The organism is Streptomyces sp. NPDC097107 (genome assembly GCF_044762405.1).
Classification (GTDB): domain Bacteria; phylum Actinomycetota; class Actinomycetes; order Streptomycetales; family Streptomycetaceae; genus Streptomyces; species Streptomyces thinghirensis.
Map to the genome: position 1 here is coordinate 449146 of NZ_JBIWEF010000003.1, position 108452 is coordinate 557597.

General features: G+C 72.5%; 109 protein-coding genes and 13 pseudogenes (2 of these 122 only partly in view). 57 read left to right on the forward strand and 65 right to left on the reverse strand.

Annotated features, from left to right (window positions below; translation table 11 throughout):
* Both ACIQ1J_RS09260 and ACIQ1J_RS09265 read left to right on the forward strand, forming a co-directional pair.
* Window positions 1–403, forward strand: a pseudogene (locus ACIQ1J_RS09260) (flavin-containing monooxygenase); it begins 1426 nt to the left of the window's first position.
* Complete coding sequence (locus ACIQ1J_RS09265; protein ID WP_403555504.1) at window positions 400–2046, forward strand: hypothetical protein; 1647 nt, start codon at window positions 400–402, stop codon at window positions 2044–2046. The pseudogene ACIQ1J_RS09260 and the gene ACIQ1J_RS09265 overlap by 4 nt, the downstream one beginning before the upstream one ends.
* Window positions 2047–2213: 167 nt before the next feature.
* Here the strand turns inward: ACIQ1J_RS09265 and ACIQ1J_RS09270 are convergent, their stop codons facing one another.
* Window positions 2214–2666 carry a flavodoxin family protein gene (locus tag ACIQ1J_RS09270; protein WP_121745389.1) on the reverse strand — a complete coding sequence of 151 codons (453 nt, stop codon included), beginning with the start codon at window positions 2664–2666 and terminating at the stop codon, window positions 2214–2216.
* 252 nt (window positions 2667–2918) lie between these two features.
* Between ACIQ1J_RS09270 and ACIQ1J_RS09275 the strand changes: the two genes are divergently transcribed.
* Window positions 2919–4154, forward strand: a complete 1236-nt coding sequence (locus ACIQ1J_RS09275) for a phosphatidylserine/phosphatidylglycerophosphate/cardiolipin synthase family protein (protein WP_403555506.1) — start codon at window positions 2919–2921, stop codon at window positions 4152–4154.
* 50 nt (window positions 4155–4204) lie between these two features.
* Here ACIQ1J_RS09275 and ACIQ1J_RS09280 read toward each other — a convergent pair.
* A pseudogene (locus ACIQ1J_RS09280) lies at window positions 4205–4691 on the reverse strand (GNAT family N-acetyltransferase); the annotation flags it as partial.
* Window positions 4692–4860: 169 nt separating this feature from the next.
* Here ACIQ1J_RS09280 and ACIQ1J_RS09285 point away from each other — a divergent pair.
* Entirely contained in the window at window positions 4861–5373 is a 513-nt protein-coding gene (locus ACIQ1J_RS09285) for a GNAT family N-acetyltransferase (protein WP_403555508.1), read from the forward strand.
* Between the two features lie 193 nt (window positions 5374–5566).
* On the opposite strand, the gene ACIQ1J_RS09290 is transcribed toward ACIQ1J_RS09285, so the two are convergent.
* The 3 genes and pseudogenes from ACIQ1J_RS09290 to ACIQ1J_RS09300 all read right to left on the reverse strand — a co-directional run.
* Window positions 5567–7141, reverse strand: a complete 1575-nt coding sequence (locus ACIQ1J_RS09290; RefSeq protein ID WP_403555819.1) for an MDR family MFS transporter — start codon at window positions 7139–7141, stop codon at window positions 5567–5569.
* A 93-nt stretch (window positions 7142–7234) separates the two neighbouring features.
* Window positions 7235–7912, reverse strand: coding sequence for a TetR family transcriptional regulator (locus ACIQ1J_RS09295; RefSeq protein ID WP_403555510.1), 678 nt, complete (start codon window positions 7910–7912; stop codon window positions 7235–7237).
* Between the two features lie 40 nt (window positions 7913–7952).
* Window positions 7953–8489: pseudogene (locus ACIQ1J_RS09300) on the reverse strand (rhodanese-like domain-containing protein); the annotation flags it as partial.
* A gap of 328 nt (window positions 8490–8817) precedes the next feature.
* Between ACIQ1J_RS09300 and ACIQ1J_RS09305 the strand changes: the two are divergent.
* Both ACIQ1J_RS09305 and ACIQ1J_RS09310 read left to right on the forward strand, forming a co-directional pair.
* Window positions 8818–11208: a phosphoketolase gene (locus ACIQ1J_RS09305; RefSeq protein WP_403555512.1), complete on the forward strand. Its 2391-nt coding sequence runs from the start codon at window positions 8818–8820 to the stop codon at window positions 11206–11208.
* Window positions 11205–13580 carry a glycoside hydrolase family 65 protein gene (locus ACIQ1J_RS09310; RefSeq protein ID WP_403555514.1) on the forward strand — a complete coding sequence of 792 codons (2376 nt, stop codon included), beginning with the start codon at window positions 11205–11207 and terminating at the stop codon, window positions 13578–13580. The genes ACIQ1J_RS09305 and ACIQ1J_RS09310 overlap by 4 nt, the downstream gene beginning before the upstream one ends.
* Window positions 13581–13593: 13 nt before the next feature.
* Here the strand turns inward: ACIQ1J_RS09310 and ACIQ1J_RS09315 are convergent, their stop codons facing one another.
* Complete coding sequence (locus ACIQ1J_RS09315; RefSeq protein ID WP_403555516.1) at window positions 13594–14052, reverse strand: hypothetical protein; 459 nt, start codon at window positions 14050–14052, stop codon at window positions 13594–13596.
* A 286-nt stretch (window positions 14053–14338) separates the two neighbouring features.
* Here ACIQ1J_RS09315 and ACIQ1J_RS09320 point away from each other — a divergent pair, with 286 nt between their 5' ends.
* A complete protein-coding gene (locus ACIQ1J_RS09320) occupies window positions 14339–14650 on the forward strand; it encodes a hypothetical protein (protein WP_403555518.1) in 312 nt (103 codons plus the stop codon).
* 69 nt (window positions 14651–14719) lie between these two features.
* On the opposite strand, the gene ACIQ1J_RS09325 is transcribed toward ACIQ1J_RS09320, so the two are convergent.
* From ACIQ1J_RS09325 to ACIQ1J_RS09375, 11 genes and pseudogenes are all read right to left on the reverse strand, one after another.
* On the reverse strand, window positions 14720–15982 hold the full coding sequence (locus ACIQ1J_RS09325) for an arginine deiminase (protein WP_403555520.1): 1263 nt from the start codon (window positions 15980–15982) through the stop codon (window positions 14720–14722).
* Between the two features lie 58 nt (window positions 15983–16040).
* The gene (locus tag ACIQ1J_RS09330; protein ID WP_403555829.1) at window positions 16041–16163 is read right to left on the reverse strand and encodes a hypothetical protein; all 123 of its coding nucleotides are present in this window, start codon (window positions 16161–16163) and stop codon (window positions 16041–16043) included.
* Between the two features lie 109 nt (window positions 16164–16272).
* Window positions 16273–16554 (reverse strand): annotated as a pseudogene (locus tag ACIQ1J_RS09335) (arginine-ornithine antiporter); the annotation flags it as partial.
* A 99-nt stretch (window positions 16555–16653) separates the two neighbouring features.
* Complete coding sequence (locus tag ACIQ1J_RS09340; protein ID WP_403555522.1) at window positions 16654–17517, reverse strand: DMT family transporter; 864 nt, start codon at window positions 17515–17517, stop codon at window positions 16654–16656.
* 93 nt (window positions 17518–17610) lie between these two features.
* Entirely contained in the window at window positions 17611–18384 is a 774-nt protein-coding gene (locus ACIQ1J_RS09345) for a hypothetical protein (protein WP_403555524.1), read from the reverse strand.
* A gap of 265 nt (window positions 18385–18649) precedes the next feature.
* The gene (locus tag ACIQ1J_RS09350) at window positions 18650–18988 is read right to left on the reverse strand and encodes an SCO0607 family lipoprotein (RefSeq protein ID WP_403555526.1); all 339 of its coding nucleotides are present in this window, start codon (window positions 18986–18988) and stop codon (window positions 18650–18652) included.
* Window positions 18989–19079: 91 nt separating this feature from the next.
* Window positions 19080–20024 (reverse strand): hypothetical protein, encoded by a 945-nt coding sequence (locus tag ACIQ1J_RS09355; protein WP_403555528.1) that lies wholly within the window; start codon window positions 20022–20024, stop codon window positions 19080–19082.
* A gap of 22 nt (window positions 20025–20046) precedes the next feature.
* The gene (locus ACIQ1J_RS09360; protein WP_403555530.1) at window positions 20047–20652 is read right to left on the reverse strand and encodes a DUF488 family protein; all 606 of its coding nucleotides are present in this window, start codon (window positions 20650–20652) and stop codon (window positions 20047–20049) included.
* 137 nt (window positions 20653–20789) lie between these two features.
* A complete protein-coding gene (locus tag ACIQ1J_RS09365) occupies window positions 20790–20996 on the reverse strand; it encodes a GNAT family N-acetyltransferase (RefSeq protein ID WP_403555532.1) in 207 nt (68 codons plus the stop codon).
* Window positions 20997–21085: 89 nt separating this feature from the next.
* Window positions 21086–21343, reverse strand: a pseudogene (locus tag ACIQ1J_RS09370) (GNAT family N-acetyltransferase); the annotation flags it as partial.
* A gap of 33 nt (window positions 21344–21376) precedes the next feature.
* A complete protein-coding gene (locus tag ACIQ1J_RS09375; RefSeq protein ID WP_403555533.1) occupies window positions 21377–21868 on the reverse strand; it encodes an FBP domain-containing protein in 492 nt (163 codons plus the stop codon).
* Window positions 21869–21939: 71 nt separating this feature from the next.
* Between ACIQ1J_RS09375 and ACIQ1J_RS09380 the strand changes: the two genes are divergently transcribed.
* Both ACIQ1J_RS09380 and ACIQ1J_RS09385 read left to right on the forward strand, forming a co-directional pair.
* Window positions 21940–22509 carry a TetR/AcrR family transcriptional regulator gene (locus ACIQ1J_RS09380; protein WP_210958329.1) on the forward strand — a complete coding sequence of 190 codons (570 nt, stop codon included), beginning with the start codon at window positions 21940–21942 and terminating at the stop codon, window positions 22507–22509.
* A 47-nt stretch (window positions 22510–22556) separates the two neighbouring features.
* Window positions 22557–23732: a GDSL-type esterase/lipase family protein gene (locus tag ACIQ1J_RS09385; protein WP_403555536.1), complete on the forward strand. Its 1176-nt coding sequence runs from the start codon at window positions 22557–22559 to the stop codon at window positions 23730–23732.
* Window positions 23733–23778: 46 nt separating this feature from the next.
* Here ACIQ1J_RS09385 and ACIQ1J_RS09390 read toward each other — a convergent pair whose 3' ends face one another.
* Complete coding sequence (locus tag ACIQ1J_RS09390) at window positions 23779–24477, reverse strand: type 1 glutamine amidotransferase (RefSeq protein WP_403555538.1); 699 nt, start codon at window positions 24475–24477, stop codon at window positions 23779–23781.
* A 282-nt stretch (window positions 24478–24759) separates the two neighbouring features.
* On the opposite strand from ACIQ1J_RS09390, the gene ACIQ1J_RS09395 reads away from it, so the two are divergent.
* Window positions 24760–25500 (forward strand): class I SAM-dependent DNA methyltransferase, encoded by a 741-nt coding sequence (locus tag ACIQ1J_RS09395; RefSeq protein WP_403555540.1) that lies wholly within the window; start codon window positions 24760–24762, stop codon window positions 25498–25500.
* Between the two features lie 46 nt (window positions 25501–25546).
* Here ACIQ1J_RS09395 and ACIQ1J_RS09400 read toward each other — a convergent pair whose 3' ends face one another.
* Entirely contained in the window at window positions 25547–26668 is a 1122-nt protein-coding gene (locus ACIQ1J_RS09400; protein ID WP_403555542.1) for a lipid II:glycine glycyltransferase FemX, read from the reverse strand.
* Window positions 26669–26900: 232 nt separating this feature from the next.
* On the opposite strand from ACIQ1J_RS09400, the gene ACIQ1J_RS09405 reads away from it, so the two are divergent.
* Window positions 26901–27977: a Ku protein gene (locus ACIQ1J_RS09405; RefSeq protein ID WP_403555544.1), complete on the forward strand. Its 1077-nt coding sequence runs from the start codon at window positions 26901–26903 to the stop codon at window positions 27975–27977.
* Window positions 27978–27985: 8 nt separating this feature from the next.
* Here the strand turns inward: ACIQ1J_RS09405 and ACIQ1J_RS09410 are convergent, their stop codons facing one another.
* The 3 genes from ACIQ1J_RS09410 to ACIQ1J_RS09420 all read right to left on the reverse strand — a co-directional run bounded on the left by ACIQ1J_RS09410 (window position 27986) and on the right by ACIQ1J_RS09420 (window position 30244).
* Complete coding sequence (locus ACIQ1J_RS09410; protein WP_210958335.1) at window positions 27986–28831, reverse strand: RNA polymerase sigma factor SigF; 846 nt, start codon at window positions 28829–28831, stop codon at window positions 27986–27988.
* 133 nt (window positions 28832–28964) lie between these two features.
* Window positions 28965–29894 (reverse strand): anti-sigma factor RsbA family regulatory protein, encoded by a 930-nt coding sequence (locus ACIQ1J_RS09415; protein WP_403555546.1) that lies wholly within the window; start codon window positions 29892–29894, stop codon window positions 28965–28967.
* Window positions 29891–30244: an STAS domain-containing protein gene (locus ACIQ1J_RS09420; RefSeq protein WP_307852006.1), complete on the reverse strand. Its 354-nt coding sequence runs from the start codon at window positions 30242–30244 to the stop codon at window positions 29891–29893. Before ACIQ1J_RS09420 ends, ACIQ1J_RS09415 begins: the two co-directional genes overlap by 4 nt.
* Before the next feature lie 168 nt (window positions 30245–30412).
* Here ACIQ1J_RS09420 and ACIQ1J_RS09425 point away from each other — a divergent pair, with 168 nt between their 5' ends.
* A complete protein-coding gene (locus ACIQ1J_RS09425) occupies window positions 30413–30769 on the forward strand; it encodes a PRC-barrel domain-containing protein (RefSeq protein WP_210958338.1) in 357 nt (118 codons plus the stop codon).
* Window positions 30770–30803: 34 nt separating this feature from the next.
* Entirely contained in the window at window positions 30804–30968 is a 165-nt protein-coding gene (locus tag ACIQ1J_RS09430; RefSeq protein WP_193776073.1) for a hypothetical protein, read from the forward strand.
* 84 nt (window positions 30969–31052) lie between these two features.
* Here the strand turns inward: ACIQ1J_RS09430 and ACIQ1J_RS09435 are convergent, their stop codons facing one another.
* On the reverse strand, window positions 31053–31616 hold the full coding sequence (locus ACIQ1J_RS09435; RefSeq protein WP_210958339.1) for a Dps family protein: 564 nt from the start codon (window positions 31614–31616) through the stop codon (window positions 31053–31055).
* A gap of 214 nt (window positions 31617–31830) precedes the next feature.
* Between ACIQ1J_RS09435 and ACIQ1J_RS09440 the strand changes: the two genes are divergently transcribed.
* Window positions 31831–32112 carry a hypothetical protein gene (locus ACIQ1J_RS09440; RefSeq protein ID WP_403555549.1) on the forward strand — a complete coding sequence of 94 codons (282 nt, stop codon included), beginning with the start codon at window positions 31831–31833 and terminating at the stop codon, window positions 32110–32112.
* Window positions 32113–32258: 146 nt separating this feature from the next.
* Here the strand turns inward: ACIQ1J_RS09440 and ACIQ1J_RS09445 are convergent, their stop codons facing one another.
* The gene (locus ACIQ1J_RS09445) at window positions 32259–32864 is read right to left on the reverse strand and encodes a flavodoxin family protein (protein ID WP_210958340.1); all 606 of its coding nucleotides are present in this window, start codon (window positions 32862–32864) and stop codon (window positions 32259–32261) included.
* Window positions 32865–32978: 114 nt separating this feature from the next.
* Window positions 32979–33194 (reverse strand): hypothetical protein, encoded by a 216-nt coding sequence (locus ACIQ1J_RS09450; RefSeq protein ID WP_210958341.1) that lies wholly within the window; start codon window positions 33192–33194, stop codon window positions 32979–32981.
* 335 nt (window positions 33195–33529) lie between these two features.
* Between ACIQ1J_RS09450 and ACIQ1J_RS09455 the strand changes: the two genes are divergently transcribed.
* The 7 genes from ACIQ1J_RS09455 (at window position 33530) to ACIQ1J_RS09485 (ending at window position 38659) form a co-directional block, all read left to right on the forward strand.
* The gene (locus tag ACIQ1J_RS09455) at window positions 33530–34252 is read left to right on the forward strand and encodes a hypothetical protein (protein WP_403555552.1); all 723 of its coding nucleotides are present in this window, start codon (window positions 33530–33532) and stop codon (window positions 34250–34252) included.
* 185 nt (window positions 34253–34437) lie between these two features.
* Window positions 34438–35055, forward strand: coding sequence for a sigma-70 family RNA polymerase sigma factor (locus tag ACIQ1J_RS09460; RefSeq protein ID WP_403555554.1), 618 nt, complete (start codon window positions 34438–34440; stop codon window positions 35053–35055).
* 128 nt (window positions 35056–35183) lie between these two features.
* Entirely contained in the window at window positions 35184–35957 is a 774-nt protein-coding gene (locus ACIQ1J_RS09465) for a class I SAM-dependent methyltransferase (protein WP_403555556.1), read from the forward strand.
* A 102-nt stretch (window positions 35958–36059) separates the two neighbouring features.
* A complete protein-coding gene (locus ACIQ1J_RS09470; RefSeq protein ID WP_403555557.1) occupies window positions 36060–36194 on the forward strand; it encodes a hypothetical protein in 135 nt (44 codons plus the stop codon).
* A 63-nt stretch (window positions 36195–36257) separates the two neighbouring features.
* On the forward strand, window positions 36258–36854 hold the full coding sequence (locus tag ACIQ1J_RS09475; protein ID WP_403555559.1) for a hypothetical protein: 597 nt from the start codon (window positions 36258–36260) through the stop codon (window positions 36852–36854).
* Between the two features lie 53 nt (window positions 36855–36907).
* Entirely contained in the window at window positions 36908–37711 is an 804-nt protein-coding gene (locus ACIQ1J_RS09480; protein ID WP_403555561.1) for an alpha/beta fold hydrolase, read from the forward strand.
* A gap of 225 nt (window positions 37712–37936) precedes the next feature.
* Window positions 37937–38659 carry an FAD binding domain-containing protein gene (locus ACIQ1J_RS09485; RefSeq protein ID WP_403555563.1) on the forward strand — a complete coding sequence of 241 codons (723 nt, stop codon included), beginning with the start codon at window positions 37937–37939 and terminating at the stop codon, window positions 38657–38659.
* 32 nt (window positions 38660–38691) lie between these two features.
* Here the strand turns inward: ACIQ1J_RS09485 and ACIQ1J_RS09490 are convergent, their stop codons facing one another.
* Window positions 38692–39528, reverse strand: coding sequence for a lysozyme (locus ACIQ1J_RS09490; protein ID WP_210958348.1), 837 nt, complete (start codon window positions 39526–39528; stop codon window positions 38692–38694).
* A 172-nt stretch (window positions 39529–39700) separates the two neighbouring features.
* Here ACIQ1J_RS09490 and ACIQ1J_RS09495 point away from each other — a divergent pair.
* Window positions 39701–40715 (forward strand): annotated as a pseudogene (locus tag ACIQ1J_RS09495) (DUF1731 domain-containing protein).
* 52 nt (window positions 40716–40767) lie between these two features.
* Here ACIQ1J_RS09495 and ACIQ1J_RS09500 read toward each other — a convergent pair.
* The 5 genes and pseudogenes from ACIQ1J_RS09500 to ACIQ1J_RS09520 all read right to left on the reverse strand — a co-directional run bounded on the left by ACIQ1J_RS09500 (window position 40768) and on the right by ACIQ1J_RS09520 (window position 44449).
* A complete protein-coding gene (locus ACIQ1J_RS09500; RefSeq protein ID WP_403555565.1) occupies window positions 40768–41613 on the reverse strand; it encodes a cytochrome c biogenesis CcdA family protein in 846 nt (281 codons plus the stop codon).
* The gene (locus ACIQ1J_RS09505) at window positions 41606–42409 is read right to left on the reverse strand and encodes a DsbA family protein (RefSeq protein WP_403555567.1); all 804 of its coding nucleotides are present in this window, start codon (window positions 42407–42409) and stop codon (window positions 41606–41608) included. Before ACIQ1J_RS09505 ends, ACIQ1J_RS09500 begins: the two co-directional genes overlap by 8 nt.
* A 69-nt stretch (window positions 42410–42478) precedes the next feature.
* A pseudogene (locus ACIQ1J_RS09510) lies at window positions 42479–42976 on the reverse strand (hypothetical protein).
* Window positions 42977–43028: 52 nt separating this feature from the next.
* Window positions 43029–43490: a hypothetical protein gene (locus tag ACIQ1J_RS09515; RefSeq protein ID WP_403555569.1), complete on the reverse strand. Its 462-nt coding sequence runs from the start codon at window positions 43488–43490 to the stop codon at window positions 43029–43031.
* 56 nt (window positions 43491–43546) lie between these two features.
* A complete protein-coding gene (locus tag ACIQ1J_RS09520; RefSeq protein ID WP_403555571.1) occupies window positions 43547–44449 on the reverse strand; it encodes a PhzF family phenazine biosynthesis isomerase in 903 nt (300 codons plus the stop codon).
* Window positions 44450–44534: 85 nt separating this feature from the next.
* Between ACIQ1J_RS09520 and ACIQ1J_RS09525 the strand changes: the two genes are divergently transcribed.
* The 6 genes from ACIQ1J_RS09525 to ACIQ1J_RS09550 all read left to right on the forward strand — a co-directional run bounded on the left by ACIQ1J_RS09525 (window position 44535) and on the right by ACIQ1J_RS09550 (window position 49614).
* Window positions 44535–45422: a LysR family transcriptional regulator gene (locus ACIQ1J_RS09525; RefSeq protein ID WP_403555573.1), complete on the forward strand. Its 888-nt coding sequence runs from the start codon at window positions 44535–44537 to the stop codon at window positions 45420–45422.
* A gap of 176 nt (window positions 45423–45598) precedes the next feature.
* Window positions 45599–46672 (forward strand): polyprenyl synthetase family protein, encoded by a 1074-nt coding sequence (locus ACIQ1J_RS09530; protein WP_403555575.1) that lies wholly within the window; start codon window positions 45599–45601, stop codon window positions 46670–46672.
* A gap of 63 nt (window positions 46673–46735) precedes the next feature.
* Complete coding sequence (locus ACIQ1J_RS09535; RefSeq protein ID WP_403555577.1) at window positions 46736–46930, forward strand: hypothetical protein; 195 nt, start codon at window positions 46736–46738, stop codon at window positions 46928–46930.
* Between the two features lie 139 nt (window positions 46931–47069).
* Entirely contained in the window at window positions 47070–47354 is a 285-nt protein-coding gene (locus ACIQ1J_RS09540) for a polyprenyl synthetase (RefSeq protein WP_210958357.1), read from the forward strand.
* Complete coding sequence (locus ACIQ1J_RS09545) at window positions 47347–48420, forward strand: polyprenyl synthetase family protein (RefSeq protein ID WP_403555579.1); 1074 nt, start codon at window positions 47347–47349, stop codon at window positions 48418–48420. Before ACIQ1J_RS09540 ends, ACIQ1J_RS09545 begins: the two co-directional genes overlap by 8 nt.
* 36 nt (window positions 48421–48456) lie before the next feature.
* Window positions 48457–49614 carry an oxygenase MpaB family protein gene (locus ACIQ1J_RS09550; RefSeq protein WP_403555581.1) on the forward strand — a complete coding sequence of 386 codons (1158 nt, stop codon included), beginning with the start codon at window positions 48457–48459 and terminating at the stop codon, window positions 49612–49614.
* A gap of 41 nt (window positions 49615–49655) precedes the next feature.
* On the opposite strand, the gene ACIQ1J_RS09555 is transcribed toward ACIQ1J_RS09550, so the two are convergent.
* Window positions 49656–50078, reverse strand: a complete 423-nt coding sequence (locus tag ACIQ1J_RS09555; protein WP_403555583.1) for a DUF350 domain-containing protein — start codon at window positions 50076–50078, stop codon at window positions 49656–49658.
* Window positions 50079–50195: 117 nt separating this feature from the next.
* Window positions 50196–51296: a DUF475 domain-containing protein gene (locus tag ACIQ1J_RS09560; protein ID WP_403555585.1), complete on the reverse strand. Its 1101-nt coding sequence runs from the start codon at window positions 51294–51296 to the stop codon at window positions 50196–50198.
* Between the two features lie 192 nt (window positions 51297–51488).
* Between ACIQ1J_RS09560 and ACIQ1J_RS09565 the strand changes: the two genes are divergently transcribed.
* Window positions 51489–51935, forward strand: a complete 447-nt coding sequence (locus ACIQ1J_RS09565; RefSeq protein ID WP_210958362.1) for a Fur family transcriptional regulator — start codon at window positions 51489–51491, stop codon at window positions 51933–51935.
* A gap of 24 nt (window positions 51936–51959) precedes the next feature.
* Complete coding sequence (gene katG / locus ACIQ1J_RS09570; RefSeq protein ID WP_403555588.1) at window positions 51960–54182, forward strand: catalase/peroxidase HPI; 2223 nt, start codon at window positions 51960–51962, stop codon at window positions 54180–54182.
* A 52-nt stretch (window positions 54183–54234) separates the two neighbouring features.
* Here the strand turns inward: katG and ACIQ1J_RS09575 are convergent.
* A pseudogene (locus ACIQ1J_RS09575) lies at window positions 54235–54775 on the reverse strand (GlxA family transcriptional regulator); the annotation flags it as partial.
* 359 nt (window positions 54776–55134) lie between these two features.
* Here ACIQ1J_RS09575 and ACIQ1J_RS09580 point away from each other — a divergent pair.
* From ACIQ1J_RS09580 to ACIQ1J_RS09600, 5 genes and pseudogenes are all read left to right on the forward strand, one after another.
* Window positions 55135–56142: a phosphotransferase gene (locus ACIQ1J_RS09580; protein WP_403555821.1), complete on the forward strand. Its 1008-nt coding sequence runs from the start codon at window positions 55135–55137 to the stop codon at window positions 56140–56142.
* A gap of 71 nt (window positions 56143–56213) precedes the next feature.
* Entirely contained in the window at window positions 56214–56480 is a 267-nt protein-coding gene (locus ACIQ1J_RS09585; RefSeq protein ID WP_403555590.1) for a hypothetical protein, read from the forward strand.
* Between the two features lie 81 nt (window positions 56481–56561).
* Window positions 56562–56711: a hypothetical protein gene (locus tag ACIQ1J_RS09590; RefSeq protein ID WP_403555831.1), complete on the forward strand. Its 150-nt coding sequence runs from the start codon at window positions 56562–56564 to the stop codon at window positions 56709–56711.
* Window positions 56705–56950 (forward strand): annotated as a pseudogene (locus ACIQ1J_RS09595) (RICIN domain-containing protein); the annotation flags it as partial. The gene ACIQ1J_RS09590 and the pseudogene ACIQ1J_RS09595, both read left to right, overlap by 7 nt.
* 200 nt (window positions 56951–57150) lie before the next feature.
* Window positions 57151–58821, forward strand: a complete 1671-nt coding sequence (locus tag ACIQ1J_RS09600; RefSeq protein WP_403555592.1) for a cellulase family glycosylhydrolase — start codon at window positions 57151–57153, stop codon at window positions 58819–58821.
* Between the two features lie 93 nt (window positions 58822–58914).
* Here ACIQ1J_RS09600 and ACIQ1J_RS09605 read toward each other — a convergent pair whose 3' ends face one another.
* The gene (locus ACIQ1J_RS09605; RefSeq protein WP_403555594.1) at window positions 58915–59136 is read right to left on the reverse strand and encodes a hypothetical protein; all 222 of its coding nucleotides are present in this window, start codon (window positions 59134–59136) and stop codon (window positions 58915–58917) included.
* Here ACIQ1J_RS09605 and ACIQ1J_RS09610 point away from each other — a divergent pair.
* Genes ACIQ1J_RS09610 through ACIQ1J_RS09620 form a run of 3 tightly spaced genes read left to right on the forward strand, consistent with a single transcriptional unit; the run spans window position 59129 to window position 61535 of the window.
* A complete protein-coding gene (locus ACIQ1J_RS09610; protein ID WP_403555596.1) occupies window positions 59129–59467 on the forward strand; it encodes a hypothetical protein in 339 nt (112 codons plus the stop codon). The genes ACIQ1J_RS09605 and ACIQ1J_RS09610 overlap by 8 nt on opposite strands.
* A 53-nt stretch (window positions 59468–59520) precedes the next feature.
* Window positions 59521–60210: a response regulator transcription factor gene (locus tag ACIQ1J_RS09615; RefSeq protein ID WP_403555598.1), complete on the forward strand. Its 690-nt coding sequence runs from the start codon at window positions 59521–59523 to the stop codon at window positions 60208–60210.
* Complete coding sequence (locus ACIQ1J_RS09620; RefSeq protein WP_403555600.1) at window positions 60207–61535, forward strand: ATP-binding protein; 1329 nt, start codon at window positions 60207–60209, stop codon at window positions 61533–61535. Before ACIQ1J_RS09615 ends, ACIQ1J_RS09620 begins: the two co-directional genes overlap by 4 nt.
* Window positions 61536–61541: 6 nt before the next feature.
* Here the strand turns inward: ACIQ1J_RS09620 and ACIQ1J_RS09625 are convergent, their stop codons facing one another.
* A complete protein-coding gene (locus tag ACIQ1J_RS09625) occupies window positions 61542–62408 on the reverse strand; it encodes a CAP domain-containing protein (RefSeq protein WP_403555602.1) in 867 nt (288 codons plus the stop codon).
* A gap of 471 nt (window positions 62409–62879) precedes the next feature.
* Here ACIQ1J_RS09625 and ACIQ1J_RS09630 point away from each other — a divergent pair, with 471 nt between their 5' ends.
* From ACIQ1J_RS09630 to ACIQ1J_RS09650, 5 genes are all read left to right on the forward strand, one after another.
* On the forward strand, window positions 62880–63158 hold the full coding sequence (locus ACIQ1J_RS09630; RefSeq protein ID WP_210958373.1) for an acyl carrier protein: 279 nt from the start codon (window positions 62880–62882) through the stop codon (window positions 63156–63158).
* A complete protein-coding gene (locus tag ACIQ1J_RS09635) occupies window positions 63155–64441 on the forward strand; it encodes a beta-ketoacyl-[acyl-carrier-protein] synthase family protein (protein ID WP_403555605.1) in 1287 nt (428 codons plus the stop codon). Before ACIQ1J_RS09630 ends, ACIQ1J_RS09635 begins: the two co-directional genes overlap by 4 nt.
* Window positions 64438–65439, forward strand: a complete 1002-nt coding sequence (locus ACIQ1J_RS09640) for an ACP S-malonyltransferase (RefSeq protein ID WP_403555607.1) — start codon at window positions 64438–64440, stop codon at window positions 65437–65439. Before ACIQ1J_RS09635 ends, ACIQ1J_RS09640 begins: the two co-directional genes overlap by 4 nt.
* Window positions 65440–65510: 71 nt before the next feature.
* Window positions 65511–65828, forward strand: coding sequence for a hypothetical protein (locus ACIQ1J_RS09645; protein WP_403555608.1), 318 nt, complete (start codon window positions 65511–65513; stop codon window positions 65826–65828).
* A gap of 117 nt (window positions 65829–65945) precedes the next feature.
* Window positions 65946–69320: a pyruvate carboxylase gene (locus ACIQ1J_RS09650; RefSeq protein WP_403555610.1), complete on the forward strand. Its 3375-nt coding sequence runs from the start codon at window positions 65946–65948 to the stop codon at window positions 69318–69320.
* A gap of 48 nt (window positions 69321–69368) precedes the next feature.
* Here the strand turns inward: ACIQ1J_RS09650 and ACIQ1J_RS09655 are convergent, their stop codons facing one another.
* The 11 genes from ACIQ1J_RS09655 to ACIQ1J_RS09705 all read right to left on the reverse strand — a co-directional run bounded on the left by ACIQ1J_RS09655 (window position 69369) and on the right by ACIQ1J_RS09705 (window position 80999).
* Window positions 69369–69701, reverse strand: coding sequence for an antibiotic biosynthesis monooxygenase (locus tag ACIQ1J_RS09655; RefSeq protein ID WP_121745334.1), 333 nt, complete (start codon window positions 69699–69701; stop codon window positions 69369–69371).
* 25 nt (window positions 69702–69726) lie between these two features.
* Window positions 69727–70536 carry an endo alpha-1,4 polygalactosaminidase gene (locus ACIQ1J_RS09660; protein ID WP_403555613.1) on the reverse strand — a complete coding sequence of 270 codons (810 nt, stop codon included), beginning with the start codon at window positions 70534–70536 and terminating at the stop codon, window positions 69727–69729.
* A complete protein-coding gene (locus ACIQ1J_RS09665; RefSeq protein ID WP_403555615.1) occupies window positions 70533–71195 on the reverse strand; it encodes a spherulation-specific family 4 protein in 663 nt (220 codons plus the stop codon). Before ACIQ1J_RS09665 ends, ACIQ1J_RS09660 begins: the two co-directional genes overlap by 4 nt.
* The gene (locus ACIQ1J_RS09670; RefSeq protein WP_403555617.1) at window positions 71192–72118 is read right to left on the reverse strand and encodes an NAD-dependent epimerase/dehydratase family protein; all 927 of its coding nucleotides are present in this window, start codon (window positions 72116–72118) and stop codon (window positions 71192–71194) included. Before ACIQ1J_RS09670 ends, ACIQ1J_RS09665 begins: the two co-directional genes overlap by 4 nt.
* Before the next feature lie 7 nt (window positions 72119–72125).
* Window positions 72126–72839 (reverse strand): NDP-sugar synthase, encoded by a 714-nt coding sequence (locus tag ACIQ1J_RS09675; RefSeq protein ID WP_403555619.1) that lies wholly within the window; start codon window positions 72837–72839, stop codon window positions 72126–72128.
* A gap of 33 nt (window positions 72840–72872) precedes the next feature.
* The gene (locus tag ACIQ1J_RS09680) at window positions 72873–73874 is read right to left on the reverse strand and encodes an SDR family NAD(P)-dependent oxidoreductase (RefSeq protein WP_403555621.1); all 1002 of its coding nucleotides are present in this window, start codon (window positions 73872–73874) and stop codon (window positions 72873–72875) included.
* A 146-nt stretch (window positions 73875–74020) separates the two neighbouring features.
* Window positions 74021–75430, reverse strand: a complete 1410-nt coding sequence (locus tag ACIQ1J_RS09685; protein WP_403555623.1) for a hypothetical protein — start codon at window positions 75428–75430, stop codon at window positions 74021–74023.
* Window positions 75427–76953, reverse strand: a complete 1527-nt coding sequence (gene pelF / locus ACIQ1J_RS09690; protein WP_403555625.1) for a GT4 family glycosyltransferase PelF — start codon at window positions 76951–76953, stop codon at window positions 75427–75429. Before pelF ends, ACIQ1J_RS09685 begins: the two co-directional genes overlap by 4 nt.
* 74 nt (window positions 76954–77027) lie before the next feature.
* Window positions 77028–79163 (reverse strand): hypothetical protein, encoded by a 2136-nt coding sequence (locus tag ACIQ1J_RS09695; protein ID WP_403555627.1) that lies wholly within the window; start codon window positions 79161–79163, stop codon window positions 77028–77030.
* Window positions 79164–79617: 454 nt separating this feature from the next.
* Window positions 79618–80145, reverse strand: coding sequence for a hypothetical protein (locus tag ACIQ1J_RS09700; RefSeq protein WP_210958386.1), 528 nt, complete (start codon window positions 80143–80145; stop codon window positions 79618–79620).
* A 239-nt stretch (window positions 80146–80384) separates the two neighbouring features.
* Window positions 80385–80999, reverse strand: a complete 615-nt coding sequence (locus tag ACIQ1J_RS09705) for a TetR/AcrR family transcriptional regulator (RefSeq protein WP_403555630.1) — start codon at window positions 80997–80999, stop codon at window positions 80385–80387.
* Between the two features lie 144 nt (window positions 81000–81143).
* Here ACIQ1J_RS09705 and ACIQ1J_RS09710 point away from each other — a divergent pair, with 144 nt between their 5' ends.
* The 3 genes from ACIQ1J_RS09710 (at window position 81144) to ppk2 (ending at window position 83722) form a co-directional block, all read left to right on the forward strand.
* The gene (locus ACIQ1J_RS09710; RefSeq protein ID WP_403555632.1) at window positions 81144–82202 is read left to right on the forward strand and encodes an aldo/keto reductase; all 1059 of its coding nucleotides are present in this window, start codon (window positions 81144–81146) and stop codon (window positions 82200–82202) included.
* A gap of 129 nt (window positions 82203–82331) precedes the next feature.
* Window positions 82332–82721 carry a hypothetical protein gene (locus ACIQ1J_RS09715; RefSeq protein WP_210958389.1) on the forward strand — a complete coding sequence of 130 codons (390 nt, stop codon included), beginning with the start codon at window positions 82332–82334 and terminating at the stop codon, window positions 82719–82721.
* Between the two features lie 20 nt (window positions 82722–82741).
* Complete coding sequence (ppk2, locus tag ACIQ1J_RS09720) at window positions 82742–83722, forward strand: polyphosphate kinase 2 (protein WP_403555634.1); 981 nt, start codon at window positions 82742–82744, stop codon at window positions 83720–83722.
* Between the two features lie 60 nt (window positions 83723–83782).
* On the opposite strand, the gene ACIQ1J_RS09725 is transcribed toward ppk2, so the two are convergent.
* Complete coding sequence (locus ACIQ1J_RS09725; RefSeq protein WP_403555636.1) at window positions 83783–85321, reverse strand: CHAD domain-containing protein; 1539 nt, start codon at window positions 85319–85321, stop codon at window positions 83783–83785.
* Window positions 85322–85464: 143 nt separating this feature from the next.
* Window positions 85465–86622, reverse strand: a complete 1158-nt coding sequence (locus ACIQ1J_RS09730) for a M23 family metallopeptidase (protein WP_403555638.1) — start codon at window positions 86620–86622, stop codon at window positions 85465–85467.
* A gap of 287 nt (window positions 86623–86909) precedes the next feature.
* On the opposite strand from ACIQ1J_RS09730, the gene ACIQ1J_RS09735 reads away from it, so the two are divergent.
* The 3 genes from ACIQ1J_RS09735 (at window position 86910) to ACIQ1J_RS09745 (ending at window position 87844) form a co-directional block, all read left to right on the forward strand.
* Window positions 86910–87047: a hypothetical protein gene (locus tag ACIQ1J_RS09735; protein WP_403555640.1), complete on the forward strand. Its 138-nt coding sequence runs from the start codon at window positions 86910–86912 to the stop codon at window positions 87045–87047.
* Window position 87048: 1 nt separating this feature from the next.
* Window positions 87049–87366: a hypothetical protein gene (locus ACIQ1J_RS09740; RefSeq protein ID WP_403555641.1), complete on the forward strand. Its 318-nt coding sequence runs from the start codon at window positions 87049–87051 to the stop codon at window positions 87364–87366.
* Window positions 87367–87622: 256 nt separating this feature from the next.
* The gene (locus tag ACIQ1J_RS09745; protein WP_403555643.1) at window positions 87623–87844 is read left to right on the forward strand and encodes a hypothetical protein; all 222 of its coding nucleotides are present in this window, start codon (window positions 87623–87625) and stop codon (window positions 87842–87844) included.
* A gap of 16 nt (window positions 87845–87860) precedes the next feature.
* Here the strand turns inward: ACIQ1J_RS09745 and ACIQ1J_RS09750 are convergent.
* Window positions 87861–88194 (reverse strand): annotated as a pseudogene (locus tag ACIQ1J_RS09750) (hydrolase); the annotation flags it as partial.
* Between ACIQ1J_RS09750 and ACIQ1J_RS09755 the strand changes: the two are divergent.
* A pseudogene (locus ACIQ1J_RS09755) lies at window positions 88193–88846 on the forward strand (GntR family transcriptional regulator); the annotation flags it as partial. The pseudogenes ACIQ1J_RS09750 and ACIQ1J_RS09755 overlap by 2 nt on opposite strands.
* Before the next feature lie 160 nt (window positions 88847–89006).
* Complete coding sequence (locus tag ACIQ1J_RS09760; RefSeq protein WP_403555645.1) at window positions 89007–90431, forward strand: Gfo/Idh/MocA family protein; 1425 nt, start codon at window positions 89007–89009, stop codon at window positions 90429–90431.
* A gap of 83 nt (window positions 90432–90514) precedes the next feature.
* On the opposite strand, the gene ACIQ1J_RS09765 is transcribed toward ACIQ1J_RS09760, so the two are convergent.
* From ACIQ1J_RS09765 to ACIQ1J_RS09780, 4 genes are all read right to left on the reverse strand, one after another.
* On the reverse strand, window positions 90515–91600 hold the full coding sequence (locus ACIQ1J_RS09765; protein ID WP_403555647.1) for a GNAT family N-acetyltransferase: 1086 nt from the start codon (window positions 91598–91600) through the stop codon (window positions 90515–90517).
* Window positions 91601–92325: 725 nt separating this feature from the next.
* Entirely contained in the window at window positions 92326–93090 is a 765-nt protein-coding gene (locus tag ACIQ1J_RS09770) for a L,D-transpeptidase family protein (RefSeq protein ID WP_403555649.1), read from the reverse strand.
* Between the two features lie 124 nt (window positions 93091–93214).
* Complete coding sequence (locus tag ACIQ1J_RS09775) at window positions 93215–93475, reverse strand: hypothetical protein (protein ID WP_403555651.1); 261 nt, start codon at window positions 93473–93475, stop codon at window positions 93215–93217.
* Between the two features lie 56 nt (window positions 93476–93531).
* Window positions 93532–93951: a hypothetical protein gene (locus tag ACIQ1J_RS09780; RefSeq protein ID WP_403555653.1), complete on the reverse strand. Its 420-nt coding sequence runs from the start codon at window positions 93949–93951 to the stop codon at window positions 93532–93534.
* 254 nt (window positions 93952–94205) lie between these two features.
* Here ACIQ1J_RS09780 and ACIQ1J_RS09785 point away from each other — a divergent pair, with 254 nt between their 5' ends.
* Window positions 94206–94409, forward strand: coding sequence for a cold-shock protein (locus tag ACIQ1J_RS09785; RefSeq protein ID WP_028964611.1), 204 nt, complete (start codon window positions 94206–94208; stop codon window positions 94407–94409).
* 93 nt (window positions 94410–94502) lie between these two features.
* Here ACIQ1J_RS09785 and ACIQ1J_RS09790 read toward each other — a convergent pair whose 3' ends face one another.
* Together ACIQ1J_RS09790 and ACIQ1J_RS09795 are read right to left on the reverse strand one after the other, a co-directional pair.
* Window positions 94503–95336: an alpha/beta fold hydrolase gene (locus ACIQ1J_RS09790; protein ID WP_403555655.1), complete on the reverse strand. Its 834-nt coding sequence runs from the start codon at window positions 95334–95336 to the stop codon at window positions 94503–94505.
* A gap of 91 nt (window positions 95337–95427) precedes the next feature.
* Window positions 95428–96243 carry an SAM-dependent methyltransferase gene (locus tag ACIQ1J_RS09795; protein WP_210958404.1) on the reverse strand — a complete coding sequence of 272 codons (816 nt, stop codon included), beginning with the start codon at window positions 96241–96243 and terminating at the stop codon, window positions 95428–95430.
* A 188-nt stretch (window positions 96244–96431) separates the two neighbouring features.
* On the opposite strand from ACIQ1J_RS09795, the gene ACIQ1J_RS09800 reads away from it, so the two are divergent.
* Window positions 96432–97067 carry a DinB family protein gene (locus ACIQ1J_RS09800; protein ID WP_403555657.1) on the forward strand — a complete coding sequence of 212 codons (636 nt, stop codon included), beginning with the start codon at window positions 96432–96434 and terminating at the stop codon, window positions 97065–97067.
* Window positions 97068–97163: 96 nt separating this feature from the next.
* Here the strand turns inward: ACIQ1J_RS09800 and ACIQ1J_RS09805 are convergent, their stop codons facing one another.
* Entirely contained in the window at window positions 97164–98072 is a 909-nt protein-coding gene (locus tag ACIQ1J_RS09805) for an SMP-30/gluconolactonase/LRE family protein (RefSeq protein ID WP_403555659.1), read from the reverse strand.
* A gap of 76 nt (window positions 98073–98148) precedes the next feature.
* Between ACIQ1J_RS09805 and ACIQ1J_RS09810 the strand changes: the two genes are divergently transcribed.
* Window positions 98149–98595: an Lrp/AsnC family transcriptional regulator gene (locus tag ACIQ1J_RS09810; protein WP_403555661.1), complete on the forward strand. Its 447-nt coding sequence runs from the start codon at window positions 98149–98151 to the stop codon at window positions 98593–98595.
* A gap of 18 nt (window positions 98596–98613) precedes the next feature.
* Here ACIQ1J_RS09810 and ACIQ1J_RS09815 read toward each other — a convergent pair whose 3' ends face one another.
* The gene (locus ACIQ1J_RS09815; RefSeq protein WP_403555663.1) at window positions 98614–98838 is read right to left on the reverse strand and encodes a hypothetical protein; all 225 of its coding nucleotides are present in this window, start codon (window positions 98836–98838) and stop codon (window positions 98614–98616) included.
* A 412-nt stretch (window positions 98839–99250) separates the two neighbouring features.
* On the reverse strand, window positions 99251–99682 hold the full coding sequence (locus ACIQ1J_RS09820) for a Rid family hydrolase (RefSeq protein WP_403555665.1): 432 nt from the start codon (window positions 99680–99682) through the stop codon (window positions 99251–99253).
* 136 nt (window positions 99683–99818) lie between these two features.
* On the opposite strand from ACIQ1J_RS09820, the gene ACIQ1J_RS09825 reads away from it, so the two are divergent.
* Window positions 99819–100877: a GlxA family transcriptional regulator gene (locus ACIQ1J_RS09825; RefSeq protein WP_403555667.1), complete on the forward strand. Its 1059-nt coding sequence runs from the start codon at window positions 99819–99821 to the stop codon at window positions 100875–100877.
* On the opposite strand, the gene ACIQ1J_RS09830 is transcribed toward ACIQ1J_RS09825, so the two are convergent.
* The 3 genes from ACIQ1J_RS09830 to ACIQ1J_RS09840 all read right to left on the reverse strand — a co-directional run bounded on the left by ACIQ1J_RS09830 (window position 100820) and on the right by ACIQ1J_RS09840 (window position 104395).
* Window positions 100820–101911: an AI-2E family transporter gene (locus tag ACIQ1J_RS09830; RefSeq protein ID WP_403555669.1), complete on the reverse strand. Its 1092-nt coding sequence runs from the start codon at window positions 101909–101911 to the stop codon at window positions 100820–100822. The two genes, ACIQ1J_RS09825 and ACIQ1J_RS09830, sit on opposite strands and share 58 nt — an antisense overlap.
* A gap of 96 nt (window positions 101912–102007) precedes the next feature.
* Entirely contained in the window at window positions 102008–103525 is a 1518-nt protein-coding gene (gene glpK, locus ACIQ1J_RS09835) for a glycerol kinase GlpK (protein ID WP_403555671.1), read from the reverse strand.
* 24 nt (window positions 103526–103549) lie between these two features.
* Window positions 103550–104395 (reverse strand): MIP/aquaporin family protein, encoded by an 846-nt coding sequence (locus ACIQ1J_RS09840; protein WP_210958412.1) that lies wholly within the window; start codon window positions 104393–104395, stop codon window positions 103550–103552.
* Between the two features lie 344 nt (window positions 104396–104739).
* Between ACIQ1J_RS09840 and ACIQ1J_RS09845 the strand changes: the two are divergent.
* Window positions 104740–105150, forward strand: a pseudogene (locus tag ACIQ1J_RS09845) (short-chain dehydrogenase); the annotation flags it as partial.
* Between the two features lie 44 nt (window positions 105151–105194).
* Here the strand turns inward: ACIQ1J_RS09845 and nadE are convergent.
* The 3 genes from nadE to ACIQ1J_RS09860 form a co-directional block, all read right to left on the reverse strand.
* Window positions 105195–106034 carry an ammonia-dependent NAD(+) synthetase gene (nadE, locus tag ACIQ1J_RS09850; RefSeq protein ID WP_403555674.1) on the reverse strand — a complete coding sequence of 280 codons (840 nt, stop codon included), beginning with the start codon at window positions 106032–106034 and terminating at the stop codon, window positions 105195–105197.
* A gap of 83 nt (window positions 106035–106117) precedes the next feature.
* Window positions 106118–107515: a DEAD/DEAH box helicase gene (locus ACIQ1J_RS09855; RefSeq protein ID WP_403555676.1), complete on the reverse strand. Its 1398-nt coding sequence runs from the start codon at window positions 107513–107515 to the stop codon at window positions 106118–106120.
* Window positions 107516–107680: 165 nt separating this feature from the next.
* A complete protein-coding gene (locus ACIQ1J_RS09860) occupies window positions 107681–108106 on the reverse strand; it encodes a PGPGW domain-containing protein (protein ID WP_403555678.1) in 426 nt (141 codons plus the stop codon).
* A gap of 163 nt (window positions 108107–108269) precedes the next feature.
* Between ACIQ1J_RS09860 and ACIQ1J_RS09865 the strand changes: the two are divergent.
* Window positions 108270–108452 (forward strand): annotated as a pseudogene (locus ACIQ1J_RS09865) (VOC family protein); its annotated part runs 123 nt beyond the window's last position; the annotation flags it as partial.

Genomic DNA, 108452 nt, shown 5'->3' on the forward strand with positions numbered 1-108452 from the left:
GAGCGGCCCGAAGACGCTCCACGGCTTCTACAGCCACGGCTTCCCCAACTTCTTCCAGCTCGGACCGCTGCAGAACGCCAGCGCGGTCAACTACGTCCACATCCTCGACGAACAGGCCACCCACGTCGCCGAGATCGTCGCGCGGGCCCGGGATCGGCGCGCCCGGTACGTCGAACCGACCGCCGAGGCCCAGGACGCCTGGGTCGCCACCATCCGCGAGAAAGCGGCCGACCTGTACGCCTTCCAGGCCGAGTGCACCCCCGGCTACTACAACAACGAGGGCAGGCCCCGGGAGCACAGCCAGGCGTACGGCGACGGCCCGGTCGCCTTCCACGAACTCCTCCGCCGCTGGCGCGCGGACGGCGGCATGGCCGAGGTCATCGTCGAGGGCGGGCAGCCGTGACGGCCGCGCCCAGCCGCTTCGACCCGACCGGCGACCACCGCGTCACCAGCCCGTGCCGACGGGTGAGCCGCCTCAACCGGCCCAACCGGCTCTGGGGTTCCAACGGTGTCGCGTTCGGCCCCGACGGCCGGCTGTACGTCGCCCAGTTCCTCGCCGGGCAGATCAGCGCCGTCGACCCCGAGACCGGCGACGTCGACGTGGTCGTACCGATGGACGGCCCGATCCAGTCGCCGGACGACCTCGCCTTCGGCGCGGACGGTTCGATGTACGTCGCCGACCTGGTGCCCGGCCGGGTGTGGCGCCGCGACCCCGCAGGTGAGTACAGCCTCGTCTCCGCGGCCGTGACCAACCCCAACGGCATCACCTGCGTCGGCGACCGTCTCTTCGTCAACGAGATGAAGCCCGACGGCCGCCTGCTGGAACTCTTCCCGGACGGCGGCGACCCGGTCGTGCTCACCGGCGGACTCGCCCTCGGCAACGCCATGCAGCTCGGCCCGGACGGCCACCTGTACTACCCGCACATGATCACGGGGCAGGTCTGGCGCATCCCGCCCGACGGCGGCGTGCCCGAGGTGGTCGCCGAGAACGTGCACGAACCGGTCGCCGTCCGTTTCGACCAGGGCGGCGTCCTCCACGTCCTCTCCCGGGGCGTGGAGGGCATCGTGACCCGCGTCGACCTGCACGGCACCGGCTCCCGCACCCTCGTCACCAGCGGACTGACCGGTCTGGACAACGCCGCGTTCGACGCGGACAACCGCATGTTCGTCTCCAGCTACGCCAGCGGCGGCGTCACCGAGCTGCACCCCGACGGCCGGACCCGCGACATCGTGCCGCGCGGCCTCGACGGACCGTACGGCGTCACGATCGACCTGGGCGGCACGGTGCACGCGGCCGACCACTACCGGGTGGCGAGCCCGGGACCGCCCGGCGAAGGCACCGGCGGTGACGTGACGACCCTCACCCTGCTCACCTTCGCTCACGGCATCGCCGCCGACGGCGACCTGCTGCACCTCACCTCGCAGTACGGCACGGTCGTCACGTACGATCCCGCGCGCCGCGGTTCCCGGACCCGGGCGACCGGGCTCGACCGGCCCCTCGGCATCGCGGTCGGACCGGACGGCTCCCTCGTCGTCGCGGAGGCGGGGGCAGGCCGGGTCGTGGCCATCGGCTCCGGGGACGCGGTCACCGTGCTGGCGGAAGGGCTCGGCCACCCGGTCGACGTGGCGTTCGACGACGCGGGCCGCTGTTACGTGAGCGACGAACGCGCCGGATCGGTGCTCCGCGTCCACCACGGCGACGGCGACGGTGGCGAAGGCCGGACGACGACCCTCGCGGACGGGCTGGGCGCACCACAGGGCCTGGCAGCCTTCGGCGACGACCTGTTCACGGTGGAGACCACTCGCCGCACGCTCCGGGCGATCTCGCTCACCACCGGAGAGACCCGGGTCGAGGCGGAGCACCTCCCCGTCGGGCCGCCCCCGGGCGTCGTCCCCCGCACCGAGCCCGCGCTGTTCGCGGGCGGCATGCCGGGCCTGGCGCCCCGCTTCGCCGGACTCGCCGCAGCCCCGGACGGCTCGCTCCTGCTGTCGGCCAACGGGGAGGGCACGGTCCTGCACCTGTCTCGGTCACCGGCCGACGCCTGACGTGCGGCGGGCGCGTCAGCGTCCCGTCAGCATCCCCGCGCAGGCCGTCGGCGTCCCGTCAGGGAGTGCCCGGACGAGGGAGCGGGCGGCATACCGTGCGGCGCGAGCGCCGGCCCGCCTCCTCGTGTCCGGGGCCTTCGGCCCGCTCCGGCCCCGCGCCGGGCCGGTCAGTCCATCAGCCCGGCGGCGAGCGTGGCCCCCAGTTCCCAGCAGGCCTCCAGATCGGCCTTGCCGGGCCCGCCGGCCACGCTCACCACCGGCGCCGCGCGCTGCCAGGCGAGGCCCGTCGTGACCGACTCGACGGCGCGCACCGCGCCGGTGGTGTCGCTGCCGCCGTGCACGTAGTAGCCGAAGGGCCGGCCCCGGGTCTGGTCCAGGCAGGGGTAGTAGACCTGGTCGAAGAAGTGCTTCAGCGCCCCGGACATGTAGCCGAGGTTCGCCGGGGTGCCCAGCAGGTATCCGTCGGCCTCCAGCACGTCGACGGCGGTGGCCGCCAGCGCCGCGCGCCGGACCACCCGCACCCCCTCGATCTCCGGCGCGGTCGCCCCGGACACGACGGCTTCCAGCATCGCCTGGCAGTTCGGCGACGGCGTGTGATGCACGATGAGCAAAGTGGCCACACCCCGAAGCCTGCCGTCCGGCACCCACCGGCCGCAAGAAACACCACCGGGCCGGCGTGGAGCGGCGGCCGGCGGCGTCCGACGGGTACCCGGCCGGACGGAATGCCGGCCGGCCCCTCCAGGCGGCCCGGGCGAGTGGGGAGGGTCCGCGAGGGCCCGGGGCCGGGGGTACAGTCGGCTCGCCGCTCAGCCCGTGCCGGACCGGGCGCCGCGGCCCGAGGTTTCCTCATCGTGATCCGGCCAGGGAATGGCATGACCAGTACGCAGGAATCGCCCGGACTGACCCCGCCGGCCCCGAAGGCGTCGGGGGCGGCCGCCGCCACTGCCTCGGCCGACGCCCGCGTCACGCGGATACGGCGGCGTCTGGAGCGGCTGATCGGGATCGCGGCGACCGAGGGCAACGCGCTCACCGTCCTGCGCAACGGGGACGAGATCTTCGCCGCGATGCTGGCCGGTATCCGCCGTGCCGAGCACACGGTGGACATGATGACGTTCGTGTACTGGAAGGGCGACATAGCCCGCCGCTTCGCCGAGGCCCTCGCGGAGCGGGCCCGTGCCGGGGTGCGGGTCCGGCTGCTGCTGGACGGGTTCGGCAGCAGGCTGATCGAGGCCGAGCAGCTGCGGACGATGGAGCGGGCCGGGGTGCAGGTGGCGTGGTTCCGCAAGCCGCTGTACCTGTCGCCGCTCAAGCAGAACCACCGCTGTCACCGCAAGGTCCTCGTCGTCGACGAGGAGACCGCCTTCACCGGCGGGGTGGGGATCGCCCAGGAGTGGTGCGGTGACGCGCGCAATCCGCACGAGTGGCGTGACACCCACGTCGAGGTCCGCGGCCCCGCGGTGGACGGCGTCGCCGCGGCCTTCGCGCAGAACTGGGCGGAGTGCCACGACGAACTCTTCGACGACCGGGACCGGTTCGTCACGCACCCGCGCCAGGGCGACGCGATCGTCCAGGTGGTGCGCGGTTCGGCGAGCTTCGGCTGGCAGGACATGCAGACCCTGATCCGCGTGATGCTGGAGTCGGCCGAGGAACGCTTCCGCCTGGCCACCGCCTACTTCTCACCGGACGAGTACTTCGTCGAGCTGCTGTGCGCCGCCGCTCGCCGCGGGGTCGAGGTGGAGATCGTGCTGCCCGGGCCGCACACCGACAAACGGGTCTGCCAGTTGGCCGGGCAGCACTACTACGAGGACCTCACCGCGTGCGGGGTGAAGATCTACCAGTACCAGCCGACGATGATGCACGCCAAAGTCATCACCGTCGACCGCGTCGCCGCCCTGATCGGCTCGACCAACTTCAACCGCCGCTCTCTCGACCACGACGAGGAGGTCATGCTGGCCGTGCTGAACCCGGAGTTCACCGCGACACTGGACGAGCACTTCGAGGCGGACATCGAGGCCAGCACCCTGATCAGGGCGGGCCGGTGGAAGAGACGCTCCGCCGTCCAGCGGGTGCGCGAGGTCGCCGTCCGGCCCGTCCGCCGGTTCCTGTGAGCCGGGCTACGGCCGCCCGATCGGCCGGTTCAGCTCGTGCCCGTGGAGCCCACGCCGAAGGAGATCCAGACGTCCGGGGGCAGGTCCGGGCGATGGGGTACCGGCCTGCGCTCCTCGGCCCAGGCCTCGCCCGCGATCTCGGCGGCGACGCGGCGCCAGAAGCGAACCGCGGCCTGGTTGGCGTCCTGGAAGGCGACTTCCCACTGCCCCGGGTGCCTGGCCACGATCTCCTGGACGGCCCGCAGGCCGATCCCTCTCCTGCGCCCCCCCGCGGACGACGAAGAAGCTGTTCAGCACACGGACCCGGCCGGTCAGGTTGCGCACGAACGCGAAACCGGCGGGGCGGTTCCCGCTCGTCAGCAGGTACGGCGCCCAGTCGGCGTCGGTGAAGGCCGTCCGGAGCCGGTCGGCGCGGAAGGTTCCGTCCGGGCCCGGCAGCTGGCCATCCGTCTCCGACATGTCATGGCGGAACATCAGCCACAACCGCTCCACTGTCGGACGGTCGGCAGCGGTCGCGGGGCGCACAACGACTGACATGGGACTCCTTCTCGGGGACTGATCGACCGGCCCTCCAGGGCATGAAGACAGCCTCCCCCGCGGATACGGGTCCGAGCCCGGGAAGGCGCCAGCGCCCGGGTCTCCCTCACGTCCCGGACCATGGCCTGACCCAGTCGAACGCAACCCGGAAACGGATCCTCATCCCGTCATGACCCACACCTGGAACACACGCGCCGAGACCGGCGCCGACGTCCCCGTCATCCGTGACATCGTCCGCACCGCCTTCCCCACGCCGGAAGAGGCCGTCCTCGTCGACGCCCTGCGCGCCGACCCCGAGGCCTGGATCGACGGACTGTCCCTCGTCGCGGTGGACGACGACGACCGCCCCGTGGGCCACGCCCTGCTGACCCGCTGCCACATCGGGGACAGCCCGGCGCTCTGCCTGGCACCCGTCGCCGTCCGGCCCGATCGGCAGAATGGCGGCGCCGGCGCTGCGGCCGTCCGGGCGGCGCTCGCCGCGGCCGGGCGTATGGGCGAGCGCCATGTCGTCGTCCTCGGACACCCCGAGTACTACCCGCGGTTCGGCTTCGGCCGGGCCTCCGCCCACGGCATCGGCCTGACCATCGACGTCCCGGACGAGGCCCTCATGGCCCTCACCCTGGACGCCGCCCACCCGCTGCCCGCCGGCACCGTCCGCTACGCGGCACCGTTCGGCATCTGACGGCAGCGGTCGCCACGCCGCAGGCAGCGGCCGCTACGCCGCCTTCGACCAGCAGCCGACCTACGAGGCGGGGAGCGCCTGGCCGCCTCGATCGCGGTGGCCCGCGGCCGAGGCGGGCCGCATACCTCGACGGGGCCGCCCACCGGGGTCGGTGAGCGGCCCCGTCGGGGGGTGCGGGTATGCCCGCCGGCGGTCAGCCGACCGGCGCCGCCGGGCCCTTGCCGGCCGGAACGGCGGCCGCTTCTCCGGACTCCTCGGCGAGGCGCTCCATGCCGCTGGTGGTCTTGAGCGGCTTCTCCTTCAGGAACACGACGGCGACCAGCGCCAGCAGCGCGAACGGCGTGGCGACGAGGAACAGGTCGGCCGTGGCGACACCGTAGGCGTGCTCGACGATGGACCGCATCGGTGCGGGCAGCGTGGACATGTCCGGGACGCTGCCCTCGCCCGAGCCCTCACCGCCGGGAACGGTGATGCCCGCGTTGCTGAGCCCCTTGGTCATCTCACTGGCGACCCGGTTGGCGAGGATCGCGCCGAGGACGCTGACGCCGATGGTGCCGCCCATGCTGCGGAAGAAGGACAGTACGGACGTCGCGGCGCCCAGGTCGGCGGCGGGCACGTCGTTCTGCGCGGCCAGCACCAGATTCTGCATCAGCATGCCGACGCCGACGCCGAGGATCGCCATGTACAGGCTGAGCAGACCGAAGTGCGTCTTCGCGTCGATCGTGGCGAGCAGCGCGAGGCCGACGGCCATCAGGGCCGCGCCCGCCACCAGGTACCGCTTCCACTTGCCGGTCCGGCTGATCACCTGCCCGGCGACGGTGGACGACACCAGCAGGCCGAGGATCATGGGCAGGCTCATCAGGCCCGCGACGGTCGGCGACTTGCCCAGGGAGACCTGGAAGTACTGCGAGAGGAAGACGGTCCCGCCGAACATGGCGACGCCGACCAGGAGGCTGGCGACGGTGGTCAGCGTGACCGTGCGATTGCGGAAGATGTCGAGCGGGATGACCGGCTCGGGGGTACGGCCTTCGACGAAGACCGCGGCGACCAGCAGCAGCACGCCACCGCCGGCGAGCGCACCGGTCTGCCAGGACGCCCAGTCGAACTCGTTGCCGGCCAGCGACACCCAGATGAGCAGCGCGCAGACGCCGGCGACGATCAGGAAGGCGCCGAGCCAGTCGATGCGCACCTTGCGAGACACGGTGGGCAGCCGCAGCGTGCGCTGCAGCAGCGCGATGGCGAGCAGCGCGAACGGCACGCCGATGAAGAAGCACCAGCGCCAGCCCAGCCACGAGGTGTCCACCAGGACACCGCCGATCAGCGGACCGGCCACGGTGCCCACGGCGAAGACGGCACCGAAGATGCCGGCGTACTTGCCCAGTTGGCGGGGCGGGATGACGGAGGCCATCACGACCTGCGCGAGGGCGGTCAGACCACCCGCGCCGATGCCCTGCACGACCCGGCTGAAGATCAGCAGTCCGACACCGTGGGAGAAGCCGGCCAGCAGCGAGCCGACCACGAACATGGCCAGTGAGAGCTGCAGCAGGAGCTTCTTGTTGAAGAGGTCGGACAGCTTGCCCCACAGGGGCACCGTCGCGGTCATCGCCAGCAGTTCGGAGGTGACGACCCAGGTGTAGGAGGACTGGCTGGCGCCCAGGTCGGCGATGATCGTGGGCAGCGCGTTGGAGACGACGGTGCCGGCCAGGATGGCGACGAACATACCGGCCATCAGGCCGGACATGGCCTGGAGTATCTGCCGTGGGGTCATGGAGGTGGGAGGCGCGTCGGCGGGCGCCTGGGATGCGGTCACAGCATCTCTTTCGGTGGTGGTCTGATGGGTCGCGCGAGCCCGGCGCGGAGGCTACGCGGGAGGTGCCGGGAGGCCGGCGGCGAGGAGGGCGAACACCTCGTGGAACACGTCGAGGAAGGCGGCGTCCTCCTGATGGGCGGACCAGTGGTCCATGCTGGTCCGCACCGCGGCGTTCGCCACCGAGGCCAGCAGCCGCGGGTAGAGGCCCGGCGCCGCGCGCCGTTCCTCGCCGCCTCCGGTCCCGGAACCGGGCCGATCGCCGCCCCCGGCGCCGCGGAGGCGTTCGGCGATGGCTTCCGCCAGGTCCGCCTCGGCCGCCACGTGCGCCCCGACGCCGCGTGCCAGGAGGTGCGGTGAGGCATGCAGCACCTCGGCGTGCAGCCGCCACAGCTCGTGGTGCTGCTCCGCCTCGGCCAGCTCGGCCGCCATGGCTTCGCGCAGGGCTTCCAGCGGGGAGAGACCGGCCGGTGCGTCGAGTACGGCGTGCCGCAGGCGTACCCCCGCGTCGACGTCGATGACGACGAAGGCGTCGTCGCGGGTGTCGAAGTAGTTGAAGAAGGTTCGCACCGACACACCGGCCGCGGAGCTGATCGCCTCGACGGTGACCTTCTCCGCTCCGTGTTCGGCGGCGAGGCGTACCGCGGCCTCGGTGAGGGCGGCGCGCGTGGCCCGCTTCTTCCGCTCCCGCAGCCCGCCTCCCGCGGCACTCTTCTCCGACATAAGTTGCATGGTATGCAAAGATGCACGGCATGCAAAATTCGGGTTCTCGGCCCTCCAGTCGCGCCGGCGTCTCCTCGAACGGGACGGCGTCCCCCGTGGGCCGGTTGGGCGGCAGCCTGGCCAGCACGGCGGCCATGCCGCAGGTGTTGGTCGCGCCCGAGAAGACCAGGCCCGCGCCGATGGCGCCGAGCCAGTGCCCGGGACGCCGGACGCGACCCGCCAGGAAGCCGGCGGCGACGAGCGACCCGGCGGCGAGGCGCACCTGCCGGTCCATGGGCCACGGCGTGCGGGCCCCGGCCGGACGCTCGGCCGGGTGGCCGGCCGCCGCCCACGCGCCGGTGCCGCCCTGGAGGGTGGCGGCCTCGACGCCACGCGCGGCCAGGCGCGCGCAGCCCTTGGCGGACCGGGCCCCGGAGGCGCACACGAGCAGCAGCGGCCCGCGCGCGGCGGCCGCCGTCAGGGCCCCGCGGCCTCGTCGAGCCGCTCCAGCGGAACGTTGTGCGCGCCTGGGAGGTGGCCGCCGGCGTACTCACCGGGGGAGCGGACGGTCGACGGCGGTGAACCCGCCGAGGCGGTCCACTGCCAGGCCGGTACTCCACCGTGACAAAGGTACTCGGGGGGTATTGGGGCGACGGAGGCATGGGCTCCGCACGCGTACACAACTTCTGCGTGCGTCAGGGAAGTTGGGGTAAACGACGCAGCAGTGCGGTCGGCACCGGGGTCGGCGCCGGTGCCGGCCGCACTGCTCGTGTCACACACCGCCTCCCGGTACGGAGGCCCGGCCCCCGTTCGGGAACCGACGTGATCCGAACGGCCCTGTCGGGTACCCGACCGGTCTGCGCAGGGTTGGGATGTGCACGGGACACCAGTGCCCACCCGGCCCGACCGCTGTCCCGACACGGAAAGGACCACCGATGTCCGCCGACACGCAGCAGGCGCCCTCCGGGCTCACGGACGAGGAGCTCGCCGGTCTGGACGCCCACTGGCGCGCCGCGAATTACCTCTCCGTCGGCCAGATCTATCTGATGGCCAATCCCCTGCTGACCGAGCCACTGCGCCCCGAGCACGTCAAGCCCCGGCTGCTCGGCCACTGGGGCACCTCACCCGGTCTCAACCTGGTCCACACCCACCTCAACCGGGTGATCAAGGCCCGGGACCTCGACGCCCTGTGCGTCTGGGGTCCCGGCCACGGCGGGCCCGCCGTCCTGGCCAACTCGTGGCTGGAGGGCTCGTACACCGAGACCTACCCGGACATCACCCGGGACGCGAGCGGAATGGGCCGGCTGTTCAAGCAGTTCTCGTTCCCCGGCGGCGTGCCGAGCCATGTCGCACCCGAGACGCCGGGCTCCATCCACGAGGGCGGCGAGCTCGGCTACTCGCTCTCGCACGCCTACGGCGCCGCTTTCGACCACCCCGGCCTGGTGGTCGCCTGCGTGATCGGCGACGGCGAGGCGGAGACCGGCCCGCTGGCGACGTCCTGGCACTCCGACAAGTTCCTCGACCCGGTCAACGACGGCGCCGTCCTGCCGATCCTGCACCTCAACGGCTACAAGATCGCCAACCCGACGGTGCTCGCCCGCCTCCCCGAGGCCGAACTCGACGAACTCCTGCGCGGCTACGGCCACGACCCGATCCACGTCACCGGCGACGAACCGGCCGCCGTCCACCGCACGATGGCCCACGCCATGGACACCGCCCTGGACCGCATCGCCGCCATCCAGCGCGCCGCCCGCCAGGACGGCGCCGGCGACCGCCCCCGCTGGCCGGTGATCGTACTGCGCACCCCCAAGGGCTGGACCGGCCCGGCCGAGGTCGACGGCCTGCCCGTGGAGAACACCTGGCGCGCCCACCAGGTGCCCCTGTCCGCCGTACGGACCAATCCGGAGCACCTCGCGCAGCTGGAGCAGTGGCTGCGCTCCTACCGGCCCGAGGAGCTGTTCGACGACGCCGGGGCACCGCGGCCCGCGGTCCTCGCCACCGTCCCGCAGGGGGCACGCCGACTGGGCGCCACCCCCTTCGCCAACGGCGGGCTCCTGCTGCGCGAGCTGCCCCTGCCGCCACTGGAGAAGTACGCCGTCCCCGTCGACGAACCCGGCGCGAGCACGCACGAACCCACCCGGGTCCTGGGCGACCTGCTGGCGGACGTCATGGCCGCCACCGCAGACCGGCGCGACTTCCGCCTCGTCGGCCCCGACGAGACCGCCTCCAACCGCCTCCAGGCCGTCTACACCGCCAGCGGCAAGACATGGCAGGAACGGACGCTGCCCGTCGACGAGGACCTCGACCGGCACGGCCGCGTGATGGAGATCCTCTCCGAACACACCTGCCAGGGCTGGCTGGAGGGCTACCTCCTCACCGGCCGGCACGGACTCTTCTCCTGCTACGAGGCGTTCGTCCACATCGTCGACTCGATGGTCAACCAGCACGTCAAGTGGCTGCGCGTGACCCGCCGCCTGCCCTGGCGCGCCCCCATCGCCTCCCTCAACTACCTGCTCACCTCCCATGTGTGGCGCCAGGACCACAACGGCTTCTCCCACCAGGACCCCGGCTTCGTCGACCACATCCTCAACAAGAGCCCCGAGGCCGTGCGGGTCTACCTGCCGCCGGACGCCAACACCCTGCTCTCCGTCGCCGACCACGCCCTGCGCAGCCGCGACTACGTCAACGTGATCGTCGCCGGCAAGCAGCCCTGCTTCGACTGGCTGTCCATGGAACAGGCGAAGGTGCACTGCGCCCGGGGCGCCGGCATCTGGGACTGGGCCGGTACCGAGGACGGCAGCCGTGACCCCGACGTGGTGCTCGCCTGCGCGGGCGACGTCCCGACCCAGGAGGTACTGGCCGCCGCCCAGCTGATCCGCCGCCACCTGCCCGACCTCGCCGTACGGGTGGTCAACGTCGTCGACATCGCCCGGCTGCTGCCCAGCGGGGAACACCCGCACGGCATGAGCGACTTCGAGTACGACGGCCTGTTCACCGCCGACAAGCCGGTCATCTTCGCCTACCACGGCTACCCCTGGCTGATCCACCGGCTCGCCTACCGGCGCACCGGCCACGCACATCTGCACGTGCGCGGCTACAAGGAGGTCGGGACCACGACCACGCCCTTCGACATGGTCGTCGGCAACGACATGGACCGCTACCGCCTGGTCATGGACGTCATCGACCGCGTACCCGGCCTCGCCGTGCGCGCGGCGGCCGTACGGCAGCGCATGGAGGACGCCAGGCTGCGCCACCACGACTGGATCCGCGAACACGGAGTGGACCTGCCCGAGGTCGCCGACTGGTCCTGGGCGGGCTCCCGGTGACGGCGACGCCCACGACCTGGGACTACGTCCACTACGACCCCGCCGAGGAGCGGCTGCGCGAGTCGCTGTGCACACTCGGCAACGGCTACTTCGCCACCCGGGGCGCGCTGCCCGAGTGCGTCGCGGACGACGTGCACTACCCGGGCACCTACGTGGCCGGCTGCTACAACCGGCTCACCTCCCACGTCGCCGGACGCGACGTGGAGAATGAGGACGTGGTCAACCTTCCGAACTGGCTGCCGCTGCGCTTCCGGGTCGCCGGAGGGGACTGGCTCACGCCGGACACCGCCGACGTACTCGACCACCGCCAGACCGTGCATCTGGACTCGGGCATGCTGGAGCGCCGCACCCGCTTCGCGCTCGGCGGGGGACGTGTGCTGTCCGTGCGCCAGCTGCGCCTGGTGCACATGGCGGATCCCCATCTCGCCGCGATGCGCACGGAGTTCACGGTCGACGCGGGCACGGCGGACCTCGAGGTGGAGGCGGCCCTCGACGGCGGCGTCACCAACTCCGGGGTTCCGCGCTACCGGGACCTGGAGGGCCGCCACCTGACCCACGTGCACACCGGCAGCGCCGATGACGGCACGGTCTGGCTGCGCTGCCGCACCCGCACCTCGGACATCCGGGTCGGCCTGGCGGCCCGCGCGACGGCCGACGCGCCGGTCACCCCGGCGCGGGAACACCTGCGGGTCACCCAGCGCACGACCCTGCGGGCGACACCGGGCCGCACCGTCACCGTCGACAAGGTCGTGGCCCTGCACACCTCACGCGACCCGGCGATCAGCGATCCGCTGCAGGCCGCCGTGGACCGGGTGGCCGACGCCCCCGGCTTCGACGAACTGCTGGTGTCGCACCGGACGGCCTGGGGCCAGTTGTGGCGCCGCGCCGAACTCGACGTACCCGGCGAGGCGGGCAGCATCCTGCGGCTGCACCTCTTCCACGTGCTGCAGACCCTCTCCCCGCACACCGCCGACCTCGACGTGGGTGTACCGGCCCGCGGACTGCACGGGGAGGCGTACCGGGGACATGTCTTCTGGGACGAGCTGTTCGTCCTGCCCTACCTCAACCTGCACTTCCCCGAGGTGTCACGGGCCCTGCTCCACTACCGGCACCGCCGCCTGGAACGGGCCCGTGCCGCGGCCCGCGCGATCGGCAGGCGCGGCGCGCTGTACCCGTGGCAGAGCGGCAGCGACGGACGCGAGGAGACCCAGCAGCTCCACCTCAACCCGCACTCGGGCCGCTGGCTGCCGGACCACTCGCACCTCCAGCACCATGTGGGGTCGGCGATCGCCTACAACGTGTGGCAATACTGCGAGGCGAGCGGCGACGAGGAGTTCCTGCACACCAAGGGTGCCGAGATGCTGCTGCAGATCGCGCGCTTCTGGGCGGACTCCGCCACCTGGGACGAGCACCTGGGGAGGCACCGCATCAGGGGCGTCGTCGGCCCCGACGAGTACCACGAGGCCTACCCCGGCGCCGTACGACCGGGCCTCGACGACAACGCGTACACCAACGTCACCGCCGCCTGGGTCCTGTCCCGCACCCTGGAGGTCCTGGCGGACCTGCCCGAACCCCGCCGCCGGGAACTCGTCGAGCGCACCGCCCTGCACGACGGCGAACTGGAACAGTGGGAGGACGTCTCCCGCACCCTGCACGTGCCCTTCCACGAGGGCGTCGTCAGCCAGTTCGACGGGTACGGCGACCTCGCCGAACTCGACTGGGAGGGCCTGCGCCGGCGCCACGGCGACATCCGGCGCCTCGACCGCGTCCTGGAGGCCGAGGACGACAGCGTCAACAACTACCAGGCGTCCAAGCAGGCCGACGTACTGATGCTGGGCTACCTCTTCTCACCGGCCGAACTCCGCTCGCTCTTCGAGCGGCTGGGGTACCGCCTGGGCGAGTCGGCCTGGCAGCGCACCGTCGACTACTACCTGGCCCGCACCAGCCACGGCTCCACCCTCAGCGGGCTCGTCCACGGATGGCTTCTGGCCCGGGCCCGCCGCGCCGAGGCCTGGACGTTCTGCCAGGAGGCCCTCAAGGGCGACGTCGCCGACCTCCAGGGCGGCACCACCGGCGAGGGCATTCACCTCGGCGCCATGGCCGGCACCCTCGACCTGGTCCAGCGCGGTCTGACCGGACTGGAGACCCGTGCGGGCGCCCTGTGGCTGGACCCGGTGCCGCTGCCGGAGCTGTCGTCGTACGGGTTCTCCATCCGCTACCAGGGCCACTGGGGCGTACGGCTCCGGCTGGAGCACGGCAGCCTGGAGATCGCCGTGCCGGCGTCCGGCAGCCTGCCGTTCGACGTCCGGCTGCCGGACCGCGCGGTGCGCCTCCAGCCGGGCGACACCTGCCGCCTCGCGCTCCCGGACTGACCGCTCCGTCCCGTCAGGCCCACAGGGAGTAGGTCACGACGCGGGGGGCTCCGTCCGGCCTGCCGTCGGTGTAGGTCAGCGTCATCCGCGTGTAGTGCCGCTCGCCCGGGTCCTTCTCCCAGGCCCGCGGCTGGTCGAGCCGGACGGTCACGGGATACGAGTGGAACGTGCCCGCGGCGCAGTACGGGTCGCAGTCGTTGATGGCGTTGCTGCCCCGGCCGACCGCGGCGTTCGCGTCCCACCGGGACCAGTGCAGCGACACCAGGCGGCTGTTGCCGTCACCGCAGGCCAGCAGGAACGCCTCGGGCCGTACCTCCGGTTGCCGTGAGCAGTCGACGAGCACGGGGTCCCGCGTCGGCTGTGTCGATGTCGCCCGCTCCGCCGTCGGTGCGGCGGAGGCCGTGCCCAGGGGTGCTGCGAGCGCGGCGGCGGCACAGAGCGTGACCGCTGCCCTCATCGGGTTCCTGCCCATGTCTGCTCCCGGCCGTCTCGGGGTCGCTTGTCTCCGCTCTCCGTCTCCCCGTACCGACCGTACGGCCGTGCCCGGAAACCCACCACTCGTACGGAGCAACGCGGGCCGTGCCGTGGGTTACGGGGACGTGGGACGCCTGTCGGCCGGCGCCCGTGCCGGGCCGGTTGGTGCGATAAGGCGCCGACTGCATCCACCGTGTGGTCCTCGGGGCGGTCCGCAACCACCGTCGCCGCCCAGGTGTCTCATGCCGTCAAGAACGGCGACCCGTCAAGTGGAGGACCGCGGTATGCACACGATGACTGCCCCGACTGCCCCGACTGCCCCGACTGCCCCGACCGCCGCCGACCCGGCGCGCTCGCGCTCCCGTGACGCCCAGGGCGACTTCCTGCTCCAGCAGCCCGACCCGGCCGAACGCGTCCCCAGTCGCATCGACCCCGTCGACCTGCGCCGCCTGGACCTGCTCGCCCTGCTGACCGCGGCGGGCATCGCGCCCTCCGTCGGGGACCGTGCCGCCATCGCCCAGCTCAGCGAGCTGCCGGGCAGCGTGCACACGGCACTGCACCGGTGGCTGGAGCAGGCGTACGGGTTCTGCCGGTGAGGGGCGGTGAGGGGCGGTGAGGGGCGGTGAGGGGCGGTGACGGGCGGGGCGTGCCCGCGGGACACGCGCTCAGAAGTCGACGGGGTCCCGTACCAACGGGCACGTCATGCGGTGCCCTCCGCCGCGCCCCCGGCCCAGTTCCGCGCCCACGATGGTGACGACCTCGATGCGGGCCTCGCGCAGCAGGGCGTTGGTGAGGGTGTTGCGGTCATAGGTGAACACCACGCCGGGTTCCACGGCGACGGCGTTGTTGCCGCTGTCCCACTGCTGGCGTTCGGAGGCGTAGGCGTCGCCGCCCGTCTCCACCACCCGCAGCGAGGACAGCCCGAGCGCCTTGGCGACTACGTCCACGAAGGGGGTGGTGCCCTCGTCGACGACGTCGAAGCCGGGCGCGCGGTCTCCGGGACGCAGGGAGAAGGTGTGCACCCCGTCCATGATGCGGGGGTAGAGGGTGACCACGTCCCGGTCGGCGAAGGTGAACACCGTGTCCAGGTGCATGGCGGACCGCAGCTTCGGCATCCCGGCGACCACGACGTGCCGCGCGGCGCCGTTGCGGAACAGCGCGGCGGCCACCTGGGTGATGGCCTGCCGTGAGGTCCGCTCGCTCATGCCCATCAGCACGACGCCGTTGCCCACCGGCATGATGTCGCCACCCTCGAAGGTGGCCTCGCCCCAGTCGAGCTCGGGATCGCCCCACCACACTGCCGAGCCCCTGAAGTCGGGATGGAAGGTGTAGATCGCCTTCATCAGCAGCGTCTCGTCGTGCCGCGCGGGCCAGTACAGCGGGTTGAGGGTGAGCCCGCCGTACAGCCAGCAGGTCGTGTCGCGGGTGTACAGCGTGTTGGGCAGGGGCGGCATCAGGTACTCGCGCGCGCCGGTGGATTCGCGGGCCAGCGTGAGGTGGGAGGAGCGGAAGTCCTCGGGCAGGTCGCCGGTGGCCAGCCCGCCGACGAGGTACTCGGCCAGTTCCCTGGGCGACAGGGTCTCCAGGTAGGCGCGGGTCGCGTCGATGAGGCCGATGCCGACCTGGTTGGCGGTGATCTTCCGGTCCAGGAGCCATGCCTTCGCCGCCGGGATCGCCATGATCTGCGCCAGCAGGTCGTGCAGCTCCACCACCTCCACCCCGCGCCGGCGCAGCTCGCCGACGAACGCGGCATGGTCGCGCTGGGCGTTCTCCACCCACATCACGTCGTCGAAGAGCAGGTCGTCGGAGTTGGCCGGGGTGAGCCGCCGGTGCGCCAGGCCGGGGGAGCACACCAGGACCTTGCGCAGCCTGCCGACCTCGGAGTGGACGCCGAGCGCGGGCGTCGCGGCGCTCTCATTGCTGTTCACACGGCCTCCTTGAAGGATGCGGGACGAGCCGGGGGAGGGGAAGCGACGGGGACGCGGCTCACAGGTTGATCCATCCGGCGGCCAGGGCCACGATGCCGAGCACCGCGCCGACCACGGAGACGGCCAGCACGACGAGTTCCCCGGGCGAGGAGAGCCGTCGGCCCTGTTCGCGGCGGGCCATCACGAACAGGGCGGTCGCCGGGGCGTAGAGGATGAAGGAGGCCAGCAGGAGTTACAGTCCGGCCGCGTACAGCAGGAACGCGGTGTACAGGGTGGCGACGACACCGACGACCGGAGCCGGCCTCGGCGTACGCGTACACACCGGCGTCCAGGCCGGGTCTGCGTACGGCGAGCGACTGGAAGACCAAGGCCGGCATCGGCATGCCCGTGCCGGCGACGGCCCAGGCGATCAGCGCCCCCGCGACGCCGGTCTCCTCGGCGAACCGTCCCGGCGGCGAGAACACCCCGGCGCCCACCATCGAGCCGACGACCATGGCGGTCAGGGTGAACAGCGGCAGCTTGGCGGCCGGCGGGGAATCCCCGTCGGTGTCGGAAGCAGCGGCCTGTGACATGCCGTCCCTCTGGGTCGCCGAGCGATTGCGACCACTGTGCATCACATGGTGGGTGCGGGCATCTCGTTCACTTCCGCCGCCCGGCTCCGCACGGCGCGCTCATTGCCCGGTGCGCAGGTCGATGCCGCGCCGGGCGAGGGTGAGTACACCCATGACGATCAGGGCGACGCCGAGCAACTGCGGCACGATCCACCAGCCGGCGCGCACGTCCTCCTGGTAGAGGACGACACCGAGCAGGAGGCTCACCGCGGCGTCCCCCAGGGTGAGGGCGGGCTGGGAGGCGACGAGGGGGCCGCCCTGCATGGCGTGCTCCAGCAGGAGCACGGCACCCACACCGGCCGCGGCGAAGCCGTAGGTCTGCCACGTGGTCAGGAGGCCGACCAGGCCGTCGGTGTCCAGGACGCGCATGGAGTCCTTCATCAGAGCGGCCGTCAGGGCATAGCACACCGCGGTGGCCGCACCGAGGCAACCGGCGCGGGCCTTGCCGACGGGGCGCTTCAGACCGGCCGCGGTCAGCAGTACGGCCGCCACGGCACAGGCCACCAGCGCGGGCACCCACCGATCCAGGGGCACGTCGGCCTCGCCGCCGCCCGGCGCGGCCGACGCCAGCGCGACACCGAGCCCGACGACGACAGCGCCGACGGCGAGCCACATGACGTGACCCATGTGGCGGCCGGTCATCAGCGAGGCCAGCAGCAGGGCCAGGGGTAGCTCCAGCACGAACAACGGCTGGACGAGTGACAGCGGCCCCGTCGCCAGAGCCACCGCCTGCGCCACACCGGCGACGACGACGGCCAGCATGCCGCCGATCCAGACCGGCCGCCGCAACAGGTCGAGCACCAGCCCCGGGCGGAAGCCCTGGGTCTGCGGCACACTCAGCGCGGCACGCCGCTGGAGCACGGTGGCCAGCGCGTTGCTGAACGCGGCGAGGAGTGCGAAGAGCACCGGCAGTACAACACCCATCCACCGATCCTCACCCCGTATCCCCCCGACCGCGCGCCGCGCTACGGCGGGGGAGGACGGTGCGACCGTGGGCGGTGCCGGGCGCGGGCGCCGTCAGTTGTCGCTCTGCGCGGACGGCTTCTCCGTTCCGGCGTCCTGCTTCTCCTGCTTCTGCTTCGCCTCCGGCGTCTCGGTGGCGGTGTAGTAGACCGAGGTGCCCTGCTTGGAGCGCTGGGCCTGGTTCTTGGCGACGAGCCCCTCGAGGGTGGTACGGACGACCGTGGTCTTGATGGTGCGTCCGGAGTTGGCCTGACCGAGCGCCGTGGTGACCTCGGCGGCGGAGCGCGGCTCACTCTGTTCCACGAGGTGGTTGCGCACCAGCTCGACCAGCGTGGGCCGGTCGGCGACCGGCGCTGACGTCTTCTTCGCCGCCGGCTTCCGGGCGGCCTTGGCGGACGGCTTGGCGGTCGGCTTGGTCGCCGGCTTGGTGGCAGGCGCGGCGTCGGTCTTCGGGGCCGGCTTGGCACCCGGCTTCGGGGCGGCGGCGCGCTTGGGAGTGGCGGCGGCCTTCCCGCTCCGCGTCCGCCTTCCGGCGGCCGACTCCGTGGCGGCACTGCCCCGGGGAGCGGGGACGGCGGCCGTGTCGGTCGCGGCGGCGGACTCCGTGGCGGTCGCGGGCTGGGCCGAAGGGGAGGTGATGCCGAGCGCCTGCTGCATGTTCACCAGCAGGGCGTGGTCGTGCTGCAGTGCGGCCAGCTGCTGCTGCAGAGCGGTGATCTCCGCGCTGATGCGCTCCTGCTCCTTGGTGTTGCGCTCCAGGTCGTCGGTCACCTGGACGCTGTACTGCGACGCCAGTTGGGTGGCGGCCTGCATCGTGCTCTCGGACATGGTGTTGACTCTCCTCGATTCGCGGCCGTGAAGGCTCGTGAGGAACGGCGGGACATCAGGCGCGGGACATGCGGACCATGTCCGAACGGCGCCCGGCAGCGGAGAACTGGAGTCTGCCACCGGCTGTGCTGACACACAGATAGTACGGACGGACGGCGCCTGTCGTTCCCCTGTTTGCTGCCGGGCCGGTATACCACGTATGGCCGCCAACGTGGTATGTGCCGCGGGTTCCTCGCCTACATGTTCGGAGCGTCGGCACCGGCACTCACTCGCCGTCGGGCACCTCGACGATGTTTCCGTCCTTGTCGACGGTGCGAGTCTGCCAGTAGGTGTCCCACTCGTCGCCGACGTGCTCGGGGACCTTGCCCTCGGGGTAACGGGTGTAACCTGCGGGCGGCTCCTCGTCGTCGGGAACGCAGGCACTGCCGGTGCCGCCGATGGTCATGACCGGGTACTCGCCGCCGCCACAGGTCGCCTCCCGCATCGAGCAGCCGGTCAGGATCGCGGCGACGGTCACGCAGACCAGGGCGAACCCCGGGGCGGACCGCGTCGCGCGGTCGACGCGGGAGAGCGACGGGCGGTGAACTCGGCCGGTGGTACGCACGGTTGGCTCCCCCTGGGTGGCTGGTACGGTCAGCCTCCCCCGGCGGGGGGAGACACCTCATGAGTACGAGTACTCAACCGGGAGGGCCGTACTACCTGACACGGCCGGCCAAACGGTCAACCTCGCGCGCGGCCTCATGTGCCTCCCGCTCGGCCCGGGACAGCGCGTCGGCGGCCGTACGCCTCCGCTCCGCGGCATCGCGCCGCTCCCGCTCGGCCCGGTCGAGCTCCTCGTGCGCCTGCCTCAGTCGTTGCTCCGCGGCGGACACCTCCTCGCACGCCCGCTCGTGTTCCTCGTCGGTCCGCCGCAGGGACGCCTCGGCGCCGGCCTTTTCCTCGCGTCTGCCACTCAGCTGCCGCGCGGCGTCCTCCGCGGCCTGTTCGGCCCGGGCGAGTTCCTCCTGCCGTTCGTGGCGCCGCTCGGCGAGTTCGTCCCGCGCCAGGCCCGCGGGCGCGCGCCGACGGGTGTCCGGCCGGGGCCGCTCGCGCGGTGCGGGTTCGGCCGGCGCGGTGTCCGAGGGGAACTCCGACGGCGGGGTGAGGGAGACCTCCAGGCGTCCGCCTGCCCACTCGTCGGCCGCGTCCGGGTCCGCGAGGACCGCGCGCAGGGTCGACTCGACCTCGCGCTGCGCCGCTTGAGACAGTTGGTGCCCGGCCTCGCGGGAGAGCTGGGCGGCCTGCCGGGACAGGGCGGAGACGATGTGCCGACGCTGCGCGGAGAGCTCCTTGAGGCCGGTCGCGTCCAGGGTGCGATGTGCCTCGCGCAGCGCCTGCCCCAGCTCCATGAACCGCCGGCTCTCCTCCGGTCGGGAGCGCCTCAGCAGGTTCGCCGCCCAGGCCGCGAGCGTGGGCCGACGGGCTGCGTGGATGCGGCGGGCGTCCTCCTTGCGGCCGGCCGTTCTGGCGGCCGCGGCGTGTTCCTCACGACGGGCGACGAATTCGGACGGCGGCGTCGCGTAGAGCTCGTCGAGGACCGCATCGACCGGCTCGACGTCGTGATCGCCGCTCTCGCGCCGACGCCCGCCCTTGCGCTGCATGTCCGCTGCCTCCGCCTCGCCGCTACGACCGTCCTGACCTCGACGCGGCCGACTTCGCCGCCTCCTCCTCGTCGTCGTAGACGAGGAGGCCGTCCGTCCGCAGTCGAGCACCAGGGGTGGGGGAGTGGGCCGTCAGGCGGCCGTCGTGCATGAGGTGGTCCACGGGCGTGCCGCGGGCCAGGACGGCGAAGTCGGCGATGATGCGACGGTGGCACCGCCACCACACCGCTTCGCCGCACATGACCGCGGTGCGTTCCCGCGCCGCCTGCTCCAGTAGCTCGTCCATGGCGGTGACGAACTCCGGCGTGCGGGTGTGGCCGGCGTACCCGCGGAACGAGGTGTTGCGCCAGATGACGTCGGGCGAGTCCGGCACCGGCTTGCGGAAGCCGCCCAGGCGCTGCTCCCACCGGTAGGCGAGGCCCTCCTCGGGCATCCACCCGGCGAGCCGGTCCCGCAGCAGGTCGGGGTCCCGGCGGCTGCCGGGCGCCGTCCTGACGTCGACCACGGCGGCGATGTCCGCACCACGCAGCAGTTCGGCCAGCGCGGCGCGGCCCGCGGTGCCGTGCCCGAACGTGACCAGGTGAGGCTGGGACATGTCGTCGGGGGTCCCCTCGCTGCCTGCGGTCATGCCTCCTGTGTACGGTCACGCGGACCGCCCCGCGACCCGGGGAGGGGCTTCATGCGGGCGACCGGTCGATTCGGCGGTCACCGAATTCGGACGGCCCCAGCTTCGGCCGTGCTCCCTGCGCCGATGTAACCCGGTCGTCACCGATCCCCGGCCCGCGACCACTCCTCGCGCAAAATGCCGAACAGCACCCGGTCGTAGCGCCGCCGGTCCATCAGCACGGCGGAGCGCAGCCGGCCCTCCTCCTGGAAGCCCAGCTTCGTGAAGGAACGCACGGCACGCTCGTTGCCGCTCCAGGTGTCCAGCTCCAGCCGGTTGAGACCGTACGCGCCGAACAGGTGGTCCACGAGCAGCCGCAGCGCCTCCGACCCGTGGCCGCGCCCCCAGACTCCTTCTCGCCGATGGTGACGCCCAGGGTGGCCACGCCGGTGTACGGGTCCAGGCCGCGGTAGTCGGCCATCCCTTTCACCCCGCCGCCGGCCGTGTCCTCGACCGTGAACACGGCCGACTCCCTCGGGCTGAGCCGCAGCATGGTGTCGAAGGCGAGCGTGATCGCCTCCGCCGTCACGGGACCGAAACACGGGTCACCGGCAGCCGCCCAGCGCACCACCTGGGGATCGTTGCGCCACCGGAGATGATGCGCCGCGTCCTCTGCACGCAGCGCGCGCAACCTCGTCGACCTGCCTTTGATCATCGCCGGATCACAGGGGGCGTCGCGGAACGCCCGTCATGCGATCACCTTGTCGACGAATGCCGCGAGGTTCGCGACGGTCCGCCGGATCTTCTCCTCCTGCGTGATCGTTTCGTGCAGTCGCGCGCCGGCACCCGCCTCCCGCTTGCCCCGCACATACAGCGAACAGGCCAGGTCGCTGCATATGTAGGCGCCCACCGAGTTGCCCTGTTGCCCGGCCTTGCCCGCCTTCGGCGCGACCATCAGGGAGACGCCGCCGGAGTGTGTGGTCAGGCACATCGAGCACATGCTGCGGCGAGCCTGCCCGGAGGCGGCGCCGGAGGAGCGCAGCACGAGTGCCGTCGGACGGCCGCCCAGTTCGGTCACCAGGTAGGCGCGGTCCGGCGCCTGGGGATCCCGCCAGCCGAAGTAGTCCAGGTCGGCCCACGGGCGGTCGGCCAGGTCGTGGGGTATGGACAGGCGCTTGGCCGCGCCCTTGGTGCAGTTCACGAAGGCGGCACGGATCTCTTTGTCGGTCAACGGTTTCATACACGTGAGGCTAAGTTGCCTAAAAACTTTAGGCAACTGCATAATGTGTTCAGGGCAACGGAAGGACGACTATGGTGCGGGTGGGGCTGACCACCGAACGCCTGGTCCGGGCGGGCGCGGAACTGGCCGACGAGGTCGGCTTCGACCAGGTGACGGTCTCCGCGCTGGCCAGACACTTCGACGTCAAGGTCGCGAGTCTGTACTCGCACGTGAGGAACTCCCAGGACCTCAGGACCCGGATCGCCCTGCTGGCCCTCGCCGAACTCGCCGACCGGGGCGCCACGGCGCTGGCCGGGCGGGCCGGCAAGGACGCCCTCGCCGCCTTCGCGAACGTCTACCGCGACTACGCCCGGGAACACCCCGGCCGGTACACCGCGGCCCAGCTGCGGCTCGATCCGGAGACGGCGGCGGCCGGCGCGGGCGTCCGGCACGCCCAGATGACCCGGGCCATCCTGCGCGGCTACGACCTGGCGGAACCCGACCAGACCCACGCCGTCCGCCTCCTGGGCAGCGTCTTCCACGGCTACGTCAGTCTGGAGATGGGCGGCGGCTTCAGCCACAGCGCCCCCGACACCCAGGAGACGTGGACGCGGGTCGTGGACGCCCTCGACGCCCTGCTGCGCAACTGGCCCGCGGCGTGAACCACCCCGCCCCCGAGGCCGGCCACACCCCCACAGCCGGAGACGACATGCACACCACGGACGACTGGATCACCACGCCGATCACCATGGACCTCCTGCGCGGTGCCCTCGACCTCGAGCGCACCGAGCAGGGCCTGCTGCCGCACCGGCTGCCCGCCCGGGCCCGGGCCCGGAACACCGACGGACAGCTGGCCATGGCCGAGTCCCAGCCCTCCGGCGTACGCCTGGCCCTGCGCACCCGGGCCACCGCCCTCGAACTGGACACCCTGCCCACCAAGCGGGTCTACGCCGGCGTCCCACCGCGCCCGGACGGCGTGTACGACCTGCTCGTTGACGGCCGTCCGGCGGGCCGGGGCAGTGTCGCGGGCGGCAACACCCTGACCATCGACATGACCACCGGCACGACGGGCGTCGAACCCGGCCCCGTCGGCACCCTCCGCTTCGCGGGCCTGCCCGAAGGCGGCAAGGACATCGAGATCTGGCTGCCGCACAACGAGACCACCGAACTCGTCGCCCTGCGCACGAACGCCCCCGTCGAGCCCGCCCCGGACCCGGGCCGCAGGGTCTGGCTGCACCACGGCAGCTCGATCAGCCACGGCTCCGACGCCGCGAGCCCCACCACCACCTGGCCCGCGCTCGCGGCCTCCCTCGGCGGCGTCGAACTCGTCAACCTGGGCCTGGCAGGCAGCGCCCTGCTCGACCCCTTCACCGCGCAGGCCCTGCGCGACACCCCCGCCGACCTGATCAGCCTCAAGATCGGCATCAACATCGTCAACGCGGACGTCATGCGCCTGCGCGCCTTCGGCCCCGCCGTCCACGGCTTCATCGACACCGTCCGCGACGGTCACCCCACCACCCCGCTGCTGATCGTCTCGCCCATCCTCTGCCCCATCCACGAGGACACCCCAGGCCCCAGCGCGCCCGACTTCTCCCATCTCCCCGAGGGGCGACTGCGCTTCACGGCCATGGGCGACCCCGCGGAACGCGCGAGCGGCAAACTGACCCTGAACACCGTCCGGGAGGAGCTGGCCCGGATCGTCGGGCAGCGGGCGGCCGACGACCCGAACCTGTACTACCTCGACGGCCGCGACCTCTACGGCGAGGCCGACTCCGCCGAACTGCCCCTGCCCGACGACCTCCACCCGGACGCGGCCACCCACCGCCGCATCGGCGAACGCTTCGCCGAGCTGGTCTTCACCGGCCACGGCGCCTTCACGGGCTGACGCACAACCCTGCTGTGCCTCCCGGCCCTCCGACGCTCCCGACCGCTCATGTCCCGACGACCGCGGCGAAGCGCCGGGCGACCTCGCGCCAGACCACTTCGGCCGCGGTCTCGTCGCGTTCCGCCCGGCGGGAGAGCTCCACCGGGTCCAGGCCCTTGGCCCGCATCCGTTCCGGGGCCCACGACCGGACCCGGTCCGCGCCGGCCTCGGGGTGGAACTGCACCCCCCACGCCCGGTCGCCGACCCGGAACGCCTGGTACGGGCACCGTTCGCTCTCCATCAGCCAGGCGGCACCGGGCGGCAGGGCGGTGACGGCGTCCACATGGTGCTCGACCGCCGTCACCCGCTCCGGCAGACCCCGGAAGAGCGGATCACTGCCGGTCTCCGCCCGCAGGGTGAGCGGCGTGCTGCCGAACTCCGGTTCGCCGTGGCCGGCCCGGACCGTTCCGCCCGCGACATGGGCGAGGAGCTGCCCGCCGAGGCAGATCCCGAACACGGGGGCGCCTCGCTCCACCGCCTCGGCGACCAGTGCCCGGGTGGGCGCGAGCCAGGGCGCGCGGCCGTCGTCGTCGGGCAGATAGCCGCCGCCGAGCACCATGACGCCCTCGTGCGCCAGGCGCCGGGGGAGCGGCGCACCGGCGTACGCGTGGACCACGTCCAGTGCCGGCCCGTCCGAGGCCAGCCAGTCACCGAACCGGCCCGGCCCGCCGTCCGGACCGTTCTGCACCACCAGCAGCCGCGACATCGCCCACTCCTCGCTTCACACCCCTCGGACACCGTCCCACTGCCCAGGACGGGGAGGGCCGCAACCCTCCGGCCGGATCCCGGACTCGCGGCGCGGTGCGCCGGGTCGCCGTCGAGGACGGTCAACAGCACCGGCGGCCCGCGCGGCGGGCGGGGAGGGCGAGGCCGGCCCGGGCCTCGCCCGGCCGGCGGGCATCGTCGTCGCCTCGCTGCTGTACGCGGTCCCGGCGCGCGGCGGAAAATCACGGGCGCCGGCGGCCTGACGAGCGGTACGGTCCCTCGCATGTCTGATGAGGACGGCTACTTCGGGGAAAGCGTCGCCGCGCACTACGACGAGTCGGCGGCGGACCGGTTCGCACCCGAGGCGGTGGATCCCGCCGTCGGCCTGCTGACCGAACTGGCGGGCACCGGCCGGGCGCTCGAGTTCGGCGTCGGCACCGGCCGGATCGCACTGCCCCTGGCGGGGCGCGGGGTCCCGGTCCACGGCATCGACATGTCCCGGGCCATGACCTCCCGGCTGCGAGCCAAGCCGGGCGGCGATGCCGTAGGGGTGACCATCGGCGACTTCGCGACGACCCGGGTACCGGGCACCTTCACGGTCGCCTACCTCGTCTTCAACACCATCAACAACCTGACCACGCAGGACGCCCAGGTCGACTGCTTCCGCAACGCCGCCGACCATCTGGAGCCCGGCGGCTGCTTCGTCATCGAGGTGGGCGTGCCGGAGCTGCGCCGGCTGCCCCCGGGACAGACCGCCGTGCCGTTCCGTATCGGCCCGAGCGGGTGGGCGTTCGACACCTACGACACCGCCACCCAGGCGATGAGTTCGAACTACGTCACCCTCGTGGACGGGCGCCCCGAGTACGAGTACTACCCCTTCCGGTACGTGTGGCCCTGCGAACTCGACCTGATGGCCCGGCTCGCCGGACTGCGGCTGCGCGACCGGTGGGAGGGGTGGACCCAAAAGCCGTTCACCCACGAGAGCGGCGGCCACGTGTCGGTCTGGGAGAAGCCCGCCGACTGACCGGCCGGGGGTCGGACCGGTCTCGTCCCGGCCGGTCCGGGACGGCTCAGCGCCGCGCCAGGTACACGCCCAGGGCCTTGTGCAGCAGCTTGTTGAGCGGGTAGTCCCACTCGCCGAGGTACTCCACGGCCTCACCGCCCGCCCCGACCTTGAACCGCAGCAGTCCCAGCAGGTGGTCGTCCTCGTCCAGGGTGTCGGTGATGCCGCGGAAGTCGTAGACGGCCGCGCCGAGTTCATGGGCGTCGCACATCATCCGCCACTGGAGCGCGTTGCTGGGCTGCACCTCGCGCCGACGGCTCGTGGAAGCGCCGTAGGAGTACCAGACGTGCTCGCCGACGGTCAGCATCGTGGCACCGGCGAGCACTTCCCCGTCGTGATGGGCGAGGTAGAGGCGCATGCGGTCCGGGTCCTCGGCCGTCAGCGCGGTCCACATCCGCTGGAAGTAGGCGAGGGGGCGCGGGACGAACCGGTCCCGTTCGGCGGTCTCGACGTAGAGCTCGTAGAAGGCGGGGAGGTCCTCCTGGCCGCCCCGGACGACCTTGACGCCGGCTTTCTCGGACTTCTTGATGTTGCGGCGCCACTGCTGGTTGAAGCCGCTCTGGATCTGCTCCAGTGACCGCCCGGCGAGCGGTACCTGGCACACGTAGCGCGGCTGGCCGGCGGCGAAGCCGTCCTCGCCGCCCGGCGCGGTCTGTCGCCAGCCCGTCCGGCGCAGCCGCTCGGCGACATCCTCGGCCCCGGGCTCGCGCACGGTGGCCTCCACGTCGCCCAGCCGCCGGGCCCCCGGGTCGGCGATCGCGGCCTTGACCGCCTCGGCACTCCAGCGCCGGGCCACCACGGGCGGGCCCATCCGCACCGAGAAGACGCCCCGCTTCTTCAGGTACGCGAGCATCGGCTCCAGCCACCGCTCCAGACCCGCCGCGCCCCAGTCGATGACCGGGCCCTCGGGCAGATAGGCCAGATACCGCTTCAGCCTCGGCAACGGCCGCAGCAGCACCAGCCCCGCGCCCACGAGGTCGCCGCCCTCGTCGAACCAGCCCAGGCTCTCCGCCCGCCAGTCCGGCTTCACGTCGCCCCACGAGGGCGTCTGCAGATGACTCACGGAAGACCGGGACGTGACGAAGCGCAGATGCTCCGCGCGGGTGATCGCCTTCAGGTGACAGCTCATGGGTCGGGGTCCCTTTGCTCGACGTTGTCCGTCCTCGTTCGACGGGGGGAGCGGCGAGGGCGCGGAGTGCGTTCGCCGTCCCGCACCTCACAGGGAATACCGGCTGAGGCCGATGCGCGCGCTGTCGCCCGGCTGTTGACCCGTGTGCGCCGTCCGGCGCGCACGGTCGCGCACATGGTGTGAGCGTGGTGGGGTTGGGCGGTGCGGACAGGACGGACGGGAGCGGACGGCCATGGCGCGGGCGATCTGGACAGGTGTGATCACGTTCGGGCTGGTCTCGGTGCCCGTCGGTCTGTTCACGGCGACCCAGGACCACACGGTCCACTTCCACCAGTTGCAGCGCGGTACCTCGGACCGGATCCGCAACCGCCGGGTCAACGAGCGCACCGGCAAGGAGGTCGACCCCGGTGACATCGTCAAGGGCTACGAGGTCGGCGATGGCGAGTACGTCGTCGTCGAGCCGGAGGAACTGGACGAGATCGCGCCGGGCCGCTCCCAGACCCTGGAGATCACCGACTTCGTCGACCTCGACCGCATCGCACCGGTGTACTTCGGCCGCACCTACTACGTCGCCCCGCGCGGCAAGGAGTACCTCAAGGTGTACGAGCTGCTCCGCACCGCCCTCGCCGAGGCCGGCAAGGTCGGCGTCGCCACCTTCGTGATGCGCAACCGGCAGTACCTGACCGCGCTCCGTGCCGAGGACAAGGTCCTGGTGCTCCAGACGCTGCACTGGGCCGACGAGGTCCGCGACCCGGTCGAGGAGTTGCCCGAGCTGCCGGAGGGCAGGGCGGGCCGGGGCAAGGAACTGGACATGGCGATGCGTCTCGTCGACGCCCTCAGCGGCCCCTGGGACCCGGCCCGCTACCACGACTCCTACCAGGAGAAGGTCCGCGAGCTGGTCCGGGCCAAGGCCGAGGGCCAGGAGGTCGCCGTCGCCGAGGAAGCGCCGCGGGCCACCAACGTCGTCGACCTGATGGAGGTCCTGCAGGGCAGCCTGGAGCAGGCGAAGGCCACCGGAGGCGAACAGGCACCCGCGAAGGCGAAGGGCACCGGAGGCAAGCAGCCCTCGGCACCGCGGAAGAAGGGCACCGAGGGGCGCAAGGGCACCGAGGGGCGGAAGAAGGCCACGGCACCCTCCCGCAAAGCGTCGCCCAAGCGGGGCGAGCTGCGGGAACTGAGCAAGGCGGAGCTCTATCAGCGGGCCACCGGCCAGGACATCGCCGGACGGTCGAAGATGAGCCGCGAACAGCTCGTCGACGCCCTCGTCGGTGCCGGCGGCGGCCGGAAGAAGAAGACGGCCGCCGCCTGAGACGCCACTCAGCTATTGCTGAGCATGCCTTCCCGCAGACGGGCCAGCAGGCGCGAGATCAGGCGGGAGACGTGCATCTGCGAGACCCCGAGGCGTTCACCGATGTCCTTCTGGGTGAGCTCCTCGACGAACCGCCAGTGGATGATCTGCCGGTCGCGCTCGTTCAGCTCGGCGATCATCGGGGCCAGGGCGTGGAAGTCGTCCACGAGCGCCAGCGCCGCGTCGTCCGCGCCGATGAAGTCGGCCAGCGCCGATTCGCCGTCCTCGCTGCCGTTGATGGCCGCGTCCAGGGAGGCGGAGTTGTAGCCGTTGGCCGCCAGGCGGGCCTCGACGACCTCGTCCTCCGGGAGGCTCATCAGCTCGGAGAGTTCCTTGGTGGTGGGGGTGCGGCCCAGACGGCTGCGCAGTTCCTCGGTGGCGCGGGCCAGCTGGACACGGGCCTCCTGGAGCCGCCGGGGCACGTGCACGGCCCACGAGGTGTCACGGAAGAACCGCTTGATCTCGCCGACGATGTACGGCACGGCGAAGGAGGTGAACTCGACCTCACGGGTCAGCTCGAACCGGTCGATGGCCTTGATCAGGCCGATCATGCCGACCTGGACGATGTCCTCCATCTCCTCCGGACCACGGCTGCGGAACCGGCCGGCCGCGAAGCGGACCAGGGACATGTTCATCTCGATGAGCGTGTTGCGCGCGTACTGGTATTCGGGCGTGCCCTCTTCGAGCAACGTCAGCTGCTTGAAGAACAGCTTCGACAACTCCCGCGCGTCCTTGGGCGCCACCTTGGACGGGTCCGACACCTCCGGCATGCCCGTGGTGGTGTGCTCGGTGATCCGTGCGGTCGTCGTCGCCATGATGTGCCCTCCCAGTCGATCGGCCCCCGTCGCTGTCAGCTTGTCGGCCGACGAGACAGCGCCTACCCCGGGTCAAGGCGCCCACACATGTTTCCTCGATCGGCGTGGCGGGCGAGCGGTTTCCCGCACCGTTTCAGAGGCCGAGGTAGAACCGGACGGTGGTGCCGTCGTCCGACGTGTGCATCCGGACCAGATCGGCGACGTAGTGGACGAGCAGCAGGCCACGGCCGCCGATCTGCCCGCGCTCCGGGGGACGGCGGCCGGCCAGCGGATCCGTGAGGCGCCCCGTGTCGCGGACCTCGCACACCACTTGCCCGGCATCGGACCAGATCGCCAGTGACCCTCGACCGCCGCCGTGGACCACGCTGTTGGTGGTGAGCTCCGCCACAGCCAGCTCCGTGTCCTGAAGGCGTCGCCCGGCCAGCCCGAGCGACGCGGCCCGGCCGACGGCGAAGCGCCGCGCCTCGGGCAGCTCCCCAGCACCGAAGGCGAGGACGTCGGCGTCCGGCGCGGGCTCCAGCGGCTCGTTGTAGCGGGCGACGACCGCGGGCCAGTCGTAGGACCCGCTGGCCCGCTCGCGGCCTCCGGCGATGACCGTCGGATGGGTCACGAGGGCGTCGGCCAGGGCGTCCGCGTCCAGCCGGGCCTCGTCGTACGGGCACAGGATCGTCGCTGAACGGCCCGCGAAGGCCGCGTTGATCAGTGCCTCGTGCTGGGCGCACGCCGGGTACTCCGCCGCGCTGCGTCCGGCCCAGACGGGCTCGCCGATGATGCGCACCCGTTCGTGGGCGTGCGCGTCGGCGAACGCCCTGAGCACCCCGGGGATGATCCGTCCCGGATTGCGTCCGGCCTCCGTCATGTCCAGGAGGGAGACGTCCCGCGCGTCCGCTCCCAGCCCGTCCCTGATCAGCTCCAGGTTGGGGGCGGGCACGGCCACCGCCACGGGTTCGCCCGCGGCCAGTCCCTCCCGTACGAACGTCACCGTCCGGTCGGCGTACTCGCGCTCCGAGCGGTAGAACAGCGCCGGATGCGCGAACGCCTCCTCGTGGGTCATCGTGCTCATCGCGGCGCCACCTCGATACGACGCAGGGACGGCCAGAACAGCTCCAGCACCCGGGGCAGCTGCGGCGGGGGCTGTTCCACCACGACCCGCCCGCCGGGCAGGTTCATGGCAGTGACGGCGAGTGCCGCGACGCCGGCCACATCGACGAACCGCACACCGGACAGTTCCAGGTAGGACACGTCAGTGTGCTGCCTGGACAGTTCCGTGAGGGCCTGCTCCCAGGACGGGCGGGTGGTCACGCTGATCTCTCCGCTGGCGCGGAGTCCGGGACGGCCGGGCAGCGGGCGTACCTCCAGCACGGCCCCGCTTCGTACCCGGGGCGGTCCGCCCGTGGGGCCTGTGGCATCCACACTCGATCTCCTTCGGAAATCCGCCGGGTGTCCGTCCGCACCCCGGGCGCCTCGTCCGGCCATGCAGCCTATCGCGATGAGCCGCCGTACGCCGGTGTGGGGACAGAACGTGCGAGGGGAACACGAAGCGGGGAACAAGACAGTGAGCGTCCTTGGAAGGGAAGACCGATGTTTGAAGCGGACAACATTCGTGAATGGCGTGGACATGATGTCATTGACGGCGACGGCCGGAAGATCGGGGCTCTCGAGTCCATCTACTTCGACACCGCCACCGACCGGCCCGCGTTCGCCGCGGTCATGATCGGCCTGCCGACCCGCCGGCGGCTGGTGTTCGTCCCGGTGGACAAGGCCACCGTCGGGCCGGGCTACCTGAAGGTGGGCTACGACAAGAGCCTGGTCAAGGACGCGCCGGGGATCGACCCGGACGGTGAACTCGCGGCCGAGGACGAGGGCGCCGTCTTCGCCCACTACCAGCTGCCCTACGAGCAGGGCAGCCGCGGCGAGCGCCGGCTCGGCCGACGCTGAACCGTCCGACGAGCCTCTTCGAGGGGAGACGACCTTGAGCCTGTTCCTCCTGCTGTTGCTGGTGGCGCTCGTCCTCGGCGTGATCGGGCTGGCCGCGGAGGGGCTGTTCTACCTCTTCGTCATCGGCGCCGTGGTCCTGGTCGCCGACCTGGTCCTCGTCGGGGTACTCATCGGACGCCGAGGACGCCCCGCACGCTGAGCGGCACGCCGGGCGAGCACACACCGGGGGCCGACCGCGCCGTCGCCGGCGCGATCGGCCACCTCGCGCGACCAGGGACAGGACCTAGGCCAGTTCGGCGCCGCGGTCCGCGGCCTCTGTCTCGGACGTCGCGCCGCCCGTCGCCAGGGTGCCTCCGGAGCTCTCCAGATGGGCCCGCACGAACCACTGGAACTGCTCCAGGTCCCGGAGCTGGCCGATGAGGAGATCCTCCGTGGCGGGATCGATGTCGCCCGCCTCCTTCACCGCCTCGCGCACACCCTCGATCACGCCGGTGTACACGACATCGAGCGCGCCGAGATGGGCGATGGCGTCGGCCCGGCCGATGGAGTAGTCGTCCCAGGGCCGCTCGGCCACCAGGGCCCCGGGCGTGCCCTGCGCCACCCCGCCGAGTGCGGCGATGCGCTCCGCGACGTCGTCGGCCATCTCGCGCACCTGATCGACCTGCGGGTCGATCATCTCGTGCACGGCGATGAAGTGCGGTCCCACGACGTTCCAGTGCACGTGCTTCAGGGTCAGATGCAGGTCGTTGAGGGCGTGCAGGCGCATTCGCAGCGCGCCGATCAGTCGGCCGGCGGCCTCGCGCTCGATGCCGGGGACCGTGTACTTCGGGGTCAGGTCGTGCGTCATGGCGGACACCAGCTCCTCATGCGTTTCGTACGTCGTTGCACGTGCACGACTGCCCCGCATCGGCGACGGCAGACATGCACGTGCGCTGTGTCTCGAGGAGGACGGGTCTCCCCCGAGCGGGGGAGTCAACCCTCGGATCGTCCTTCCGGCGCCGCGTCGCGGACCGTACCCGGGAGCGACGCCGGGGCGGCGGCCCGCCGACAGGATGATGTGCATGACCACGACACCACAGCATCCCGCCCCCGCCCGCTGGGCGGTCCTCGCCGCCCACGCCGTCGCGCTCCTCACCCTGCCGACCGGCCTGTGGCGCCTCCTGCTGGCGGCCGGGCAGCCCGCCGGGTACACCGAGGCGGGCTACGAGGCGATGGGCGTCGACGGATGGGGCGTGGTGTACGTCACCGTCTCCTACTACCGCCGACGCCGTCCCGCGGTGGCCGGTTCCGGCGGGCGCCGATCACGGAGCTCCAGGGTGCCCGCCCGCGACGGATGCCCCTGATCTCCCGGACAGCTCGGCCTCCTCGTCGCCGGCCCCGTGGCGGCCGTGGGCCCCGCCCGCGCGCTGGCCGGCTGCGCGGCCCTGGTCGTCCTGGCCACCGCGGCGGCCCTGCTTCCCCCGCAGGTACGCGGGCTGCGCCGACGACGTCAGGACGGCGGAGCTGGCAGGGGCATCGCGCTGAGCGCACGCGCCGCGTGGACGAGATTGGAGGCCATGGCCCGGCCGGTCGAGGTCGACCAGTCGTGGCCGCGGTCGTCGTCGAGGTAGTCGGGCCCGGGGCCGGGCCCCAGATGCCAGTAGGTCCAGGCCTGACCCGGGATGGTGTAGCCGATGTCCGAGAGCCCGCCGCTGATCTCGCTGATGACGTGGTGTGCGCCGTCCTCGTTCCCGGTGACCAGGACCCCGGCGACGCGGTTGTAGGCGACGGGGCGCTCCTCGTCGTCGGTCTCGGCCAGCATGGCGTCCATGCGTTCGAGGACCCGCTGGGCCACCGAGGACGGGCGGCCGAGCCAGGTCGGCGAGGCGATGATCAGGATCTGCGACGCCAGCAGCTTCTCGTGCACGCCCGGCCAGTCGTCGCCGTCGCCCATGTCGGTCTCGACCCCAGGTTTCAGGTTCAGGTCGACGGCCCGTACGACATCCACCTCCGCCCCGTGGCCTTTGAGGGCCGCGATGACCGTGGCGGCGAGGGCCTCGGTGTTCGACGGCTGAGGGGAGGGCTTGAGAGTGCAGTTGATGACGAGTGCGCGCATGCCTACCCCCCTTCCCCGGGCGGCGGCTCTCGCTCGTCCGTAAGCGGGACCGTTCACCCGCCCGGACGCGCGGTGGCCGGGTGAGCGAGCGGGCGGGGGACCGGCGGCGTCCGCTCAGGGCAGGGCGATGCCGTCCAGTTTGCCCTGCTTGGCGTCGTCGACCAGTGACGAGAACTGGTCGGCGCTCATCTGTACGCGCTGGCCGAAGTCGTCGGTCAGGACGATCCGTCGCTCGGCCGTGGCGTCGGGGTCGACGAACAGCTGGGGGCAGCCGCAGTCGCAGTTTCCGCAGAACGTCGCTACGGGCTCCAGGCCATGAGGGTCGGTCATACCGGTGCACCTTCCGTGGGAGACGGGTGTCCGCGCCGGTGTCCGCACCGGCGGTCGTGGGGGAACTGACTGGGGGATACCCGGCGCGGCGGCCGCGGACGCGTGCCTCCGCCGGGCGCGGAGGCACGGTGGACGGTCCCCGTGCGCCGGCACTCCCGCCTCCGCTACCGGTGCTCCGGTTCGGTGGGGACGGCCGGGAACCGGAGGTGCCTTCGGTCCGACCGTATGTGGGTGAAGTGTGGTGTGGATCACGCGCGTCGTGTTGAGTGGGGGGCCGGACCGGAATCCGTACCCACCGGTGATCACGGGAGCCCGGATGCAAGGATGAGGCCGCCATGACTGCAGGGTGGTGTTCTCGCACGGTACGGGCCGCGGTGTTCGCGGCCGTCTGCGTGCTGCTCGCCGCCCTGGGCCACATCCTGATGTCCGGGACCGCGGTGCCCTGGTGGGCCATGGCGGCGGGCGCGTCGGCCACGGGCGGCGCCGCCTGGTGGCTCGCCGGCCGGGAACGCGGGCCGCTCGCCGTCGTCTGTGTCGCCGTAGCCGCCCAGACCGTACTGCACACGTCCTTCTCGCTCGCCCAGGCGACGGAGCGGCCGCCGTCCTCGGACGACGAGTCCCTAGCGCGCCGCTGGCTGGACATCCTGCTGTGCCGGATGCCGTCCGGCCCGGGCGGGGAGCACGGCGCCATGCCGGCGTCGCTGAACACCGGCCACGGCCCCCATGCAGGGCACTCCATGCCCGGCATGCCCGCCATGGACGCCATGGAGCCCGCCATGGGCGGCATGTCGTCGACCGGCATGCTCACCGCCCACCTGGTGGCCGCCCTGCTGTGCGGCCTCTGGCTCGCCCACGGCGAACGCGCCGTCTTCCGCGTCCTGCGGTGCCTCGCCACCCGGCTCGTCGCGCCCCTGCGCCTGCTGTTCCGGCTGCCCGCGCCGCCGCACCGCCCACGCGTCCGGGCCCGCCGAGCGGCCTCGGACCGGGCACCGCGCCGTCTTCTCCTCGCCCATGCGATCACTTCTCGGGGTCCGCCCGCCGGGGGCGCTGCCGTCTGACAGCAGCAGGTTCCCCGAGGCCGCCGGCGAATCGTCGAGCCGCCGGCCTCGCCTCGGGCACCGGCCGTGCGCTCCCGCGCGCGGTCGCCCACCCCTCGACCGGTCCCGCCGTGCCCCCGGCCCGTTCCGCACGGGCCGGTCTCACCCGGAGACCGGATCCCTGATCCCGAGAAGGACAGACACAGGTGATCACTCCTGCCCTGCCCCCACCACGCCGGCAGCCGGGTACGTCCGCGAAAGAGGCGTCCATCACGGCCTGGGCACTCGCCGCGCGCACCGGCGACCCCGCCGCCGTCGACCATTTCGTACGCGCCCTGCACCGGGACGTCCGCCACTACGTGACCTTCCTCGGTGCCGATCCGCAGAGCGCCGAGGACCTGACCCAGGACACCTTCCTGCGGGCCCTCGGCAGCCTCCACCGCTTCGAAGGGCGCTCCTCGGCCCGCACCTGGCTGCTCGCCATCGCCCGCCGCGCGGTGGTCGACAGCATCCGTTACGACTCCTCCCGTCCCCGCCTGGCGGCCACGGACGACTGGGAGTCGGCCGTGGAGCGCGCCCAGCCGCGCGATCTGCCCGGCTTCGACGACGGCGTCGCCCTCGCCGAACTGCTGGCCGCGCTGCCCGACGACCGCCGCGAGGCGTTCGTCCTCACGCAGCTGCTGGGGCTGCCCTACGCGGAGGCGGCCGACGTCAGCGCGTGCCCGATAGGGACGGTGCGGTCACGGGTCGCCCGCGCCCGTACCTCCCTGATCGAGTGGCTGAACGAAGCCGAGCGCCCCGTGCCGGTGGCCGCCGCCGCTTGACGGCCGGTCCGGACGGCGGCGGGCCCGGATCACCTGGTGACCCGGGCCCGCCGCTGACGCCGCCCGCGTGTCTTCGGCCCGGTCCCGGGCCGAGGACTTCGTGGAGGGCTTCGGCTACCGTCGGCAGCATGGCTGACGAGTGCTTCCGGCATCCACGGCTGGCCGCGGTGTACGACGCCCTCGACCCCGATCGCGGCGACCTCGACGCGTACGTACGCATGGCCGAGGAGTTCGGTGCGCGGCGGGTGCTGGACATCGGCTGTGGAACAGGCGTGTTCGCTCTGATGCTGGCCGGCCGCGGAGTGGAGGCCGTCGGCGTCGATCCCGCCCGGGCCTCCATCGAGGTGGCCCGGCGCAAGGCGGGCGGCGACCGGGTGCGCTGGATCGAGGGCGACGCCACCTCACTGCCCGCGATGCGGGTGGACCTGGCGACCATGACGGCGAACGCCGCCCAGGAGATCACCGGCACGCGGAAGTGGCACAGGACGCTGAAGGGCGCCTACGAAGCCCTGCGCCCCGGCGGACGCCTCGTGTTCGAGACGCGGGACCCGGACCGGCGTGCCTGGGAGGAGTGGAACCGGCAGCGGACCCACCGGGTCACGCAGATCCCCGGTGTGGGCGCGGTCGAGAGCTGGTGCCGGTTGGTGGAGGTGAGGTGGCCGCTGGTCTCCTTCCGCTGGACCTACGTCTTCGGCTCGGACGGCGAAGTGCTGACCTCCGACTCGACGTTGCGCTTCCGCGCGCGACAGGAGGTCGAGGCGGATCTGGACGCACAGGGCTACGTGGTGGAGGAGGTGCGCGACGCACCCGACCGTGAGGGCAAGGAGTTCGTCTTCGTCGCACGACGCCCAGCGGACGACCGGCCGTTCACCGGTCGCCCGACCCCACGGCAGGGCGGGTGAACCGAGAGCGAGAGGCCGGCCAGAAACCGGCAACGGGATTCGTCCCCCCACTGCCGGGCCACACCCGTGACCCGGCGCCCCCGGACGCCCATCCTTGACCCCATGGCCCGCTTTGAGCACACCGTGACGCTCGCCCCCGTGTCCCGCCGCTGGTTCGAGTCGTGCGTCACCACACTCCACGACCTCGCGGAAGGCCTCGACGCCGAGGGAGCGTGCCTGCGCCTGCCCGACGGGTGACCGCTGTCCGGGCTGGTCCTGTCCGAGGGGCGTCACCTGCGGCCGGGCGCCCGCTACCGGCCGGTGAACGAGGAGGACGGGCGACCGGACGCCGGCCAGGCGGTCGCCGTCCTCGCCTGGGACCGCCACCGCGAGACGGCGCTGGAGGCCGTCACCCTCGACGAAGACCCGGCACACGGAGCCCAGTCGACCTGCGTACTCCGGCTGGTGAGCGCCGCACGGCCGCGAGAGGCGTGGCTCTCGGCGACGCTGCGGACCAGCGGGGACAAACGGGCGCGGTACCTCGGCGGCACCGTACGACTGCACCTCGATCTCGGCGGATGGTGGCCGGCGGCGGCCGGCACAGGCCGCCGCCCCCTGGCCGCGCCCCTGGGCGGCACCCTCACGCACGTACTCGCCCGCGCCACCGTGACGGTCGTACCGCGCCCGGCCCCCGACGGGCACTGGCGGGTGACGGTGAAGGCGCGGGTCAAGGGCCGCTCCTTCGCCCGGCCCCTGCTCCCCGTCGCGATGGCCGTCATGGGGCGGCGCGTACGCAGGGTCTTCGCCGAGGCGCTGGACGACGCGGCGCGGGAGTGGAACGGGCGGCTGCCCGTGCTGGTCCGCAAGGAAGGAGAGGCACTGCGTGCGGAGTTGGCCGAAGCGCTGCTGGCCCCGTGAGGCATCCTCCCGCCTCACGCTCCCGCCGGATGACACTCCGTTAGGGTCCCGGAATGGACTCCACAACCGTGCGCGGCGCCACGATCGACTACGACGACCTCGGTCCCTCGACAGGGCTCCCGATCCTCCTGATCCACGGGCACCCCTTCAACCGCACCCTGTGGGCGCCCCAGGTGACGGCACTGACGGCAGCCGGTTACCGGGTCGTCGCCCCCGACCTGCGCGGCTACGGCCGCAGCAGTGTGAGCACCGGCAAGGTCCTGCTCGCCGACTTCGCCGACGACCTCGCCGCGCTCCTGGACCACTTGGACATCGAGGACGCGGTGGTAGGCGGCGTCTCCATGGGCGGTCAGATCGCCATGGAGTTGCAGCTGCGTCACCCGGGCCGGGTGCGGGCCCTCGTCCTGTCCGACACCTCCGCGCCCGCCGAGACCGCCGAGGGCAGGCGGTTCCGCAACCGGCTGGCCGACAGGCTCCTCGCGGAGGGCATGGAGGGCTATGCGCACGAGGTCATCGGCAAGATGCTCGCCGCCTACAACGTCACCGCCATGCCGGACGTGGCCGCCCGCGTCCTGGAGATGATGTGCGCCACCGACCCGCGGGGCGCCGCGGCGGCACTGCGCGGACGGGCCGAACGCCCCGACTACCGGGATGTCCTGGCCGCCGTCGGGGTGCCGGTCCTGATCGTCGTGGGCGCGGACGACGTCTACACCCCCGTGGCGGAGGCCCAGTCCATCCGGCGCCTCGTGCCGCACTCAACCCTCGCCGTCATCGACAAGGCCGGTCACCTGCCGGGTGCCGAGCAACCCGAGCGCTTCAACGCCGTGCTGCTGGAATTCCTGGCCGCGCGGACGTGATCGTATGCGGGCCCTCGACGGCCTGGTGCCGCACAGGCCGGCTCCGGGGCGTTCCCGTGGTGCTGCTCCAAGCGCCCGGTCCGGTGCGCGAAGGGCGCAGATGGTGAGTGAGTGAGCCCTGTACGCGCCCCCGCGGCGGTGCGGACAATGCGCAGTGGCCGTGATCACGCGGCGGGAGGCGCGGGTCGTCCACCGCCGCCTTCCCGGGAAAGCAGGTCGATCGCCATGCTGTTGCGTCTGCCCACGTCCGTGTCCGAAGCGCAGGAGTGCATGGCCGAGGGGGCGGTGCCCATCGGCGGTGCCACCCTGGTGTGGGCGACCTGGCAGCGGGACGGCTTCCCGGAACTGGCCATGTCGCTGCGGAATCTGCCCGAGGCGACCGCGGTCGCACCCGAGACGCTGGGGGCGGCCGTGGTGCTGCACCGCATCGGCGAGCGTGTCCCCGAGGTGCTGCGAAGGGCGGCCGGCACGGTGGGCACCGGAGCGGTACGCCGGACGGCCACGGTCGGCGGCAACCTCGTCGGCAGCAGCCTGCGCTGCCTGCTGCCCGCGGCCCTCGTCCTGGACGCCCGCGCCACGGTACTGGGGCCGGACCGGGCCTACGAGACCGACCTCGCCGAGGTCATGGCGAAGCGTCACCTGCTGCTGGGTCTCGGGTGGCGCACCCCGATAGCCAGCGGTTACCGCAAGCAGCCCGCCGCAGCCGGCGGGCCGCCGCCCCTGGTCGTCGCCACCGCCGTGCACGCCGACGGCGAGGGGCGGCACCGCCTTCGGATCGCCGTCCGCGACGGCTACGAGGTCGTGAGCGAGAGCGCACCGTGCGACGCGGGTGCCGACGAGGTACTCGGCGCTCTGGAACGTACGGACGTCGGCGCCCTGCCTCCCGGGGCCCGGGACGTGGTGCGTGAGCAGGTCGCCGACATCGTGGGGTCTCTCACCGATCGCTGAGCCACGGACGGCCGGAGGCCCGGCGGTCCGCGTCAGCCGTTGGCCAGCGCCTTGACGCGATCGAGCGCCCCGTTGAACTTGTCGTGGTCCCCGACGGTCGGCCCGGAGGAGGTGTACTGCCACATCGTGTGGACGCCCCAGCCGGCCGGGAGGGGGCCCACGGTCGAGGCGTACCGGGCGATCCACAGCGGGTTGGCGGAGCCGAAGCCGCTGTAGTCCCCGGTGCACTGCTTCCACCAGTTGGTGGAGGTGTAGATCACGGCCTGCCGGCCGGTGCGCTCCTCGTACCGGTCGAGGAAGGCCCGGATCCAGCCGACCATCTGACTCGTCGTCCTGCCGTAGCAGGTGTCCCCGTACGGGTTGTACTCGATGTCGAGCACGCCCGGCAGCGTCCTGCCGTCCTTCGACCAGCCGCCTCCGTGGTCGACGAAGTAGTCGGCCTGGGCCGCGCCACCGGCGCCGTCGGGGATGGCGAAGTGGTAGGCGCCGCGGATCATGCCGACGTCGTACGAACCGTCGTACTGCTGGGAGTAGTAGGGATTGCGGTACGACGTTCCCTCGGTGGCCTTCGTGTAGGCCCACTTCACCCCGCTGTTCCAGAGGGTCGACCAGGCGACGTTGCCCTGATGGCTGGAGACGTCCACGCCCTCCGTCTGGGTGGTGCGGGTGTCGGCGGGCCGCCCCTGGACTCCCTCGTGGGCGAGAACCCCACTGCCCATGTAGGCGGTACCGCGGACGGGCGTCCGCGTGTCGTCGGCCGACGCGGGGGCCGCGGACAGGGTGAGGAGGAGTGACTGGGAGGCGAGGAGGACGCCCGGCGTGAGCAGGCGGCGTGAGTGGCTGGACGCCACGGCTATGGGTCTGCGCATGGCACCCATCCGAACCGCTGCCACGCCCGACCGCATCCCACGGGCGCCCAGACGGTGTTGGGCGGTCGGCTCCCGAGGGCCGGAGCCCTCCCGCCCCTTCAGGTTTGAACGTGTTCAAATACGGGGTGGAGTCGATCGCGGGAAGACAACGAGGTGGGGGAGGGGGCGTCCGATGAAGATCGTGATCCCCGGGGGAACCGGGCAGGTCGGTTCGGTGCTGAAGCGGGCGTGGACGGCCGCCGGCCATGAGGTCGTGGTGCTCACCCGGCGGCCGCAGCGGCCGGGCGAGGTCGGGTGGGACGGCCGGACGCCGGGGGAGTGGGTCAGGGAGATCGACGGCAGCGACGTGGTCGTCAACCTGGCCGGCCGCAGCGTGAGCTGCCGCTACACCTCCGGGAACCTGAAGGCGATGATGGACTCACGCGTGGAGTCCGCGCGTGACGTCGGCGAGGCGATCTCGGCGGCCGCCGTGCCGCCCCGCGTCCGGCTGCGGATGAGCACCGCCACCGCCTACGCCCACCGCTTCGACGCGCCCAACGACGAGGTCACCGGCCTGATCGGCGGAGCCGAACCCGGAGTCCCGGACTACTGGTCCTGCAGCGTCGACATCGCCAAGGCCTGGGAGCGCGAACAGGAGCGGGCCGACACCCCGCACACCCGCAAGGTGGCCCTGCGCTCCGCCATGGTGATGAGCCCGGACCGGGGCGGTGTCCTGGACGTCCTGCTGTGGCTGGCGCGACTCGGTCTCGGCGGCTCCGTCGCGGGCGGTGCGCAGTACGTGTCCTGGATCCACGACCAGGACTTCGTCCGCGCGGTCGACTTACTCGTCGGCCGCGACGACCTCACCGGCCCCGTGAACCCCGCCGCGCCGGCTCCGCTGCCCCAGCGCGCGTTCATGCGCGCACTGCGCAAGGCGTGGGGCATGCCACTGGGTCTGCCGGCGACACGATGGATGGCCGAACTGGGCGCCCTCGTCCTGCGCTCGGACACCGAGCTGCTCCTCAAAGAGCCGGCGCGTCGTCCCCGGCCGGCTGCCCGCAGCGGGGTTCGCCTTCGACCGCCCCGAGTGACCCGAAGCCGCCGGCGACCTCGTACGGCGGGTGCGCGGGGGCAGACAAGGAGGGCGGCGTCCGGGACGACAGGAACGGCGCGCACCGCTGCCGGAAACCGGCGGACCGAGGCGCTGAGAAGAGGGGCGCCCCGGGAGGCACCCCTCTGTGCCGAGCCGAGCCGAGGCCGTCAGCCTCCCCGTTCACCGCGGCGTGCCTCCCGGGCCCCGCGCACCAGGACGGCGAGGGCCCCCGCGGCCACCACGAGGGCGAGCACGCCCAGCAGTGCACGGTCTGGGACGGCGTCCCCGAGGCGGGACAGGCGCTGCTCCCAGGTGAACTCCGTGTCCACGCCCATCAGCGACGGCAGCGCCGACGTCCCGTCGAAGAGCAGGAACACCGTACCCAGGGTGATGAACATCGCCCCGCCGAGCAGTGACGTGGAGTGCAGCCGCAACGGGCCCAGTCGTACCGGCCGGCCGCGCAGCCGGCGTCGCCCGCCCAGGTCGAACCGGTCCCACAACGCCGCCAACACGAACATCGGCACGGCCATGCCCAGGGCGTACACCGCGAGCAGCGACCCACCGCGCCAGGGGTCACCGCCGATCGCCGCCACCGTGAGGACGCTGCCGAGGATCGGGCCGGCGCAGAAGCCGGCCAGCCCGTACACCGCGCCCAGTGCCGTCACGGACAGCGCCGAACCGGACCGACGTGCCCCGGCGGACTGCTGAAGACGGCGCGAACCGAACCCCAGGCCCAGCAGTTGCGCCACCCCGAGGGCGATGACGAGCCAGCCGCCCGCCGTGACCAGCAGGTCGCGATGCCCGTAGAAGAGGCGCCCGGCCAGCGAGCCCGCCACACCCAGCGGCACCATGGTCAGGCACAACCCGGCGTAGAAGAGCGCGGTGCGTCCGAGCAGCCGGGCGCGGCTGGTGAACGAGTAGGCGAAGAACGCGGGCAGCAGAAGCGCCGAGCAGGGGCTCAGCAGCGCCAGCAGTCCACCGAGGAAGGCGACCACGAAGCCCGGGTCACTCATCGCTGCCGCCCCGTGCGCGCGCCCCCGCGGCGGCCTCGGCCGCCTCGACCGCCTCGGCGAACACGTCCGTGGGCTGGGCGCCCAGGATCGGCCGGTCGTTGACGAGGAAGGCGGGTGTGCTGCTGACGCCGAGTGCGTAGCCCTCCTCGATGTCCCGGTTCACGGCCGCGTCGGCCGCCGGGGAGGTCATGTCCGCGCGGAAGCGGTCGAGGTCCTCGATCCCCGCCTCCCCGGCCATCTCGAGCAGCGCCTCATCGGCGAAGTCTCCCTTGTTGCGCTCGCGCGGCTGTGCGTAGGCGGTGTCGTGGAACTGCCAGAACCGGCCCTGTCGTCCCGCCGCCCAGGAGGCCCGGGCCGCCTGCTCCGACTCCGCGCCGAAGACCGGGAAGTGACGCCACTCGATCCGGAGTACGCCCTTCTCGACGTACTCACGCAGCAGTTCCGGCTTGGTCTCGCGGGCGAACCGGCCGCAGAAGGGGCATTGGAAGTCCGAGTACTCGATCAGTACGACGGGCGCGTCCGGCTTCCCCACGGCGTACGGGTCACCGGACTCCCGTCGGGCGAGTGCGAGCAGCGCGGGGTCGGCGGGAGTGGCCGCGGACGGCGCGCCGGAGACGGACGCGCCGGCGGGACGGTCGGACTCTCCGCCTCCGCCCAGGGCGACGACGGCGACGACGACGGAGGCCACGAGGACGAGGGCGGCGAGGGCCGGTCGCAGCCGGCGACGCGGTAGCGGGCTCCTGCCGAGGGCGGACTTCGAGCCGGGCTTCTCGGGCAGGCGTGAATCAGCGTTCATGGGTCGACTCCACAGAGGGGGAGAAGTGAGGGAGGAAGAGCGGGACGCGGGGATGCGCGGCGCGCGGACTCAGGCGCGGGCCGGCAGCGGGCAGGCCTCGGCCGTCGACAGCCTGCGCAGCGCCGCCTCGGCCAGCAGCACCAGGGAGGCGACGGCGACGACCGGCTAGAGCGGAGCCCAGTAGGTCAGCGCGCCGGAGCTGCCGAGCAGCAGCAGGACGACCTTGTTGCAGACGGGGCAGCCCACGGCGAGGAAGGACAGCAGGCCGCCGAGCGGGCCGAGCCTGCTGCCGGGGCCGTCGGTCCGCGGCGCGTCCGCGGACCCGGGGAGGCGGACGAAGGTGGCCAGGACCACGCCCGCGAGCGCGGCGGTGGCGGCGAGCACCGGATAGTTCCACCACTGGACGGGGACGGTCCGGCCGAAGAGGGGGGAGGGCACGACCGCGGTGGGAACACCCACGACGACGGCGGTCAGGACGGCGCCGGCTCCGGCGGCGGACCACTGGGCGGGCCGCCAGGACGCGAGCGCCGCTCCCGCCCGGCGCGGTGACCGGGAGGAGGAAGGCATGGGAAAGGCTCCGTTCGAGGAGGATGAGACGGACGCGGCACGAAGGGCCGGTCTAGATCCTCAGAACGGTGGTCGAGACACCACTGGGACAACGCGGTGGCGGGGCGGGTCCGGTGGACGCGTGGGCGGGCGTCGACGACGGCGGCGTTCCGCGCTGCGCGGTCGTGTCCGCCGACCCCGCGGCCGGCGGTTCGCCGGTGCGGAGATCCCCGCGCGTCGAAGTCGGCTCGGACTGCCCCTTCTTCTCGCACGGGCGAGGCGCGGTGGCTCCCGGTTCGTCCCCGGCGACCAGGTCGACGGAGAGCACGGCGACCGGAGAGGAGGAGGCCGCCACGGCGCTCTCCTCACCGGCACCCGCGGCCGTCGAGCGGCCCGCTCCCGTCACACACAGCACGGCGACGGTCACGGTGACCATGGCCAGCACACAACGCAGCAGCGACACCGCTCGGGTGTGCCTGCCGCGCTGGGACATGGGGAACGGCTCCTGCCGCTGGGGCTGCTCGGGGACGCGCACGAAGCGTCGTGTACGGAAGCCACCCTACATACCCGCCCCCGAGCCGGCCGAGACGGCTAAGGGATGGGCACCGCCTGTCCCGTGACCCGGGTGCGCGGGTCCCGCGGGCTCACGCCGATGAGCAGGTCGCTGGGGCGGCCCATGTCCTCTCCCTGGCGGATCGCGATCGTGCCGGGCCGGGTCACCAGACCCAGTTCGCGGAGGTACCCGCCGAACGCGGCGGCGGCCGCTCCCGTCGCCGGGTCCTCCACGACACCGCCGACGGGGAACGGGTTGCGGGCGTGGAAGCGCTGCGGCGACTCGCGCCACACCAGGTCCACCGTCGTCCAGTCGTGCCGCCGCATGACCTCGGCGAGCCCGTCGAAGTCGTAGTCGAGCTCGGCCAGTCGGGCCCGGGACGCCGCGGCGAGCACCAGGTGGTCGTTGCCGCCGGACGCCACGTGCGGGGGCAGGGCGGGGTCCAGGTCCTCCGGAGCCCAGCCGAGCGCCCGGAGCGTCGCGTCCAGCTCCGTGGCGAGAGCCGGGCGGGAACGCGTCGGCACACTGGTGAGGGTGGCCCGCACCGCGCCGGCGTCGTCGGCCGTGGTGGACACGGGAATCTCTCCGGCGGGCGTGTCGAGGACGATCTCGCCGGGCCCCATCCGCTCGGCGAGGGCTACCGCCAGCGCGACGGTCGCGTGCCCGCAGAACGCCACCTCGGCGAGCGGACTGAAGTAGCGGACCCGGAAGCGCCGCGCCGCCGCGTCGCCGCCGGTGACGAAGGCGGTCTCGGAGTAGCCCACCTCGGCGGCGATCGCCCGCATCGCGGTGCCGTCGAGCTCGGAGGCGTCGAGGACCACCCCCGCCGGGTTCCCGCCCACGGGGTCGTGGGTGAAGGCGGAGTAGCGCAGGATCTCGGTCTCGTACGGCGGCTCGGAACGGTCTGTCACGTCGCTCTTTCCCCTCACGTCGGTGCTCATGACCCCCACGCTCCCACCCGGCCCCCATCGTGTCCAACGATCGATCTCTATACTCTCCATCGGAAATACACATAGGCTGGCTCGCGTGGACACCCGCCTGCTGACGACCTTCACCACGCTCGCCCGCACGGGCAGCTTCACCGCCGCCGCCGCCGAACTGCACCTGGCCCAGTCCACCGTCACGGTGCACATCCGCGCCCTGGAACGGGACCTCGGCGTCCGGCTCTTCGACCGCCTGCCCACCGGCGCGCTGCTCACCGACACCGGCCGCCGGCTGCTGGAGCGGGCCGAGGAGGTACTCGACACCGTGGCGCGGTTGCGGGCCGCGTGCGACGACACCGGTGTCGTGTCGGGGCGGGTGGTCGTCGGCAGCCCGGAGTCCCTGTGCGCGAGCCGCCTGCCCGGCGTCGTCGCCGCCCTGCGGACGAGCCACCCCGAGGTGGACGTCCACCTGTACGCGGCCGGGACCGCGGAATGCCTCGAAGGACTGAGGTCCGGACGGCTCGACCTGGCGCTGCTGCTGGAGGAGGAGACCGAGTTCCCCGACGTGACGGGCGAACCCGTCGCCCGCGAGCCGCTCGCCCTCGTATCCGCTCCCGGGCACCCCCTCGCCGCCCGGGCGCACGCGGCGGGCTGGCCGGAACTGGCGGCGGAGAGCTTCTTCCTCCTGGAGGAGGGCTGCTCCTACAGCGACGCGCTGGCACGGCGGTTGCTCGACGTGCCGGGCGGGCGGCCGAGGCTCACCCGGTTCGGCAGCGTGGACGCGGCGCGCAACTGCGTGGCGGCGGGGCTGGGGCTGTCACTGCTGCCACTGACCACCGTGGCGGAGGAACTGCGACGGGGCCGGCTGGTACGGGTCGCCGGGCCCCGCTTCCCCGACGTACCGGTGCGGCTGGCCCGGCACCGCCGGCGGTGGGCGGCACCGGCCGCACAGGAGGTCGCGCAGGCACTCGCGCGGCACCTGGGCGACTGACCGGTCCCCGCGCCGGAACAGCCGGACCGGGACACCCGTGGGGACGCCTCCCCCAGCGACAGGTGACGCCGGAGGCCGGTTCGAGGACGGGCGCACCGGACCGTGCCGCTCCGCGGCCCGACGCCCCCTGACACACTCCCATGTGTCACCCGCCCGGCCCCCAGGAGGACCTCGCCATGACCGAGCAACCGCTGGACCGTGCCGCCCGGTACGAGCGACGGTTCAACGCGCTCTTCGCGGCGTACTTCGACGCACTGGGCGCGACGCTGGACGCGCCGTCCTTCAGCCGCTTCACCCCGGACTGCCTGGACCTGCTGCGGGACCTGTCCCTGCGCGGCGGCAAGCGGATGCGGGTGGTACTGCTCCACGAGGCCGCGCGGCTGGTGACCGACGAGCCGGTCGAAGGGCTGGACGCCGCCGCGCTGAGCGTCGAACTGCTCCAGACCCACGGTTTGGTGCACGACGACCTCATCGACGACAGCGCCACCCGCCGGGGCGGGGCCACGACCTACTACGCGTACCGGGAGCGGTTCCCCGGGCACCCGCGGGCGGCGCTGGGGCTCACCGTACTCGCGGGCGACCTCGCGCTCGCCCTCTCGCTGCGCGTGCTCCTGGACGCGAGGGTCCCGGTCGAGGTGCGTCAGGCCATGGTCGAGGTGCAGACCCGGGCCGCGGCGGACACGTTCGTGGGCCAGATCGCCGACCTGGAGCGCGACTTCGCCTCCGCGGTCCCGGACGACGAGGTCCTGCACGAGGTGGCCGACCGCAAGTCGGCCCGCTACTCGGTCCTCGCTCCCCTGCAGCTCGGACTCCTGGCCGCGGGCGAACAACCGGCCGCCCACGAGAAGGAGCTGCGTCGCTACGCGCGACTGGTCGGCATCTGCGGGCAGCTGCGCGACGACTACCTGGACCTGTTCGGCGACGCGGCCGCCATGGGCAAGCCGACCGGCACCGACATCCGTGAGGGCAGGCGCAGTTACACCGTCGCCCGTCTGCTGTCCGCCGTGAGCGGCGCCGAGCGCGCCGTCGTCGAGGAGGCGCTGGGCAACCCCGCCTGCGCGCCGGAGACCGTCGCCGCGGTCCGCGAGATCGGCGAGCGCCGCGGTGTCGCCGACCGGATGCGGGCGGACATGCGGGAGTACGCCGAGCAGGCCCGCCTGGTGGCCGAGGGCTGGCGTCCGCGGTGGCGCGAGGAGGCGGTCGCCTTCTTCGAGACTCTGCCGCGGTGGAGCGTCGAACGGGCCGGGTGAACCCGCGAACGCGGGCCTCGCCGCGGATCGCGGGAAGAACCGGAGGAAAGGAAGAGGAGGTCAATGGCCGAGTTGGTCCTGTCCGTTGTCGTGGTGCTCGTCCTCGGAGGGCTCGTCTGCGTGGTGCGGGCGGAGGCGCGGGGCGGTCCGCGCTGGGTGCGCGCGGTGTCCGCCGTGACCCTGGCGGCGGGCGAACTGGTGCGCAGTTCGAAGGGTGCCGGCCGAGGCGGGGGCGGTCGGAACGACTCGGGCGACTGAACCGGCCCGTCTGACACCTGTTCCCCATGTCCCTCAAAGGGGGATTCGGGATCTTCCGCCCCGTGCGTGCGGTCATGCTCTGACCGGATGCGCCGTTGACCAGGCGCAACCGTGACGACGCGACCCCTGGAGGAGAAGCATGACGCACACGGCACAACGGGGCTCCGGCCCGGACGACCAGGCGGTGCTGCTGGTCGCCGGACTCGCCCACCTCGCGGTGAGCACGATCGGCTCGGCGGTGGGCGGGCTGCGCGGGCTCCTCGGCCGCTCGGACACCGCCGACCTGGTACGGGAGGCGGAACGGGATCTCCAGGCCCGGGGCAGGCTCGCGCTGGACCGGTGCACGAACGTGCCCCCCGCCCACCTGGAGGTACTCGCCCAGCACGCACGCGCACGGCGGGCGGCCGACGGCGGCGATGTCTGACCCCTGGGACCCGGCCGCCTTCAAGAGCCGCGTCGACGGCGTTCTGCGCAGCTTCCTCGACGAGGAGGCCGGCCACCTCGTGGCCCTCGACGACGCTCTCGCACCGGTGGCCGGGCAGTTGCGGAGCGCGGCAGGGCACGGCAAACGGCTGCGGGCGGCCTTCTGCTACTGGGGCTGGCGGGCGGCCGGACAACCGGACAGCGACGCCCTGGTACGGGCGGCGGCCGCCATGGAACTGGTGCACGCCGCGGCGATCGTGCACGACGACCTCATCGACGACAGCGGCCTGCGGCACGGCCTGCCCACCGCGCACGTCGCCCTGGAAACCGTACTGACGGCGGCCCCGGGCCCGGCCCGGGACGGCCGCCGGGCCCGCTCGGCCGCCCGGTCCCTGGCCATGCTGGTGGGCGATCACCTGATGGCCCTCGCCGCGCAGCTCTTCACCAGCAGCGGCCTCCCCGCCGCCTACCTCGCCCGCGCCCGGGGCCTGTGGGCCGCGCTCGCCCGCGAGCTCATCGCCGGCGAGTGCCTGGAGATCCTGCACACCGGCGGACCACCGGACACCGCGACCTCCCTGAAGGTGGTCCGGTACAAGACCGCCAAGTACACCGTCGAGCACCCCCTGCTCATCGGCGGCCTGCTGGCCGGCGCCCCCGCCGCGCTGCGGGAGACCTACTCCGCCTACGGCATGCCGCTCGGCGAGGCCTTCCAGCTCCGTGACGACCTGCTCGGCCTGTTCGGCGACCCGGAGCGCACCGGCAAGGCCGGCCTGGACGACCTGCGCGCCCACCGGCCCACCGCACTGCTGGCCGAGACCTGGCAGGCCGCCGACACCTCCCAGCGGGAGCGGTTGCGGCACGTGCTGGGCCGGAGCGACCTGAACGAGAACCACCTGCGCGAGGTGCGCGACCTCATGGTGGAGCTGGAGGCACCGCAGCGGGTCGAGCGGATGATCCTCGCCCGCGTGGAGCGGGCCACCCGTGCCCTGGACACCGCCGGGACGTCACCGCAGGCGCGCCGGGCGCTGCGCGAGCTCGCACAGCGGGCCACCGACCGCTCCCACTGAACGCAACCGACCGCATCCACTGACGAGGAGACCGCGATGACCTACACCGAAACGTCGATGGACGCCCTGCGCCGCGGCGGCGACGAACTGGCCGACGCCGTCGTCGCCACCCTTTTCGAGCGCGGCGAGGTCGGCAAGTTCAACTCCCTGATGCGTTACGTCTCCACCAGCGGCCAGGAACTGCCGGACGGCCTTCCCGGGGTGGCCCGGGAGTACCTGCGGGCGACCGCCGCCCCGCCGGACTGGGTGGACTGGGCCGAGATGGAGAAGGCCCGCCTGTTCTTCATCGACAACAACGTGCACATCTCCACCGCCCTGTCCTTCGCGTCGATGCCCGCGTGCTACGTCGTCCCGCACGTCGCCAGGCTGCTGTCGGCCGCCCACGGGCTGAGCTATCCCTCCAAGCGGATGGCGGAGACCGGCCAGTTCACCGTCTACCTCATGCAGCCGGACGCGTTCGAGGCCGGCGGACGCTTCGTCCCGGCCGCCCAGAAGGTACGCCTGCTGCACGCCGCGATCCGCCACCACCTGAGGCGGGAGAACCGCTGGGACACCGACACCCTCGGCGTACCGATCTGCCAGGAGGACATGATCGGCGGGCAGATGTTCTTCTCCCTGCTCGTCCTGGACAGCCTGCACCGTCTCGGCATCCACATGTCCGCCGAAGGCGCGGACGCCTACTTCTACGCCTGGCGGGTGGTCGGCGCCATGCTCGGCGTCGACCAGTCGGCCGTGCCCACCACGCTCGACGAAGGGCGGCAGTTCCTCGACCTGTACATGCTGCGCCACATGGGCCCCTCCGATGAGGGCGCCCATCTGACGAGGCAGCTGATCGACCTGTACGAGGAAGTGGTGCCCGGTACCCTCTTCGACCCGGTCGTCTCGGCCCTGATCCGCTACCTCGTCGGGGACACGTGCGCCGACTGGCTGGACGTGCCCCGCACCCACTGGGACACCTTGGTCAAGGCCGCCCCGCGCCTCCTCGGCGTCCTGGAGACGATCGAGGACCGCTCACCCATGGGCGCGTGGGCGCTGGACCGGCTGGGCCACCTCACCACGGTCCTCGAACTGTCCTCCCTCACCCGCGGACGCGTCATGCACTACGCCATCCCCGAACAACTGAAGAAGGACTACGGCGTCTCCGGTGCCGCCCGCACCCGCCGCTGGACCCCGCCGCCCGCGACCGTCTCCTGAGTCACGGTGTGTCCGGGATGGGCGGCCCCGAGGTGACGGCGTCAAGCGATGGAGGCCGAAACGACCGCGGACACGGCCAGGTTGCAGGAGGCCGTCACCCACACCGCGGGGTGGGGCTCGGACTCGACCAGCGTCTCGCCCAGTCGGCCCGGGGTGATCAGGTCGACGACCAGGAAGGCCACGGCCATCATGACGAGGCCCAGCAGCCCGAACACCGCGGTGGACACCAGGCCCTTGCCGAAGTCCTCGTACGTCGTCCAGATGGAGGTGAACACGATGCCGCCGATACCGAGCAGCGCGGAGCTGAGCACCATGGCCGCGTTGCGGTTGCGCTGCTCCCAGATCTGCCGGCCGAGCTTTCCGGGCGTCAGCACGTCGACCAGGACGATGCCGAGGACCAGAAGGACGAGGCCGAGGCCGCCGTAGGCGGTGGCACGGCCGAGTCCGTTGACGATGTCGCTCATGGGGGTGCCGGCTCCGTAGCGTGAGAGATCGTGGTCAAGGCGCTGCAAAATGTAGCGCACCCGTTCGGCCTCTTGACTCCTCGGTCCGGCAATCCGGGAGTTCGGCCGGACGTGGAGTCAGGAGGACGCCGCGAGTGCGCGGTTGCGGCGCACGGAGGACCAGAAGGAGGCGCCGATCAGGACCACGCCGATGAGGCCGGTGATGATCTCGTTGATCTCGTACTGGATGGTCACCAGGAGGACGGTGGCGAGGGCGCCGATGGCGTAGTGGGCGCCGTGCTCCAGGTAGACGTAGTCGTCGAGGGTGCCCTGGCGGACCAGGTAGACGGTCAGCGACCGGACGTACATGGCGCCGATGCCCAGGCCGATCGCCATCAGCACGATGTCGTTGGTGATGGCGAAGGCACCGATGACGCCGTCGAAGGAGAAGGACGCGTCCAGGACCTCCAGGTACAGGAACATGAAGAACGCGGCCTTGCCGGTGAGGGCGACGGCCGAGCGGGGCCTGCCGGTGCGTTCGGCCTCTTCCTCGGCCGCGTGCTCGCGCTCCTCCTCCCGTTCGAGCTTCCCCTCGAAGTAGCCGGAGAGACCGCCGACGACCATGTAGGTGATCAGACCGGCGACACCGGCGAGGAGGACCGTCTCCGTCTTGTCGACGTGCGTGCCGCCGTGCTGGTGGGCGTGGGCACCCACGGTGACCGCCGCCGCGAGCAACGCGATCAGGGCGATGCAGACCGACAGCATGTCCACCCTGCCGAGCTTGGCCAGCGGGCGCTCCAGCGGGCCGAGCCACTTGATCTCCCGGTCCGTGAAGACGAAATCGAGGAAGATCATCAGGAGGAACATGCCGCCGAAGGCGGCGATCGACGGATGGGCGTCCGTCACCAGCTCCTGGTAGCGCTGCTTGTCGGTGAGCGCCAGATGCACCGCGGACCAGGGGCTCAGCCGGGCGCTGATCGCCACGATCACCACCGGGAAGACCAGGCGCATGCCGAAGACGGCGATCAGGATGCCGACGGTGAGGAAGATCTTCTGCCAGAAGGCGCTCATCTTCTTCAGGATTCCGGCGTTGATCACCGCGTTGTCGAAGGACAGGGAGATCTCCAGCACGGCGAGGATGGCCACGAGGCCGAAGGCGGTCCACCCCTCGTACAGCACACCCGCGGCCAGGCCCAGGGCGGTGACGGCGAAGGCCCAACGGAACGTCTTCAATAGCACGGGCTGCTCACTCACTCCTGTTGTCGCGCGGTGCCGGGATGTGGCGTTTCGTTGCCAGTGCCCCTCACCGACGTTGTCTACCACGATCGTTCGCCGCCACCGGGGCAGGCCGGGTACGGCACCTGGCAGTCACTGAAATGGATCGCTTCGTTTCCTTGAGGGGTTCGTGTTTACGGGAGTAGGTTCGCCGCCATGACCGCATCCCGGGATCCGGCCGTCGCCGCGGAACTGCGCGGGGCCGGCCTACGCGTGACCGCCGCCCGTCTCGCGCTGCTCGAGACCGTCCGACGAGGCGATCACCTCGTCGTCGAGGCGATCGCGTCCGGGGTGCGCCTGCGCGTGGGCCACGTCTCCCTCCAGGCCGTGTACGAGGGCCTGCACGCGCTCACCGCGGCGGGACTCGTGCGCCGCATCCAGCCGCCCGGCGGCCCGGCGCGGTTCGAGGGACGGGTGGGGGACAACCACCACCATGTCCTGTGCCGGTCCTGCGGTGCGCTCGCCGACGTCGACTGCGCCGTCGGCGAGGCGCCCTGCCTGACCGCCTCCGACGACCACGGCTTCTCGATAGACGAGGCCGAGGTCATCTACCGGGGCCTGTGCCCCGACTGCTCCACCACCGGCAGTTCCCCAGCACCTTGATCCGCCCCGCTTGGAAGGATTCCCATGTCCGAGAACCACGACGCCATCGTGACCGACGCGAAAACCGAGGAGGCGGGTGGCTGCCCGGTCGCCCACGGACGCGCCCCGCACCCCACGCAGGGAGGCGGAAACCGTCAGTGGTGGCCGGAGCGGCTCAACCTGAAGATCCTCGCCAGGAACCCGGTCGTCGCCAACCCGCTCGGTGAGGAGTTCGACTACGCCGCGGCGTTCAACGCCCTCGACCTGCCGGCCGTGAAGCGGGACATCGCCGGGGTGCTGACCACCTCGCAGGACTGGTGGCCCGCCGACTTCGGGCACTACGGCCCGCTGATGATCCGGATGGCCTGGCACAGCGCGGGCACCTACCGCATCAGCGACGGCCGCGGCGGCGCCGGCGCCGGCCAGCAGCGTTTCGCGCCGCTCAACAGCTGGCCGGACAACGGCAACCTCGACAAGGCCCGCCGCCTGCTGTGGCCCGTCAAGAAGAAGTACGGCCAGAACATCTCCTGGGCCGACCTGCTGGTCCTCACCGGCAACGTCGCCCTGGAGCAGATGGGCTTCGAGACCTTCGGCTTCGCCGGTGGCCGCGCCGACGTCTGGGAGGCCGAGGAGGACGTCTACTGGGGTCCCGAGACGACCTGGCTCGACGACGGGCGCCACACCGGCGACCGCGAGCTGGAGAACCCGCTCGGCGCGGTCCAGATGGGCCTGATCTACGTCAACCCGGAGGGCCCGAACGGCAACCCGGACCCGATCGCCGCCGCCCGCGACATCCGTGAGACGTTCCGCCGCATGGCGATGAACGACGAGGAGACCGTCGCGCTGATCGCCGGCGGACACACCTTCGGCAAGACCCACGGCGCCGGCCCCGCCGACGCCGTCGGCGACGACCCCGAGGCCGCCGCCATGGAGGAGATGGGCCTGGGCTGGAAGAGCACCCACGGCACGGGCAGGGGCCCGGACGCCATCACCTCCGGCCTGGAGGTCACCTGGACCACGACCCCGACCCGGTGGAGCAACGGGTTCTTCAAGAACCTCTTCGAGTACGAGTACGAGCTGGAGCAGAGCCCGGCCGGCGCCAACCAGTGGGTGGCCAAGGACGCCCCGGAGATCGTCCCCGACGCGCACGACCCGTCGAAGAAGCACCGCCCGAGGATGCTCACCACCGACCTGTCGCTGCGCTACGACCCGGTCTACGAGCCGATCTCCCGCCGGTTCCACGAGAACCCGGAGGAGTTCGCGGACGCCTTCGCCCGCGCCTGGTACAAGCTGACCCACCGTGACATGGGCCCGAAGTCCCTGTACCTCGGCCCGGAGGTCCCCGAGGAGACCCTGCTCTGGCAGGACCCGCTGCCCGAGACCGAGGGCGAGGGCATCGACGCCGAGGACGTCGCGACCCTCAAGACCAAGCTCCTCGAGTCCGGTCTGTCCGTCGCACAGCTGGTGTCCACCGCGTGGGCCTCGGCGTCCACCTTCCGCGGCAGCGACAAGCGCGGCGGTGCCAACGGCGCCCGTATCCGCCTCGAGCCGCAGCGCGGCTGGGACGTCAACGAGCCCGACGAGCTGGCGCAGGTTCTGCGGGTCCTGGAGGGCGTCCAGCGGGAGTTCAACTCCGGCGCCGGCGCCAAGCGGGTGTCGCTGGCCGACCTGATCGTCCTCGGCGGTACCGCCGCCGTCGAGAAGGCCGCCAAGGAAGCCGGCTTCCAGGTGGAGGTTCCCTTCGCCGCGGGCCGCGTGGACGCGACGGAGGAGCACACCGACGCCGAGTCGTTCGAGGCACTCGAGCCGACCGCCGACGGCTTCCGCAACTACCACGGCAAGGGCAACCGCCTGCAGGCCGAGTTCCTGCTGCTCGACCGGGCGAACCTGCTCACCCTGAGCGCGCCCGAGATGACCGTCCTGGTCGGTGGCCTGCGCGTCCTGGGCGCCAACCACCAGCAGTCCCAGCTCGGCGCCTTCACCAGGACGCCCGGCTCGCTCACCAACGACTTCTTCGTCAACCTGCTCGACCTGGGCACCACGTGGAAGTCGACGTCCGAGGACCAGACCACGTTCGAGGGCCGCGACGCCGCCACCGGTGAGATCAAGTGGGCCGGCAGCCGCGCCGACCTGGTCTTCGGCTCGAACTCCGAGCTGCGGGCACTGGCCGAGGTCTACGCGAGCGACGACGCGAAGGAGAAGTTCGTGCACGACTTCGTCGCCGCCTGGGTCAAGGTCATGAACCTCGACCGCTTCGACCTGGTCTGACCCCCCGCGTCCGGGCCGGGCCGGCCACCCGCCCGGCCCGGACGCCCCGGTACTACGCCGTCCCGCGGAAGGTGTCGCGATACGCGCGCGGTGACACACCGAGGACCTCGCGGAAGTGCTGGCGCATCGCGGTCCCGGTACCGGAACCGGAACGGGCGGCGACGCGGTCGACCGGCTCGTCGCTGCGCTCCAGCAGCCGCCGGGCGTAGTCGAGGCGCTGCCGGCCGAGCCACTGCATGGGCGCCCCCCCCGGTCTCCTGCCGGAACCTCCGGTTGAGGGTCCGCACGCTCATCGCCGCCTGCCGGGCGAGTTCTTCGAGGTCGAGGGGCTCGCCCAGCCGCTGGAGCGCGTACGTACGGGCGGCGGCCGTCGAGCAGTCGTCCACCTGCTGGATCGGACGGTCGATGTACTGCGCCTGACCGCCCTCGCAATGGGGCGGCACCACGGTGCCGCGTGCCACCGTGTTCGCCACCTCCGCGCCCTGGTCGTCACGGATCATGTGCAGGCACAGATCGATCCCGGCGGCCACCCCGGCCGAGGTGAGGACGAACCGGTCGTCGGTGCAGAGCACGTCCGGATCGACGTCGACCTCCGAGCGCGACCGTCACGCCGCCGATGATGGCCTTCGTCGTCCTCGCCGCCCTCCTCGACCTCGCCACGGTGCCGCCCGTCATCGCACTGTGCCGTCGGTTCCACGGCGACGACAGCGCCATCGTCTTCGGCTGGACCAACGCTGTCCACCAGGTCGGCGCGGCACTGGCCGCCTTCCTCGGCGGCGCCCGGGACACCTGCGCCGGCTACGACCCCGGCTGGGTCGTCCTCGGCGCGGTGTGCGCCGTCGCGGCCCTCCCCGCCCTCACCGTCCGCCGTGCCGGGCCGCACCCGGCAGTGGCGCCGCCGCCGGGACGAAAAGCCCTGGCAACCCGTGGGACGCGATGCTGGGATGGCGTGATGCGGAGCGAGACGAAGACGCCAGTGGTCGTGGACCGGGGGCGGTACCAGGACGCGGTGACCCCCTGGGAGGACGAGGCCTGGCGGACCGCGGCCCTCGGCTGGGTGGCGGGCGAGCTGGCCGCCCGCGGCCTGCGGGCGACGGGGGAGCGGCGGGTACGGCTGCGGCCCTGGTCGGTCCTGGTGCGGCTGTCCGTCGAGGGGCGCGGCGCGGTCTGGTTCAAGGCGAATCCGCCGGCCAGCGCCTTCGAGGGGCCGTTGACCGAGGCGCTGGCCCGCTGGGTGCCGGAGCACGTACTGGAGCCGCTGGCGGTGGACACCGACCGCGGCTGGTCGCTGCTGCCCGACGGGGGACCACTCCTCCGGGACGTACTCGACCGGGAGCCGGCCGGCCCCGGCACCTGGGAGGAGCTGCTGCGCCGGTACGCCGCCATGCAGTACGCCCTGGTTCCGCGCGTCCGGGAGATCGAGCGGCTGGGTGTCCCCGGCGCGCCGGTCACCGCCCTGGCCGACGTCTTCGACCGGCTCGACCACACCTCGCTGCGGCCGGAGGAACGGGCAGGACTCCGGGAACTCCGCCCCCGCCTCGCGGAATGGTGCGCGGAACTCGCGGCCCTGGGCCTCCCGGACTCCCTCGACCACGCGGATCTGCACGACGGCCAGCTGTTCCACCCCGGACCGGGCAGGTTCACGTTCTTCGACTGGGGAGACGCCGTCGTCTCACACCCCTTCTGCAGCCTGCCGGTCCCCGCCCGCCGGGCCCGCGAGCGATACGGGCCGCACGTACTGCCGCGGCTGCGTGACGCCTACCTGGAGCCGTGGACGGGCGCGGGCCGGAGCACGGCGGAACTACGGCGTGCGGTGAGCCTCGCGTGGCGGCTGAGTGCCCTGAGCCGGGCCGGCGCCTACGGCAGGCTGTTCCCCGCCGCGAGCGGCGCCGCCGGTGCCGCGGTGGCCCGGGAGGGCGCCCGCTGCCTGCTGGAACTGCTCGACGAGCCGCCGGTCTAGGTGTTCTGTCCCGGGAGGTTGTGGACGGGCCCCGCGCGCCGTTGTCAGTGGCGGATGCGAGGCTGCGAGGCATGGATGAGGTGGAGTTCATGCGGGGCAGGGTCTACGGCGCCGACCACGACGATCCCGGGCCGCGGGCCGGACGCGTCTACGCCCAACTGGTGGGCGGCCCCCTGGACGGTCTGCTCCTGGACGTCACCGACCTCACCGAGCGGGAGCGCGGCCGGGGAGTGCCACTGGCGACGGAGATAGGCCGCTACGGCCCCGGCGGCCGCTCCGCGTACGGCCCGAGGACGGGCGACCCCCACCGCTTCGACTGGTGGGGCGACGTGCCCTGACGGCACGTCGGCCACCGTTCCTTGCCTCCTTCGATTGGCTTCCGGACGAATCCGCCGACCGGGCGGGGCCGGATTACCGACGTGAGAGACGAAGAGGAGAAACCGCGGAATCCGGGGACAGGCACACGGCTCGGGCTGGGTGCGCTGAGCGGTCTCCTCGCGGGCTGCGCCGCGCTCGCCGTCGCCGAACTGCTGGCGGCGGCGGTACGTCCACAGGCCGGCCGACGCTGAAGGCGCTGGGCAAGTGCCTGGACGTGTCCGGTGGCGGCAGCGCGGACGGTACGCGGATCCAGCTCTGGACGTGCAACGGCACGGCCGCGCATAAGTGGGCGGCCCAGCCGGACGGGACCGTGCGCAATCCGCAGTCGGGCAAGTGTCTGGACGCGTCGGGCGGCACCTGGAACGACGGGACGCCCGTCCACCTGTGGACCTGCCACACCGGCTCCAACCAGAAGTGGACCCTGCCCTGACGAGTGCCGCGAGGCGAGTGACACCGGCCGACCGGCCGCCCGGGAAACGGGCGGCCGGTCGGTGAGTCATGGCAGGGGCAAGTGTGTGGCAAGCGTTTTCCGTCCGATGACTTGACGTGTACGCGGCGTAATGAGTTCATGGGAGCGCTCCCACACCCTCGTTGTCCATCGTGTCCGCACTACTCAGCCATGGAGTCGCCGTGCGCACAGCAAGACGCGATACGCCGAAGAGCCTTCTGACCCGCCTGCTGACCGGACTGGCCGCCCTCATCGGCCTGGTCGTCGTCGGAGCCCTCTGCCCGGCCGTCGCACTGGCCCAGTCGCCCGGTGCCCAGGCCACCGGCCTGCACATCAGTGACGGCCGGCTGGTGGAAGGCAACGGCAACGACTTCGTCATGCGCGGGGTCAACCACGCCCACACCTGGTATCCCGGCGAGACCCAGTCACTGGCGGACGTCAAGGCGCTGGGCGCCAACACCGTCCGGGTCGTCCTCTCCGACGGCCACCGCTGGAGCGAGAACAGCCCCGAGGACGTGGCCGCCGTCGTCGACCAGTGCAAGGCGAACCGGCTGATCTGCGTGCTGGAGGTGCACGACACCACCGGCTACGGCGAGGACGCCGCCGCCGGCACGCTCGACCACGCCGCCGACTACTGGATCGGCCTGAAGGACGTGCTGGCCGGCGAAGAGGACTACGTCGTCGTCAACATCGGCAACGAGCCCTGGGGCAACACCGACCCCGCCGGCTGGACCGAGCCGACCATCGCGGCGATCGAGAAGCTGCGCGCCGCCGGCTTCCAGCACACGATCATGATCGACGCGCCCAACTGGGGCCAGGACTGGCAGGGGGTCATGCGGGCCAACGCCCAGTCCGTCCACGACGCCGACCCCAAGGGCAATCTGATCTTCTCGATCCACATGTACAGCGTCTACGACACCGCCCAGGAGATCACCGGCTACCTGCAGGCCTTCGTCGACGCCGGACTGCCCATCCTCATCGGCGAGTTCGGCGGCCCCGCCGACCAGTGGGGCGACCCGGACGAGGACACCATGATGGCCACCGCCGAACGACTCCGCCTGGGCTACCTGGCCTGGTCCTGGAGCGGCAACACCGACCCGGTCCTCGACCTCGCCCTCGACTTCGACCCCAGCCGGCTCAGCTCCTGGGGCGAGCGCATCTTCCACGGCGCCGACGGGATCGCCCGGACCTCGAAGGAGGCCACGGTCTTCGGCGGCGGCGCCCCGGACGACACCCAGGCCCCGACGGTGCCGGGCACCCCGGCGGCGTCCGCCGTCACCGACGACTCCGTCACCCTCGGCTGGACCGCCGCCACCGACAACGTGGGCGTCACCGGGTACGACGTCGTCCGGGTCGGCGGCGGCGCCGAGAGTGAGGTCGCGGCCTCCACCACCAACACCGCCACCGTGACGGGCCTCACCGCCGACACCACGTACACCTTCGCCGTCTACGCCCGCGACGCGGCGGGCAACCGCTCGGCCCGTTCCGCCACCGTGGACGTCACCACCGGCGAAGGCGGCAGCACCCCCGGCGCCGCGTGCTCCGTCGGATACCGCGTCGTGGGCGAGTGGCCGGGCGGCTTCCAGGGCGAGATCGCCGTCCGCAACACCGGCACCGCCCCCATCGGCCCGTGGACGCTCACCTTCGCCTTCGCCGACGGCCAGACGATCGCGAACATGTGGGGAGGCACCCCGGCCCAGAACGCCGGCGCGGTCAGCGTCGCCCCCGCCTCCTACACCACCACGATCCCCGCCGGCGGCACGGTCACCCTCGGGTTCACCGGCGAGAAGGGCAGCACCAACACCGCCCCGACCGGGTTCAGCCTGAACGGGACCGCCTGCGCCACGACGTGACCGCACGGCCCACCGCCCGGTGACCGCAGTCCGCCGACGGGCGGCACCGGGCGGCGGGCGCCGGGCGGACCCGGGGTGTGTGCGCCGGGGGCGTCACCACGACACCTCGCGGACGTTGGCCTGGCTCCGCGGCTGCGTCGTCGCGGTGATCTCCGACCGGTGACGGCTCGCCGAGAAGGTCACCGTCAGCGTCTGCGGCCCGCTCTGCTCCGTACTCACCGTGAAGCCCCGGTTCGGCACCGCCGAGACCAGGCACACCCCGCTGCCGCCGGACCGCACGGTCGCCTTGCCGCCCTCGGACGGCACCGTGTACACACCGGCCCCGCCCTCCTCGCAGCCCGGGTCGCCCCCGCCCGTCGGAGAGGGCGGGGGCGTGGTGCGGGCGGTGGGCGTCGGTGTCGGCCTCGGTTCGGGCGGCTTCTCGCTCGTACGGGACGGTGTCGGGCTGGGCTTCCGGCTGGTCGGCGACGGGCTGGGGGAGGGCTTCGCGGTCGTGGACGGTGCGGGCCGGGGGGACGCCGGGAGCTCCTTCGGCGCCGACTGCGCGACCGGCGCTGTCGGCCGGGTCGAACCCACCACGAAGTGGATCGTGATGATGACAGCCGTGACACTGGCTGCCGTGCAGGACAGCCAGATGATCAGATAGCGCAGGAGGCGGGACACGACACCATAGTGACGGACCGGCTAACGTGCCTGCCCATGGCCTCCGTACTTGTCGTCGAGGACGACCCCGTGATCCGGGCCGCGCTGATCGAGGTCCTGACCGGACACGGCTACGCGGTGAAGACCGCACACCAGGGTTTCGAGGCGTTGCGCGACATCACGCAGAGCCCGCCGGACATCGTGGTGCTCGACCTCGGGCTGCCCGACCTCGACGGGCTGGACGTGCTGCGGATGATCCGTGGCATCTCCCGCGTCCCGGTGCTGGTCGCCACCGCCCGCGACGACGACACGGAGATCATCCGGCTGCTCAACGCCGGGGCCGACGACTACATGGTCAAGCCCTTCTCCGGCGGGCAGCTCGCCGCCCGGCTCGCCGCCGTGCTGCGCCGCACCGTCCCCGCCGACGTCCGCGCCGCGCGGCGGCCCGTCGTCCAGGTCGCCGACCTGCGCATCGACCTCACCGGGCGCACCGCACACCTCGCCGGCACAGAACTGCCCCTCACCCGCCGCGAGTTCGACCTGCTCGCCTACCTGGCCGCCAACGCCGACCAGGTCATATCCAGGCAGCGGATACTCGCCGAGGTGTGGCAGCAGCCGTACGTGGAGGACCAGACGGTGGACGTCCACCTCTCCGCCCTCCGCCGCAAAATGGGGGAGAAGGCGCGAAAGCCCCGCTACCTCCACACCGTGCGCGGCATCGGCATCAAATTGGTCAGCTCGCCATGAGACGTGCCCTCGCCGGGATCGCCCTGGCCGTCACCTCCATGGTGGCGCTGTCGTTCCTCATCCCGCTCGCCCTCCTCGTCCGCGAACAGGCCCGGGACCGGGTCACCACCGCCGCCGAGCAGCGCGCCTCGGCCCTCTCCCCGGTGCTCGCCCTCACCACCCGGCGCGCCGACGTGCAGCAGGCCGTCGCCGAGCTGGGCTCCTCCGACCAGCTCGTCGTACGGCTGCCCGACGGCGGTTTCGTCGGCACTCCGCACGCACCCGAGGACGCGCTCGACCGGGCCGTGCGGGGGCGCGAGACGCTCGCCGTCGACACCGCTGACGGCTGGGTCTACCTCCAGCCCGTCGTCCTGCGGGGCGACCGGGTCGCGGTCGTGGAGGCCTACGTGCCCGCCGCGGACCTCACCAGGGGCGTGGCCGCGTCGTGGGGCGTGATGGCGCTGCTCGCGCTGGGCCTGGTCGGCGGCTCGGTGCTCGTCGCCGACCGGCTCGGCGCCCGCGTCGTCCGCTCCTCCCGCGGCCTCAAGCGGGCCTCGCTCGCCCTCGGCTCCGGCAACCTGGACGTACGGGTCGCACCGGACGGTCCGCCCGAGCTCCAGGAAGCCGGTGTGGCGTTCAACACCATGGCCGGCCGGGTCGTCGACCTGCTGGCCGTCGAACGCGAACTGGTCGCCGACCTCTCGCACCGGCTGCGCACCCCGCTGACCGCCCTCTACCTGGAGGCCGACCGGATGGGCGCGACACCGAGCGCCCGGCGGGTCACGGAAGCGGCCGGCCGGCTGGAGAGCGAGCTCGACTCGGTCATCGCGGCCGCGCGCACGCCCCTGGCCGCGGTGCGGCACGGCGGTGCGGGGGCGGGCCCGGCCAGACCGTGCGACGTCGCCGAGGTGGTCGCCATGCGCCTGGACTTCTGGTCGGTCCTCGCCACCCAGCAGGGCCGGCCGTACGAGCGCTCCCTGACCCCGCGCCCGGCGCCGGTCGCCTTCCCCGAGGACGACCTCGCGGCCGTCGTCGACGCCCTGATCGGAAACGTCTTCCGGCACACCCCGCAGGGCACCGCCTTCGCCGTCCGTGTGGAGCGGGCGGAGCGGCACGTGTTCCTCACGGTCGACGACGCGGGACCGGGCGTGGCCGACCCCGAGGCGGCGCTCACCCGGGGCGTCAGCGTCGGCGGCTCCACCGGCCTCGGCCTGGACATCGTGGCCCGGGCGGCCCGCGCGGCGGACGGCGAACTGACGATCACCCGCGCGCCACTGGGCGGCGCGCGGGTGCGGGTGTCGTTCGTGCTCGCCGGCGCGAGCGGCGCCGGCGGTGGGGTGCGGTGACGGGCGTCAGCGACTGGCGCCGAAGTTCTGGGTCCACCAGGGGCCGCCGTCGCCGAAGTGGACGCCGACGCCCAGCTCCTTGAAGGAGCAGTTGAGTATGTTCGCGCGGTGGCCGGGGCTGTTCATCCAGGAGTCCATCACCGAGGCGGCGTCCGCCTGGCCCCGGGCTATGTTCTCGCCCAGCGTGGACCACCGGTAACCGGCGGCCTCGACCCGGGTCGTCATCGTGGAGCCGTCGGGGCCCGTGTGGGACATCACACCGCTGTCCGCCATGACGTCGCTGTAGTCGTCGGCGGCCCGGGTCAGCCGGTCGTTCGCCGTGACCGGCGAGCAGCCCGCCGACGCCCGCTCCTCGTTCACGAGCGCGAGCACCTGCGCCTCGGGCCCGCCGCCCCCGCCGGATCCGGAGTCCGGCCCCGAGTCCGAACCCGCCCCGGTGCTGCCCGACCCCGTGTCGCCACCGCCCGCCGGCCGGTCGCCGCCGCTCTTCGCCGTCGTCCTGACGGGCGCCTTTGACGCGGGCTCGGCCGCCTTCGACGGGCTGCCGGCCGGGCTCGCCGTCTTCTTCGGCTTCTCCTTGGGCTTGGCGCTCCCGCTCGGCGAGCTGCTCGCCGTGGCGCTCGGGCTCGCCGACGCGGACGCCAGTGGTGCCGCGCCGCCCGCCGCGTCCTCGGCGCCCGGTGCCTCGCCGGCGGCGCTCGTGGCGACCCGGTCCGCGGCCGAGCCGTCCTCGCCCCCGGCGACGGCCAGCGTGATCCCGACACCCGCCGTCACGGTGACCGCGCCGAGCACCAGCGCGGTACCGCGGGTCCTGAGCCCGCCGCGCGGGCGGGCGTGGTTACGGGACGGGCGAGCGGCTCGGCGGGAACCCATACGCAGGACACCTCGGCTTGTCTGTCGGCTGACGGAGCCCCGTACCCGGTGGACGCGACCGCGCCCACCGGGACTGTGGGGGGTGTTCGAGAGCCTAGGGCGCGTCCGCGTGGAAACGGCCGTTCGAAGGTCTTCTTCAGAAAGCCCTAAAAGAGCCGCCAAAGTCCGCTGAGGAAGTGCGACCGTGCCGCCTCGACGTGCCCGGCCCCGTTACGCGCTCGCCCTCCGCCACCCTCAGCCCACCGCGGGGGCGCTTCAGCGTGAAGAGAGGACGTGGGTGTCCACAGGAGCCCCTCGAGTGCCCCCGATGCCCCGCCGTCCCCCCGTGCGGGGCGCTTGCCGCGCCGGGCGGCCGGACAGTCTGTCGGCGTGTGTCCGGCAGATCGCCGGTACACCGTCGGCGCACCTCCCGGAGGCCGGGTCCTCCCGTCCACCGCGGGCGCGCCGCGCACGGACAAGGAGGAACCGGACATGCCGTCCATCGCTGACGAACGACAGCTGCTCGACGAACTGCGGGAACTGCTGGCCGCGACGGTCGAGGACCTGGCCGTGGAGGAGATCGGACCGGACTCCTCCCTGAAGGACGACCTGGGCGTCGACTCGCTGGCCATGCTGGAACTTGTCGCCGCGATCGAGGACCGCTGGCAGATCGAGGTGCCGCAGGAGCAGGCGGACCGGCTCACGACCGTACGGCAGATCGCCGCCCACCTCGCCGAAGCCGTCGCCGCCCCCGCGGGCGGCAGCGCGTGAGCCCACGACGCGCGGCCGACCCGGCCCGCGAGGAGCGCGCCGCCGTCATCACCGGGCTCGGGCTGACGACCGCGCTGGGCGGCGACGTCCCCTCCACCTGGCGGGCCCTGCTGGACGGCGGGTGCGGCGTCGAACGCGTCGACTTCGGGACGCCGGAAGGCCCGGAGCAGACCTATCTCGCGGCCCGGGCGGCGGTCGATCCCGGGACGGTCCTGTCCTCCGCCAAGGCGGCGCACTGCGACCGCTCGGCGCAGTTCGCCCTCGTCGCCGCGAGGGAGGCCGTCCGCGACGCCGGTTTCCCGGAGGCGTCGTCACCCGCCGCGGGCGGCTCACGGGTGGCCGTGGTCGTCGGGGTGGGGCTGGGCAGCCTGACCAGCGTCCTGGAGCAGAACCGCCGCCTGGAGACCCGGGGCGCCAGACGGGTGAGCCCGCGCACCATCCCGGTCATGCTGCCCAACCACCCGGCCGCCGAAGTGGGGCTGATGGTGGGCGCCAAGGCCGGAGTCCACGCCCCGGTCAGTGCCTGCGCCTCCGGCGCCGAGGCTTTGGCCCAGGCCCTCGGCCTGATCCGGGAGGGCCGCGCCGACATCGTGGTCGCGGGCGGCACCGAGGCGGCGCTGCACCCGCTCGCCCTGGCCGGGTTCGCGCGGTTGCAGGCTCTCTCCCGGCGCCTGGACGACCCCAAGGGGGCGTCCAGGCCCTTCGACGCCGACCGGGACGGTTTCGTGATGGGCGAGGGCGCCGGCATGCTCGTCGTCGAGAGCGCCGAGCACGCCGCCGCCCGCGGGGCCCGCGTCCACGGCCGGCTGACCGGCGCGGGCATCACCAACGACAGCCACCACGTGGCCCAGCCCGCGCCCGGCGGAACGGGCTGCGCGGCCGCCGTGGACGCCGCGCTGCGCGATGCCGGGCTCCTCCCGGAGCAGGTCCAGCACATCAATGCCCACGCCACCTCGACGCCGCTCGGCGACCTCGGTGAGGCACAGGCGCTGCACAAGGTCTTCGCCGGGGTGCTGGGCGACGTGGCGGTCAGCGCGACCAAGGCCGCGTTCGGGCACACGCTGGGGGCCGCCGGTGCCATCGAGGCCGTCCTCACCGTGCTCGCCCTGCGGGACAGAACCGCACCGCCCGCGTGCAGCCTCGAACGTGTGGACCCCGAGATCGACCTGAACGTCGTGGGCCGCAGCCCGGCGGCACTGCCCTCCGGGCCCCTGGCGGCGGTCACTACGAGCATGGGTTTCGGCGGGCACAACGTCGCGCTCGCCTTCGCCGGCGCCTCATGAGACGCGCGGCCCCGGCCCCCGCCGGCGGCACACCGCGCACCGTGCTGATGTGCCCCGGCCAGGGGGCCTACCTCCCGGGCGCGCTGCGCCACCTGCGCGACGTCCCGTCCGTCTCAGGGGCGCTGCGGAGGGTGGATGCCCACAGCACCGCACTCGGCGGCACCGGGACGCCCGTCGTCCGCCTCCTCACGGATGTCGGGGCGCCCGACCCCGACCAGCTCCTGCTCGCCGACCCGCTCGCCTTCGACCTGGCCACCTACGCGGCGGTGGTCGCCTCCGCGACCGTCCTGCTCGACCTCGCGACACCGCCCGTCCACGCGGTCCTCGGCCACAGCGTGGGAGACCTCGCGGCGCTCACCGTGGCCGGAGCCATCACCCTGGAACAGGGCGTCCGACTGCTGCACGTCCGCGACCGGCTGCTGCGGGACGCCGCGCTGCCGGCGGCCGGCCTGCTGGCCACCGACATGAACGCCGGCCAGGCTGCGGACCTGCTGCGCACCGCCGGCCTGCCGCAGGTACGGATCGCTGCCCACAACGCCCCCGCCCAGACCGTCCTCGCCGGCCCCGAGGACCAGTTGGCCGCCGCTCGGCGAACCGCCCGGGAACTCGGCCATCGCACCACCGGGCTGACCAGCCGCACCGCCTACCACCACCCACTGCTCGCCGACGTCCACCGGGCCTTCCGCCGCCTCCTGCGGGCACAGCCCGTCGCGCCGCCCACGCTCGCCGTGTACACCGCCACCGACGCCCGCCCCGCACGCACCCCGGCCCAGCTGCGCACCGCCGCGGCCGCCCACCTCACCGAGCCCGTGGCCTTCCACCACACCCTGCGCGCGATGCGCCTCGCAGGCTTCACCACCTACCTCGACAGCGGCCCCCGGGCCCTGCTGAGCACCCTGGCCAAGGCCGGCCTGCCGGGCTGCACCACAGCCGCCCCCGCCCGTACACCGGCCGACGCCGAGCGCATCCGCCACCGCCTCACCGCGGCCCTGCGGTGACGAGGAGCCGTTCCGTCCGGGTCCCGCGGCCGTATCGGGGTAGGCGGAGGGGATCCGAAGGAGGAGTGCACATGACGACGTATGTCATCTCGGTGCCGGGGACGTTCACCGGCGCGGTCCAGGACGCCACGAAGGACGAGCTCGCCCGGGCGCTGCGTCCCGCGGATCCGCACCGCACCCACCTGGGAGACGAGGAGGACCTCGACGCCCTCTCGGTCAACGAGGACGGCACCTTCACCATCCGCCTCACCGTCGAGGCGGACACCGCCGCCCACGCGGAGGGCCGTGCCCGGGAGGTCGCGGACTCCGCCCTGCGCGCGGCCGGCCTGGACGGCGGCAGCGCGCCGCTCGGACCCACCGTGGTCACCGGAATCGACTCCGACATCTGACCCGACCGCGACCTCACACGGCGGGGTACGGGCCGGTGAGTGGCCCGGCTCACATGGCGTACCGGAGGCGGCGCCGACACCATGGTCTCGTCACCCGGCAGGCTGAAGGGATCAACAATGTTCCGCAAGGTGCTGGTCGCCAACCGCGGTGAGATCGCGATCCGGGCGTTCCGCGCGGGCTACGAGCTCGGCGCGCGCACCGTCGCCGTCTTCCCGCACGAGGACCGCAACTCGCTGCACCGACTGAAGGCCGACGAGGCCTACGAGATCGGGGAGCCGGGACATCCGGTGCGCGCGTATCTCTCCGTGGAGGAGATCGTCCGCGCGGCACGCCGGGCGGGAGCCGACGCCGTCTATCCGGGCTACGGATTCCTGTCCGAGAACCCCGAACTGGCCCGCGCGTGCGAAGAGGCCGGCATCACGTTCGTCGGACCGAGCGCCCGGATCCTCGAACTGACCGGCAACAAGGCCCGGGCCGTCGCCGCCGCCCGCGAGGCGGGCGTGCCCGTCCTCGGCTCCTCCGCGCCCTCCGACGACGTGGACGAACTCGTCCGCGCCGCCGACGACGTCGGCTTCCCCGTGTTCGTCAAGGCGGTCGCGGGCGGCGGCGGTCGCGGCATGCGCCGCGTCGAGGAACCCGCCCAGCTGCGCGAGGCCATCGAGGCCGCGTCCCGGGAGGCGGCCTCCGCCTTCGGCGACTCCACGGTGTTCCTGGAGAAGGCCGTCGTCGAACCCCGCCACATCGAGGTCCAGATCCTCGCCGACGGCCAGGGCGACGTCATCCACCTCTTCGAGCGGGACTGCTCGGTGCAGCGCCGCCACCAGAAGGTCATCGAACTCGCCCCCGCGCCCAACCTCGATCCGGCCCTGCGCGAGCGGATCTGCGCCGACGCCGTGAACTTCGCCCGGCAGATCGGCTACCGCAACGCCGGCACCGTGGAGTTCCTCGTCGACCGCGACGGCAACCACGTCTTCATCGAGATGAACCCGCGCATCCAGGTCGAGCACACGGTCACCGAAGAGGTCACCGACGTCGACCTCGTCCAGTCCCAGCTGCGCATCGCCGCCGGTGAGACGCTGGCCGAGCTGGGGCTCGCCCAGGAGAACATCACCCTGCGCGGCGCCGCTCTCCAGTGCCGCATCACCACCGAGGACCCGGCCAACGGCTTCCGCCCGGACACCGGGCAGATCAGCGCCTACCGCTCGCCCGGCGGCTCGGGCATCCGCCTCGACGGCGGCACCACCCACGCCGGTACGGAGATCAGCGCCCACTTCGACTCGATGCTGGTCAAACTCTCCTGCCGGGGCCGGGACTTCGCCACCGCGGTGGGCCGCGCCCGGCGTGCCGTGGCCGAGTTCCGCATCCGCGGCGTCGCCACCAACATCCCCTTCCTCCAGGCGGTGCTGGACGACCCCGACTTCCAGGCGGGCCAGGTCACCACGTCCTTCATCGAGCAGCGCCCGCACCTGCTCACCTCCCGCCACTCCGCCGACCGCGGCACGAAGCTGCTGACCTACCTCGCCGACGTCACGGTGAACAAGCCGCACGGCGAGCGGCCCGAACTCGTCGATCCGCTGACCAAGCTGCCGCCGCTCGCCGCCGGTGAACCCCCGGCCGGCTCCCGGCAGCGGCTCACCGAACTCGGCCCGGAGGGCTTCGCCCGCCGGCTGCGCGAGTCGCCCTCCATCGGCGTCACCGACACCACGTTCCGCGACGCCCACCAGTCGCTGCTCGCCACCCGGGTCCGCACCAAGGACATGCTCGCCGTCGCCCCGCAGGTCGCGCACTCCCTGCCCCAGCTGCTGTCCCTCGAGTGCTGGGGCGGAGCCACCTATGACGTCGCCCTGCGCTTCCTCGCCGAGGACCCGTGGGAGCGGCTGGCCGCCCTGCGCGAGGCCGTGCCCAACATCTGCCTCCAGATGCTGCTGCGCGGCCGCAACACCGTGGGCTACACCCCGTACCCGACCGAGGTGACCGACGCCTTCGTCCAGGAGGCCGCGGCCACCGGCATCGACATCTTCCGCATCTTCGACGCCCTCAACGACGTCGACCAGATGCGGCCCGCCATCGACGCCGTACGGCAGACCGGCACCTCCGTCGCCGAAGTGGCCCTGTGCTACACCGCCGACCTGTCCGACCCGTCCGAGCGGCTCTACACGCTCGACTACTACCTGCGGCTCGCCGAGAGGATCGTGGCCGCCGGCGCCCACGTCCTGGCCGTCAAGGACATGGCCGGCCTGCTGCGGGCACCGGCCGCGGCGACCCTGGTGTCCGCGCTGCGCCGCGAGTTCGACCTGCCGGTGCACCTGCACACCCACGACACCACGGGCGGCCAGCTCGCCACCTACCTCGCCGCGATCCAGGCCGGCGCCGACGCCGTCGACGGGGCCGTGGCGTCCATGGCGGGCACCACCTCGCAGCCGTCACTGTCGGCGATCGTCGCCGCGACCGACCACACCGAGCGGCCCACCGGCCTCGACCTCCAGGCCGTCGGCGACCTGGAGCCGTACTGGGAGAGCGTCCGCAAGGTCTACGCCCCCTTCGAGGCGGGCCTGGCCTCGCCGACCGGCCGTGTCTACCACCACGAGATCCCCGGCGGGCAGCTCTCCAACCTGCGCACCCAGGCCATCGCGCTCGGCCTCGGCGACCGCTTCGAGGACATCGAGGCGATGTACGCCGCAGCCGACCGGATGCTGGGCCGCCTGGTGAAGGTCACGCCCTCCTCCAAGGTGGTCGGCGACCTGGCGCTGCACCTGGTGGGCGCCGGTGTCTCCCCGGCGGACTTCGAGGCGGACCCCGACCGGTTCGACATCCCCGACTCCGTCATCGGCTTCCTCCGCGGCGAGCTGGGCACCCCGCCCGGGGGCTGGCCCGAGCCGTTCCGCAGCAAGGCGCTGCGGGGCCGCGCCGAGGCCAGGCCGGTGGCGGAGCTGAGCGGGGACGAGCGCACCGGGTTGGCCAAGGACCGCCGGGCCACCCTCAACCGGCTGCTGTTCCCCGGACCGGCCCGCGAGTTCGACACCCACCGCAACACCTTCGGCGACACCAGCGTCCTGGACAGCAAGGACTTCTTCTACGGGCTGCGCCCCGGCAGGGAGTACACGGTCGACCTCGACCCCGGGGTCCGTCTGCTCATCGAACTGCAGGCGGTCGGCGACGCCGACGAACGCGGCATGCGCACCGTGATGTCCTCCCTGAACGGCCAGCTCCGCCCGATCCAGGTCCGCGACCGCTCGGCGGCCTCCGACGTCCCCGTCACGGAAAAGGCCGACCGGTCGAACCCCGGCCACGTCGCGGCACCCTTCGCGGGCGTGGTGACCCTCGCCGTCGCCGAGGGCGACGAGGTCGAGGCCGGTGCCACGGTGGCCACCATCGAGGCGATGAAGATGGAGGCCACGATCACCGCACCGAAGTCCGGCACGGTGAACAGGCTCGCCATCAACCGCGTCCAGCAGGTCGAGGGGGGAGACCTCCTCGTCCAGCTCGGCTGAGACGGACGGCGGCCACGGCCCGACGCAGGGCCGTGGCCGCCGCCGACGTCACGCCTCCTTGGGCGCCGCCTGCTGCACCACCTCGAAGGACCACAGCGTGGACCCGCTCGCCGCGGGCTTGGGGCGCTCCGCACCCTCCGCGCCGCCACCGCCCTGGTGCGCGGCCTTCATGGGCCCCTCCATCCAGGCCTGGAAGGACTCCTCGTCGCGCCAGCGCGTGTAGACGAGGTAGTCGTCGGTGCCCTCCACGGGCCGCAGGAGTTCGAACCACTCGAACCCGTCGGAGCTCTCCACGGCATGGGCCCGCGAGGCGAAGCGCTTCTCCAGCGTCTCTCGCTGCTCGGCGGGAACGGTCAGTACGTTGATCTTGACTACGCTCATGGTCCCATCCTGCCGCATGCCGCGGTCAGCAGGGATCGCGCCAGACCCCGAGCTCCGGTCGCTTCAGCATCGAGGACAGCCCGAGCCGGCGTGACTCGGGGCAGAAGCCACGGGTCGGCTCGCTGTACTCCACGTGGAAGACCGCCTTGCCGGCCTCGACGAACGGCCTGAGCCGCGCGCACTCGCCGTACTCGGCGCACTGCTCGTTGACCGCGAAGTCGAAGTCGTCCACCAGCTGCGGGATCTGCGGCAGGTCGTTCTTGAGGCCCACCGCCAGGCCGCGTTCGTGGGCGATCTCGGCGATCACGCGGTTGTACGCCAACTGGTCCCGGGCGGTGAGCGGGAAGCCCGTCTCGTCGGCGTATCCCTCCACCAGGTCGGGTTCCACCGCGTCGAACCCCTTGTCCCGGCACATGTCGAAACGCCGCTCCATGATCGGCCGGAGGACGGAGATCCGGCGGATGTCGAGCCAGCGTTCGCCATGCCAGCCGTTGGGCTCGCCCAGCACCGCGCGGGGAAACGCGTCCCGGTCGGGCCGGAAGTCCTCCCAGGCCCCCACGTTGACGTAGCAGATCACCTTGCGGCCGGCGCGGTGCAGCCGGTCCACGTCGGCCGCGTCGTTCTCGAAGCCGTCGATGTCGTAGACCGGTACATCGGCCGACGGGTCGACCTTCCCGTCGAGCTGCCACTGCCAGGCCAGCCCGGGCCGGGGCTGCCACACGGCGGTGGCGGACGGGTCCGGCGTCGGTGTGCCGTCCGTGCCCGAACACCCGGCCACCACCGCGAGGATGAACGCCGCCGGCAGCGCGGCGCACGCCCGTACCCACCTCCTCATCGCTCCACCCCGGTCAGTACGGGGGTCAGGCGGGCCCACGGGTTGGGCGGTTCCCCCGTGACGGGCCCGGACACCGCGGCGCCGCGTTCGCGGGCGGTCCGTACGGCGAGCGGGGCGAGCGCCTCGGGCACCCCGTACACCAGGTGGCAGAAGCGCTCGGGCGGGTGCCTTCGCGTCCAGTCCGGCCGGCTGAACGCGGACACGTAAGCCGACCAGGACCCGTCGAAGGTGACGACGAGATCGGCGAGACGCGCGTAACCCGGCGCCGGGTGGACCCCCGGGTTCAGCACGAGCGTGGTCGAGCCCTGCCGGCGCAGACCACGCACCAGCGCCCGGTAGGCGGGCAGTTCGGTCGCGGCCGAACTCACCCGGTCGAGGAAGCACCCGTCCGCCGCGTACCACTCCCGGTGCCGGCGGGCGTCCTCGGCGACGTCGGCCGCCGAACGCGTGCCGTAGTCCGTGTCGACGTAGCCCAGCAGACGGGCGCCCGCCGCCCGCAGCGCGCCGGCCGCCGCGGCGAAGGCGGGATCGGGCGCACGGCCCGGACCGTTCGCGGGGTTGATGACGACCCCGTACGTGCGGTCGGCCGCCGTGATGAGCCGGTGCCAGGAGCCCGGGTCCTCGGCCGGATGGACGTACAGCGGGATCAGCAGGCTCACGACGGGCGGTCGCCTTCCGGGACGAGGGACGGGGGACGGGCGCCGGCCGACCAGAGCGCGGCCAGTGACTCGTCGAGCGAGTACGTGGGCCGCCAGCCGAGCGCGGCCCGGGCGGCGGCGATGTCGGAGCACTGCCAGGAAACCCGGTCCGAACGGGCGGAACCGGCGCCCTCTTCCTCGATCCGGCCGCAAAAGCCCGCGGTGTCCGCGAGCGTCCGCACCAGCCGGCGCACCGGGACGGCCTCGCCGCCGCCGATGTTGAGCACGCGCGGCAACGGCGCGGTCGCGGTGACCGCCCGTTCGACCGCCCGCGCGACGTCCCGGACGTCCACGAAGTCCCGGTACGCCGACAGGTCGCCCAGCCGGAGCACCGCGTCCGGCGCCGTGCCCGCCGTACGCAGCAGCCCGCCGACCCTGCCGGGCAGGCCGGAGGACGGTGCGCCGGGCCCCACCGGGTTGCCGACCCGCAGGACCACCGCGTCCAGCCCGGAGGTGGCGACGGTGACGGTGCCGGCCAGCTTGGTGGCGCCGTAGGCGGTGAGGGGCCGGGTGGCCGCCGACTCCGGCACCCTGACCCGCTCGGCCCCCGGCCCGTACTCGGCGGCCGAACCCAGGTGGACCAGACGGGCCGCGGGACGGGCCCGGCGCAGCGCCGCGCAGAGCACGGCGGGACCGCGGGCGTTGAGCTCGGCGAGTGTCACCGGATCGCCGCCGGTCGCGCCCGCGCAGTTGACGACGGTGTCGACGGCCGCCGACGCCAGAGCTTCGGCCAGCCGGTCGACCGGGTCGGTGGCGAGGTCGACGCGTACGTCGGCGGCCGCGGAGCGGCCGCCGCCGAGGACCCGTGCGCCGGACAGGGCGCCCAGCCGCTCGGCGACGTGGGCGCCCAGATATCCGGTGAAGCCCAGGACGAGGATGCGCATGTGGTGCTCAGGCTCCCTTGAGCAGCAGGGACTTGCGGCTGGTGAACTCGGCGTTGGCCCGGTCGTAGTCGTCGGGGCGGCCGATGTCGAGCCAGTAGCCGTCGAAGTCGTAGGCGTGCGGCGGGTCGTCGGCGCGCAGCAGGTCGAGGACCAACTCGTCGAAGCCCAGGGGTAGTCCGGCCGTGTAGCCGTCGAGTGTGGCGCGGGTCAGTCCGTACACCCCCATGGAGACGTGGTAGTCCATGCTGGGCTTCTCGGTGAAGGCGACGACCCTGCTCGCGTCGGTGGTCAGTACACCGAAGTCGATGTGCACCTTCCTGGCGTACGTGGCGATGGTCAGCGGGGCGCCGGACGTGCTGTGCCGGCGCAGGACGTCGGCGTAGTCGAGGTCGGTGAGGATGTCACCGTTCATGACCAGGAAGTGCTCCGGCAGCCGCTCACGCATGGTGAGCAGCGGGCCCATGGTCCCCAGGGGGCTCTCCTCGGTGGCGTAGTCGACGGTCAGGCCCCACTGCGACCCGTCGCCGACGTAGGCGCGGATGATCTCGCCGAGGTGGCCTATGGCGATCGTGCAGCCGGTGAACCCGGCCGAGGCGAGCTGGCGCAGGACGATCTCCAGGATGGCGTGCTGGTCGCCGATGGGCACGAGCGGCTTGGGCAGGGTGGTCGTGTAGGGCCGCAGCCGGACGCCCTTGCCTCCGGCCAGGATCACTGCGTGCATGAGGTTCCCCCTCGGTTCACGTGCCGGGCGTGGTCAGATGTTGTAGATGCCGGTCTTGTAGCGGGCGAGGTTGGCCGGGTCGCGGAAGAACTCCACCGTGTGCGCGAGGCCTTGCTCCAGGTCGTGGCCGGGGCTCCAGCCGGTCGCCTCCCGCAGCCGGCTCGCGTCGGCGACCAGCCGCATCACCTCCGAGTTCGCGGGCCGCAGACGCTGCGCGTCCTCCCGTACGTCCAGGTCGGTGTCCATCACCTTGCCGATGAGCGCCACCAGGTCGCCGACGGAGATCTCGCCGCCGGTTCCGGCGTTGAAGGTATGGCCCACGACCCGCTCGGCGGGCGCGGTGCCGACCGCCAGGAACGCCTGCGCGGTGTCCTTGACGAAGGTGAAGTCCCGGGTGGGACGCAGGTCCCCGAGGGTGATGGTCCGTTCGCCGGCGGCCACCTGACCGATGACGGTCGGGATCACCGCCCGCATGGACTGCCGGGGACCGTAGGTGTTGAAGGGCCGCAGCGTCACCACCGGCGTGTCGAAACTGGCGTGGTAGCTGTCCGCCAGCCGGTCCCCGCCCGCCTTGGACGCGGCGTACGGCGACTGGGTGTTGATGGGATGGTCCTCGGTGATCGGCACGGTCCGCGCGGTGCCGTACGTCTCACTGGTGGAGGTGTGCACCAGCCGGGGCGTGCCCTGGGCACGGACCGCCTCCAGCACGTTCAGCGTGCCGGTGACATTGGTGTCCACGTAGCTGTGCGGTGCCCGGTAGGAGTACGGGATGGCGATGAGGGCGGCCAGATGGTAGACGCAGTCGGCGCCCTCGACGAGGTGCCGGACCGAACCGGGGTCACGGACGTCGCCGAGAACGATCTCGACCTGATCGAGGACCTCCGGGGAGAGGGTCTCCAGCCAGCCGTAGGAGGAGAAGGAGTTGTACTGCGCCATGGCTCTCACCCGGTGCCCGGAGGCGACGAGCGCCTTGGTGAGGTGGGAGCCGATGAATCCCTCGGCTCCGGTGACGGCGGCGAGCGGTGTGGCGGTCACGCGGGGGTCCTTCCGGTCGATGGGTCGATACGTCGATGGATCGGCGAGTGGGACTACGGATCGGCGGGTCGACGGATCGGTGGGTCGCGATGCGCGGGGAGCGGCCCGTGCGGGCCGGCGGTGGGTACGGCCGTCCGGCCGCGGCGTCAGGCATGGGCCGCCGGCCGGCCCAGCAGCCGCAGCACGCACACCGTGAGACAGAGCGCGGCGGCGCCGCAGCACAGCGGCAGGGCGATCGCCGGGCCCGGTGGCAGCCCGGCCAGGGCGACCGAGCCGGCGCCGGCGGCCGCCGCGAGACACAGGGCGGCCGCGGGCCAGGCCACGCCGAACGCCTGGAGCAGCAGGGACGTCCACAGGGCCGCCGCGAGCAGCAGCAGCGTGACGGGGTCGGCATCGACGAGCAGGGCCGCGGGCACCAGCGGACCGAGGTACACCAGCAGGCAGCCCGCGAGCACGGCGGCCGAGCGCAGCCGGAATCCCGCCGGGGTGCCGGTGGCCCGCAACGCCGCCACCGACAGCCCGCGGTAGCGGTACAGCAGCCACTCCGCCGGACCCATGCTCAGGGTCAGCACGATCACCGCCCACGGGTGATCGCGGCCCGCCAGGAACACCAGCGTCCCGGCGGCCAGTCCGAACAGGCCGTACGGCAGCGAGCGCAGGGGGTGCGGACGGGCGGCGTCCGCTACGGGCGCGGTCGCGAGGGCGCCACGCAGCGCCCAGCCGGCAGCGGCGGCCGCGCCCATGAGCGACAGCAGCGGCAGCCCCGCCCGCAGAACGGCCCCGGGCTCCCACCACGGCAGCGCCGCCGCGCCGGCGATCACCGGCGTGAGGGCCGCCAGCAGCAGCCGCTCCCGGCCCAGAACGAGCAGCACACCGGCCGCCGCGAGGTATCCGGACTGCGCCGTCACCGCCAACGCCGCAGCGCCGGACCCGGCGACCGACACTCCGGCCGCGGTCGCCGCGAGGGCGCTCACCGGTGCCCCCTTGAGGAGAGTGCGTCCCGCCTCCCACCGCCCGGTCGCCAGCCGGAGATAGGCCCGGTGGCCCAGTGCCTGGTTCCAGGCCCAGGAGAGGAGCCCCGCCACCACCAGGGCCCGCACCGCGCCGTCCTCGGTCAACAGGCGGCCCGCGAGCGCGTAGGCGAGACCGGGAAGCGCGAACAGCGCGCCCCGCAGCGCGCACCGCACGTGGTCCGGCCGCCAGGGGTCGGCGGGGCGCGGAGGGTCCGGGAAGGTTCGCGGTATGCGCTCGTACAGCGCCGTGGCGAGGGAGAACAGGTCACGGTGCCCGTACCGTTCCCGGATCACCTCGCCGGTCAGCCCCTCGGACTCCAGCAGTGCGGCCACCTCGTAGGGGTGGACTGCGGGCGCGATGCGGTGGGCCAGTTCGGCGGCCAGCGCGTCGACCGCGTCGTGCCGGGCGCCGTGCCCGGGGCGCACCAGGGCGAGCGTGTGCCGGTCGGGCGCGCGCAGGGTGAGTGTGCGGTCGTCGGCGAGGCGCAGCGCCAGCGTGTCCTGCTCCGCGCCGCCGGGTTCCAGGGCCATGGGCCCGCTCATCCGGTCGCACTCCTCACCGGCGTGGCGCCCGCCGTCGCGAAGGTGGCCACTTCCGTGGCCGTGGCGCGTGCGGTCGTACCGCCGAATTCGGGAAGCTCCAGGTATATGGACCGGAAGGTGTCGATGGTCTGCCGGAGTGTGAACTGCTCGATCACCCTGAGCCGGGCCGCCTCGCCCATCGCCCGGCGGCGCGTGGCGTCGCCCAGCAGCTCCAGTGCCGCGGCGGCCATGGCGGCCGGATCACGCGGCGGCACCACGAGACCGGAGTCGCCGACGGCCTCGCGTACGCCTCCCACGTCCGTGGAGACGGTCGCCCGGCCGCACGACATGGCCTCGATCAGGGTGAAGGGGAACCCCTCGCTGATGCTGGAGAGCATCACGACGTTCCCGGCGGCGTACGCGTCCTTGATGTCCTCGACCCGGCCCTCGAAGGTGACCGCGTCACCGTGCCCGAGTTCCGCCGCCAGCGCCTCGCAGCGCTCCCGGTAGGCCTCGCCGCCGCGCGGTGTGCCGCCGAACAACCGCAGCCGGGCGGCGGGCAGTTCGGCCCGGACGAGGGCGAAGGCGCGGATCAGGGTCTCCAGGTCCTTGATCGGATCGACCCGTCCGGCCCAGCTGAGTACGGGGTCCGCGGGCTCGGGACCGGCGGGCGGGAACGCTGCCGGGTCCACGCCGTTGTAGACCGTGCGTATGGATTCCGGGGCCGCACCGCCCTGCTCCTCCCACAGCCGGTTGTAGCGGTTGCCCGGGGTGATCAGTGCGGCCCGGCGGTAGGTCTCCTCGGCCAGCAGCCGGAAGAAGCCCAAAAGGAGTGCCTTCACCGGCCACCGGTAGGGGGCGGTGCGGTAGCCGAGGTAGCGCTCCCGCAGGTAGACGCCGTGTTCGGTCAGCAGCAACGGCACGCCGTGCCGGTCCAGTCCGGCCAGGCCGGGCAGGACCGCGACACCGCCGCTGACCGCGTGCGCCACGCCGTCCTCCGGGCACGGAGCGGCCAGCGGACGCAGGGCGTGTTCCAGCAGCGCGGTCGCGGTCACCGCGTCGTGCAGGGTGGGCCGGGCCTCGCGCACGGCCAGTCCCGGCCGGTTCCAGACCGCGGTCAGGATGGCGATCGCCCGGTCCCCGCGCAGGAACGGACTGAGCCGGCCGTCCGCGGCGGCCCGCGCGAGCCGGTACAGGGCGGGGCCGAACCCGTCCTCGGCGCGCGGGTCGAGCAACGCGGTCACGAACCGCTCGTAGGCGTCGGCGAGCCGGTCGCGCTGCCGCCCGCGAGGCGGACGCCCTTGCGGCGCGGGCCCCCACATGGGGACGGAGACGACCCGGGAGACGTGCCCGGGGATGTCCCAGGCGAGCGGTTCGCGCCCGGTGCCGGTGACGGCGATGACGTCGAAGTCGAGGTCGGGCATGCCGGTGACGAGTTGGTCGCACCAGACGCTCACGCCGCCGTGGCTGTGCGGGTAGGTGCCTTCGGTGAGCAGGGTGACGCGCGCCGCGCCGGAGCGTCGCGCGCCGTGGGAAACGTGCATGGATGTGCTCCACGGCCGAGGTGTGGGCTGATCGTGCGGGCTGACCGGACCTGCGGTGGCGGTGCGTGCGGCGCTCAGCGCTCCGCGCCGTACGGCACCGGCTCGGTCACGCCGGCCGGTACGCGGGTGCGGGGCGCGGTGGGTGACGCGGCTGCCGTGTCGCCGGATCCGGCGACGGCGGAGGGCGCGGCGGCGGACGACGGCAGGGTGAGGGAGAGCGGCCCGCCGGCCGTCGGGGTCCAGCCGGACAGCGCGCCGGCGTAGGCGTCCCCGAAGCCCGTGCCCCCGTGCAGGGTGCCCGCGGGCATCGTCGCCGTCACGGCCACGCCGTCCGGTGCCTGGACGGTCACGGTGTCGCCGATGCGGTGGCCGGTGACCTGCCCGGCGTCGACCGCGTCCCGCCAGGCGGCGCGGCGCCGCATCTCGACGCCGACGTCCTCCATACGGAGGTTCACCACGGGGGCGCTGTCGGCGAACAGGGCGTCGTAGCCCTCCAGTACGCCGTCGAGAACGGGGTAGGCGATGCGGTCCTCGGCGAGGTTCGACTGGTGGATGAAGTGCGGCTTGGGGTCGTTGGACAGGACGTGGCCGAGCGCGATGCGCGTCTCCAGCGGCACGATGTGGCCGGCGTAGCCCGTGGCGGTGTCCAGCGGGGCGGCCAGGCAGGTGGAGGTGGCGGGATTGTCCTCGCAGATGCCGCTGCCGCCCTGGGCGCGGCTGGTGTAGATCCAGTTGTACTCGTCGACCTGCTCGGCCGCCCGCCCGGCGTTGTAGAAGACGTTCATCGGATAGCGGGAGACGGTCGTGGCGCTGCCGACCTGCCGCTGGACGGGGTCGCGGGAGTTGTCCGAGGCGAGCCAGGCGATGCCGTTGTCCGCGAGGGCCGGTCCCAGGTTCGGGTTGTCCTCGGGCTGCTGCGGGGTCACCCTCAGCCCCGAGTGCTCGCCGGTCACCAACTCGTCTTCTTCCAGCGGGAGTCCGGCCAGCTCGCCCCAGACTCGGTTGGTGGCGATCTCGTCAACGATCTCGTTCCGGCTCATCCACTGGGTGCTGCCGTCGGGGTTGGTGGCGCACTTCCACGGGACGACGCTGACGTCTTGCCGGCAGCCGAGGAAGGCGTGCGTGTAGGTGTGGTTGATCCAGCGGAACCGGTCCCGGTCGGCGATCAGCTTGTCCGCGAGCGGGTCGGCACCGCCGTTGTCCTGGCGGTGGTCGACGCTGCCGGAGCCGTTGTAGGCCAGGTCGAGCGTGAAGTCGCGGCTTTCCTGCCAGGCGGTGGCGTGGGCGACGTCGGCCGGGACCATGCGGATGGGGTTCGGCGTGCCCTCGCCCGGCGGGCAGTCCACGTCGCCGGGCGTGCAGTTGAGTTCGGTGTCCCAGCGGTCGTCGGCCGCGAAGACGTCGTCGACGTGCACGGCGAAGTAGTTGCGGTCGGCGCCGAGGTGGACGCCGTCGGTCATCCACTCCACGATGCCCCGGGCGAGCAGCCGGAACTGCTGCTGGTGCTGGTTGTAGACGAACGTGACGACGAGTTCGCGCCGCCCGTCGTGCCGGTACTCGCCCACCAGGGAGCCCTTCGTCGCCCGCCCGGGTATCGCAGCCTGGACGTACGGCACGAAGTCGGCGCCCGGTGCGGGTGTCGAGAGGTAGGCGTAGGACTCGCCCACGGTGGGGGAGTTGTCCTCGAAGGGGACGGCGCCCTCCAGGTACCCGAAGGGGCCGGCCAGCCCGGCCGGCGTCACCTCCGCGCGGACGCCGTCGACGCTGCCGGCGTACCCGGTGCCGACGGCGTACTGGAGCCCGACCTCGGGGCGCGCGTAGGTGTAGGCGTCGACCTGCGGGATCGCGTACGTCTGCTCGTAGGAGGCGAGGGCCGCCATCTCGGCGGAGTTCGCCGGGAAGGGGTTGTCGTTGGGCAGGACGACGGACTGGAACCTGGCCCGCGGTCGTCCGTCCACGGTGTCCGCCAGGAAGCCGGCGTCGATCACGGGCCGGCCGGCGTCCTGGAGGTCCACCTCCGTATACGGCGTGCCCGCGGTCTCCAGTTCGGCGGCGATGGCGTCGGTGGCCGGTCCTCCGTCGCTGACGACCAGCACGCGCAGGTCGATGCGCGGGGCCGGAGCGTCGGCGTGGACCGGGCCGGCCGGTAGGCCGAGCGACGCGATCAGCGCGCCCACTGCGAGCGCCGTTGTGCGAATGGTCCGCTTCATGCGGTGTGATTCCCTCCCCCGGGCAGGGGCGGGGCACGCTCCTACGGGAGCACGCCCACCCCGTGACCACGCCGTCGCCCCCCTGAGACGCCGGTCGTCGACGTTTCCGTCGCGTCACATAGTGAGGCGCGTGTGGAGCTTTTGTGTGCCTGCTGCGAAACTTGACGGAAAAGCGTATGTGTCCATTTACCCGGAACGGGCACGGTCGCCAGTGGTCGGCGCATGCCGGACTCCGCGCGTCGGACCACCCCGGCAGGCCCGTGTACTGCTGCGAGCCGAAAAGTGGCAGGTGCGGAATCCCGGCCTCCGGGGAGCGTTGGTGTCAGTGGTCTCGACCAGCGCGCTGACCGGGCGTGGAGCGAGATCAGGTCAGCCGTGATGTTGCTCGCGCCGACGGCGGCCGGTCCGTCGCGGCCGGCCGCCGTCGGCGCTCAGTGCGCGCGAAGACGTGCGGTCAGGCGCACAGGACGCGGGTCTCCGGAGTGTAGACCGGGCCGCCGTTGACGCTCTCGCTGTCGCTGAACTCCGCGTAGAAGTACGAGTAGAAGCCGATGTTGCCGTTGCAGCCGGAGTCGGCGGCGACCTGGAGGGTCAGGGTGACGGTGCGGCTCTGGCCGGGCGGGATGGTGGCGCCGTAGTTGGTGCCGAGGTTGGCCGGGCCGGTCCCGGTGCACGGGACGGCGCCGGCCTCCGACGCCAGACTGCATCCGGTGAAGCTGTACTTGAGGTCGGGTCGCTGGGTGGTCAGCCAGGTCGGGTCGATCGTCTGGTAGACGAACCAGATGTCGTACGTCTTGTTGTTCTTGATCGTCATCGACAGGTTCACCGCGCCGCCCGGCTGAGTGGTCGCCGCGTCGGTGGCGAACGTCAGCTCGGCCGGGGCGGGGTCGGCGGCGCTCGCGGAGGGCGCCAGGCCGAACAGGGCGAGGGCGAGGGCGATGATCGTGGCGAGACCGAAGCGTCTTGTTCGTGTGGATCGCATGGCCCGGGACATTAGGCATGGCCCCGCCGCACCGTCTGCACCGTCAGGAACACGGGGAGTGGGACTCGGCCGGAAGTGTGCGTTCGGTGAAGGGCCCGTGACGGACCCGTCACAACCGGCGATGGAGGGCGTTTGCGCACGACAGCGCGAGGGGCCGGCCGGGCGGGCCTCCGACGCGCCGACGCGGGCCCACCGGTCGTACGTGCCGGTGGCAATGGCGGATTCCGGGTGCCCGCCTGTCATGGGGACCGGAAGACTCCCGCCCGCGCCGCCGCGGCCGCGGCTTCCGCGGCGCGGTCCGCCGTCGCCTCGTCCAGCGGCTCGTCGGTGGTCAGCAGGCGGTAGTAGAGGGGGGCGGAGACGGCGCGGATCACCTCGCGCGTGTCGGTGCCCTCGGGCAGCTCGCCGCGTTCGACGGCCTGGCGCGCGCAGGGCTCCCACTCCGTGACGCGGACGTCGTAGAACCGGTGGAGGGCGGTGGCCGCCTGCTCGTCGCAGGTGGCGGCGGCGATCATCGCCCTGAAGAGCGCGCCTTGGCGCGGGTCCGCCAGTGTGCGCCGCACGAGCCGGGCGTTGGCGCGCAGGTCGCCGAGGAGCGTGCCGGTCTCGGTCCGCGGGAGCGACTGCTCGGCCATGTCCGTGAGCAGGTCGGCGACCAGGTTGGCGGGGGTCCCCCAGCGCCGGTAGACCGTGGTCTTCCCGACCTCGGCGCGGCGGGCCACGTCCGCGAGGTCGAGGCCGGCCAGGCCGTGCTCGGCCAGGGCGTCGCCGGCGGCCCGGAGTACGGCGGACCGTACGCGGGCGGTGCGTCCGCCCGGGCGGACGGTGCCGGGTCCCACGCCTTCGGAAGTCATAACGGTACTCCGGTTCCGTTAGTAGCTGGATTTCTGTTAGCGTGTGGACATCTTAACGGAACGCATGTCCCGTTAATGGGTGGCGGGTCCTGTGCGCCGTGCACCACCACGACGCAACGGACGGCCGGACGAAGGGATGCGGTTGTGGAATTCAGGAGACTGGGCGCGTCCGGGCTGATGGTCCCGGCACTGAGCTTCGGCGCGGGCACCTTCGGCGGCCGGGGCGAACTCTTCGGAGCCTGGGGCAGCACGGACGAGGCGGAGGCGCGCCGGCTGGTCGACATCTGCCTGGAGGCGGGGGTGACCATGTTCGACACCGCCGACGTCTACTCCGGCGGCGCGTCGGAAGAGGTGCTCGGCGCCGCCTTGAAGGGGAGGCGCGACCAGGTGATCATCTCCACCAAGGCGGGGCTGCCGATGGGCGACGGGCCGGCGGACGCCGGCACCTCGCGGGTGCGTCTGATCACGGCGGTCGACCAGGCCCTGCGCCGGCTGGGCACGGACTACATCGACCTCTTCCAGCTGCACGCCTTCGACGCCGGAACCCCCGTGCAGGAGGTGCTCTCCACGCTCGACGACCTGGTACGGGCCGGAAAGCTCCGCTACACCGGCGTTTCCAACTTCAGCGGATGGCAGCTGATGAAGTCGCTGGCCGACGCGGACGCCCACGGGCGCCAGCGCTACGCGGCGCACCAGGTCTACTACTCCCTCGTCGGCCGGGACTACGAGTGGGAGCTCATGCCGCTGGCCCTCGACCAGGGTGTCGGAGCCGTCGTGTGGAGCCCACTGGGGTGGGGGCGCCTCACCGGCCGGATCCGCCGCGGCCGGCCGCTCCCGGCCGACAGCCGACTGCACGCCACGGCCGACTACGGCCCGCCCGTGGCGGACGAGCAGCTGTTCCGGGTGGTCGACGCGCTGGACGCCGTCGCCCAGGAGACGGGCCGGACCGTTCCCCAGATCGCGATCAACTGGCTGCTGCGGCGCCCGACCGTCTCCTCGGTCATCATCGGCGCCCGCAACGAGGAGCAGCTGCGGCAGAACCTCGGCGCCGTCGGATGGGAGCTGACCGGGGACCAGGTGGCCAGGCTCGACGCCGCGAGCGCCACGACGGCTCCCTACCCCTACTTCCCCTACGAACGTCAGGAGGGCTTCGCCCGTCTGAACCCCCACCCCTTGCGGCGTGCGGGCGTACCCCAGGGCTGACCTGCCCTGTTCCGGCGGCGTGGGAAAGGGCATTGTCAGTGCCGTGCACAAGAATGCGGGCAAGCGAGATCAACCCCGGCCGGAGCGGGTAGGCGGTCTCGAGTCCCCTGTCCCGAAAGGCCACAGCCGATGCCGCTTACCGTCGTCCACGCGCAGACCGCCGACGCCCGCACGACCGGCCGCCGCGGGCCCCGTCCGTGCGCACCGCTCGGCCCCGCCGGGGCCGACATCCTGCGGATAGTCGCCGATGCGCGTACCCCTGTGTTCGTCACCGTGCGCAAGGGCGGAGGGCGCAGGTACAGCTACTGGCGGCCGCTGGACTCGGCCACGGGCAGGGGCGGCTGCTACGTGGCGCTGCCCACCGACGAGTGCGACAAGCTGCACGCCGCCGGCCGGATCACCCTGGGCGAGCCGCTGACCGACCCGGCCAGGACCACCTACCGGGTCACGGCCGCCCGGACATCGGCCGGGCCCGTGCGCGCCGTGCGCTCCCTGCGGGACCGGGCGCACGCGGCGTGAGCGCGGAAGGGGAGGCGGAGATGGCGAAGGCGGACGGCGCCGGTACCGACGCACCCGAGGAGGATCTCCTCGAAGGCCTGCGGATCGACGAGCGCAAGCCGGAGAAGCCGATCCTGCTCAACGCGCAGGGCAGCCCCATCGACACCTGGCGGGAGAACCATCCGTACGACCGCAGGGTACGCAGGTCCGACTACGAGCGGCAGAAGCGGGTCCTGCAGATCGAGCTGCTCAAGATGCAGCGCTGGGCCAAGGAGGCCGGTCAGCGCATCGTCGTCCTCTGCGAGGGCCGCGACGCGGCCGGCAAGGGCGGCACCATCCAGCGCTTCACCGAGCGCCTGAACCCCCGCGGCGCCCGTGTGGTCGCACTGGACAAGCCGACCGAGAGGGAGGCGGGGCAGTGGTACTTCCAGCGCTACGTGGCCCACCTGCCCGCCCGCGGCGAGATCGTCTTCTTCGACCGCTCCTGGTACAACCGGGCCGGCGTCGAGCGCGTGATGGGCTTCTGCACCGAGCCCCAGTACCGGCAGTTCCTCCAGCAGGCGCCGCTGTTCGAACAACTGCTCACCGACGACGGCATCCTGCTGGTGAAGTTCTGGTTCTCCGTCTCCCGGGCCGAGCAGCGGACGCGTTTCGCGATCCGCCAGGTCGACCCGGTCCGCCGCTGGAAACTCTCGCCGACGGACCTGTCGTCACTGGACCGCTGGGACGACTACACCGCGGCCAAGATCGACATGTTCCGGGCCACCGACACGCCCCACGCACCCTGGACGGTGGTCAAGAACAACGACAAGCGCCGGGGCCGGCTGGAGGCCATGCGCAGCCTGCTGGACCGCTGTGACTATCCGGCGAAGGACGACGAGGCCGTGGGCAGTCCCGACCCGCTGATCGTGGGTGCCGCCGACACCCTGCTCGAAGCCGGTGAGGAACCCGCCGACCTCTCGCCGACACCGCTGGCCGGACACGGCGACGGGCCGGGGACCCACCCGGGCCGGGCGGAGTGACCCCGGCCGTCCACCCGGGAGATCCGGGTGGCGCCCACCGGCGCGGGCCGCGCGTGCGGCTCAGTGGTTCAGGGCCGTCCGGAGCGCGGGGTCCGACGCCGCCCGCCACACCGACGGGAGTTCCTCCTGCCGTGCGCGGGCCCCCGCCCGTTCCTGACCGTGGAGCAGGCCCCACGTGAACGCCGTCTCGCCCGCGCCGTGGGCCGCCACCGCCAGTTCCCGCAGCGTGTCCTGGGCGACCACGGCGTCCTGGTGCTCGCCGAGCAGCTTCTGCACCGCCTTGGCGCGCTTGCCGAGGCGGCCGACGGGCTTGCCGAGTGCCGGACGCGCCACCTCGGCCGCGTAGCGGACCTTCTTGGCCGCCTTGCGCGCCTGGTGCAGTGCCGCGTCCCGGGCCTGCCCGGGCGGCTGCTCCAGCGCGTGGTCCATGCGCCCGGCGAGACGGTCGTACTCCTTGAGGACAGCCTTGGCCATGACCGGGGCGGGTTTGCCCGCCGCCTTGGCGCGCAGCGGCGGCCGCCGGACCAGCCCGTCCAGCGCGTCCAGGAGCCGCAGATAGCGGGCCGAGGCCAGGGCCTCCCGCGTGCGTGTCCGGCTCTCGTCGCCGCGGGACACGTCCCACACCCGCAGCCGTGCGGCGACCGGGCCGAGCACCAGGTCGTCCGGCAGCTCGGCGACCGCACCGCTCAGCCGTGCGCGCAGCACCTCCTGGTCCCGCTCGACTCCCAGTTCACCCGCCAGCCACTTGAGCTCGGCGCGCAGGGGATCGGTGACCCGCCGGTCGAGAACCGACCGGTACGAGCGCAGGCAGCCGCGCAGGCGCCGGCACGTGACACGCATCTTGTGCACCCCGTCGGGCAGGTCCCGGCGGACCGCCGGATCCAGCGCCACCAAGGTGCCGGCCTGTTCGCGCAGGTACGCCGCCACGTACGCGCCCGGCGAACCCGGCACCACCTTGTCCGGGGCCCGGCGCGACGGCTTCACCTCCGCCGAGGCACCGGTGTCCCGCAACGCCCGGGCGAGTTTGGAAGGGCTGTCCGACCGCGCGATCCCCTTCTTGCGCAGCTTGCGCTCCACGGTGTCCAGCAGCCCGGTGGGGGCCCCGTCGGCGAGCTCGACCTCCAGCTCGCTCCACTCGGTACGGCCACCGCCGCCCGACAGCGAGTCGGCACGCACCTCGTCGAGGCTGAGCTCGGCGAGCACCGTGCCCTCGGCATCACGGAGGTGCCGAACCGAGCGGGCGGACCTGATGCGCATGACGGGACGCAGCTCCGCGCCCCGCGTACGGGACAGGACGAGCTCGCGCAGCGCCGCCGGTACGTCGTCCGACAGCGCGGCCCGCACCTCCTCCCGGCTGTCCCCGGTGAGCGGGAGCTTCAGATGCCACCCGGCGTCCGAGCCGCCCGTCCGGCGGCGCAAGGTGGCCGACGTGCCGGCCAGCCGCAGATCCACGGTGTCGTGGTACACCGCGTCCAGCTCCTCGGTTCCGGTTTCGGTGACGGAGGCGACGGGACCGACGCCGGTGAGGTCCGGCAGCCCGTCGGCGCCGGGGGAGGAGGGCTCGTACTTTCGCTCTGTCTCGCGCTTCGACTGGGTCATACTGTGTCCTTCGACGCGATACGGCGGATCAAACGCCGAGGTGCTGGTCTTGTTCGCCGGCACGCTGCGAAAGCCGGCTCGGGCCTCACCCCGCGCCGGGCGCCCCGCGTTCGACCGGAAACGAGCCCGGTCGAACGACACCCCTACCCGCCGGCGCCGAGCCAGGGCCGCGGATCGGTGTAGTACCCGTCGAGGACGACCTCGAAGTGCAGGTGGGGCCCGGTGGACAGGCCGGTGGAGCCGACCCGTCCGATCGTGGCGCCGGCCTCCACGGCCTGTCCCGCGGCGGCCTCCAGGGACGACAGGTGACTGTAGGTGGTCTCCAGGCGTCTGCCCTCGATGGTCCCGTGGTCGATCACCACGCGGTTGCCGTACGCGCTGGTCGACGCGGCGAACACCACGCGGCCGCGCCGTGCGGCGACGACCTGCGCGCCCTGGGGCGCGGCGAAGTCCACACCGGTGTGCAGCTTGGTCACCCCGGTCAGCGGGTGCTCCCGCGACCCGTAGGGCGAGGTGATGGTGAGCGGTCTCACCGGAGCGGCCGGCAGCGCGCCGGCCGCCCCACCCGTGCCGCCGCCGGACTCGGCCCGGTCGAGTGCCTCGTAACGCGGGAGCAGGGCCTCGACCTCGGCGAGGTAGGTGTTGGCCGTCGGAGGTACCCGCCCCGCCTTCGTCACGGCGTCCGTTCCCGACGAGTACGCGGCGAGGGTCAGGTCCACGAGGTCCCCGTTGACCCGGCCCTCGGTGCGAAGCCCGGTCACCTTCTCGGCCAGTGAGCAGTCCTGCCGGCCGAGCGCCATGATGGCGTCCGCCGGGTCGCGGGGCGAGGAGTGGCCATTGCCGTCGTCGTCCCTGCCCCAGATCCGCCACTCGGTGTCGGTGAAGGCGGCGATGCCCTTCTGGCCGGAGAGCGCGTCCGTGTCGTCGCTCCAGCCGGAGAGCTGGTCGATCTGCGCGGCGAGCACGGACGGTTCGAGGATCGTGCAGGCCGAGGCGGCCTTGCGCAGCCACGGGACGTAGGAGGGGTCGATGTCGACCGTCGTGGCCGGGTTCGTGCCGGAGTCCTCGGGCCACGGGGACGGCAGACCGCCGGTCAGCGCGAGAAGGGCGGCCACGCCGGTGACGGTCACCAGACCTGGTAACAGCAGCAGCGTGAAGGGCCCCGGACCGCGGCGCTTCCGTTTTCCGGCCTGTTCCGGTTGACCCGGCTGCTCGGGCTGCTCGGGTCGTGCTGGGTGTTCCGGCTGTCGCTCGCCCGCGTCCGCGGCCGTCTCCGCCACGGTCAGCCGCTCGTCGTTCACCGGGGCGCTCGCCGGGACCTGATGCTCACGAAGCCGAAGGTAACGCCCCGTTCCGCAGGCGTCAGGAGGCCCCGAGGCAGCGGGAGATGTCCGAACGGGCAGAGCGGTGGCGGCCCGACGGGCAGAGCGGCCGCGGCCCCGCCGCCCGGACCACGTCCCCACCGGTCGGGGCGTAGAATCCCCGCCATGGGCGTCTCCTGAACCGACCGCACGGTCCACAGCCACCCGCCCCGCAGACGCCGGGTCGATCAAGCGTTCCCACGCGCCCACTCAGGAGACAGTCACCCATGTCCGTCCACTCCCGCTGCCCTGCCCGGCGCCTGGCCGCGTTCCGTCCGCCCGAGCCCGCCGCCACCACGCAGCAGCTCACCGACGAACTGGCCAACTGGACCCTGATGCCGGCCCACGTGGCTGGCCCGCGGTGAAGTGGCCCGCGCCCACGCGCTGCTGCACGGCGTCGTCGCGCCGCAGCAGCTGCGGCTCTGCCGGCCCCTGCGGGACAGCACCGCGCACTGGCTGACTCCCAGCCGGGCACTGGAACAGGACGTGCCCGCCGCCGACGTCGACCGGTACACCGCCGCCACCGCCGCCGCCCGGGCGGGAGAGGTGCGCACGGCCGCCCGCAACAGCTGGCAGTGGAGCCGGGAGCTGAGCGCCGAGGCAGCCGGCCGGTGGGCGGTCCGGGTGCCGCGACGGCTGCACGAACAGATCGCGGAGCTGCTGGCGGCGAACCGTCCGGGCTGAGCCGCGGCGGGTGCCAAGCGGACCGGGGTCGCCCGCACCGTCCCGGAGCGGCCGGGTCTGGCAGGCGGCGGCCCACTCCGATAGCTTGCTCGTGCGGCCCCGCGTTCTCCCCCGTACGCGGGGCCGCACGACGCGTCGGTCGCCGCACGCCCGGGAACGATGGAAGCGAGCGGGACAGGAGCCGTGATCACCGGGCTGCCGCGGGGCTGGTAGCGTCGCGTGGTCGCGGCGGGCGGCGCGAGAGAGGTGTCGGTGCGTGGGTGAGCGGCAGGACCGTGAGTGGATGGCGATGACACCGGGCGATTTCGACCTGGACGCCCCACTGGTCCTCAACGTGGGCACCGGGCCCGGCACCGTCCCGGCCGAGCCGGACGAGTACGGCACGGCACCCCTGTTCGGTGACACGGCGCCCGCGCCGAGCACCCCCCGCCGGACCCGGCGGGGACGGCCCTCACCCGCCCAGGAGCGGCTGTTCTGACCGTCCCCGCCAGGGGTCAGGACGCGGGAACCTCGTCCACGAAGTCCGTACCGGCGGTGCGGTATCCGGCGACCTTCGCGGCGGCCTGCGCCGGGGTGAGCCACCTGGTCCTTGACGTGCAGGACGTAGTCGACCTGCTGGTCGTAGGCGCGCGGGGCCGTCGACGTCTGCCCGTTCAGGTCGATCAGCCACTGGTTGAAGTTGATCGACATCGGCCGCTCGGGCAGGTACCGCGCGTCATGCGTGCCGAAGTGCCGCCCGTCCACGTAGTACGTGATGGCGCTGTCGTCGATCGTGACGACGAGGTCGTGCCAGCCCGCGTAGCTGATGCGCTGCTCCGAGTGCTGGTTGGTCTCCGGCCGGCGGGCCTTCAGTCTGCCGCCGGCCGCGGGCGCCTGGACCAGCAGGCTGCTGGAGGTCCGTACCCTGCCCGCCGGTGCCAGGGTGGGCCGCAAGCTGCGCATGTCACCGGCGGCGCAGGTCCACTACGTGGCCCGGTTGCGACTGGTCGACACCTCACCCATGGCCATCGAGTACCTGCACGTCCCGGCCGACCTCGTCTCGGACCTGACCAGTGACGAACTGGAGCAGGGCGACCTGTACGAGCACCTGAACGAGCGGCACGCCGTCCGGGTCAGCGAGGCCGTGCAGTCGATCGAACCCACGGTGGTGACACGCGCGGAGGCCGACCTGCTCGACGTACCGGAGCTGTCCCCGGCGCTGCTCTTCGAGCGACTGACCACCGACACACGCGGCCGGCCGGTCGAGTACGTGCACTCCCTCTACCGCGGCGACCGCTACCGCATCGTCTCCCGGCTCACCCTGGGCCCCCGGGGCCAGGCGCCGCCTTCGCGCGAAGGGCATCACCCGGGCATCCCGCCGGGCGACTTCACGAACGGAGACCCCGTCACGCTCTCTACACGCGGAGTGGTGCAGGACGGGATGTGCCGCCCTTCGGTGCGCGGAGATGCTCGGAACGGCTATGTATCGAGCACGTATTGACATGCAACGGCTGAGCCCGCAGAGTCTTGCCCCGAAAGCGCTCTGCAGCCGGACCGAGCCCGACCGGGCCCGGCCGAGCTCCACCGCGCTTCACCGTGCTCGACGACGCCCGACCGTGCCCCGCCCGTGATGCCGACCGCCCACGAGGAGTGCTGCCGTCATGTCCGAAACGCCCGCTGTCTCACGCCGACTGCTTCTGGGCTCGGCCGTCGCCACCGGTGCGGTCGCGGCCGGGATGACCGGGGCGGCCCCGTCCGCGTCGGCGGCGGCCGCCCCGGCGCCCCGTCGCAGGCCCGGCCAGAAGTCGATGATCGGGGTGCCCTTCGGCGCCCGCAGAACCGTCCGCGTCGGCGTCATCGGCCTCGGCAACCGGGGCGGCGGCATGATCACCGGCTGGGCGGCCGTCCCCGGCTGCACCGTGACCGCGGTCTGCGACATCCGCGCCGACCGTGCGAAACGCGCGGCGGACCGCCTGGAGGGCAAGGGCAGGCCACGCCCCGCCGAGTACGGCGGCTCCGCCGACTCCTACGCCCGGATGCTCCGGCGGGACGACATCGACCTGGTGTACATCGCCACACCGTGGGAGTTCCACTACGAACACGGCAGGGCGGCACTGCTCAGCGGCAAGCACGCCCTGGTCGAACTCCCCATCGCGACCGAGCTGCGTCAGCTGTGGGACCTCGTCGACACCTCCGAGCGCACCCGCAGGCACCTGCTCCTGTCCGAGAACTGCAGCTACGGCCGCAACGAGCTGGCCATGCTCAAGGGAGCGCACGACGGCCTGTTCGGGGACATCACCAACGGCCACGGCGGCTACCTGCACGACCTGCGCGAACTTCTCTTCTCCGACACCTACTACACCGACTCCTGGCGGCGGCTGTGGCACACCCGCAGCACCGCCTCCTTCTACCCCATGCACGGGCTGGCCCCGATCGCGGCGGCCATGGACATCAACCGCGGCGACCGCATGGCCACGCTGCGCGCCACCGCGACCGCCCCCAAGGGGCTGGCCGACTACCGCGCGCGCTTCGTGCCGCGGGACCACCCCTCCTGGAAAGAGACCTACATCAACGGTGACCTGGTCACCTGCATGATCGAAACGGAGAAGGGCAGGACGATCCGGGCGGAGCACGACGTGAGTTCGCCCCGGCCGTACAGCCGGATCAACACCCTGGCCGGCAGCCGCGGCATCGTCGAGGACTACGCGGGACCCTCCCCGACCGGTGCCCGGATCTACGTCGAGCCGGACCACAGCGGCCACTCCTGGCGCGACTTCGAGGGCTACCGCAAGGAGTACGACCACTGGCTGTGGCAGAAGGTCGGCGACGACGCCGCCAACAACGGCGGCCACGGCGGCATGGACTACGTCCTGCAGTGGCGCACCGTCCAGCTGATGCGGGCGGGGCTGGTGCCGGACATCGACGTCTACGACTCGGCCGCCTGGTGCGCGCCCGTCCCCCTGAGCGTCACGTCGCTGGCCAGGGGCGGCCGCCCCGTCGAGATTCCCGACTTCACCCGGGGCGCCTGGCGTGAGCGCAGGCCCGGACTCGACTCGACGCCCACCGACATGCCGCCCGTCGGCTGAGCGGGAGACGGACGGCACCGGTCCCGCCACGGCCCCTGAGCGGCCGTGGCGGGACGTCCCGGTGTGCGCCGGCCGACGCGGTGTCAACGCTCCCGGAGCCGCCCCAGCCCCTCCAGCGTCCGGGACGCGGTGCGGGCCAGCACCGGCCGGTCGTGCACGAACCGGCGGGCGGCCCGCACCGGCTCCCGGCCCAGCCGGTAGGGGGCGCCGCCCGGCCCCGGGCGTACCACGGCGCCGGTGTGCACTCTCAGGTCACGCGTCTTGAACGACTCCTTGTAGCGCGCCGGCCCGCTGCCCAGGTCGACCAGCTCGATCCCGTCGGCGGCAGCCGCCTCCAGCATCCGCGACAACAGCAGGAGCCCGGGGGAGTACTTGCCGCAGGCGCGGTCGTACGCCGGGAACCACCAGGACAGGACCGTGGGCGAACGCAGCCCGAAGTGTGCGGCCACCGGCCGGCCGGCTGCGTAGAGCACGGACAGCACCCCTCGGCACTCGGGATCGTCGCTCCGGGCGAGCAGCTCCACCAGCCGGGTGATCCACGCCTGCGCGAACCGGTCCCGTCGGCCCGTCCGCCGGTACTGGGCGGACTTCCACCGCATGAGCGCCCGCAACGCCCCGGGGTCCGGGTCGTCGTACACGAAGCGCACCTCGCCGACCTGACGGGCGAGTTTCCGCTCCTTGGCGAGGGTCTGTTTGAGGAAACCCGGTGAGTTCCGGCGCAGGCTCTCGGCGTACCGCTCGAAGCCGTCGCCGAGGTCGACGACGGGGGAAGCCAGTTCCTCGGTCGCGTGGGGCAGGAAGAGGTCCTGTCCGGCCTCAAGATTGTCGAACTCCCAGGACGAGAGGGCACAGGCCCGCAGCAACGCCCGGGCGTCGAGACGGATGCCGTCGCGCAGGACGGCGCCCTGACTGTCCGAGACTCCGAGCCCGATGGCCCGCCCGCGACCGGCGAAGCCCCGCTCGTGCGGAAAGTACCCGACCGGTGACCCGTCCTCCCGCAGCACCGCGACCGCGGCCCGCGGCCTGACCAGCCCGACCGCCGCGGTGAACGCCGGGTCCAGGAACGGATTCGCCGGGGCGGTGGAGGCGGCCCTGATCTCCCGCCAGATCTTCCGGTCGTCCGCGCCGAGCTCCTCCGGCCCGACCACGTCTATGCGCTTATCGGACATTCGCCTGCCTCCTGCGTCATCGGAACTCCGGACACACGAAGGCCTGCTGGACACCGCGTTCCGGCGGGCAGTACTCAGGCCGCGCGGCGCAGGCCTTGTCGGTACTGCCGTTGCTCAGCAGCGAAACGTCTGCAACTCGGGTGCGCCTCGGGCACCCCCGCCCGCTCGCGGCCCGCCCGCAGGTCCCGTCGGGCGGAGGTCCGTGCCGACCGGCCACGGGGCGCAGGCCGGCGCCGGGGCGCAGGTGGCGGCGCCGTCGTCGGCCCCGACCGCTTCCGCGGTCCTCGGCGACCGGACGGCGACATGGCGGAGCACGGTGTCCTCTTCGCGCGGGCCCGGCTCCCCGGCCTCCTCGGCCGTCACCGTCACGGTCGCCGCTGCCGATATCCCCGCGGTGTCCCGGTCCGGGCCCGGCTCCGCGGGACCCGGTGGCCGGGGGGCGGCGAGATGCAGCAGCGCCCATGCCAGCAGAACTGCCGCCGCTGCCCGTCGACGCCGCACTGTCGCACTCCTGACCTGCGTCCCGGCCGGGGGCTCACATACGGGCCGACACTGGACCAGTCCCCCGAATTCGCCCAGTTGTGTCTCCAGTAGGCCGAGCGCGAAGCGCTCAGTCAAGACCGCGTGACACGAACCGGTACGCCTGGCCCGGCGCGGGGGACGCAGTGCTCCGTTGCCGCTACGCACCGGGCGTCTACGGGGCGTGGACGCCCGCCGGGGTGGCGCTACCGCGCCAGGACCGACTCCGGGCCCATGACGACGACCGGCTCCTTGTCCGGATCCAGGGCGTTGAGCAACGCGCGCATGTGCTCCTCGCTCAGGGACACGCAGGCGTTGGTCGGCCCGTCGTGGTCCACGTGGATCCAGACGCCGCCGCCCTCGTCCTCGCCCAGCGGGCGCGTCTTGTCCAGCGGGGTGGTGCCGGGCACCCGGTTGTAGTCGATGGCGATCACGTAGTCGAAGGAACCCTCCAGCGGCTCGCCGAGATGCCCGGTGCCCGACACGGCGAACTCCGGGTCCTGGTCGTAGGGGAGCCGGGTCCCCGGGTCGGGCAGCCGGCCCCCGGCGTCACTGAGCCGGAAGACGCCGATAGGTGTGTGCAGGTCGCCCGCCTCGTGGTCGTCGGTCCAGCCGCGCAGACCGTTGTGGGCGGGCCAGGGACCGGCCACGGCGCGCCAGCCCTGTGCGGGGTACAGCTCGTAGAGCACCGTCTGCGCCTCGTACGAACTCTCCGTGGCGCCCGTGACCACCAGGGCCTGCCGGGAGGCGTCGGGGACCCGGGCCCGCATCGCCGGTCCGAGCCCGGGCAGAGGGCGCGGGAAGGAGCGCGGGGGAGCGGGCTGCGGGGACGCCGGCTGCGAGGCGGATCTGCCGGGCGTCTGCGCGTCCGGAGAGGAGGCGCCCGGCTGCTGCTGTGCGCAACCGGTCCCCAGCGCGCCGGTGCACATGACAGCGCCGATCAGCAGGGCCAGCGCTTTCCTGACGGTCATATCGATCTCCGACTCCGTGTGTGGACTACTCATTGCTAGACCACTTACGGAACCGGGTTGTGCGGCCGCCTCGCCGTCTCCCCCGTTTGGCGCAGGGAAGTGACGAGGCGGCCGCTCCCACGGATCACTGAGGGGCGGCCGTCGAGGCTGCCTGCTCCCTGGCCTCCAGGCGCAGCCCGGGAGGCTCCCGCCGGAAGTCGCGGGTGAGCACGCCCAGGCACGCGATGATGAGGACGAGCCACGCGCTGCCGAGCAGGACGGCCGTGTGGTCCAGCCTGGTCAGCAGGTACAGGTCGGCGGCGGCGCCGAGGACCGGCAGGACGACGTGGGTGAGGACGGGCCGCGGGGTGCCGGCCCGGCGAAGGCGGACCCAGACGGGGATCACGCAGATGTTGACGAGTGTGCCCAGGCCGGTCCGACCCCGGCGTCGGTCCTGTACTCCTACCCGGACATCAACGACCTGCCGGTCGCCGTGATCGAGCAGGGCACCGGGACGTACGTCCTGCGCCGGCGGGAAGCCGTGGAAGCCGCCCCCACCGCCTGGGCCCGGCTCGCGGCCTGCATCGCCTCCGTCCCCCCTTCCCGGGCGAGGCCGAGACGACCAGCCGCCTCCTGTACGAGCTGCTCCCCGTCACCTTCCGCAGCGAGGCGGCCGGCGCACGGCAGCGGACCTTCGTCGCCCAGCAGACGGACCTGTATCAGCGTGTCCGCGACGAGGGCGCGGACAGCGGCGAGTTCCGTCCCGCCGCCCCCTGCGGCTTCGTCGCCCGCGGCCTGGTGGCCCTGGAGGACGGCTGCGGCACCGACGTCCTCTCCGGCGCCGCCACCGCGGAACGGGTCGAGGAACGACTCCTGCACCATGCGCGGCTGATGACCGGGATGTGACGTCGTTCCGGCACGCCGTCACGGCCCCGGTTCGCAACATCGTTGCCGCTCACACCCCTTACTCACTGGTGGGGCTCGGACATGCCGTGTAGCGTCAGCAGCAGATGTCGTGGTTCGCCCAGACCGCCCGCGCCGGAGTGCGGGCGGTTTGCTGTGCAATGCCGGAGGACCAGGACGACCACCTCCGGGTTCGCACGGTGCGGATCCGATATCGGCTGAAAGGCAAAGGCATGGCCAGCGGAACCGTCAAGTGGTTCAACTCTGAAAAGGGCTTCGGCTTCATCGCGCAGGACGGCGGCGGTCCCGACGTCTTCGCGCACTACTCCAACATCAACGCCTCCGGCTACCGCGAGCTGCAGGAAGGCCAGGCCGTCACCTTCGACATCACCCAGGGCCAGAAGGGCCCGCAGGCGGAGAACATCACCCCCGCCTGACCGGGGTAGCGCCGAGCACGGGCACGGTGCCGGGAACCGATCGTTCCCGGCACCGTGCCCGTGTCTGTCGCGACGCCCCTCGCCCCGCCGCCCTCAGCGAGGGTGCCGCAGGAAGGCGAGCAGGGCGGCCGTCAGCTCGGAGGGCGCGTCCTCCTGGACGAGATGGCCCGCGTGGGCGATCGGCTCCCATCGGGCGCCGGGGACGGCAGCGGCGAGTTCGCGTCCCTTCGCGACGGGAATCCACGCGTCGTCCTCGCCCCAGCAGATCAGCGTCGGAACGTCGATCCCGGAGTAACGGTCCTGGATCTCGTCGGTGTAGCGCTGGTCGGCCTGGGCGATCTGCCGGTAGAAGGCAGGCTGGCCCGACTCGCCGAGCCAGGGCTCGACGAGCCGGTCCAGCACCGTGGGATGCAGCCCCGGGCCGCCGGTGGAACCGACGTACTCACGGACGAGAGCCCGATGGAGCGCCGGCGGCAGCGCCTCGAAGACGTCCGCGTGGTCGCGGACCAGCCGGAAGAACGGCGATCCCCAGGGCGCCAGCGCGACCGGATCGACCAGGGCGAGGGCCCGGTAGCCGACGCCGTGCAGCAGGTGGGCCCGCAGAGCGACGGCGCCGCCGAAGTCGTGGGCGACGACGAGGGGGTCCTCGAGGCCCCAGTGGCCCAGCAACTCGGTGAAGACCCGGCCCTGGGCCGCGAGGGACACGTCCTGGCCCGCGGACTTCTCCGACATCCCGTAACCGGGCATGTCCCAGACGAACACCTGATGGTCGCGCGCCAGCGAACGGGCCACCGCACGCCAGACGTACGACGAGAACGGCGTGCCGTGCAGCAGGACCAGCGGTGGCCGGTCCGCTCCGCCCAGCCGGTTCCAGCGGACGGCCCCGGAACCGCTGGCGAACGTCTCGGGCAACGGCCATTCGGCCATGGGTACCCGCTCCTCTCGGTAGCGTCGGTCGAGGGCCGGTGCGCAGCGGCGCACCGGCCCTGAACCTTTCAGGGGCGATCGCGGACGGGTGTCAGGGCTTGCGGGCGAGGCCGCCGTGTTCGCCGATGAGCTCCGGGGCCGCGGAGCCGGCTTCCGGACGCCAGCGGGTGACCGGGACGACCCCGGGCTCCACGAGCTCCAGGCCGTCGAAGAACGCCGTGATCTGATCGACGGTGCGCAGGATGTACGGAGCGGCGCCGCTCTCGTTGTAGGCGTCCTGGGCACGGTCGAATTCCGGATCGATGCCCCGCGAGCCGTCGTTGACGGAGAGGTAGCTGCCGGTCGGCAGCGCGTCCATCAGCCGGGTGACGATGGAACGCGCCTGGTCGTACTCCGCCACGTGTCCCAGGATGTTGCTGAGGATGAGGGCGATGGGCCGGTCGAAGTCCAGCGTCCTGGCGGCGTCCCGCAGAACGCTGTCGGGGTCGAGCACGTCGGAGTCGATGTAGGCGGTCGCGCCCTCGGGCGTGGAGTACAGCAGCGCGCGGGCGTGGGCGAGCACCATCGGATCGTTGTCGACGTAGACGATCCGGGCCTCGGGGGCGATGCGCTGGGCGACCTCATGGGTGTTGTCGGCGGTCGGCAGGCCGGTCCCGATGTCGAGGAACTGCCGGACACCCGCCTCGGCGACCAGGTACGTGATGTTGCGGCGCAGGAAGGCGCGACTGCTGCGGGCGATGGTGACGATGCCGGGGAAGACGGCGGTGTACGCGTCGCCGGCCTCCTCGTCGACCGGGTAGTTGTCCTTTCCGCCCAGCCAGTAGTTCCAGATCCGGGCCGAGTGCGGCACCGAGGTGTCGATCTTCTGGTGCGCTGCGTGGCCGGGTGTCGTCACAGGGTCGCTCATGGATACGGTCCGTCTTTCAGCCGAGGCGTGGGTGCTTGACCACAACCTACGTCGCAACGGCCTTCTCCTGTGCACCGGTTCGCAGCCCGGCGGAAAACGGGGCGCGGAACGCCGGCGGTTGTGCCAGGGTGGCCGGTCGGCAAACCGTCGCCCCCGGGGGCTCGTCCCGCTCGTGTCAGGAGTGCCCGATGTCACCGACTCGTCTGGTTCCGCTGCTGGAACAGTTCGACTGGGCGTGCGAGCGCCTCACCGCCCGTATGACCGGGCCGGTCATGGACAGCGGGGACGGTTCGCGGACCGGGGTGGGACCCATGAGGGACGAGGAGTACTTCTGGGAGCCGGTGCCGGACTGCTGGTCGGTCCGGCGGCGGGCGGACGGTCCGGGACGGCACGCGACCTCCCTGGCCGGCGCCGGTGACTGGGGCAGAGACGCCGCGCCCCACCCGCATCCCTCACCGCCGCCCTTCACGACCCCCGCATGGCGGCTGAGTCACCTCAGCGAGATGCTCTTCCTGCGGGCCGATCACACGGTGGGCACCCACAGGCTCACCCGCGACGACCATCCCGTCAGTACAAGCGCGGCGGAGGCGGTCGCGGCCTTCGGCACGGGCGCGAAGGCCTGGCGGAACGCGCTGCTGAACATCGACGACCCCGCGCTCGACACCGTCGGCCGGTGCACGTACCCGCATGGCAGCGACGCCGAAGAGCCCTTCCTCGACATCGTCTGGTGGGTCAACCAGGAGGTACTGCACCACGGCGCCGTGATCGGCCTGCTGCGCGACCTGTACCGTGCCAAAGCGCCGTCCGGCCCGGCCGGGACCTAGGGGGTGTCGTGCGGCTGCACGCACCAGACCCCGCTCGGGTCAGTCGCACGGCGCCGTTGCCCGGAGCCGGCCTGATCCGAACGACACCCCCTGGCTCTAGAGGCGCGGCGCGCCCGTCACGGACATCACCAGTGAGTACAGGGACGTGGTGGCCGTGATGAACAGGCGGTTGTTCTTGGGGCCGCCGAAGGCGATGTTGGAGACGGCCTCGGGCACGCGCAGCCGGCCGATGAGGGTGCCGTCGGGGTCGTAGCAGTGGACACCGTCGTCCAGCGCGGCGGCCCACAGGCGGCCCTCGTCGTCGAAGCGGATGTTGTCGAAGCGCACGTCCCCGCGGCCCTCGGCGAAGACCTTCCCGTCGGACAGCGCGCCGTCCTCGCGGATGTCGAACGCGTGGATCCGGGCGGCCCGCGAGTCGGAGACGAACAGCCGCTTCTCGTCCGGGGACAGGATGACGCCGTTGGGCCCCTCGAATCCGTCGGCGGCGAGCAGCACGTCCCCCGACGCCGGATCGATCCGGTACACGTTGCACGCGCCGATCTCGGACTCGGCGCGGTGGCCCTCGTAGTCGCTGGTGATGCCGAAGTCCGGGTCGGAGAACCAGACCGTGCCGTCGGAGCGTACGACGGAGTCGTTCGGACTGTTGAGCAGCTTGCCGTCGTAGCGGTCGGCGAGGACGGTCACGGTCCCGTCGGGTTCGGTGCGGGTGACGCGGCGGTTGCCCTGTTCGCAGGTGACCAGGCGGCCCTGCCGGTCGAGCGTGTTCCCGTTGCTGTGGCCGGCCGGAGTCCGGAAGACGCCGACCGTGCCGGTGGCCTCGTCCCAGCGCAGGATGCGGTCGTTGGGAATGTCGCTCCAGACCAGCTGGCGCCAGGCGGGGAGATACAGCGGGCCCTCGGCCCAGCGGCAGCCGTCGTGCAGGACCTCCAGCCTGTTGTCACCGTTCGCGCAGCGTCCGGTGCGGAAGCGGTCGTCCAGGATCTCGTACGGGCCGTCGGTGGACATGGCGTCCTCTCAGCGAGAGTGATCAGGATCGAATTCAACGTAACATGCAGATCACCGAATCAGATACTGTTCATATATGAAGTCGGTAGATGAGATTGACCGTCGGCTGATCGCGCTGCTCCAGCAGAACGCCACCCGGCCGTACGCCGCTCTGGGCAAGGAGGTCGGCCTGTCGGCGGGCGCCGCCCACGAACGCGTCCGCAAACTGCGCGAACAGGGCGTCATCAGGGCCACTACGGTCGACGTCGACCCCGAGACGCTCGACCGAGGCGTCCTCGCCTTCGTACTGGTCGACTCCACGGCGTGGATGGGGGACCGGGCCGAGGACTTCGCCGCCGTGCCGGAGATCCAGGAGGCGCACGTCATCGCCGGCAGCGCGGCCGTCCTGGTCAAGGTACGCACGGCCACCACCGAACGGCTCCAGGACGTGCTGCGCCGCCTCTACGCGATCGACGGGGTCAGCGGGACCCGGGCGACGGTGGTCCTGGAGACGTTCTTCGAACGGCCGTTGGACGCCGGTTAGAGAACCGTACGCGCCCGCTCACGGGGCGGCGCCGACGACGCGGAAAGCGGCCCCGAGCCGGCCGGACAGGGCCGATCCGGCGTCGGCGAGGGGGAAACGGGCGCCCAGGTACCCGTCCGGACGGACGACGTCGCCCTGCGGCGCGCGACCGGCCAGCCGGGACCGGCCGCGCGCTTCCGCGGCTCCGGGGAGCCGGGACTCGCGGTCGGCCGAGCGCGAAGGGGAGCCTCGCGGCCGGCTCACCCAGTGCCGCCTCCGCTTCGGTCGGAGCGCGCCGGGCGGGGCCGATCAGCAACGCGTCCCTGTCGGTGAACGACGGGGGAACGTCACACCGACGCTCCTCTCCAGCAGCTCGCGCGACCGGGCGAGCTCTCGGCGGGCCACTCCTGTAGGTCACCGCGTCCCGGGCCGGCTCCGCGGCGGCGGGGTGTCGAGGGTGATCAGGACGTCCTGGGCGTCGATGATCAGGTGGCGCACCAGGTCGCGTGCGAGCCGGCCGGTGCATCCGGACGGCCGCGCGAAGTCCTCGCCGGGGACTTCGCGCGGCCGCGGCGCGCCACGCCGCCCGGGAGCGCGAGAAGAGATGACGGACCGCAAGCCAGCGGTGCCGGCCGTCCGGCTGCGACCGACTTCGCCGAGAAACGCGAGGCGGTCCTCAGACCCGGGCCACGAAGCGGACCTCGACCAGCAGTTCACGGAAGGCCAGCCTCGGGGTGCCGATCACCGTACTGGCCACCTGCGGGTCCGGCCGACCGTAGGCTTCCTTGCGCACCGGCCCCGCCGCGGCGTCGGCCGCGTCGATGTCGATCGCGTAGATGACCTCTTCGACGACGTCGTTCATCGACGCGCCGAACCGCTCGAGGAGCACTGCCGCGTTGGCATAGCACTGGCGCAACTGTTCGCCCGTGCGGGAGAAGTCGGTGACCAGCCCGGCGTCACCCACCGGAGCGGGGGCGATGAGATCCGCCCCGTCGTGCGCGACCTGCCCCGAGAGGTAAATGGTGTCGCCGCGCTTGACCGCCTGAACGTATCCGTAATCCCTCTCCCAGGGAACTCCGAAGCTCTCGACCTGACGTGCGTTGCTCATGGTTTTCCCATCGTCAAAAGCGGGTTGAAGAGTGAGACTGCCGAAACGGTATGAGCACCCGGCCGGGGCGAACCAGACTCGGCTGTGCCACTTACGGCAAGGATCGTGCCAGGACCCCGCAGCAGGCCGAACGGCCGTGGACGTAAGCTGGTTTGCAAAGCAGGGGAGCGAGGGGGCGTCATTGCGATCCGAAGGTGCGCACACGGTCGTCGCGATCCTCGCGGTGCCGCGGGCCTATGCGCTGGACGTCAGCATCGCGGCCCATGTATTCGGCCGGCACCCGGGCTATCGCGTACTTGTCTGCGGAGATTGCGACGCGACCGCGGAGGTTCGCCCGACCCACTCGCCGGCTGAGACCGCATACGCCGACATCGTCGTTGTTCCGGGCTACGAGGAACCACTTCACCCGGTCCCGGAGGAATACCTGGAAGTACTGCGGACGGCCGCCCAGCGAGGTGCTCGTGTCGTCGCCGTCTGCACCGGCGTATTCGCTCTCGCGGCCGCCGGAATACTGAAGGGAAGGACGGCTACGACTCATTGGCGCCACACGGACGAACTTCGAGAGGCGTACCCCGAGGTCGACGTCGTGGACAACCGACTGTTCGTCGAGGACGGGTCGATTCTCACGTCCGCGGGCGCGGGCGCGGGAATCGACGCGTGCCTCCATGTCGTCCAGGCGGATTTCGGGACCACGGCCGCGGACGGCGTGGCGAAGGACGTCGTCTTCTCGCCCGGCCGCGGCGCGGACGAGCCCCAGTACACGGACGGGCCCGCCCCGCCTCGGGACAGTCTGCGCGCGACTCGGGACTGGGCGGTCGAGAACATCGGGTCGTCGATCACCGTGCAGCGGATGGCGGACCACAGCCTGCTGTCGCGGAGGACCTTCATCAGGCGTTTCGTGGGTGAGACCGGAATGCCTCCCATGCAATGGGTCGCCCGGCAGCGACTCCTCCGTGCGCGCCGACTCCTCGAGACCTCCGACTGGGCGGTCGAGAGGATCGCCACGGAGACCGGGTTCGGTACGTCCGCCAATTTCCGGGCCTTCTTCCGCAGAGAGGTGGGGCTGGCCCCGACCGCCTACCGCAAAGCCCGTCGCGCGGAGACGGCGCCGTCCGGTGGTGCGGACCGACCCGCCTCTCAGGCGTCGGCGGGCGCGGGTTCCTCCGGCGTGTCCATGAGCTGCTCGCGGACGTAGTTCCAGACCACCGCGATCAGCGCGGCGACCGGTACGGCGAGCAGACTGCCGACGATCCCGGCCAGGCTGCCGCCGAGTGTCACCGCCAGCAGGACCACCGCCGCGTGCAGACCGAGCCCGCGGCTCTGGATGATGGGCTGGAACACGTTGCCCTCCAACTGCTGTACCACGACGATGATCGCCAGCACGATCAGCGCGTCCGTCAGGCCGTTGGACACCAGGGCGATGAGTACCGCGACGAAGCCCGCGAACAGGGCACCCACGATGGGCACGAACGCGGACACGAACGTCAGCACCGCCAGGGGCAGTACGAGTGGCACGCCCAGGATCCACAGTCCGAGGCCGATGAAGACGGCGTCGAGCAACCCCACGAGTGCCTGCGAGCGGACGAAGGAACCCAGGGTCTCCCAGCTGCGCAGGGCGACGGCCGGGACGTCGGTGGCGAGCCGGCCGGGCAACTGGCGGCCGAGCCACGGCAGGAACCGCGGCCCGTCCTTGAGGAAGAAGAACATCAGGAAGACGGCGAGCACCGCTGTGATGAGACCGTTGACCACGGTGCTCAGGCCGGTGGCCACCGTGTTGACCACGCTGCCGATGCTGTCCTGGACGCGCGCCATCGCGGAGTCGAGCGCACTGGTGATCTGGCCGTCGTCGATGTTCAGCGGCGGCCCCGCGGCCCAGTCGCGCAGCCGGTCGATGCCTTCCATCACGCCGGCGGTCAACTCGTCGGTCTCGGAGGACATCGGCACCGCGATCAGCGCCACGATGCCCGTGACAGCCAGGAGGAACCCCACGGTCACCACGGCCGCGGCCAACGCGGGACGCCACCCGTGCCGCCGCAGGAAACGGGCCGAGGGCCAGGTCAACGTGGTCAGGAGCAGGCCGACTATCAGCGGCCACACGACCGACCACATACGGCCGAGGAGCCACAGGGCCACCGAGAGCATGACGAGGATCAGCAACAGCTCGGCAGAAGTGCGCGCGGTGCTGTGGAGCGCGGCGCGGGTCCTCGCGGAACTCAATCTGGCAGACATGGGATCACCTTATGGCGACGCCTGTTGCCCTCCGCGCCCGAGTCCTGCCTTCAAGGTCCTTCCTGCAAGGTCCTTGCGTCAGGGGCGAAGGCCGGTTCAGGGAACCTTGACCCAGTCGAGCGTGCGCTCCACCGCCGCCTTCCACCCGGCGTACCCTTGTGCCCGCCGGTCCTCCGGCCACCGCGGTTCCCAGCGCCTGGACTCGTGCCAGTGCGTGCGCAGTTCATCGGTGTCCCGCCAGAACCCCGTGGCCAGCCCCGCCGCGTAGGCCGCGCCGAGTGCGGTGGTTTCCGCGACGACGGGACGGCTGACCGGAACGCCGAGGACGTCTGCCTGGATCTGCATGCAGAGGTCGTTGGCGGTCACACCCCCGTCGACCTTGAGCACGTCGAGGTGGACACCGGAGTCCTGTTCCATGGCTTCGACGACGTCGCGGCTCTGGTAGCAGATGGCTTCCAGGGTCGCCCGGGCCAGGTGCGCGTTGTCGTTGTACCGGGCGAGGCCGACGATCGCCCCCCGGGCGTCGGAACGCCAGTAGGGGGCGAACAGGCCCGAGAAGGCGGGGACGAAGTACATGCCGCCGTTGTCGTCGACGGTACGGGCGAGGTCCTCGCTCTCGGCCGCCGTCTTGATGATCTTCATCTGGTCGCGCAGCCACTGCACGGCTGACCCCGTCACCGCGATGGAGCCCTCGAGCGCGTAGACCACCGGGCTGTCGCCGAACTGGTAGGCCACGGTGGTGAGGAGGCCGTGCTGGGAGCGGACCAGTTCGGTGCCGGTGTTGAGCACCAGGAAGTTACCGGTGCCGTAGGTGTTCTTGGCCTCGCCGGGTGCGAAGCAGACCTGTCCGACGGTGGCCGCCTGCTGGTCGCCGAGGACCCCGCCGATGGGAATGGCGGCGCGCAGCGGCCGGGAGGTGCGGGCCACACCGTACGCCTCCGCGTGCGACGAGGGGTTGATGGTGGGGAGCATCGACCGGGGGATGCCGAAGAAGCCCAGCAGCTCGTCGTCCCAGTCGAGCGTCTCCAGGTCCATCAGCATGGTCCGGCTCGCGTTGGTCACGTCGGTGGCGTGGATACCGCTGTCGGGGCCGCCGGTCAGGTTCCACAGGACCCAGGCGTCCGTGTTGCCGAAGAGGGCGTGCCCCGCCTCCGCCGCTTCGCGGACGCCGTCGACGTTCTCCAGGATCCACTGGATCTTTCCGCCGGAGAAGTAGGTCGCCGGCGGCAGTCCGGCCTTGCGGCGGATGACGTCGCCCCGGCCCGAACGGTCGAGGCTCGCGGCGATGGCGTCGGTGCGGGTGTCCTGCCACACGATGGCGTTGTAGTAGGGCCGGCCGTTGCGCCGGTCCCAGACCACGGTGGTCTCCCGCTGGTTGGTGATGCCGATGGCGGCCAGGTCGGTCCCCGACAGCCCGCTGTGGCGCAGTGCGTTCTGCATCACCGAGTTGGTGCGCTCCCAGATCTCCACCGGGTCGTGCTCCACCCACCCGGAGCGGGGGAGGATCTGAGCGTGCTCCAACTGGTGCTTCGCCACCTCGTTGCCGCCGTGGTCGAAGATCATGAACCGGGTACTGGTGGTCCCCTGGTCCACCGCGCCGATGAAGTCCGCCATGCTGTGCCGCCTCTCCGGCCGGTGTCAGTCTTGCGGCGCCGGTACGCGCCCCGTGGGCTCCGGCTCCGCCGCAGGCAGGAACCGGCCGATGAAAACCTTGTACAGACCCGCACCGAGCACGCCACCGATCAGCGGGCCGATGATCGGCACCCAGAAGTAGAGGTTCCCGTACTGATCTCGCCACGCTCCGCCGTAACCGGTGAGGAAGCTGGCCAGCCGGGGGCCGAAGTCGCGGGCCGGGTTGATGGCGTACCCCGCGTTGGTGCCGAAGGCCATGCCGATCGCGACCACGACCAGGCCGATGACGAAGGGGGCCAGGTTCGCGCCCGGCGGTGTGTTCAGCAGGTCCGTGATGGCCATGATGAGCAGCAGCAGGATGGCGGTGCCGATGACCTGGTCGCGGAAGGCACCCCACTCGTGGACCGGGAGAGCGGTGTTGCCGTTGGCGGGCAGCGTCGAGAACACGGTCTGCGTCTTGATGGTGTGACCGGGGTCGGCCTTCGCCAGCGCTTCGGTGTAGTTCCAGCGGACGAGGAGGGCGGCGACGAAGGCACCGGCCGTCTGGGCCAGCGCGTAGGGCGCCACCTTGCGCCACGGGAACCCCTTGAACACCGCGAGCGCGACGGTCACCGCGGGGTTGATGTGGGCGCCGCTCAGCCTGGCCGCCACGTAGACGCCCAGGGTGACGCCGAGACCCCACGCCCAGGAGATGCTGTCGTGGTCCCCGAGGCCGCCTTCCGGATCCGTCAGGGCCCCGCCCGCGGCCACCTGGGCCACCACACCGCAGCCGAAGAGGATGAGGATCATCGTGCCGGCGAATTCGGCCGACAGTTCACCGATCAAGCCGGACCTCTTGAGTCGTTCAGCCATGGAAGCTCACCTTCCGCCGGCTGAACCGGCATCGACTGTCCGAGCCTCTCAATCGGTAGATTAAGGACATGCGCGGCAAGTCGCACATGAAGTACGGCCGTCTGCCTGAACGCTCACCGTCCGCCGGCGTGGTCCGGGGCCGAGGCGATGACGGCGAAGGCGCGGTCGGTCGGTCGGTTCGAGGGGAGTCCTCGGTGCCGTCGCTGTCGCTCCAGCGGCAGGGCGCGGTATTGAACGCGGCCAGCGCCATCCCGGCGGCCAGTGGCGGGTAGCGGTCGGTGTGGGCGGGTCCAGGGTGGCGCGCCGGCTCCGCCGTCAGGTCGTCACGCCACTGCTCCTGCGCCGGCGAGCGCCACTACTCACCCATGGCCTTCTGCAACCGGTCCGAGTCCGCCAACGCGGTCTTCGGACGGAAAGTCCACCGGTGGCTGTCCGGCGGCGGCAGCCCGGTGCGCAGCCTGCTCGCGCATCCCGGCTGCACCGCCACCAACCTGCAGACGAGTGCGCCGACCGGCATGGTGAACATGCTGTTCGGCCGCGTTCTCATCCCGCTCGCCCAGTCCCCGGGCCGGGGCGCGCCGCCGCAGCTGTACGCGGCGGCCGACCAGAGTGCGCGGGGCGGGGAGTTCATCGGGCCGGACGGCCTGACGGAGCCGCGCGGCGGGCCGCCGCGGGTAGCGCTGTCACCCGCGGCGGCGGACGCCGAGACCGGCCGACGCCTTTGGGAGTTGTCGGAGCGGCTGACCGATGTGCGCCCCCGCTCCGGCCCGTGCCCGACCGAACCCGCCCTCGGCCCGGGTCAGAGGTGGCCGGGACCGATGGGCAGCCGGCGCTTGTGGTCGGTCCGCCGGTAGCGGCTGACGATGTTCTCGAAGGCCCGCTCGTCCACCGGCTTGCCCTCCAGGAAGTCGTCGATCTGCTCGTACGTGACTCCGAGAGCGTCCTCGTCGGCCTTACCGGGGTCGAGGGTCTCCAGGTCGGCCGTCGGGACCTTCCGCACCAGCTCGGCGGGCGCGCCCAGCGCGTCCGCGACGGCGCGCACGCGGCGCTTGGTCAGGCCGGTCAGCGGGACCAGGTCGGCGGCACCGTCGCCGAACTTGGTGAAGAAGCCGGAGACGGCCTCGGCCGCGTGGTCGGTGCCGACGACCAGCCCGTCGTGCGCGCCGGCCACGGCGTACTGGGCGATCATGCGCTGCCTGGCCTTGACGTTGCCCTGCACGAAGTCCTGGTGCCGGGCGTCGCGGAAGGTCACACCGCCGGCGATCAGCGCCTCGAGCGCGGCGTCGCTGGCCGGCTTGATGTCCACCGTCAGCACGTGGTCGGCCTTGATGAAGGAGAGCGCGAGCTGGGCATCGTGCTCGTCGGCCTGGGCCCCGTGAGGCAGCCGCATCGCGTAGAAGTCCGCCTCGTGTCCCTCGGCCCGCGCCCGTTCCACGGCGAGCTGGCACAACCGGCCGGCGGTGGTCGAGTCGACACCGCCGCTGATGCCGAGTACGAGGGAGCGCAGACCGGTCGAGGCCAGCCGCTCGGCAAGGAAGGCCACCCGGCGTTCGATCTCCCGTTCGGCGTCGAAGGTCTCCGCGACCTCCAGTTCCCGGGCGATCTCCAGTTGCAGGGCGATGGACGCCGACTCGCTCAATTCCGCTCCTCGTTCGATTCCCTGGGGCTTCTCACTCACCCTACCCAGGGGTCGCCCGCTCTCTCCGGCCCGGTCGTCCCGGGTCAGCGGCCCTTGCGTACCCGTGCCGCCGCGCGGGCCTCCGCGGCCTTGCGGGCCTCGGCGGTCTTGCGGGACTCCTTCGCGGGGCGGCCCGAACGGGCGCCGAGGCCGCGGAAGGGGGCGTTGCCGCCGCTGGTCCGCGGCCCGGTCGGCGGGCGCTTGGCGCCGGTGATGGTGGTCAGCTTCTGTTCGCCGGAGCGCACCGGGGTGACGGTCGGCCGGATTCCGGCCTCGGCCATCATCCGGTTCACCTCGCGCCGCTGGTCGGGAGTGACCAGGGTGACCACGCTCCCGGACTGTCCGGCGCGCGCCGTCCGCCCGCCGCGGTGCAGGTAGTCCTTGGCGTCGGCCGGCGGATCGACATTGACGACGAGGTCGAGCGCCTCCACGTGGATGCCCCGGGCCGCGACGTTGGTGGCCACCAGCACGGTGACCCGGCCCTCCACGAACTGGGCGAGTGTGTGCGCGCGCTGCGGCTGCGACTTGCCGCTGTGCAGGGCGGCGGCCCGGACGCCGCTGTCCCGCAGGTGACGGGTGAACCGGTCGACCGCGGCCTTGGTGTCCAGGAACATCAGCACCCGGCCGTCGCGGGCGGCGATCTCGGTGGCGGTCGCGTACTTGTCGGCGGGGTGGATGGTCAGTACATGGTGTTCCATCGTGGTGACCGAGGCCGACGCCGGGTCGACCGATGCGTGCACCGGGTCGTGCAGATGGCTCCGCACCAGCTGGTCGACGTCGCGGTCGAGCGTGGCGGAGAACAGCAGCCGCTGCCCGTCGCCGGGTACCTGGTCCAGGATTCCCGAGACCTGCGGCAGGAAGCCCAGGTCGCACATCTGGTCCGCCTCGTCCAGCACCGTGATCCGCACGTGGTTCAGGTGGCAGTCGCGGCGGGACACCAGGTCGGCCAGCCGCCCCGGCGTCGCGACGACCACCTCGGCGCCCTCGCGCAGCTGAGCCGCCTGCCGGTTGATCGCCAGCCCGCCGACCACCGTCGCCAGTCGTACGTTCAGCGCCTGCGCGTACGGGGCGAGCGCGTCGCTCACCTGCTGTGCGAGTTCCCGCGTCGACACCAGGACCAGCGCGAGCGGACGCTTCGACTCCGCCCGCAGACCCCCGGTCCGGACGAGCAGGGCCAGGCCGAAGGCCAGTGTCTTGCCGGAGCCCGTCCGCGCGCGGCCGAGGACGTCGCGGCCGGCCAGCGCGTCGGGCAGGGTCGCGGCCTGGATCGGGAAGGGTTCGGTCACCCCAAGGCCGGTCATCGTCTTCAGCAGCGCCGGCGGAAGACCGAGCGCGTCGAACGACGCGACCGGCGGCTGGTCCGCCGACTCCGGTGGCGCTGTCGTTCGCTGGGATCCGCCGGCCCGGGAGGCTCCGGTGGCCGACGACGGCTTCGCGTTCATGGGGGGACCTTCCTGATCAGGCGCCCGGAACGCGACGGGGTCCGTACCCCTCGGTACGGACCCGGGCGCCTCAAAGCGTGGACCCCAGTTTACCAGCGGGCACCAGGAGGCCCGGCGGTCCGGGCCTGCCCCGGAGCCGGGCCCGTCGAGCGGCGGCGCCCGATTTCACCCCGAAGCCGACGGTGAGCGGCGACGCGCCGCCTGGACGCGGCGGTGGCTCCAGACGAGCAGGGCGAACAGGACGCAGCCGGAGATGATCAGGCTCGCCCCGGTGGCCCATCCGGAGTACGGCACCCGGGGCACGATTGCCCACACCACGCCCGCACCGACGAGGAAGAGGCCCACCAGGACCGAGCCGGCGATACGCCATGGTGAGGAGACGCTCTCCTCGGCCGCACGCATCGCCTGCTCGCGGACGGGGGCCACGAACCGGTCCAGCGCCGGGACGGCACGCGCCAGCAGCACCACCCCGGCGAACACGAGCAGCAGGCCCGGCCCGGGCAGTACCAGCAGGGCGACGCCGACCAGGACCAGCACGGCACCGAGGGTGCCCAGGGCGGCTCGCCGGATCGATTCGACACTGCGCGCCATGTCGCCCCACCTTCCCGCGGTCGGCAAGAACTCCGGGTCCCCTCAACCTGCCTCACCATAGGCAGGCATCGCGGCGCGGGCGATTCCAGCTGAAGGGAGCACCCGCGAGGCGCGCCTCCTGGACGAGCGGGCGCCGGCGGACGCGCGGACACATCCCCCGCGTCACCGGCCCGCTCCCGAGGAGACCTTCGCCCGGGCCCTGCATCACGCGTCGCTCCTGGCGGACTCGAAAGAGGACCCCGCGGGCGCCGCGAAGGTCATCGACCGGGTGCTTCGCCTCCCGGGGGAGCGGCCCACGCCGGTACAGACGTTCCGCCTCCTCGTGCTGCGAGCGGACGTCGCCGGG

Excerpts from the sequence above, each read along its gene's own strand:
- ACIQ1J_RS09275 (WP_403555506.1), top strand. The coding sequence starts at position 2,919 with ATGACCAGTACGCAGGAATCGCCCGGACTGACCCCGCCGGCCCCGAAG.
- ACIQ1J_RS09285 (WP_403555508.1), top strand. The coding sequence starts at position 4,861 with ATGACCCACACCTGGAACACACGCGCCGAGACCGGCGCCGACGTCCCC.
- ACIQ1J_RS09290 (WP_403555819.1), bottom strand. The coding sequence starts at position 7,141 with ATGACCCCACGGCAGATACTCCAGGCCATGTCCGGCCTGATGGCCGGT.
- ACIQ1J_RS09295 (WP_403555510.1), bottom strand. The coding sequence starts at position 7,912 with ATGCAACTTATGTCGGAGAAGAGTGCCGCGGGAGGCGGGCTGCGGGAG.
- ACIQ1J_RS09305 (WP_403555512.1), top strand. The coding sequence starts at position 8,818 with ATGTCCGCCGACACGCAGCAGGCGCCCTCCGGGCTCACGGACGAGGAG.
- ACIQ1J_RS09315 (WP_403555516.1), bottom strand. The coding sequence starts at position 14,052 with ATGGGCAGGAACCCGATGAGGGCAGCGGTCACGCTCTGTGCCGCCGCC.
- ACIQ1J_RS09320 (WP_403555518.1), top strand. The coding sequence starts at position 14,339 with ATGCACACGATGACTGCCCCGACTGCCCCGACTGCCCCGACTGCCCCG.
- ACIQ1J_RS09330 (WP_403555829.1), bottom strand. The coding sequence starts at position 16,163 with ATGGCCCGCCGCGAACAGGGCCGACGGCTCTCCTCGCCCGGGGAACTC.
- ACIQ1J_RS09340 (WP_403555522.1), bottom strand. The coding sequence starts at position 17,517 with ATGGGTGTTGTACTGCCGGTGCTCTTCGCACTCCTCGCCGCGTTCAGC.
- ACIQ1J_RS09345 (WP_403555524.1), bottom strand. The coding sequence starts at position 18,384 with ATGTCCGAGAGCACGATGCAGGCCGCCACCCAACTGGCGTCGCAGTAC.
- ACIQ1J_RS09355 (WP_403555528.1), bottom strand. The coding sequence starts at position 20,024 with ATGCAGCGCAAGGGCGGGCGTCGGCGCGAGAGCGGCGATCACGACGTC.
- ACIQ1J_RS09360 (WP_403555530.1), bottom strand. The coding sequence starts at position 20,652 with ATGACCGCAGGCAGCGAGGGGACCCCCGACGACATGTCCCAGCCTCAC.
- ACIQ1J_RS09375 (WP_403555533.1), bottom strand. The coding sequence starts at position 21,868 with ATGAAACCGTTGACCGACAAAGAGATCCGTGCCGCCTTCGTGAACTGC.
- ACIQ1J_RS09380 (WP_210958329.1), top strand. The coding sequence starts at position 21,940 with ATGGTGCGGGTGGGGCTGACCACCGAACGCCTGGTCCGGGCGGGCGCG.
- ACIQ1J_RS09385 (WP_403555536.1), top strand. The coding sequence starts at position 22,557 with ATGCACACCACGGACGACTGGATCACCACGCCGATCACCATGGACCTC.
- ACIQ1J_RS09390 (WP_403555538.1), bottom strand. The coding sequence starts at position 24,477 with ATGTCGCGGCTGCTGGTGGTGCAGAACGGTCCGGACGGCGGGCCGGGC.
- ACIQ1J_RS09395 (WP_403555540.1), top strand. The coding sequence starts at position 24,760 with ATGTCTGATGAGGACGGCTACTTCGGGGAAAGCGTCGCCGCGCACTAC.
- ACIQ1J_RS09400 (WP_403555542.1), bottom strand. The coding sequence starts at position 26,668 with ATGAGCTGTCACCTGAAGGCGATCACCCGCGCGGAGCATCTGCGCTTC.
- ACIQ1J_RS09405 (WP_403555544.1), top strand. The coding sequence starts at position 26,901 with ATGGCGCGGGCGATCTGGACAGGTGTGATCACGTTCGGGCTGGTCTCG.
- ACIQ1J_RS09410 (WP_210958335.1), bottom strand. The coding sequence starts at position 28,831 with ATGGCGACGACGACCGCACGGATCACCGAGCACACCACCACGGGCATG.
- ACIQ1J_RS09415 (WP_403555546.1), bottom strand. The coding sequence starts at position 29,894 with ATGAGCACGATGACCCACGAGGAGGCGTTCGCGCATCCGGCGCTGTTC.
- ACIQ1J_RS09425 (WP_210958338.1), top strand. The coding sequence starts at position 30,413 with ATGTTTGAAGCGGACAACATTCGTGAATGGCGTGGACATGATGTCATT.
- ACIQ1J_RS09435 (WP_210958339.1), bottom strand. The coding sequence starts at position 31,616 with ATGACGCACGACCTGACCCCGAAGTACACGGTCCCCGGCATCGAGCGC.
- ACIQ1J_RS09440 (WP_403555549.1), top strand. The coding sequence starts at position 31,831 with ATGACCACGACACCACAGCATCCCGCCCCCGCCCGCTGGGCGGTCCTC.
- ACIQ1J_RS09445 (WP_210958340.1), bottom strand. The coding sequence starts at position 32,864 with ATGCGCGCACTCGTCATCAACTGCACTCTCAAGCCCTCCCCTCAGCCG.
- ACIQ1J_RS09450 (WP_210958341.1), bottom strand. The coding sequence starts at position 33,194 with ATGACCGACCCTCATGGCCTGGAGCCCGTAGCGACGTTCTGCGGAAAC.
- ACIQ1J_RS09455 (WP_403555552.1), top strand. The coding sequence starts at position 33,530 with ATGACTGCAGGGTGGTGTTCTCGCACGGTACGGGCCGCGGTGTTCGCG.
- ACIQ1J_RS09465 (WP_403555556.1), top strand. The coding sequence starts at position 35,184 with ATGGCTGACGAGTGCTTCCGGCATCCACGGCTGGCCGCGGTGTACGAC.
- ACIQ1J_RS09470 (WP_403555557.1), top strand. The coding sequence starts at position 36,060 with ATGGCCCGCTTTGAGCACACCGTGACGCTCGCCCCCGTGTCCCGCCGC.
- ACIQ1J_RS09480 (WP_403555561.1), top strand. The coding sequence starts at position 36,908 with ATGGACTCCACAACCGTGCGCGGCGCCACGATCGACTACGACGACCTC.
- ACIQ1J_RS09485 (WP_403555563.1), top strand. The coding sequence starts at position 37,937 with ATGCTGTTGCGTCTGCCCACGTCCGTGTCCGAAGCGCAGGAGTGCATG.
- ACIQ1J_RS09490 (WP_210958348.1), bottom strand. The coding sequence starts at position 39,528 with ATGCGCAGACCCATAGCCGTGGCGTCCAGCCACTCACGCCGCCTGCTC.
- ACIQ1J_RS09500 (WP_403555565.1), bottom strand. The coding sequence starts at position 41,613 with ATGAGTGACCCGGGCTTCGTGGTCGCCTTCCTCGGTGGACTGCTGGCG.
- ACIQ1J_RS09505 (WP_403555567.1), bottom strand. The coding sequence starts at position 42,409 with ATGAACGCTGATTCACGCCTGCCCGAGAAGCCCGGCTCGAAGTCCGCC.
- ACIQ1J_RS09520 (WP_403555571.1), bottom strand. The coding sequence starts at position 44,449 with ATGAGCACCGACGTGAGGGGAAAGAGCGACGTGACAGACCGTTCCGAG.
- ACIQ1J_RS09530 (WP_403555575.1), top strand. The coding sequence starts at position 45,599 with ATGACCGAGCAACCGCTGGACCGTGCCGCCCGGTACGAGCGACGGTTC.
- ACIQ1J_RS09535 (WP_403555577.1), top strand. The coding sequence starts at position 46,736 with ATGGCCGAGTTGGTCCTGTCCGTTGTCGTGGTGCTCGTCCTCGGAGGG.
- ACIQ1J_RS09540 (WP_210958357.1), top strand. The coding sequence starts at position 47,070 with ATGACGCACACGGCACAACGGGGCTCCGGCCCGGACGACCAGGCGGTG.
- ACIQ1J_RS09545 (WP_403555579.1), top strand. The coding sequence starts at position 47,347 with ATGTCTGACCCCTGGGACCCGGCCGCCTTCAAGAGCCGCGTCGACGGC.
- ACIQ1J_RS09550 (WP_403555581.1), top strand. The coding sequence starts at position 48,457 with ATGACCTACACCGAAACGTCGATGGACGCCCTGCGCCGCGGCGGCGAC.
- ACIQ1J_RS09555 (WP_403555583.1), bottom strand. The coding sequence starts at position 50,078 with ATGAGCGACATCGTCAACGGACTCGGCCGTGCCACCGCCTACGGCGGC.
- ACIQ1J_RS09565 (WP_210958362.1), top strand. The coding sequence starts at position 51,489 with ATGACCGCATCCCGGGATCCGGCCGTCGCCGCGGAACTGCGCGGGGCC.
- katG (WP_403555588.1), top strand. The coding sequence starts at position 51,960 with ATGTCCGAGAACCACGACGCCATCGTGACCGACGCGAAAACCGAGGAG.
- ACIQ1J_RS09580 (WP_403555821.1), top strand. The coding sequence starts at position 55,135 with ATGCGGAGCGAGACGAAGACGCCAGTGGTCGTGGACCGGGGGCGGTAC.
- ACIQ1J_RS09585 (WP_403555590.1), top strand. The coding sequence starts at position 56,214 with ATGGATGAGGTGGAGTTCATGCGGGGCAGGGTCTACGGCGCCGACCAC.
- ACIQ1J_RS09615 (WP_403555598.1), top strand. The coding sequence starts at position 59,521 with ATGGCCTCCGTACTTGTCGTCGAGGACGACCCCGTGATCCGGGCCGCG.
- ACIQ1J_RS09620 (WP_403555600.1), top strand. The coding sequence starts at position 60,207 with ATGAGACGTGCCCTCGCCGGGATCGCCCTGGCCGTCACCTCCATGGTG.
- ACIQ1J_RS09625 (WP_403555602.1), bottom strand. The coding sequence starts at position 62,408 with ATGGGTTCCCGCCGAGCCGCTCGCCCGTCCCGTAACCACGCCCGCCCG.
- ACIQ1J_RS09630 (WP_210958373.1), top strand. The coding sequence starts at position 62,880 with ATGCCGTCCATCGCTGACGAACGACAGCTGCTCGACGAACTGCGGGAA.
- ACIQ1J_RS09640 (WP_403555607.1), top strand. The coding sequence starts at position 64,438 with ATGAGACGCGCGGCCCCGGCCCCCGCCGGCGGCACACCGCGCACCGTG.
- ACIQ1J_RS09645 (WP_403555608.1), top strand. The coding sequence starts at position 65,511 with ATGACGACGTATGTCATCTCGGTGCCGGGGACGTTCACCGGCGCGGTC.
- ACIQ1J_RS09650 (WP_403555610.1), top strand. The coding sequence starts at position 65,946 with ATGTTCCGCAAGGTGCTGGTCGCCAACCGCGGTGAGATCGCGATCCGG.
- ACIQ1J_RS09655 (WP_121745334.1), bottom strand. The coding sequence starts at position 69,701 with ATGAGCGTAGTCAAGATCAACGTACTGACCGTTCCCGCCGAGCAGCGA.
- ACIQ1J_RS09660 (WP_403555613.1), bottom strand. The coding sequence starts at position 70,536 with ATGAGGAGGTGGGTACGGGCGTGCGCCGCGCTGCCGGCGGCGTTCATC.
- ACIQ1J_RS09670 (WP_403555617.1), bottom strand. The coding sequence starts at position 72,118 with ATGCGCATCCTCGTCCTGGGCTTCACCGGATATCTGGGCGCCCACGTC.
- ACIQ1J_RS09675 (WP_403555619.1), bottom strand. The coding sequence starts at position 72,839 with ATGCACGCAGTGATCCTGGCCGGAGGCAAGGGCGTCCGGCTGCGGCCC.
- ACIQ1J_RS09685 (WP_403555623.1), bottom strand. The coding sequence starts at position 75,430 with ATGAGCGGGCCCATGGCCCTGGAACCCGGCGGCGCGGAGCAGGACACG.
- pelF (WP_403555625.1), bottom strand. The coding sequence starts at position 76,953 with ATGCACGTTTCCCACGGCGCGCGACGCTCCGGCGCGGCGCGCGTCACC.
- ACIQ1J_RS09695 (WP_403555627.1), bottom strand. The coding sequence starts at position 79,163 with ATGAAGCGGACCATTCGCACAACGGCGCTCGCAGTGGGCGCGCTGATC.
- ACIQ1J_RS09700 (WP_210958386.1), bottom strand. The coding sequence starts at position 80,145 with ATGCGATCCACACGAACAAGACGCTTCGGTCTCGCCACGATCATCGCC.
- ACIQ1J_RS09705 (WP_403555630.1), bottom strand. The coding sequence starts at position 80,999 with ATGACTTCCGAAGGCGTGGGACCCGGCACCGTCCGCCCGGGCGGACGC.
- ACIQ1J_RS09715 (WP_210958389.1), top strand. The coding sequence starts at position 82,332 with ATGCCGCTTACCGTCGTCCACGCGCAGACCGCCGACGCCCGCACGACC.
- ppk2 (WP_403555634.1), top strand. The coding sequence starts at position 82,742 with ATGGCGAAGGCGGACGGCGCCGGTACCGACGCACCCGAGGAGGATCTC.
- ACIQ1J_RS09725 (WP_403555636.1), bottom strand. The coding sequence starts at position 85,321 with ATGACCCAGTCGAAGCGCGAGACAGAGCGAAAGTACGAGCCCTCCTCC.
- ACIQ1J_RS09735 (WP_403555640.1), top strand. The coding sequence starts at position 86,910 with ATGTCCGTCCACTCCCGCTGCCCTGCCCGGCGCCTGGCCGCGTTCCGT.
- ACIQ1J_RS09760 (WP_403555645.1), top strand. The coding sequence starts at position 89,007 with ATGTCCGAAACGCCCGCTGTCTCACGCCGACTGCTTCTGGGCTCGGCC.
- ACIQ1J_RS09765 (WP_403555647.1), bottom strand. The coding sequence starts at position 91,600 with ATGTCCGATAAGCGCATAGACGTGGTCGGGCCGGAGGAGCTCGGCGCG.
- ACIQ1J_RS09770 (WP_403555649.1), bottom strand. The coding sequence starts at position 93,090 with ATGACCGTCAGGAAAGCGCTGGCCCTGCTGATCGGCGCTGTCATGTGC.
- ACIQ1J_RS09780 (WP_403555653.1), bottom strand. The coding sequence starts at position 93,951 with ATGGTGCAGGAGTCGTTCCTCGACCCGTTCCGCGGTGGCGGCGCCGGA.
- ACIQ1J_RS09785 (WP_028964611.1), top strand. The coding sequence starts at position 94,206 with ATGGCCAGCGGAACCGTCAAGTGGTTCAACTCTGAAAAGGGCTTCGGC.
- ACIQ1J_RS09790 (WP_403555655.1), bottom strand. The coding sequence starts at position 95,336 with ATGGCCGAATGGCCGTTGCCCGAGACGTTCGCCAGCGGTTCCGGGGCC.
- ACIQ1J_RS09795 (WP_210958404.1), bottom strand. The coding sequence starts at position 96,243 with ATGAGCGACCCTGTGACGACACCCGGCCACGCAGCGCACCAGAAGATC.
- ACIQ1J_RS09800 (WP_403555657.1), top strand. The coding sequence starts at position 96,432 with ATGTCACCGACTCGTCTGGTTCCGCTGCTGGAACAGTTCGACTGGGCG.
- ACIQ1J_RS09805 (WP_403555659.1), bottom strand. The coding sequence starts at position 98,072 with ATGTCCACCGACGGCCCGTACGAGATCCTGGACGACCGCTTCCGCACC.
- ACIQ1J_RS09810 (WP_403555661.1), top strand. The coding sequence starts at position 98,149 with ATGAAGTCGGTAGATGAGATTGACCGTCGGCTGATCGCGCTGCTCCAG.
- ACIQ1J_RS09820 (WP_403555665.1), bottom strand. The coding sequence starts at position 99,682 with ATGAGCAACGCACGTCAGGTCGAGAGCTTCGGAGTTCCCTGGGAGAGG.
- ACIQ1J_RS09830 (WP_403555669.1), bottom strand. The coding sequence starts at position 101,911 with ATGTCTGCCAGATTGAGTTCCGCGAGGACCCGCGCCGCGCTCCACAGC.
- glpK (WP_403555671.1), bottom strand. The coding sequence starts at position 103,525 with ATGGCGGACTTCATCGGCGCGGTGGACCAGGGGACCACCAGTACCCGG.
- ACIQ1J_RS09840 (WP_210958412.1), bottom strand. The coding sequence starts at position 104,395 with ATGGCTGAACGACTCAAGAGGTCCGGCTTGATCGGTGAACTGTCGGCC.
- ACIQ1J_RS09855 (WP_403555676.1), bottom strand. The coding sequence starts at position 107,515 with ATGAACGCGAAGCCGTCGTCGGCCACCGGAGCCTCCCGGGCCGGCGGA.
- ACIQ1J_RS09860 (WP_403555678.1), bottom strand. The coding sequence starts at position 108,106 with ATGGCGCGCAGTGTCGAATCGATCCGGCGAGCCGCCCTGGGCACCCTC.